The 111,999-nt window shown below is 70.0% G+C and carries 102 protein-coding genes, 2 tRNA genes and 7 pseudogenes (1 of these 111 cut by a window edge); 42 read left to right on the top strand and 69 right to left on the bottom strand.

The genetic code is table 11. The features are described from left to right. The 4 genes from ACH4OW_RS28775 to ACH4OW_RS28760 all read left to right on the top strand — a co-directional run. Nucleotides 1-462, top strand: partial view of a hypothetical protein gene (locus ACH4OW_RS28775; RefSeq protein ID WP_398030620.1) — the end only. It extends 861 nt beyond the left edge of the window; only the last 462 of its 1,323 coding nucleotides appear in the window; its start codon lies off the left edge, out of view; it ends in the stop codon at nt 460-462. Nucleotides 463-473: 11 nt separating this feature from the next. Then, nucleotides 474-1,565, top strand: coding sequence for a class I SAM-dependent methyltransferase (locus tag ACH4OW_RS28770; RefSeq protein WP_398030619.1), 1,092 nt, complete (start codon nt 474-476; stop codon nt 1,563-1,565). A 191-nt stretch (nt 1,566-1,756) separates the two neighbouring features. Further along, a protein-coding gene (locus tag ACH4OW_RS28765; protein WP_398030638.1) for an IS5 family transposase occupies nt 1,757-2,568 on the top strand; the annotation gives its coding sequence in 2 pieces (ribosomal slippage) (nt 1,757-2,114 and nt 2,114-2,568; 813 coding nt in all). 75 nt (nt 2,569-2,643) lie between these two features. Next, nucleotides 2,644-3,437 (top strand): IS5 family transposase gene (locus ACH4OW_RS28760; protein ID WP_398030637.1). Its coding sequence is split into 2 segments (ribosomal slippage): nt 2,644-2,962 and nt 2,962-3,437, totalling 795 coding nucleotides; the frame shifts between segments, so codons are not numbered across the junction. A 261-nt stretch (nt 3,438-3,698) separates the two neighbouring features. On the opposite strand, the gene ACH4OW_RS28755 is transcribed toward ACH4OW_RS28760, so the two are convergent. The 5 genes from ACH4OW_RS28755 to ACH4OW_RS28735 all read right to left on the bottom strand — a co-directional run bounded on the left by ACH4OW_RS28755 (nt 3,699) and on the right by ACH4OW_RS28735 (nt 14,750). Then, complete coding sequence (locus ACH4OW_RS28755) at nt 3,699-4,460, bottom strand: HNH endonuclease (RefSeq protein ID WP_398030618.1); 762 nt, start codon at nt 4,458-4,460, stop codon at nt 3,699-3,701. An 86-nt stretch (nt 4,461-4,546) separates the two neighbouring features. Next, complete coding sequence (locus ACH4OW_RS28750; protein ID WP_398030617.1) at nt 4,547-6,121, bottom strand: AAA family ATPase; 1,575 nt, start codon at nt 6,119-6,121, stop codon at nt 4,547-4,549. A 95-nt stretch (nt 6,122-6,216) separates the two neighbouring features. Next, a complete protein-coding gene (locus ACH4OW_RS28745; protein ID WP_398030616.1) occupies nt 6,217-11,664 on the bottom strand; it encodes a DEAD/DEAH box helicase in 5,448 nt (1,815 codons plus the stop codon). Between the two features lie 23 nt (nt 11,665-11,687). Continuing rightward, nucleotides 11,688-12,668, bottom strand: coding sequence for a hypothetical protein (locus ACH4OW_RS28740; protein WP_398030615.1), 981 nt, complete (start codon nt 12,666-12,668; stop codon nt 11,688-11,690). Next, complete coding sequence (locus ACH4OW_RS28735; protein WP_398030614.1) at nt 12,669-14,750, bottom strand: hypothetical protein; 2,082 nt, start codon at nt 14,748-14,750, stop codon at nt 12,669-12,671. A gap of 227 nt (nt 14,751-14,977) precedes the next feature. On the opposite strand from ACH4OW_RS28735, the pseudogene ACH4OW_RS28730 reads away from it, so the two are divergent. Then, nucleotides 14,978-16,179 (top strand): annotated as a pseudogene (locus ACH4OW_RS28730) (DNA cytosine methyltransferase). 101 nt (nt 16,180-16,280) lie between these two features. Here the strand turns inward: ACH4OW_RS28730 and ACH4OW_RS28725 are convergent. From ACH4OW_RS28725 to ACH4OW_RS28715, 3 genes and pseudogenes are all read right to left on the bottom strand, one after another. Next, nucleotides 16,281-16,821: pseudogene (locus ACH4OW_RS28725) on the bottom strand (GNAT family N-acetyltransferase). Continuing rightward, a pseudogene (locus ACH4OW_RS28720) lies at nt 16,821-17,702 on the bottom strand (XRE family transcriptional regulator); the annotation flags it as partial. The pseudogenes ACH4OW_RS28720 and ACH4OW_RS28725, both read right to left, overlap by 1 nt. 1,080 nt (nt 17,703-18,782) lie before the next feature. Further along, on the bottom strand, nt 18,783-19,013 hold the full coding sequence (locus ACH4OW_RS28715; protein WP_398030613.1) for a hypothetical protein: 231 nt from the start codon (nt 19,011-19,013) through the stop codon (nt 18,783-18,785). A gap of 117 nt (nt 19,014-19,130) precedes the next feature. On the opposite strand from ACH4OW_RS28715, the gene ACH4OW_RS28710 reads away from it, so the two are divergent. Together ACH4OW_RS28710 and ACH4OW_RS28705 are read left to right on the top strand one after the other, a co-directional pair. Beyond that, nucleotides 19,131-19,745 (top strand): helix-turn-helix domain-containing protein, encoded by a 615-nt coding sequence (locus ACH4OW_RS28710; RefSeq protein ID WP_398030612.1) that lies wholly within the window; start codon nt 19,131-19,133, stop codon nt 19,743-19,745. Then, nucleotides 19,742-20,506 (top strand): annotated as a pseudogene (locus tag ACH4OW_RS28705) (site-specific integrase); the annotation flags it as partial. The gene ACH4OW_RS28710 and the pseudogene ACH4OW_RS28705, both read left to right, overlap by 4 nt. A gap of 361 nt (nt 20,507-20,867) precedes the next feature. Here the strand turns inward: ACH4OW_RS28705 and ACH4OW_RS28700 are convergent. The 4 genes from ACH4OW_RS28700 to ACH4OW_RS28685 all read right to left on the bottom strand — a co-directional run bounded on the left by ACH4OW_RS28700 (nt 20,868) and on the right by ACH4OW_RS28685 (nt 25,186). Next, a tRNA-Arg gene (locus ACH4OW_RS28700) sits at nt 20,868-20,940 on the bottom strand. Nucleotides 20,941-21,068: 128 nt separating this feature from the next. After that, on the bottom strand, nt 21,069-22,118 hold the full coding sequence (locus ACH4OW_RS28695) for a UDP-N-acetylmuramate dehydrogenase (RefSeq protein WP_360129567.1): 1,050 nt from the start codon (nt 22,116-22,118) through the stop codon (nt 21,069-21,071). A gap of 181 nt (nt 22,119-22,299) precedes the next feature. Further along, a complete protein-coding gene (locus tag ACH4OW_RS28690) occupies nt 22,300-23,595 on the bottom strand; it encodes a hypothetical protein (RefSeq protein ID WP_398030611.1) in 1,296 nt (431 codons plus the stop codon). A 175-nt stretch (nt 23,596-23,770) separates the two neighbouring features. Then, a complete protein-coding gene (locus tag ACH4OW_RS28685) occupies nt 23,771-25,186 on the bottom strand; it encodes an MFS transporter (protein WP_398030610.1) in 1,416 nt (471 codons plus the stop codon). 454 nt (nt 25,187-25,640) lie between these two features. Between ACH4OW_RS28685 and ACH4OW_RS28680 the strand changes: the two genes are divergently transcribed. After that, nucleotides 25,641-26,765, top strand: a complete 1,125-nt coding sequence (locus tag ACH4OW_RS28680; RefSeq protein WP_398030609.1) for an IS701 family transposase — start codon at nt 25,641-25,643, stop codon at nt 26,763-26,765. A gap of 155 nt (nt 26,766-26,920) precedes the next feature. Here ACH4OW_RS28680 and ACH4OW_RS28675 read toward each other — a convergent pair whose 3' ends face one another. The 9 genes from ACH4OW_RS28675 to ACH4OW_RS28635 form a co-directional block, all read right to left on the bottom strand. Next, nucleotides 26,921-28,531: a SulP family inorganic anion transporter gene (locus ACH4OW_RS28675; protein WP_398030608.1), complete on the bottom strand. Its 1,611-nt coding sequence runs from the start codon at nt 28,529-28,531 to the stop codon at nt 26,921-26,923. An 11-nt stretch (nt 28,532-28,542) separates the two neighbouring features. After that, nucleotides 28,543-29,145, bottom strand: a complete 603-nt coding sequence (locus ACH4OW_RS28670) for a carbonic anhydrase (protein ID WP_398030607.1) — start codon at nt 29,143-29,145, stop codon at nt 28,543-28,545. A gap of 95 nt (nt 29,146-29,240) precedes the next feature. Further along, nucleotides 29,241-29,822, bottom strand: coding sequence for a hypothetical protein (locus ACH4OW_RS28665; RefSeq protein ID WP_398030606.1), 582 nt, complete (start codon nt 29,820-29,822; stop codon nt 29,241-29,243). 3 nt (nt 29,823-29,825) lie between these two features. Next, on the bottom strand, nt 29,826-29,981 hold the full coding sequence (locus tag ACH4OW_RS28660) for a hypothetical protein (protein ID WP_398030605.1): 156 nt from the start codon (nt 29,979-29,981) through the stop codon (nt 29,826-29,828). Further along, a complete protein-coding gene (locus ACH4OW_RS28655; RefSeq protein WP_398030604.1) occupies nt 29,978-31,357 on the bottom strand; it encodes an MFS transporter in 1,380 nt (459 codons plus the stop codon). The genes ACH4OW_RS28660 and ACH4OW_RS28655 overlap by 4 nt, the downstream gene beginning before the upstream one ends. A 41-nt stretch (nt 31,358-31,398) precedes the next feature. Then, on the bottom strand, nt 31,399-31,923 hold the full coding sequence (locus tag ACH4OW_RS28650) for a hypothetical protein (protein ID WP_398030603.1): 525 nt from the start codon (nt 31,921-31,923) through the stop codon (nt 31,399-31,401). Nucleotides 31,924-32,041: 118 nt separating this feature from the next. After that, entirely contained in the window at nt 32,042-33,334 is a 1,293-nt protein-coding gene (locus tag ACH4OW_RS28645) for a hypothetical protein (RefSeq protein WP_398030636.1), read from the bottom strand. 144 nt (nt 33,335-33,478) lie between these two features. Then, on the bottom strand, nt 33,479-33,640 hold the full coding sequence (locus tag ACH4OW_RS28640) for a hypothetical protein (protein ID WP_167538260.1): 162 nt from the start codon (nt 33,638-33,640) through the stop codon (nt 33,479-33,481). 492 nt (nt 33,641-34,132) lie between these two features. Beyond that, on the bottom strand, nt 34,133-35,248 hold the full coding sequence (locus tag ACH4OW_RS28635) for a ScbA/BarX family gamma-butyrolactone biosynthesis protein (protein WP_398030602.1): 1,116 nt from the start codon (nt 35,246-35,248) through the stop codon (nt 34,133-34,135). A 196-nt stretch (nt 35,249-35,444) separates the two neighbouring features. On the opposite strand from ACH4OW_RS28635, the gene ACH4OW_RS28630 reads away from it, so the two are divergent. Continuing rightward, complete coding sequence (locus ACH4OW_RS28630; protein WP_398030601.1) at nt 35,445-36,059, top strand: ScbR family autoregulator-binding transcription factor; 615 nt, start codon at nt 35,445-35,447, stop codon at nt 36,057-36,059. Further along, nucleotides 36,056-37,252 carry an NAD-dependent epimerase/dehydratase family protein gene (locus ACH4OW_RS28625; RefSeq protein WP_398030600.1) on the top strand — a complete coding sequence of 399 codons (1,197 nt, stop codon included), beginning with the start codon at nt 36,056-36,058 and terminating at the stop codon, nt 37,250-37,252. The genes ACH4OW_RS28630 and ACH4OW_RS28625 overlap by 4 nt, the downstream gene beginning before the upstream one ends. A gap of 50 nt (nt 37,253-37,302) precedes the next feature. Here ACH4OW_RS28625 and ACH4OW_RS28620 read toward each other — a convergent pair whose 3' ends face one another. Continuing rightward, the gene (locus ACH4OW_RS28620; protein WP_398030599.1) at nt 37,303-38,778 is read right to left on the bottom strand and encodes an IS701 family transposase; all 1,476 of its coding nucleotides are present in this window, start codon (nt 38,776-38,778) and stop codon (nt 37,303-37,305) included. Between the two features lie 416 nt (nt 38,779-39,194). Between ACH4OW_RS28620 and ACH4OW_RS28615 the strand changes: the two genes are divergently transcribed. Next, nucleotides 39,195-39,845 (top strand): TetR family transcriptional regulator, encoded by a 651-nt coding sequence (locus ACH4OW_RS28615; RefSeq protein WP_398030598.1) that lies wholly within the window; start codon nt 39,195-39,197, stop codon nt 39,843-39,845. 351 nt (nt 39,846-40,196) lie between these two features. After that, nucleotides 40,197-41,516, top strand: coding sequence for an IS701 family transposase (locus tag ACH4OW_RS28610; RefSeq protein ID WP_398030635.1), 1,320 nt, complete (start codon nt 40,197-40,199; stop codon nt 41,514-41,516). 71 nt (nt 41,517-41,587) lie between these two features. Here ACH4OW_RS28610 and ACH4OW_RS28605 read toward each other — a convergent pair whose 3' ends face one another. Next, nucleotides 41,588-41,932: a hypothetical protein gene (locus tag ACH4OW_RS28605; RefSeq protein WP_398030597.1), complete on the bottom strand. Its 345-nt coding sequence runs from the start codon at nt 41,930-41,932 to the stop codon at nt 41,588-41,590. Beyond that, complete coding sequence (locus tag ACH4OW_RS28600) at nt 41,929-42,102, bottom strand: hypothetical protein (RefSeq protein WP_360129517.1); 174 nt, start codon at nt 42,100-42,102, stop codon at nt 41,929-41,931. The genes ACH4OW_RS28605 and ACH4OW_RS28600 overlap by 4 nt, the downstream gene beginning before the upstream one ends. A gap of 91 nt (nt 42,103-42,193) precedes the next feature. Here ACH4OW_RS28600 and ACH4OW_RS28595 point away from each other — a divergent pair, with 91 nt between their 5' ends. The 3 genes and pseudogenes from ACH4OW_RS28595 to ACH4OW_RS28585 all read left to right on the top strand — a co-directional run. Then, nucleotides 42,194-42,844, top strand: coding sequence for a TetR family transcriptional regulator (locus ACH4OW_RS28595; protein WP_398030596.1), 651 nt, complete (start codon nt 42,194-42,196; stop codon nt 42,842-42,844). A 123-nt stretch (nt 42,845-42,967) separates the two neighbouring features. Next, complete coding sequence (locus tag ACH4OW_RS28590) at nt 42,968-43,780, top strand: helix-turn-helix domain-containing protein (protein WP_398030595.1); 813 nt, start codon at nt 42,968-42,970, stop codon at nt 43,778-43,780. 5 nt (nt 43,781-43,785) lie between these two features. After that, a pseudogene (locus ACH4OW_RS28585) lies at nt 43,786-43,875 on the top strand (DUF397 domain-containing protein); the annotation flags it as partial. Here the strand turns inward: ACH4OW_RS28585 and ACH4OW_RS28580 are convergent. After that, nucleotides 43,859-44,593 (bottom strand): rhomboid-like protein, encoded by a 735-nt coding sequence (locus ACH4OW_RS28580; protein WP_398030594.1) that lies wholly within the window; start codon nt 44,591-44,593, stop codon nt 43,859-43,861. The pseudogene ACH4OW_RS28585 and the gene ACH4OW_RS28580 sit on opposite strands and share 17 nt — an antisense overlap. A gap of 209 nt (nt 44,594-44,802) precedes the next feature. On the opposite strand from ACH4OW_RS28580, the gene ACH4OW_RS28575 reads away from it, so the two are divergent. Next, nucleotides 44,803-45,459, top strand: a complete 657-nt coding sequence (locus ACH4OW_RS28575) for a TetR/AcrR family transcriptional regulator (RefSeq protein ID WP_398030593.1) — start codon at nt 44,803-44,805, stop codon at nt 45,457-45,459. A 340-nt stretch (nt 45,460-45,799) separates the two neighbouring features. Next, nucleotides 45,800-47,326, top strand: coding sequence for an MFS transporter (locus ACH4OW_RS28570; RefSeq protein ID WP_360129500.1), 1,527 nt, complete (start codon nt 45,800-45,802; stop codon nt 47,324-47,326). Between the two features lie 188 nt (nt 47,327-47,514). Here the strand turns inward: ACH4OW_RS28570 and ACH4OW_RS28565 are convergent, their stop codons facing one another. The 3 genes from ACH4OW_RS28565 to ACH4OW_RS28555 all read right to left on the bottom strand — a co-directional run bounded on the left by ACH4OW_RS28565 (nt 47,515) and on the right by ACH4OW_RS28555 (nt 50,151). Beyond that, on the bottom strand, nt 47,515-48,372 hold the full coding sequence (locus tag ACH4OW_RS28565) for a maleylpyruvate isomerase family mycothiol-dependent enzyme (protein ID WP_398030592.1): 858 nt from the start codon (nt 48,370-48,372) through the stop codon (nt 47,515-47,517). Between the two features lie 73 nt (nt 48,373-48,445). After that, nucleotides 48,446-48,943: a MarR family winged helix-turn-helix transcriptional regulator gene (locus ACH4OW_RS28560; protein WP_398030591.1), complete on the bottom strand. Its 498-nt coding sequence runs from the start codon at nt 48,941-48,943 to the stop codon at nt 48,446-48,448. A 149-nt stretch (nt 48,944-49,092) separates the two neighbouring features. Continuing rightward, nucleotides 49,093-50,151: a questin oxidase family protein gene (locus ACH4OW_RS28555; RefSeq protein WP_398030590.1), complete on the bottom strand. Its 1,059-nt coding sequence runs from the start codon at nt 50,149-50,151 to the stop codon at nt 49,093-49,095. 180 nt (nt 50,152-50,331) lie between these two features. Here ACH4OW_RS28555 and ACH4OW_RS28550 point away from each other — a divergent pair. After that, nucleotides 50,332-50,829 (top strand): annotated as a pseudogene (locus ACH4OW_RS28550) (pyridoxamine 5'-phosphate oxidase family protein); the annotation flags it as partial. Between the two features lie 91 nt (nt 50,830-50,920). Here the strand turns inward: ACH4OW_RS28550 and ACH4OW_RS28545 are convergent. Both ACH4OW_RS28545 and ACH4OW_RS28540 read right to left on the bottom strand, forming a co-directional pair. Next, a complete protein-coding gene (locus tag ACH4OW_RS28545; RefSeq protein ID WP_398030589.1) occupies nt 50,921-52,147 on the bottom strand; it encodes a hypothetical protein in 1,227 nt (408 codons plus the stop codon). A gap of 130 nt (nt 52,148-52,277) precedes the next feature. Beyond that, nucleotides 52,278-52,766 carry a hypothetical protein gene (locus tag ACH4OW_RS28540; protein ID WP_398030588.1) on the bottom strand — a complete coding sequence of 163 codons (489 nt, stop codon included), beginning with the start codon at nt 52,764-52,766 and terminating at the stop codon, nt 52,278-52,280. A 510-nt stretch (nt 52,767-53,276) separates the two neighbouring features. Between ACH4OW_RS28540 and ACH4OW_RS28535 the strand changes: the two genes are divergently transcribed. The 5 genes from ACH4OW_RS28535 to ACH4OW_RS28515 all read left to right on the top strand — a co-directional run bounded on the left by ACH4OW_RS28535 (nt 53,277) and on the right by ACH4OW_RS28515 (nt 59,589). After that, entirely contained in the window at nt 53,277-54,278 is a 1,002-nt protein-coding gene (locus tag ACH4OW_RS28535; RefSeq protein ID WP_360129482.1) for a sigma-70 family RNA polymerase sigma factor, read from the top strand. 274 nt (nt 54,279-54,552) lie between these two features. Then, the gene (locus ACH4OW_RS28530) at nt 54,553-55,323 is read left to right on the top strand and encodes a DeoR/GlpR family DNA-binding transcription regulator (protein ID WP_360129479.1); all 771 of its coding nucleotides are present in this window, start codon (nt 54,553-54,555) and stop codon (nt 55,321-55,323) included. Beyond that, nucleotides 55,320-56,267, top strand: a complete 948-nt coding sequence (gene pfkB, locus ACH4OW_RS28525; RefSeq protein ID WP_398030587.1) for a 1-phosphofructokinase — start codon at nt 55,320-55,322, stop codon at nt 56,265-56,267. Before ACH4OW_RS28530 ends, pfkB begins: the two co-directional genes overlap by 4 nt. A gap of 84 nt (nt 56,268-56,351) precedes the next feature. Then, the gene (locus ACH4OW_RS28520; protein WP_398030586.1) at nt 56,352-58,367 is read left to right on the top strand and encodes a fructose-specific PTS transporter subunit EIIC; all 2,016 of its coding nucleotides are present in this window, start codon (nt 56,352-56,354) and stop codon (nt 58,365-58,367) included. 127 nt (nt 58,368-58,494) lie between these two features. Then, nucleotides 58,495-59,589 carry an alanine racemase gene (locus ACH4OW_RS28515; protein ID WP_398030585.1) on the top strand — a complete coding sequence of 365 codons (1,095 nt, stop codon included), beginning with the start codon at nt 58,495-58,497 and terminating at the stop codon, nt 59,587-59,589. Nucleotides 59,590-59,661: 72 nt separating this feature from the next. Here ACH4OW_RS28515 and ACH4OW_RS28510 read toward each other — a convergent pair whose 3' ends face one another. Then, nucleotides 59,662-60,921 (bottom strand): Ig-like domain-containing protein, encoded by a 1,260-nt coding sequence (locus tag ACH4OW_RS28510; RefSeq protein WP_398030634.1) that lies wholly within the window; start codon nt 60,919-60,921, stop codon nt 59,662-59,664. A gap of 99 nt (nt 60,922-61,020) precedes the next feature. Continuing rightward, nucleotides 61,021-62,235: a CaiB/BaiF CoA transferase family protein gene (locus ACH4OW_RS28505; RefSeq protein ID WP_398030584.1), complete on the bottom strand. Its 1,215-nt coding sequence runs from the start codon at nt 62,233-62,235 to the stop codon at nt 61,021-61,023. Nucleotides 62,236-62,429: 194 nt separating this feature from the next. Here ACH4OW_RS28505 and ACH4OW_RS28500 point away from each other — a divergent pair, with 194 nt between their 5' ends. After that, nucleotides 62,430-62,696, top strand: coding sequence for a hypothetical protein (locus ACH4OW_RS28500; protein WP_398030583.1), 267 nt, complete (start codon nt 62,430-62,432; stop codon nt 62,694-62,696). A 42-nt stretch (nt 62,697-62,738) separates the two neighbouring features. Here the strand turns inward: ACH4OW_RS28500 and ACH4OW_RS28495 are convergent, their stop codons facing one another. The 4 genes from ACH4OW_RS28495 to ACH4OW_RS28480 form a co-directional block, all read right to left on the bottom strand. Next, nucleotides 62,739-63,350, bottom strand: a complete 612-nt coding sequence (locus tag ACH4OW_RS28495; RefSeq protein WP_360129461.1) for a YIP1 family protein — start codon at nt 63,348-63,350, stop codon at nt 62,739-62,741. A 53-nt stretch (nt 63,351-63,403) separates the two neighbouring features. After that, nucleotides 63,404-64,633 carry a P1 family peptidase gene (locus ACH4OW_RS28490; RefSeq protein WP_398030582.1) on the bottom strand — a complete coding sequence of 410 codons (1,230 nt, stop codon included), beginning with the start codon at nt 64,631-64,633 and terminating at the stop codon, nt 63,404-63,406. Nucleotides 64,634-64,688: 55 nt separating this feature from the next. After that, nucleotides 64,689-65,501 (bottom strand): L,D-transpeptidase family protein, encoded by an 813-nt coding sequence (locus ACH4OW_RS28485; protein ID WP_360129455.1) that lies wholly within the window; start codon nt 65,499-65,501, stop codon nt 64,689-64,691. A gap of 348 nt (nt 65,502-65,849) precedes the next feature. Then, nucleotides 65,850-67,001 carry a low temperature requirement protein A gene (locus tag ACH4OW_RS28480; RefSeq protein WP_398030581.1) on the bottom strand — a complete coding sequence of 384 codons (1,152 nt, stop codon included), beginning with the start codon at nt 66,999-67,001 and terminating at the stop codon, nt 65,850-65,852. 306 nt (nt 67,002-67,307) lie between these two features. Between ACH4OW_RS28480 and ACH4OW_RS28475 the strand changes: the two genes are divergently transcribed. Beyond that, nucleotides 67,308-68,567 carry an amidohydrolase gene (locus tag ACH4OW_RS28475; protein WP_360129449.1) on the top strand — a complete coding sequence of 420 codons (1,260 nt, stop codon included), beginning with the start codon at nt 67,308-67,310 and terminating at the stop codon, nt 68,565-68,567. On the opposite strand, the gene ACH4OW_RS28470 is transcribed toward ACH4OW_RS28475, so the two are convergent. Beyond that, nucleotides 68,527-68,763, bottom strand: coding sequence for a hypothetical protein (locus tag ACH4OW_RS28470; RefSeq protein ID WP_398030580.1), 237 nt, complete (start codon nt 68,761-68,763; stop codon nt 68,527-68,529). The two genes, ACH4OW_RS28475 and ACH4OW_RS28470, sit on opposite strands and share 41 nt — an antisense overlap. Continuing rightward, entirely contained in the window at nt 68,760-69,716 is a 957-nt protein-coding gene (locus tag ACH4OW_RS28465; protein ID WP_398030579.1) for a MerR family transcriptional regulator, read from the bottom strand. The genes ACH4OW_RS28470 and ACH4OW_RS28465 overlap by 4 nt, the downstream gene beginning before the upstream one ends. Nucleotides 69,717-69,893: 177 nt before the next feature. Here ACH4OW_RS28465 and ACH4OW_RS28460 point away from each other — a divergent pair, with 177 nt between their 5' ends. Beyond that, on the top strand, nt 69,894-71,168 hold the full coding sequence (locus ACH4OW_RS28460; RefSeq protein WP_398030578.1) for a MerR family transcriptional regulator: 1,275 nt from the start codon (nt 69,894-69,896) through the stop codon (nt 71,166-71,168). Nucleotides 71,169-71,233: 65 nt separating this feature from the next. Then, entirely contained in the window at nt 71,234-71,836 is a 603-nt protein-coding gene (locus ACH4OW_RS28455; RefSeq protein ID WP_398030577.1) for a TetR/AcrR family transcriptional regulator, read from the top strand. A 189-nt stretch (nt 71,837-72,025) separates the two neighbouring features. On the opposite strand, the gene ACH4OW_RS28450 is transcribed toward ACH4OW_RS28455, so the two are convergent. From ACH4OW_RS28450 to ACH4OW_RS28440, 3 genes are read right to left on the bottom strand one after another with little or no spacing between them, the layout of a single operon-like run. Next, entirely contained in the window at nt 72,026-73,261 is a 1,236-nt protein-coding gene (locus ACH4OW_RS28450) for an FAD-dependent oxidoreductase (protein ID WP_398030576.1), read from the bottom strand. Nucleotides 73,262-73,294: 33 nt separating this feature from the next. Then, the gene (locus ACH4OW_RS28445; RefSeq protein ID WP_398030575.1) at nt 73,295-74,299 is read right to left on the bottom strand and encodes a TSUP family transporter; all 1,005 of its coding nucleotides are present in this window, start codon (nt 74,297-74,299) and stop codon (nt 73,295-73,297) included. Between the two features lie 58 nt (nt 74,300-74,357). Further along, nucleotides 74,358-75,143: a GntR family transcriptional regulator gene (locus ACH4OW_RS28440; RefSeq protein ID WP_398030574.1), complete on the bottom strand. Its 786-nt coding sequence runs from the start codon at nt 75,141-75,143 to the stop codon at nt 74,358-74,360. 201 nt (nt 75,144-75,344) lie between these two features. On the opposite strand from ACH4OW_RS28440, the gene ACH4OW_RS28435 reads away from it, so the two are divergent. Then, nucleotides 75,345-76,826, top strand: a complete 1,482-nt coding sequence (locus ACH4OW_RS28435; protein ID WP_398030573.1) for a rhodanese-like domain-containing protein — start codon at nt 75,345-75,347, stop codon at nt 76,824-76,826. On the opposite strand, the gene ACH4OW_RS28430 is transcribed toward ACH4OW_RS28435, so the two are convergent. Then, complete coding sequence (locus tag ACH4OW_RS28430; protein WP_398030572.1) at nt 76,709-78,286, bottom strand: MFS transporter; 1,578 nt, start codon at nt 78,284-78,286, stop codon at nt 76,709-76,711. The two genes, ACH4OW_RS28435 and ACH4OW_RS28430, sit on opposite strands and share 118 nt — an antisense overlap. Before the next feature lie 312 nt (nt 78,287-78,598). On the opposite strand from ACH4OW_RS28430, the gene ACH4OW_RS28425 reads away from it, so the two are divergent. Beyond that, nucleotides 78,599-79,126: an AMP-binding protein gene (locus tag ACH4OW_RS28425; RefSeq protein WP_360129420.1), complete on the top strand. Its 528-nt coding sequence runs from the start codon at nt 78,599-78,601 to the stop codon at nt 79,124-79,126. A gap of 29 nt (nt 79,127-79,155) precedes the next feature. On the opposite strand, the gene ACH4OW_RS28420 is transcribed toward ACH4OW_RS28425, so the two are convergent. Then, nucleotides 79,156-79,701 (bottom strand): hypothetical protein, encoded by a 546-nt coding sequence (locus ACH4OW_RS28420; protein ID WP_398030571.1) that lies wholly within the window; start codon nt 79,699-79,701, stop codon nt 79,156-79,158. A 179-nt stretch (nt 79,702-79,880) separates the two neighbouring features. Between ACH4OW_RS28420 and ACH4OW_RS28415 the strand changes: the two genes are divergently transcribed. After that, nucleotides 79,881-80,105, top strand: coding sequence for a hypothetical protein (locus ACH4OW_RS28415; RefSeq protein WP_398030570.1), 225 nt, complete (start codon nt 79,881-79,883; stop codon nt 80,103-80,105). 52 nt (nt 80,106-80,157) lie between these two features. Here ACH4OW_RS28415 and mscL read toward each other — a convergent pair whose 3' ends face one another. From mscL to ACH4OW_RS28385, 6 genes are all read right to left on the bottom strand, one after another. Next, the gene (gene mscL / locus ACH4OW_RS28410; protein WP_398030569.1) at nt 80,158-80,679 is read right to left on the bottom strand and encodes a large conductance mechanosensitive channel protein MscL; all 522 of its coding nucleotides are present in this window, start codon (nt 80,677-80,679) and stop codon (nt 80,158-80,160) included. A 252-nt stretch (nt 80,680-80,931) separates the two neighbouring features. Next, nucleotides 80,932-81,249 carry a hypothetical protein gene (locus ACH4OW_RS28405; protein ID WP_398030568.1) on the bottom strand — a complete coding sequence of 106 codons (318 nt, stop codon included), beginning with the start codon at nt 81,247-81,249 and terminating at the stop codon, nt 80,932-80,934. A gap of 210 nt (nt 81,250-81,459) precedes the next feature. Beyond that, nucleotides 81,460-82,275: an S-methyl-5'-thioadenosine phosphorylase gene (locus tag ACH4OW_RS28400; RefSeq protein WP_398030567.1), complete on the bottom strand. Its 816-nt coding sequence runs from the start codon at nt 82,273-82,275 to the stop codon at nt 81,460-81,462. A gap of 162 nt (nt 82,276-82,437) precedes the next feature. Beyond that, entirely contained in the window at nt 82,438-82,791 is a 354-nt protein-coding gene (locus ACH4OW_RS28395) for an FmdB family zinc ribbon protein (protein WP_398030566.1), read from the bottom strand. Between the two features lie 69 nt (nt 82,792-82,860). Beyond that, nucleotides 82,861-84,084, bottom strand: a complete 1,224-nt coding sequence (locus ACH4OW_RS28390) for an MFS transporter (protein WP_398030633.1) — start codon at nt 84,082-84,084, stop codon at nt 82,861-82,863. A gap of 472 nt (nt 84,085-84,556) precedes the next feature. After that, nucleotides 84,557-86,143: a potassium/proton antiporter gene (locus tag ACH4OW_RS28385; RefSeq protein ID WP_398030632.1), complete on the bottom strand. Its 1,587-nt coding sequence runs from the start codon at nt 86,141-86,143 to the stop codon at nt 84,557-84,559. A 215-nt stretch (nt 86,144-86,358) separates the two neighbouring features. Here ACH4OW_RS28385 and ACH4OW_RS28380 point away from each other — a divergent pair, with 215 nt between their 5' ends. Beyond that, a complete protein-coding gene (locus ACH4OW_RS28380) occupies nt 86,359-89,163 on the top strand; it encodes a penicillin acylase family protein (protein WP_398030565.1) in 2,805 nt (934 codons plus the stop codon). An 84-nt stretch (nt 89,164-89,247) separates the two neighbouring features. On the opposite strand, the gene ACH4OW_RS28375 is transcribed toward ACH4OW_RS28380, so the two are convergent. Further along, complete coding sequence (locus ACH4OW_RS28375; RefSeq protein ID WP_398030564.1) at nt 89,248-89,841, bottom strand: 5-formyltetrahydrofolate cyclo-ligase; 594 nt, start codon at nt 89,839-89,841, stop codon at nt 89,248-89,250. 80 nt (nt 89,842-89,921) lie between these two features. Here ACH4OW_RS28375 and galU point away from each other — a divergent pair, with 80 nt between their 5' ends. From galU to ACH4OW_RS28340, 7 genes and pseudogenes are all read left to right on the top strand, one after another. Beyond that, on the top strand, nt 89,922-90,824 hold the full coding sequence (gene galU, locus ACH4OW_RS28370) for a UTP--glucose-1-phosphate uridylyltransferase GalU (RefSeq protein WP_398030563.1): 903 nt from the start codon (nt 89,922-89,924) through the stop codon (nt 90,822-90,824). Nucleotides 90,825-90,828: 4 nt separating this feature from the next. Next, nucleotides 90,829-92,145 (top strand): gephyrin-like molybdotransferase Glp, encoded by a 1,317-nt coding sequence (gene glp, locus ACH4OW_RS28365; RefSeq protein ID WP_398030562.1) that lies wholly within the window; start codon nt 90,829-90,831, stop codon nt 92,143-92,145. 211 nt (nt 92,146-92,356) lie between these two features. Beyond that, entirely contained in the window at nt 92,357-92,839 is a 483-nt protein-coding gene (moaC, locus tag ACH4OW_RS28360; RefSeq protein ID WP_360129384.1) for a cyclic pyranopterin monophosphate synthase MoaC, read from the top strand. Between the two features lie 212 nt (nt 92,840-93,051). Then, nucleotides 93,052-93,588: pseudogene (locus ACH4OW_RS28355) on the top strand (molybdenum cofactor biosynthesis protein B); the annotation flags it as partial. Next, nucleotides 93,585-94,208, top strand: a complete 624-nt coding sequence (locus ACH4OW_RS28350; protein WP_360129729.1) for a GNAT family protein — start codon at nt 93,585-93,587, stop codon at nt 94,206-94,208. The pseudogene ACH4OW_RS28355 and the gene ACH4OW_RS28350, both read left to right, overlap by 4 nt. Before the next feature lie 151 nt (nt 94,209-94,359). After that, a complete protein-coding gene (gene glpR, locus ACH4OW_RS28345; protein ID WP_360129378.1) occupies nt 94,360-95,445 on the top strand; it encodes a gephyrin-like molybdotransferase receptor GlpR in 1,086 nt (361 codons plus the stop codon). 75 nt (nt 95,446-95,520) lie between these two features. After that, nucleotides 95,521-95,593: transfer RNA gene (locus tag ACH4OW_RS28340), tRNA-Ala, on the top strand. 87 nt (nt 95,594-95,680) lie between these two features. On the opposite strand, the gene xerC is transcribed toward ACH4OW_RS28340, so the two are convergent. The 16 genes from xerC to ACH4OW_RS28260 all read right to left on the bottom strand — a co-directional run bounded on the left by xerC (nt 95,681) and on the right by ACH4OW_RS28260 (nt 104,547). After that, nucleotides 95,681-96,916, bottom strand: coding sequence for a tyrosine recombinase XerC (gene xerC, locus ACH4OW_RS28335; RefSeq protein ID WP_398030561.1), 1,236 nt, complete (start codon nt 96,914-96,916; stop codon nt 95,681-95,683). Then, complete coding sequence (locus ACH4OW_RS28330; RefSeq protein WP_398030560.1) at nt 96,913-97,116, bottom strand: excisionase family DNA-binding protein; 204 nt, start codon at nt 97,114-97,116, stop codon at nt 96,913-96,915. The genes xerC and ACH4OW_RS28330 overlap by 4 nt, the downstream gene beginning before the upstream one ends. Further along, on the bottom strand, nt 97,113-98,543 hold the full coding sequence (gene repSA, locus ACH4OW_RS28325) for a replication initiator protein RepSA (protein WP_398030559.1): 1,431 nt from the start codon (nt 98,541-98,543) through the stop codon (nt 97,113-97,115). The genes ACH4OW_RS28330 and repSA overlap by 4 nt, the downstream gene beginning before the upstream one ends. After that, entirely contained in the window at nt 98,540-98,761 is a 222-nt protein-coding gene (locus ACH4OW_RS28320; protein WP_398030558.1) for a hypothetical protein, read from the bottom strand. Before ACH4OW_RS28320 ends, repSA begins: the two co-directional genes overlap by 4 nt. Before the next feature lie 286 nt (nt 98,762-99,047). Beyond that, nucleotides 99,048-99,290 carry a hypothetical protein gene (locus tag ACH4OW_RS28315; protein WP_398030631.1) on the bottom strand — a complete coding sequence of 81 codons (243 nt, stop codon included), beginning with the start codon at nt 99,288-99,290 and terminating at the stop codon, nt 99,048-99,050. 5 nt (nt 99,291-99,295) lie between these two features. After that, complete coding sequence (locus tag ACH4OW_RS28310; protein WP_398030557.1) at nt 99,296-99,562, bottom strand: SpdD-like protein; 267 nt, start codon at nt 99,560-99,562, stop codon at nt 99,296-99,298. A gap of 56 nt (nt 99,563-99,618) precedes the next feature. Further along, the gene (locus ACH4OW_RS28305; protein WP_199818335.1) at nt 99,619-99,780 is read right to left on the bottom strand and encodes a hypothetical protein; all 162 of its coding nucleotides are present in this window, start codon (nt 99,778-99,780) and stop codon (nt 99,619-99,621) included. A gap of 17 nt (nt 99,781-99,797) precedes the next feature. Then, the gene (locus tag ACH4OW_RS28300; RefSeq protein ID WP_398030556.1) at nt 99,798-99,989 is read right to left on the bottom strand and encodes a mobile element transfer protein; all 192 of its coding nucleotides are present in this window, start codon (nt 99,987-99,989) and stop codon (nt 99,798-99,800) included. A gap of 38 nt (nt 99,990-100,027) precedes the next feature. Further along, entirely contained in the window at nt 100,028-100,192 is a 165-nt protein-coding gene (locus ACH4OW_RS28295) for a hypothetical protein (RefSeq protein WP_398030555.1), read from the bottom strand. Between the two features lie 12 nt (nt 100,193-100,204). Beyond that, a complete protein-coding gene (locus tag ACH4OW_RS28290; RefSeq protein WP_398030554.1) occupies nt 100,205-100,885 on the bottom strand; it encodes a DUF2637 domain-containing protein in 681 nt (226 codons plus the stop codon). 752 nt (nt 100,886-101,637) lie between these two features. Beyond that, entirely contained in the window at nt 101,638-101,841 is a 204-nt protein-coding gene (locus ACH4OW_RS28285) for a hypothetical protein (protein WP_398030553.1), read from the bottom strand. A 24-nt stretch (nt 101,842-101,865) separates the two neighbouring features. Then, nucleotides 101,866-102,066, bottom strand: coding sequence for a hypothetical protein (locus tag ACH4OW_RS28280; protein WP_398030552.1), 201 nt, complete (start codon nt 102,064-102,066; stop codon nt 101,866-101,868). An 81-nt stretch (nt 102,067-102,147) separates the two neighbouring features. Beyond that, nucleotides 102,148-102,342, bottom strand: coding sequence for a hypothetical protein (locus tag ACH4OW_RS28275; RefSeq protein WP_398030551.1), 195 nt, complete (start codon nt 102,340-102,342; stop codon nt 102,148-102,150). 83 nt (nt 102,343-102,425) lie between these two features. Next, complete coding sequence (locus tag ACH4OW_RS28270) at nt 102,426-102,818, bottom strand: hypothetical protein (protein WP_398030550.1); 393 nt, start codon at nt 102,816-102,818, stop codon at nt 102,426-102,428. Then, nucleotides 102,815-104,188 (bottom strand): FtsK/SpoIIIE domain-containing protein, encoded by a 1,374-nt coding sequence (locus ACH4OW_RS28265; RefSeq protein ID WP_398030549.1) that lies wholly within the window; start codon nt 104,186-104,188, stop codon nt 102,815-102,817. The genes ACH4OW_RS28270 and ACH4OW_RS28265 overlap by 4 nt, the downstream gene beginning before the upstream one ends. A 5-nt stretch (nt 104,189-104,193) precedes the next feature. Next, a complete protein-coding gene (locus ACH4OW_RS28260) occupies nt 104,194-104,547 on the bottom strand; it encodes a hypothetical protein (RefSeq protein WP_398030548.1) in 354 nt (117 codons plus the stop codon). A gap of 154 nt (nt 104,548-104,701) precedes the next feature. Between ACH4OW_RS28260 and ACH4OW_RS28255 the strand changes: the two genes are divergently transcribed. Next, nucleotides 104,702-105,535: a GntR family transcriptional regulator gene (locus ACH4OW_RS28255; RefSeq protein WP_398030547.1), complete on the top strand. Its 834-nt coding sequence runs from the start codon at nt 104,702-104,704 to the stop codon at nt 105,533-105,535. A 19-nt stretch (nt 105,536-105,554) separates the two neighbouring features. Next, a complete protein-coding gene (locus ACH4OW_RS28250; protein WP_398030546.1) occupies nt 105,555-106,061 on the top strand; it encodes a nucleoside deaminase in 507 nt (168 codons plus the stop codon). Nucleotides 106,062-107,083: 1,022 nt separating this feature from the next. On the opposite strand, the gene ACH4OW_RS28245 is transcribed toward ACH4OW_RS28250, so the two are convergent. Continuing rightward, on the bottom strand, nt 107,084-108,001 hold the full coding sequence (locus tag ACH4OW_RS28245; protein WP_398030545.1) for a cupin domain-containing protein: 918 nt from the start codon (nt 107,999-108,001) through the stop codon (nt 107,084-107,086). 23 nt (nt 108,002-108,024) lie between these two features. Further along, nucleotides 108,025-108,933 carry a zinc-binding dehydrogenase gene (locus ACH4OW_RS28240; RefSeq protein ID WP_398030544.1) on the bottom strand — a complete coding sequence of 303 codons (909 nt, stop codon included), beginning with the start codon at nt 108,931-108,933 and terminating at the stop codon, nt 108,025-108,027. A 348-nt stretch (nt 108,934-109,281) separates the two neighbouring features. Here ACH4OW_RS28240 and ACH4OW_RS28235 point away from each other — a divergent pair, with 348 nt between their 5' ends. After that, on the top strand, nt 109,282-110,169 hold the full coding sequence (locus ACH4OW_RS28235) for a barstar family protein (RefSeq protein WP_360129369.1): 888 nt from the start codon (nt 109,282-109,284) through the stop codon (nt 110,167-110,169). A 155-nt stretch (nt 110,170-110,324) separates the two neighbouring features. Further along, nucleotides 110,325-111,128 carry a hypothetical protein gene (locus tag ACH4OW_RS28230; protein WP_398030543.1) on the top strand — a complete coding sequence of 268 codons (804 nt, stop codon included), beginning with the start codon at nt 110,325-110,327 and terminating at the stop codon, nt 111,126-111,128. Nucleotides 111,129-111,196: 68 nt separating this feature from the next. Here ACH4OW_RS28230 and ACH4OW_RS28225 read toward each other — a convergent pair whose 3' ends face one another. Continuing rightward, nucleotides 111,197-111,739, bottom strand: a complete 543-nt coding sequence (locus tag ACH4OW_RS28225) for a M23 family metallopeptidase (protein ID WP_398030542.1) — start codon at nt 111,737-111,739, stop codon at nt 111,197-111,199. Nucleotides 111,740-111,999 lie beyond the last annotated feature (260 nt).

The raw sequence follows: 111,999 nt of genomic DNA, 5'->3' as shown, positions 1-111,999 counted from the left end.
GACCTCGACGCCTATTGGCGTTCGCTCTTCCAGGACTGGGAGCCCTACCTGGAGGAGAACTGGTACCTCTTCAACGACTTCCACGCGTACATCACCTACTGCCAGGTCGGTGAGTACGACCGCGCCGACGCCCTCCTGAAAGCGGTTCTGGCGCGCGGCACGGACGTATCCGAGGAAATGGTCGACATCTTCCTCGGCTTCCGGTCCTTCACGACCGGTGACTACGCGGACGCCGCGACCCGGCTGGCCCGGTCCTTCCACCACTCGTTCTCGATGGGCGGCAGCAACGCCCAGCGCGACGTCGTGGAACTCACCGGTATCGAGGCCGCCATCCGCGCCCAGAACTACGAGCTCGTCCAGCGCATTCGCGAGACCGGCAGAGTCTTCCGTCATCAGAGCGCCGTACTCCAGGAGTACAAAAACCGTCTGGCGGCTCTGCGCACATCCGCAATCCACGCATAGGGGATACCGAAGTGAGTCTCTACCAAGCAATTCTCGACGAAGCCGCACCCGAGGGGCTGCGCCTGACCACGATCGAACTCGCCGACCGCACCACCGTGTGGCAGCTCGACGGTTCGGCCGGCTTCGCCGCAAAGGTGACCCAGGGGCGAGCGGCGATATTCGTATGCGAAAAGGCCGCCGCGCTGACACTGGACGCACTGAGAGAGTGTTGCGCGCCCTTCGGGGTGGGCGAAGTGGTCGAGTGCGACGAGTCGCAGTACGTGCTGGCGATCGGGCTTCTCGACGACACCAAGCTCATGGTGCTGGGCGCGGACACGGACGTCACCGTCTCGCCGGTGGAGTTCTCGCCCACCAGCGACGACGTCCGCAGCATCGTCGGTTCGCTCGACGACTACTACTTCGGCTACGAGGACCGCTACCGGACCGTCTACGAGAACGGCGCCCACCTGTGGGAGTCGGCGGAGCCGAACGCCTCGCTCCTCCAGATGACCCGGGAGCACCCGGACGTCTTCTCCGGCAAGATCATCGACCTGGGCTGCGGCGAAGGCCGCGACTCCCTCTACCTGCTGTCCCAGGGCCACGACGTCGTCTCGGTCGACGTGTCGCACTCCGCCCTGGACCGCGCCCGTGAGCGCGCCACCGCCGCGAACCTGGACGCCTCGGGCTTCATGGAGCGGGACATCATCTACCTCCGCGGCTTCGACGAGAACAGCTTCGACCTCGCCATGAACATGGGCTGCCTCCACATGCTCGTCGACGAGGACCAGCGGGCCCGCCACATCTCCCGCGTCTTCGACATCCTCCGCCCCGGCGGCCACTTCGTCGTGGACCACTGCGCGAGCGAGTGGGGCAAGGGCTTCTTCTCCGTCCCGGACTACGCGGAGGTCGCCGAGGACTTCGTCCCCGGCCGCGTGATCTCCAGGAGGATCCGGGCCGCGGACGGCGAGAAGAGCATCGGCCTGGAGGTCCTCCCCTTCTCGGAGCGCTCCGGCGACGCCCTGGTCGAAGAGATCAGCCGGCACGGCTTCCGCCTGGTGGACAGCACGTACACCAACACCGAGGCCTTCGGCTCCTCGACGATGCTCCTCTTCCGCAAGCCCTGACCAACCACCCACGGCGGGTCCCCGGCCCCCCTCCGGGGACCCGCCACCCCGGCCCGGCAGGAACGGCACAACAAAAGGCCCCGGAGCTCGATCGCTCCGGGGCCTTCACGCCGGTGCCCCCGGCAGGATTCGAACCTGCGACACCCGCTTTGGACGCCATTTCGTTTGGTGTGATCTTGCGGCAGTCTGGGATGGTGACTGCCCCTCTTGTCGAGCGGATGGTGCCGGACAGCCTGTGGGAGCTGTTCGAGCGCGTGGTGCCGCCGGCGCCGGAACGACCGCAGGGCGGTGGCCGACGTCGGCGCGGGGACCGCGAAGTGCTGGCCGCGATCATCTTCGTGGCCACCTCGGGCTGCACCTGGAATCAACTGCCGCCGGGCTTCGGCTTGTCAGGTGTGACCGCCTTCCGGTGGTTGACCGAGTGGAGCGAGGCCAGAGTGTGGGCCAAGCTCCATCGCCTGGTCCTGGACGAACTCGGTGCCCGGGGCGAGCTGGACTGGTCGCGGTGCGCGATCGACTCCGTCAGTGTCCGGGCCCTCAAAGGGGGCAGCTGACGGGACCGAATCCGACCGACCGTGGCAAGAAGGGATCGAAAATCCACCTCATCGTCGACCGTCAGGGCCTGCCCCTGTCGATCGGCATCTCGGCTGCCAACCTCCACGACAGCCAAGCCCTCGTCCCGCTGGTCCGCGGCATCCCGCCCCTACGCTCCCGTCGCGGCCCACGACGTCGGCGGCCCGGCAAACTGCACGGCGGCAAGGGCTACGACTACCGCCACCTGCGCCGATGGCTCGCTTCCCGCGGCATCCGGCATCGCCTCGCCCGCAAAGGCATCGAGTCATCCCGGCACCTGGGCCGGCACCGCTGGGTCGTAGAGCGGACCGTGTCCTGGTTGTCCGGCTGCCGCCGTCTGCACCGCCGCTACGAACGCAAGGCGGAACACTTCCTGGCCTTCACCGCCATCGCCGCAACCCTCATATGCCACCGCCGCCTGGCCAAATGAAATGGCGTCTAAGACGGTTTCCTATGTGGTGAGGCGGAGTAGTACTTCAGCATGGGGCAGGGAACGTGAAGTTGGATCGTTCCGGACGGGCTGTGGGAGATCGCGAAGCCGTTGCTCCCGCCGCCGAGAGTGCGACCGCAGGGCGGCGGGACCTCGGATACACCTGATGAGACGCTGTTCGCCGCCATCATCTATGTGCTGGTCACCGGATGCGCCTGGCGGCACCTGCCGCCGTGCTTCGGAATCTCGAAGTCGACTGCTCATCGGCGGTTCCTGATCTGGTCCAGAGCCGGCGTCTGGGGCCGGCTGCACGAGGCCGTGCTCCACCCACTCGATGACGCCGGCCTTATCGACGTCACCCGCGTGGTGCTCGACACCGCCCACGTCCGCGCTACAAGGGGGGTGAACACACAGGTCCGAGCCCTGTGGACCGGCGCAAGCCGGGTACCAAGATGCACGTCCTGTCGGACGCGAACGGACTGCCCCTGGTCGTCGGGATCTGTGCGGCGAACGTCCACGACAGCGACGGACTGAAGCCGATGGTGGCGGGACTCCACACGCAACACGACCCGCACCGCGGCCGCTACTTCAAGCCCCAACGCCTCCCTGCGGACAAGGCATACGACGTCCCCATCCTGCGGCGATGGCTCTGGGGCAAACACATCGGCGTCCGTGTCGCACGCAAGGGCATCGAATCCAGCGAACGACTGGGGCGGCGCAGGTGGGTGATCGAGCGGACCTTGTCATGGCTGACCGGCTACCGCCGCCTCAGCCCCCGCTACGAACGCCACCCCTCCAACTACCTGGCCTTCCTCGGGCTGGCAGCCGCCCTGTGCTGCTACAAGCGACTACTCCGCCTCACCACATAGGACAACGTCTAATTAGGAGTGGGATTGGATCCTTGCCGGGGGCCGTGTGCTGCCATCGGGCGCTATTTGGCCTGATCAGCGCCCTGCGGGGTCGTGCGGGGTCCCACTTGGGATGCGCTGCGCTGGACCGTCCGCTCACGCATGTGAGTACGGGGGCCGGTGACCTGACCGACTGAGCGCCAGGGCCCGGCCGTGTCCGCAAAGTGTGCAAGAACACGCGAAGACCTCGATCTGAGACCCGGCCCGCCAGATTTGACGCTGTCAAGTCATTGGCGATGTCAGTAGCTTCCGATAGCCGCCGTCACAGAATTCTGCATTTCTAGATAGGGCACGATAAAGTGCCGCCTTCCAGTGATTTATGCCCTTCCTTTCGGCTCCCCGAGCCAAGGCTCTAAGAGTTGATCGCAGCCCTGAATCGCCGGAGGAAGCATATGTTTCATCATATAGATCAATTTGGTCCGTTAGCTCGGCTACGGCCTCCATCTGGTAGAAATCAAAAAGGTCAAGTATATTGTACTGCTTTTCGATTCTCCCGAAGGTGAGATTGTCGATTTTGTCGGAGCGATGCAAAGAGTATCCGATCGAGACGGTGTTGTCGACCTCTATTTCTGCGACTACTGTCTCAATGTCTGGGAATTCGTCGAAGTATGCGTGAAACATGAGCAATCCGTCTGCCCTGCCGCACTCGTCGCCCTTTAGTCGATTACACCTTTCGCAAACAGGGATAAGATTGTCGGCCAGGATTGAATACTCTGGGAAGTCATTCTTTGGGAGGAAGTGATCGAGGGCGCAGACCTGGGCTCTTTCGCACAGCGGGCACCGAGAGTTGCGGGACAGTGCTGTCCGGAAGATCGAGTTTCTGAGATCTTCCAGGGGGCGGCCCCTGTCTAGAAGTGCGTAATTCCCCAGAAGGGCCTTGGTGAGCACATCGGAACCGTTGGAAAGCGACTTAAACCGGCGAATATCTCGCAGAACGTACTCGTAGTCGCCGTAGGCGCCGATGATTCCTGCGCGTACTCCCATGAGGACACGTTGAGAGGATGGTCGCCTCCGGCTCACAGCGAGATCGAGATCAGCCAGGCCGTCTCTGTCCGGGCGGGGGAGCCGAATCATCTACCGGGCCGATCGCGACTGATGCTCGCCAGGTAAGAAATGGACTGCGCGCTCATCTCCCCGTCGAACAGCTCCATGATCTCATCTAGGTGCAAACTCTCCTGCATGGATCGGAGAGTTGAGTGATAGTCGGTCGCACTGCTGTCCAAGTTGAATACGTGGCGTGTGAGCAGTCCTACATTCTCTGCGAAAGTTTCGATCTCCGGAGTGGCAACGAGTGTGAGATCTCCGAATCGCTGTAGGACCCTGACGTAACGTCTGGGGACTTCCTGGAGTAGGACTGGTGAGTGCGTCGCCATCACGGCGTAGGAGTTGAATTGATCCAGGGATATGTTGATGCTCTTGAGCAGGGCAGCCAAGAGCGGAGGGTGCAGGTGGGATTCGGGTTCGTCGATGAGAACCAGTGATCCGGGCTCCAGGTGGGCCACAAGTTGCACTACAATGTTGAGGACGAGTTTGTGTCCGGTGCTGAGGCCAGAAAAGGAATCTCGCCACGAATCGCTATCGAAGGTGAAGGTTTCGGACAACTCGACCCGTTTGAACGAGGGTTCTCGACTCAGCGAAGAAAGGGCTGCCGCCAGTCTTTGTTTACGCTCGGGTGTACTAGCCCTAACGAGGGCGGACATGATGTCACCCTGGATCTCCTCGGCGCCTTTTAGTGACCCGATGCGAGAGGCGTCGGGACCAAGACTGCGATCGTATCTCCGAAGGCCGCAATAGGTGTATCCGGAGACCTCTCCACTGGTTTCCAGCCGATCCTCTTCCTGACGGTTCTTCCCTGGCAGGTCGAACGTGTCGAAAGCGCTGTAAGAGATGGCTATAACCGAGGAGAATCGTGGCGCACCGGCTCCTTCGGGGAATTCTCCGTACCGCCGGATGAAGCTTTCGTCGGATCGGTCGGCGAGGTCTGCATGCGCAGCGTTGGCTAGGTTGGCAAGGAGCTGCGTTTTTCCGCATCCGTTGTAACCTACCACGACGTTGACGCGGCCAGGCAGAGGGTGGCGATCCGCGAATCCGAAGTGAATGGAGAAGGGATCCCCGCCGACACTCGTTCTGAACGTGAACGCGAGCGCACTGTCCCGTGGAGTTATCGCTCCTCCGAACAGGGCTGTGGCATCTCTTAATGCGAGTTCGGCGTTCCCATAGCGTAAGAGTGAGGCTGCCATCGTCGGTTCGTTGGCGAACGATTCTCTGAGTGATGGGTCGATAACGATATCGCGGAGCCCGAACAGAATACTGTCGCGCAATTCACCTGGAAGTCCGTGCAGCGCTTCGTAGTAGGAAAATGCCTGACCAAGTGAGCAGTAACTGTCATCGAGTTGGACGAAGCTATTAGGGATCTGAGTGACGCCGCCCCGCTGCCCCCTCTTTATGATCTTGACAGATCCCAAGTCGATGGACGCCTCTGTCTGAGACGGGTACAGATAAGCATCGAACATGGTTTGGAATCCGAAATCATCCCAGAGGTCGCGCCGGAGGACAAGTGCCGGAAGACTGGACGGCACGGTGAAGCCCGCGCTGCGAGGCACTACAAGAAAATGCATCAGCGTACTTTCCAGACGTGTGTCCATCAGAACCGATATAAGCGAACTGCTAGGTGTCGAGCCAGGGAGAGTCGGCGGCAGCGGGTAGGGACGCAGAATGGCCCTGCCCGCTGCCTGAGCGGTCAGTCAAAGAGGCTCTGTAGTCTCGACTCGATCCAGCCAGGCCGTCGAAGCAGCTCGAACGTATCGACCGCGACGACCACGCGCTGTGGCGGTTCGCTGCCCGGGACCGGATTCTCGAACGACTCGAACACCTCGAAGCCCTCTGCTTCCAGTGAGGCCAGAGCCCGGGCCACACGCTTCGAGCGGGCGGGACCGGTCCAGGACTCAAGAGGATGGGTGATGAGGACAGCGAGATCCTCGTACTGGTTGTCTTTCAGGACTGGCAGGCCGTGGGAGGAATCGGCCTTCCAGTGCGAGAAGCTTCTGGCGAATTGCTCGACACGCTCGAACGCATAGTCCTCCTCAGCGGTGAAGTCCGGGTTGCCCCCATCGAGCAGTTCGATCATCTGTGTGGCAAGGCGCCAATCGAGCAGCGGGTGGTAGGCGCTGTTGCTGTAGTCCCGCAGGCAGTCGTAGCAGGACGAGTCGCATGGCCCGGCCTTCAAGTTGCCGGAGCGGTGTCGGGTGAGATCGGCTGCGACCTCCCGCGCGGCGAGCAGGAAGTCGGTAGGGTGCTTCCCCAGCCAGGTCGAATATCCGGCGCCGTTCTCCAAGGTGTCCGAGAGGAAGACTCGTGCCTTGACACTGCCCTCTTCTTCTACTCGGTCGGGATACAGACCCGCCGAGAGTTCTCTTCCGTCAATGTCCAGTAGCCTGACGGCAGCGAGTTTGAAAACCGTCCCGAGTGAGAGCCAAGCAGCCCTTGCGGCCATGCGTCTTGGGTCGAGGGCCAGATCGGTGGGTTGCTCGCGGAGGCCGACCAAAAGAACGTCGGTGAGTTTCACTGAGGCCAGTGCCAACTTTTCTTCATTGCTGACCGAAGGTTGTGTGGGCAGGCCCAGATCTCTCGCGCGGTCGGCATCGGTCAGGAGTTTTGTGTCCAGCAGACCGTCGTGTCCCTTGACCTTGCCGAACTGGTACCCCTCGCCAGTTCCTGCGTTGACCACCACGATGCGTCCTTGGCCACTCCTGAATTCAGCGGCCTTAGTGCAGCGTGGGACGAGCGCTGATGTTCTGTCGAGGGTGAGGCGCGCGGAAAACGCGCGTGGTGTGAACTCGAAGGTGCCGTCGTAATCCTGAGCCTTGTAGCTGGTACGAAATCCGAGCGGCTGACACGACGGGAGCATCCGGTAGTCGCCAGCTTCTCCTGCGGTGGCCCCACACACAGGACACGAATGCTCGGATTCGCGGAGATTGACGGAGAGGCACTTGGTACAGACGCCCACCATGAGGCGATCACTGTCCGGAGCCTTGCCGGGCAGCCACTGCCCGCCCGCGGGCTCGTACGTCACGAGGCCGACTGCTGTGTGCAACGCCTTATCCTTGACCACTTCACCGCCGGGCGCCCACTCCGAGATGGCGATGTCGATGTCCCGGTCGATGACGTCGGTGAGTTCTGGTCCGTGCGGCCTCTGATGATGCAGGTTGCGAACCCGTGTGGGGAATCCGAACATGGGGAGCACTCCGCGCTCCGCGAGCGACTGGCTGAGCGGTCCCGCGTCCGGCGCGTTCGTCACCACCACCTCGATCTCGGAGTAGAGGCGGGAAGTAGCCCAGGAGACCAGATCATCCAGCGAAGGCGCGCCTGGAGACGCCCCTTGCAGGAGTACCTGGCCCGCGTGTCTCTTAGCGATGTCGTTCCCGGCCAGCCAGGTACGGATGCCATCCCGCACCAATAGCCATCCGCTGACGGTCCCGAATGGCCCGTGGACATTGCGTCCCGGCTCCCAGTCGGACGTTCCCTCGACCGACCGGAAGGCGAGAGTCAGCAGGCTTGCGGCGTAGCAACGGAGCAGGATCTCCAGGCGATCGAGATCCACGTATGGGCTCGGCGAGGGATCGCCGGTGATCCGATGGGGGTGCTGGAAGTAGTGGTCGTCATGGGTCCTGGTGCCTCGGCACAGTGTCAGGGCGATGGACAGGTGATCGAGCCGGCGGCCGGCCCGGCCTACACGCTGCTGGTAGTTGAAGCGCTGTGGTGGCATGTTCGCCATTACCACCGCGCGGAGCGCGCCGATGTCGACGCCGGCCTCCATCGTGGTGGTGACACTGAGCAGGTCGACCTCATCGACCAACTCGATGTCCTTCCCGCTCAGAAAGACTGACTGGAAGAGGGCTTGCCGGGCCTGCGCGTCGTCGTTGTCGGTCTGGCCCGTCAGCTCTTCGCAGTGGAGTCTGAAGGGGGTTCCGGCCTCGCGGGCCAGGAAGGTGTAGTAGTCGTCCAGGGTGACGGAATCCGGGTCGAGGGGTTCGGCAACGAGATGTGAGCTGAGGCAGAAGGCACAGACGCCGGCGGAGCCGTGCAGGTGCCTTCTGGTACAGCGTTCACAGCGCCATTCCGTTCCGTCGGCCAGGACGATCCTGACCTTCTGCCCTTCGATCCGGGGCTCGACGTCGCTCAGACCCAGTGCATTCTTTACCTCTTGGACCAGTGCGTCCGAGAATACGGCGTGACGTCGTGCGACGGCGTTGATGTACTTTCTCGCTGCTGTGTGCAGATTCGCTGGCGGCTCAGGCCGCTGCTCCTGAAACTGGCGGCGCACACCCAGCAGCCTCAGCGTGGACAGGCACACCTGGTGGAAGACCTCTTCATCGAGCAACCGGCTCTTGAAGGTGATGTCCTGAGAGGCGTGGCCGATGCCGAGCGATTCCAGGTCACGGCCGCCTCCCGCGAAGACCGCCTGCTGGACCTGTGCTTGCACTGTCCGGTGAATTTCGGAACTCAAGACGCGCAGATCGTTGGTGAGGGAAGCATCGGGCAGTTGGACCGGGACGCCACTGGTCCAGTCGTAGAGATTGGTCCAGCTCCGTGACTCGGTGCTTGCGCTCAGCGAGAACGAGGGCCCACCGGGATGCACGCCGTATGTGACTGCTTGCGAGCTGACTCCGTTGCCGAGTTCGACAAGTGTCGGGCCCTTCTGCTGGGCCCGGTAGTCCGCCAGCACGCGTTCGTGATCGGGGGTGAGGTTGTCGTGAGCCAAGGCGACCACTGCTGCAACCAGATCGGGTGAACCAGTCGCTGTGAGCTGGGTTAGCGCGGCCTGGCCTGCCTGGTTCCCCTTGAAGAACTCTGCTGCCCGGGCCACGAGATCCGTCGGATGATCGAGGGCGGCAATCACGAGCTGCCTGACCAAGTCCTGATAGTGCGACCGCTCCAGGCCCGCCGAGATGCGGGCCGCGTCCTGTCGGCTGTCCGAGAAGACGACGATCTTCGTCTGCAGCTGTCTCTTGAGGGCATCGGTCAGGACCTGGTTGGACTTCTCAAAACCTGTACCCATGGTGCGGATGGGGGACCTGGACCGCGACGGGTCCTCGAACTGGCGAACGTTCTTAAAGATCTCCTTGTCTTCCCCGCAGCAGGGGCAGACCGTGGGAAAGGCGCGGACTTTACCGAGGTGGTTCTGCGGTTGGCTCTGTGCCACCAGCAGGTATCCGTTGATCTCCTCGTCCGGGTAGCTGCCAACCTTGCCGCTCACGGGATCCAGCACGGCCGGAACAAAGGTGAACGTGTACTCCGTCCGATTCTTCGCCCCCGGTCGGCCACCCTTGTGTTTGTGCGGCGATATGTCGAGATCGGAGCGTTCCCCCGCAGTGGGCAGAAAGACGCTGTACACATCTGCGGTGCGATCGAGACGCGCTTTGTCCGGGAGGGATTCGAGATCGGTTGCGGTGGAGACCAGGTAGCGCCTGGTGGGATCAGGGCCGATGGTCGGAGAATTGAATCCGCCGAGGAAGACATCTCCGCACGTGTCGCAGTACAGTAATTCCAGGACGCGAGCGCCACATTCACAGGCATACCTGGGCCGACTGTAGAGCTTTCCGACTAGCCGGTCCGCCGATGACTCCGCGGTGTGTGGTTGTACCTTGGAGCAGTTGCGATCCGCGCATGCCCACATGCCGGTGACGTTTCGGAAGAACAGATGGAGCCGGAATCGCGAGCCGGTATCCGCCTCTCCATCGAGGCGCGAGATGAGCGCGTCGGTGGCCTTCAGAGCCTTGTCGGGTGCGAGGCAAGGGAAGAGCTTGGCGGCTACATCGGTCAGGGGCTTCGCTCGAGGGGAGTCATCCTCGTCGCTCACGCTGAACGCGGCCTGGAGCGCCGCGTGCCGGTCAGGCAGAGGCGGCAGGGCACCTGTTCCTTGGCCAATGGTGTCTGCCCAGGGCATGAGATCGGTCCTGCCCTTGGTCCGGACGCGTTCACCGGCCAGCACGGAGAAGCGATCGGCTGACCGTCCGAAGAAGTCGCTCAGAAACTTCCGGTCCACCGGGTTTTCCGGATCCATAGAAGCGGAGGTGGCGATCACGGACAGCTGGTCGGAATCGGTGGACAACCCGAGCCGGTCGATAAGCTTGCGTAGGAGGTAGGCGACCTCAGTGCCCTGAGTTCCCCTGTACATGTGGAGTTCGTCCACGACCAGGCTGAAGACGTGGTCCTTGGAACTCTTCAGCCAGTCACGGGTCCGGTCGAAGATGGGATCTTCGTCTCGGCGCATGAGCATGATGTTGAGCATGCTGTAGTTGGTGATGAGGATGTCCGGCGGAGCGACCTGCATGTCCCAGCGAGAACGCATTTCGGCCCCGAAGGGGCGCTGAAGGAAGTAGCGGGCTTCCTCGTCCTCCACAAGGCCGTCCGCGATGCGCTGCTCCAGTTGGCGGCTTCGGTCCTCCATCGAGGCCAGAGTTCTGCGCAACTCCTTCATTTTGGAGGAGTTCGGGTTGGAAGCTAGCTCCAGCGGGCCGGCAACCGGAGTGCGGCCGGTGTAGCGTCCGAAGTGGAAGCGGTTGCCGGCACGGTGCCTGTCGAACCAGTCGCGTACGTCTGGTGCATCCAAGCTACGCCGCAACCTGATCAGCTGGTCCTCCACCAGCGCGTTCATTGGATAGAGGAACATGGCGCGCATGGCCGAGGGGCGACCGCTTCCGCGGCGCTGAGCTTTCCAGTGCTGTGACGTGCGCCACCAGGGGTGCTCGGTACCCTGGGGCCCTGCCGGTGCCCACTGACGGGATTCATTGGTCAGCCTGGCCAGCACCGGGACGAGGAAGGCTTCGGTCTTTCCGGAACCGGTTCCGGACGTCACCACGATGTCCCGTCCGCGGTTGTTTGCCCTCAGCGCGTCCGCCTGGTGGGTGTAGAGCCTGGGGATTCCTCGGAGGAGACCGGCTCCTAGAAGTCCGGCGAACTCCGGAATCCCTATTTCCGCCGTCAACTCTTCCAGGGCCTGGGCTGACTGCACGTATTGAGGTAACAGCTCCAGATACGGCTCCTGAAAGAGAACCCCGGGAGTACGGAGTAGCTCTCTGAGTTCCTCGCCCACCGAAGAGTCGCGAAGGGAGTAGGCGGTGTCGTAGTACCGCTGGAAGTACTCGGCAAGTCGGCCGTGGACGGCCGACGGAGAGATGCCAGACATCAAGATCCTCACGGGGTCCGGACTTAGGGAACGAGTTGAAGTTTCTGGTATAGGGATTCGGCCAATTTTCTGGCGAATGCCTCGTCAATGTTCACGTATTTGACGTAGCTCTTGTGCCCAGGGATCGACTGCCGGTCTGGCTCTGTCTGCGGGTCGTGCGCGGTTAGTTGCGGCAGCAGTCCGCTGCGCAGCACTGCGGCGCGGGCGTGGAGATGTGGTAGTTGCATGCGTTTCGGGGCGTAGAGTTCCCGCCGTAGCGGGCTGTATCGCAACACCCAGCGTTCTGCGCGCGCGAGTTCCGCGTACACCACCGTGCGCTTGTCGGCGATGAAGCCGCTCATGCCGATCCAGTAGATATAGCGGTGGGTGTTGTAGCGCTGATATCTGTAGGCGCCGTGGAGAGGTGGTTCGCCATGGCCTTCGATATCTGTCCAGAGGTCACTGCCTCCCTCGGACATCTTTTGAGGATCGATTCCGCCGGGCCCCCGCTGTACGCCACGCTCGGTAAGCATTTCTTGGAAGCGGGGAAGACGCAGAACAAGTTGATCCGCGGCGCGGTCCTCGAAGGCGATGCCGAGTACCTTGCAGAGAGCGCGGCATTCCTCAGCATCCGCTAGTGTCACCATCCGCACCGACGGGCCGTTGGCCTGCCGATGTGGCGAAAGTGTTACCACGGACTGCGCGAGGGCAGTCGTACGAGGGTCAGGGTCTTCGTGCAGCCGTTCCAGCCGCTGTATGAGCCAGAGCGGCCTTTGCCCCACCAGGAGCGCGTGCCCTCCGGAATTGGGCAAGGTGGTGAGGACCGGTGGCGTCACACTCCAGATCCGAGCTTCCCAGTCCACTTCGACATGGCCGAGAACCTGCAGGTTGTACAACGCGATGCGCCAGTCCAGCGTGGAACTTTCCTGCTTGCCCTTTCCCAGCCATGTGTACGTGTCGTGGAAGGCATCGAGGCTCCCGGCACCGCGTTCGGAGCACCACAGGAGCAGCTCGTCGTGCACCATTCACTTCCCTGCCGTGTAGTCGGTCCAGTCTTGTGCGCAAGCCAGTGCGGTGGTGGTGATGTTCCCCGAGGTCAGCCTGTGCCAGACGGCTTGGCTGAGAATTGTCCAGCTCCCTGGAGGTGCGTCACACGGGCCACACGATCCAGTTTGGACGATCGGGGCCCGCCAGGCCCTGGCGTTCTGGGAACTGGTTACCTGAAGCAGCCATAGAGCTCGGAAAGGCAGAGCAACGAGCAGCGGTTCGACGTCGATCGCGTGAGGCACTTGGTCCATGTTGGCGATCCAGACTGGCGCTTCGGGAACGAGCTGGGCAGCGAGGCGATTCTCGCCTAGGGCGTAGATCGAGCCGCCGAGGCGCAGGAGGCTCGTAGAAGGAAGCGGGTCGCGTTGGTAGTCTCCGAAGAACGAGCCGGACAGATGACCGGGCGGCAGCCAGGGGGCGCGCGCCGACGGATTTGCCGTGTTCTGGACCCTGCTGGGGATTGTGGCCAGCTTGTTGCTCCTCGGAGAGAGCGCCAGTAACGGCAGGGCAACACTCTCCCGGTAGCGCTCGACCAGGGTAAATGTGAGCTTGCGATTCCCGACCTCGATGTGGTGCTCGCCGACGGAGCGCACTCGATCCGCTAGCCGAATCGTGATCATGTCCGTCGAGGCCGGGGAAATCGGCGGCAAGGGCGCCCCATTGATGGTGACGGCAGGCGGATGCTCATCGGGAGTCGCTGGCAGAACCAGATCGGGTGCGTACCCGAGGAGGTAGGTCTGTCTGCCGCCATCGATGCGGAGGCCGCCGGACAGGCGGGCCAGCTGCTGGTGCAGTGGGGCCAGCGGGCCGGCGACGCCGGAGACCGTCGCGGATCGGGTCGGTGTGTAGTCTTTGAACAACGTCCAGCCGGGCGGCACCTGAACTCTGCGGGGCTGGCGTACAGCCTCTGACCCACAGGCAAGCATCACCGCCTCCGCCTGCGCTGCGAAGTCAGTCCTCACCAACACCCGATGCGGAACCCCGATTTCCGCTGTATTGACGGACGTCCACTTCCCGACCAAGTCGTTGGCCTGAAGGACGTAGAGGTCGCGAGCGGGGAGCATCAGCGTGGCATTGTCGGCGGCCAGTTCGAGTGCCGATCCCGGAGTGAGCATCTGGTCCGGAGGCGTGAGAGGTAACCATTCTGCGCCGGAGGGAACCGTGATGACGTCGCCGCTCAGACTGAGCGATTCGAGACGGAGGTGGGAGGGGATGCGGGCCGCGATGCCGTACGGGAAACCCCCTGCATCGGTCGTGAGAGACAAGGGCACAAACGGCAGGCCAGCGGAGCTTCTCGGGAACCCGTCGTAGTGGGTGAGTTCCTGCTGCAGGATGCTTGCCAGGATCGGTCGCAACTCCGGCGATGCCAGAGCGCGGTGGACTCGCGGGCTGGGCCGGTTGAGTCGTACCCACTCCTGGAACCGGTCGAGGAGTTCCGCTTCGGGGACCGAATCTCCCGGCTGTGCTCCGATCGCTGACAGGAACAGCCCGACTTGCACGCGGTCCGATCCGACCAGAACGGCTTGGGACAGGGACCATCCGATGTTGACCTGGGTCGGATGGGGAATAGCGGAGGGCAGGCCGCGGCGGCCCTGTTCATGCTCGGTCAGCCACCAGTTCAGGTGACCCCACAGGGTGGGGATGATCACGTCGTAGCCGTCCGGCATGCCGGAGCCTTCGTGCAGGCCGAGTAGCTCGCGCAGCGGGCCATAGTAGGAAAACCTGCCGGCTGCAGTGTTGCCGGAGCGGTTCATCCTGGAGGCTGCGAGCACTGTTGCTGCGAGGAGTGCGATGAAGGGCGGGTGGCCTGCGGCCCCGTGTCGGCGCCAGCGGCGAGCACTGGAGGCGATGCCTTCGAAGGGGTCGCGTCCGAAGACCCGGCTCCTGATGGCAGTTTGGAAGGCCTCGGCTGCGGTCGGGGGCGTTGTGGCAGCCTGGGTGTGACTGGTCAGCAGTTCGGTGAGCAGGGCATCGTCTACCGATAAGTACACAGGGGCTGCTGCTTCACGGACAGGGAAGAAGTGTTCCGTGAGAACTCTGTTCCAGCTGTCATAGTCCATGGGCAACCCCCTCATCTGCGTAGGAAGACGTTAGCCCATCGGTAGGACATTGGTCGCTTTTCGAACGTCTGTCGGATAGCCTGCGGTGTCTGTGCCCGCTTAACTGCCCGACTGTCTTGACAACCGCGGTTTTCTCCGGTGAGCTCCCTCTGTCAAGACATTGAGCAGATCTACTTCGGGGAGTGCCTCCGTTGACCGCCGCACGATCGTCAGCGCGAACCCGGCCCATGGGGAAGGTGCTCTCTTTGTTTACAGGAGCGGGTGGCCTTGATGTGGGTCTGGAGAGGGCTGGGCTGGCTACCGTCGCTTGCATGGAGGTTGCCGCTGACGCCAGGGCCGTGCTCGCAGGCAATCGGCCGGGGTGGGCCATGCCCGGCAACGGCGATGTCAATACTGCTGCCCAGTACCTCACTCCTCGAGCGCTAGGGATGAAGCGCGGGCAACTCGACCTCATTGCGGGGGGCCGCCGTGTCAGCCGTTCTCAAAGGCTGCGCAGTGGGCCTCGACTGCCCGCAGCGGCATGGAGGACGACCGAGCCAAGTGTGTGCATGGGATGCTCGACCTGGTTGAGGGCTTCCTCCCCAAGGCATTGCTCGTCGAGAACGTTGAAGGATTCTTGAGAGGGAACGGGAACGCCTCCGAGGTCATTGACGAGGGGCTCGCGGGTATCAACGATCGGCATGGCACGTCCTACAGGTTGGTGGCCAAGGTCGTTGATGCTGCTGACTACGGGGTACCTCAGCATCGGCGTCGGGCTATCGGCGTTGCGTACCGGGACGGTGCGGAGGTTCACCTGCCGGAGGCAACCCACACAGGCGACCCGATGCGGGCCTGGGACGTGCTTTGGGATCTTGAAGAGGAGGAGAAGCCGGATGCTACGGGGCAATGGGCAGCGCTACTGCCTTCCATCCCAGAAGGCGGCAACTATCTCCATCTCACGGCCCGTGGCGACGGTGAGGAACTCTTCGGTTGGCGAACCCGGTACTGGTCGTTTCTGCTGAAGCTGGCCAAGGATCGACCGTCCTGGACCTTGCCGGCCTCTCCTGGGCCGAGCACGGGGCCGTTCCACTGGGACAATCGGCCCCTTTCTGTGCGTGAGCAAATGCGCTTGCAGACCTTCCCTGATGAATGGCGCATCAATCAGCCGTTCCGCGCCGGTCGACGGATGGTGGGAAACGCGACCCCCCCGCTACTTGCAGAGGTCCTGGGGCGGACAATCGTGAGAGACCTTGAACTGGGCGGGGCTTCAGCCAGGTCTCGTCTTTTGGCGGGAGCGCCGTCTTTGCTGCCCGTGCGTCAGTTGAGTGTCCCGCGTGCCGTCGCGCCTGTCCCGATTCCTGAGGTGTACCAACCCCACGTGGGTACCAAGGAGGCTCATCCAGGCGAGGGGATTGGACCTTCGCCTCGACGTGTGGCGACGAGAGGCTGACCTGCCCGGCCTTTGCTGTGGACTCTGTTGCTGGGCGAGCCTTCGGCCGAAGGTGAGCGTCTGCACCGCTGGCCCCAGACGGGCTGTGGAGGGTGCAGGTTTTAGTGGCTGGGCCGGATCATCGCGGTTAGGACCGGCGAGTCCGGTGACGGCTGGCTCCGTCCAATGCCCTTGTATCCCCACGACTTGTAGAGCGCTTGGGCCTTTTCGTCGCCAGCGGCCGGGTTGGCCATGAGCATGACGTAGGGCGCGTCGCGTGTGGCCAGGAGCGCGTCGTGGATGCGGCGGTCGGTGCTGGTCTTCCGCCAGGCCGTCCGGCCACCGATCTCCTTCAGGGCCACAGCCGGGCGCTTGGTGTACTTCTCCGGCGGCGTCGGGCTGGTGCGCTGCCAGTAGCGGTCGCCGTGCTCGATGGTATTGCCGTAGGCCGTAGCCGACCGGGTGCCCGTCTGCGTACGCGAGGACGGCCGTGAACCCCGGCTCGGTGCCATGCCGGTGTAGGCGCTCGCCGAACGCGGTGACGACGTAGTTCGGCAGGTGGAGCAGCGGAGCGCGAACCTCGGCGTACACGTCGAGGAGGTCGCCGCGGGCGGTGTCGAGAGTCGTGGACGTGCGCAGTTCGATGGTGGGCGCTGTGGCCATGCGGCCATCCTCCAGGCTGCGGTGTGCTCGGTCCACGTCTGCACGCTGGAGCTGCCCGGCGCGGTGGCACGCAGTGCGGCTCCGAACTCCTGCAGCATGCGCGTGACCCGAGCATGCCGGGTGGCGGCTTCGGCGGGGATCTTCATCGTGGTGGCCGTGGCGGCGTCGGCGTCGCCCTGCGCGAGCTGGGCGTGGGCGAGCCGGGTAGTGGTGATGGCCCGGGAGCGGATCATGTGGGGCCGGAGGGCGGACAGGGAGCGGTGGGCATGGTACTCGGCGGTCGGGTAGACACCGAGGGCCAGGGAGCCCAGCTCGGCCTGGTCGTAGAAGGCGAGCACCCACACCGGCCGGTAGTCGGCGGGGTCGACGCGCAGCATGACGCCTGGGCCTGCTCGAAGGCACGGCGGGTGCCGGTGCGGTCGTGTGCCACGCCGTGGATGGCGCCTTGGCGGGCCAGAGCGAGGGAGGTGAACAGGGGTCTCGGCGGGTGTTGCGCAGGTTGCGGGCGACGTCCTTGGCGGCGAGCGCGTCGGTGGGGCGGCCCATGTGACGGTACATGGTGCCCGCGTGGCTCCAGATGCGTAACTTGATCACCTGGTCGCCGGACATCTCGGCGAGGGCCTGCACCTCGCGCATGTGCGCCTTGGCGACGTCGTAGCGCTGGTCGTCGGTGGCTGCCCACATCGCGGAGGAGCGGAGGCGGCTGCGGAGGCGTAGAGGTTGCTGCGTACCCGCTGGGCGGCGCTGCCGTCATTCTGGAGGTTGAGCGCCTCTTCGGCGAGGGCGGCGGCCCGCTGCTCGATGCCGAGTTGTCCGCCGTGGCGGTGATTGCTGGCGATGATCTCGGCGAAGCGCTTGTTCAGGCGGTTGACGTCGCTCATGCCGATACGGCGCGGCGATGCAGTACCGGGTGCAGCTGCCGCCGCAAGGCTGCCGACGAGGGTGCGGCGCTTCATATCGGGGTCCTCCTGCTGCGGTGGGGCCGGAGTGGACGAAGGCCGGCCCCGTGGCACGAACCCCAAAGCGACGGCGGGTACTCCGGTGACGTCCTCAAGTGCCGTGCGTGCGGCCGCTCCGGTTACGTAACCCGGCCCGCTTTCCACGCTCGGGCCGATGACCCGTCGAGTCCTCCAGGGCGCCCAGTCAACCGTTCAATGGTCATGTTCACGGCCTTGGCGAGGCTGTTGGAGCTGTAGCCGTGTTCGGTCATCCACGCCTCAAGAACGGTGTTGCGGGTGGTGTCCGTGCGGGCACGGTAACCCGCGCGATGCCCATCGGCCAGGTAAAGGAAAGGTCAAAATATCCTAGGTCGGTCCGCGGACTGAGCATCTGAACGTCCTAACCAACCGGTGGTGAAAAGGAGTCTTCTGGGTGCCGGTCGCCCGCCGCGCCCCACCGTGCGGGTGACTGTTGACGGCCTGGCCCGCCCCTGAAGTCCCCCGTGGGTGAGGGCCGGGCGCCGAGACGACACGAAGGCTCTACCCCAATGACGAGTCTGAGAACACCAGCTGCGGCCCTCTCTGCCGACCCCCCGACGCGCAGCCGGGCCTTCCCGTGCAAACCGAACTAAGCTATCCGTGCGCGTAGTTAGCCCAGCAACTTCGAGCCGTGGGTCGGTCCCGCGTCGGGTATCTCCACGAGTTCGCTCGGCGTCTTGGCCTCGTCGGTGCTGCGGGCGTCCGCATCACCGCTGGGGCTTGGATCGGCGCCGCCAGCCTGCGGGGCGCGCAGGTGGGCGCCGGGTCGTCCGGGGATGGCCGCTGCGGGCCAGATGGCCTGCGCGGGGGCGGAATAGGGTTCGGGGTTGCTCGGGCCTCCGGCGTTGCAGCGTCGGGGGCCGACCCCTTTCTCGCGGGTGCCAGGCCATCGCGAGGGAACACGGACCGTAGGTCCACGTCCGGCAACAGTCCAGCGTTTCTGTGTCAGCTCAGCGCAGAACGGTCTGCTACGGTCCCCCGCTCTCATGCGGCCAGGCCCAGCGGGGCCAACAGGTCGGCAGTCACCACCCGGTAGGCGTTGCCCAGCCGCAGTACCTTGCACGGGCGCTGGCCGCGCTTCGCCAACTCGTACCCCTTGCTCCGCCCCAGCCCCAGCGCCCGGTTGCCTGTCTCCAGGTCAACGGCAGCGGGAAGCTCCAGCAGCTCCTCACGACTCATGCCCCTCGCCCGGCCGACGTGTTCGTTCTCGCGCATACGCGCTCCATTCATGACTGAGTCCTCGGCGAATATGACGATCGCACTCGTCCCCGTGCCGACCATGGACACGAGAAGGAAGCCGAGGCCGACGACCTCGAATGGGAGGACCACGTCATGGCCACCGTGGCCGACGAGGTCCGCAGACGACGGAAGAAACTGGGGTGGAGCGCACAGGGTCTGGCCGACAGGTGCGAGGAGATCGGCTACCCGATCCCCCGCAACGTGATCGGCAACATGGAGTCTGGCCGCCGCGCCGTCCTGCCCCTGGTAGAGATCATGGTCCTCGCGAAGGCCCTGCGCATGTCGCCGATCAGCCTGATCTACCCCGTCGGCTACGTCGACGAAGCCCGTCAACTCCCCTACGAAGTCCCGCGACCGGCCTGGGACGCCGTGCAGTGGTTCACCGGCAACTCACCGGCTGAAGACGCCACCGACCACATGCTCGACCACTTCCTTGCCCACGACCTCGAACTCCGCTCGGCCCTGGCCGCCGTGGAGAGCGAGGACTACGAACGCTGGAAGGTCAAGACCGCCCCCAACCGCGTCCAACGGGAAGCAGCCGAGCGTGCTCTGGCCCGGTACGCCGATCAGTCCGCCAACGCCAAGCACGAACTACGCCGCTACCGCGACGCCATCCGTGAAGCCGGCGGTACTCCACCTCACCTGCCCTCCCAGCTCGACGACGTCGACCCGCCCGATACAGACCTCACCGAGGAGATCGATCTTTGAAGGGTTCCACCCACCGCCGCTGCTACTGCCGCGACCCCCACACCGGCAAGCCGCTCGGCAAGAAGTGCTCCAAGCTCTCCAGCCGCAAGCACGGCTCGTACTCCATACGCCAGGAACTCCCGTCCCGAGAAGACGGCACCCGCCGCTCCTTCAGCCGCGCCGGCTACGACTCCCTCAAGGCCGCCCAGGCAGACCTCGACCACGTGCGCGCGCTCGTCGGCCTCGCCGACGCCGACGACGCCGAGGGCCTGGCCCAGATAGCCGATTTGCTGGAGAAGGTGGCCGACGAGAAGGCCGCGCCACCGAACATCGAGGCGACCCGCAGGCGCCTCAGCCACGGCCTGGACCTGACGAGCAGGCTCACGGTCGGCGAGTGGCTGGACATGTGGCTGGCGGGCAAGAAGGGGCGGCAGAGCGCCATCAGCCGCGACGAGAGCAACATCCGGGTGCATCTCAAACCACGGATCGGGCACTACCGGCTGGACCGACTCCGGGGCGCCCACCTGTCGGAGATGTTCGAGGTCATCGCCGAGGCCAACGTCGAGATCGCTGAAGGCAACGCGGCCCGCCGCAAGGCGTTCGAGGACCTCGCCCAGATCCCCTGGAAAGGCCGTGAGCCCCGCGCCCGCCGCAAGGCGATGAAGGCAGGCATCGCCGAGATGGAGCCCTACCGCCGCATCGTCGGTCCGGCCACACGCCAGCGCGTCCGCTCCACTCTGCGGGCCGCACTCAACGCCGCGATCGCCCAGCAGCTCATCACACGCGGCCGGGGCCGACCTGAAGGACATCCAGGAGATGCTCGGCCACTCCTCGATCACCATCACGGCCGACACGTACACGAGTCTGCTCCCGGAGGCGGACCTGGCGATCGCCGAGGCCGCCGCCCGACTCGTACCGCGTGCCCGCACCACCGCCGAGAACGCGGCTCCCAAGGCGGAGTCTGAGGCCGACGGCGCGGAGAAGCCTGGCTCGGGGTCCGTGCCGAACGATGCTGATGCGTCGGGCGATATCCAACAGATCAACTCCCCGTCCGCTCACGCAAACGGCCCCGAACAAGGAGTCCGAGGCCGAATAGAGCCCCTCCCTGGGAGAGAAACCCCAGGTCAGGGCGGTAACGCGCTGTGCCCCCGGCAGGATTCGAACCTGCGACACCCGCTTTAGGAGAGCGGTGCTCTATCCCCTGAGCTACGGAGGCGGGGCCTTGGGTGAAGCGTGGGTGAATACTGTTGGTGATGATTCGTGCACGTTTCAGGCAAGGTGTGGACCGCCGCTGGCGGCGGTCTCAGACAGGGTAGCGGATCCAGGTGGGGTTACGAGGTGGGGTCACGGGGTGGGGTCGCCTATGCGGTCTATTTCGGGGGTGAGTGTGACGCCTGTGCGGGTCTGGACCTGTTGGAGTACGACGTCGATCGCCTCGGCGAAGGTGGTGGCGGTGGCGTCGGTGCCCTCGTCGGCGACCAGGGTGTAGTGCTGCGAGGAGATGCGTACGCCGGTGGTGACCGGGGTGCGGAGGGCGAAGCCTGAGTGTCTTATCAGCCAGCTCGCGCTCACTCTGGTGGAGCCGTCGGGGAAGCGGTGTACCGGGGCGTTGAGTGCGTGCAGGTCGGCCGCTTGGGTGGGGGTGAGCTCGGGGCTGAGGAAGACGCTGCCGACGGAGCGGCGGTCGATTCCGCTGGTGTCCAGCACCATGCCCTTGGTGTGCCGTACGGCACGCACCGCCTGGGCCGCCTCGGCTGCCGGGACCCTGGTGCCGACGGGTACACCGAGTTCGGCGGCGACCGTACGGTAGCTGACCGGGGCGCTCAGCTCGGCCCGGTGGAGGGCGAAGACCAGGGTGAGGACGGTCCAGCGCCGGGTCCGTTTGAAGACGCTGGTGCGGTGGCCCAGGCCGCACGCGGCGGCGTCCATGACGGTGCGGCGGCGCAGCTTCCAGTCCCAGACGGTGACTTCGACGAGGGTGTCGGAGATCTCCTGGCCGTAGGCGCCGACGTTCTGGACGGGGGTGGCGCCGGTGGTGCCGGGGATGCCCGCCAGCATTTCCATTCCGGTCAGGCCGGCGGCGATGGTGGTGTCGACGAGGTCGGCGAGGGGGTGTCCGGCCTGGACCTCCACGCGGGTCCGGCCGTCGGCGGTCTCTCCCGCGATTTTGACGCCTTGGGTGGCCATGCGCAGTACGGCGGAGGAGCAGCCGGAGTCGTCGGCCAGTACGTTGCTGCCTGCGCCGAGGGGGACCGGGTCGCCGGGGTACGCCTCGGCGAAGGCGACGAATTCGGGGAAGTCCTCCAGGTCGTGCAGTTCCACGACGGCGGCTGCCGCGCCTCCGAGGCCCAGTGTCGTCAGGGGGGCGAGTGGGGCAGTGTGCGTGACGCGCATGTGTGTTGTCGGGTCCTTTCGGCAAGGCTGGGCGCGTGGCGGTGGCGGACATGCGGAGGTGGCGGGCATGCGGCGGGGGCGGACATGTGGCGGTGGCCGGCACGTGGCGGTGGCGGGCGTCCCCTTGCGACGGCTTGCGGGGTGCCGGAGCGCAGCGGCGTCCGGTGTCTGCCGGTGCTCGTCAGGGGACGGAGCAGCAGCCCAGGAGGTCGTCGGCGCGTTGTACGACCTGGCGTATCTCCGCGCTGTCGTAGCGCGAGAACAGCCGGCGCAGCGTCGAGAGCCGGACCTGGGCGCGTAGCGAGGTGACTTCCTCGGCCAGGGACAGCGCGTGCGTGGCCGCTGCGGTCGCGCCGTCGAGTTCGCGGAGCTTGAGCCGGGCCTCGGCCAGTGAGGTGAGGTGCAGCAGCGTGTTGCGCGGCTGGGAGGTGCCGAGCAGGTCGATGCCGCGGGCGAGTTCGCGCTCGGCGCGTTTGGGGCGGCCCAGCTCCAGCCACGCCCGCCCGGCGTCGGCGACCATGACGGCGGGGGTCAGCCAGTACGCCCAAGGGCTGTCGAGCGAGGACGGGGCCGATTCGCTGAGGTCAGCCGCCTCGTCCAGGGCCCGGTGGCAGGCCGTTTCGTCGCGGAGGCAGGCGTACGCCCTGGCCTGCCGGGTGGCCAGGAGCGCTTCGACGATGCCGGTGCCGTGGCCGGCGCCCCTGCGGGCGATGCCGATCAGGCGCAGGGCTTCCGTTCCCCGGCCGTCCCAGGCGGCCCGGTAGCTCATGCAGGAGATGATGTACGCGGCCAGGGAGCGGTCGTTGGCCAACCGCGCGGCCCGCAGACCTTCCACGAAGCAGGAGCGGCTGGGCCTGACCATGCCCATGTCGGCGGCCAGCCAACCGATGAACTGGCAGAGTTCGGCGATGACGCGGTGCAGTTGGGCGCCGGTGGGCGCGTCGTAGGAGTGTTTGGCGACCAGTTTGCGTACCCATTGCAGGTCCTGGCTCGCCCAGTCCATGGCCAGGGGGGTTCCCGAGCTGTCGTCCAGTTCGCGCAGCTGCCGGACGCGGGCGAACAGCATGTCGACGGCGGCGGGGTTGACCTCTTCGCCGCGCTGCTGGGAGGGCGGTTCCTGCTCGTCGGCCAGCATCCAGTCCAGCGCGACGGCGACCGGGTCGGGGTCTGCTGCCGGGGTGCCGGGCGCGCCCGGTTCGGCGATGGTGGCGGCGGCCGGCTCCGGGCGCGGGGTGCTGGAGAAGTGCTGGGGCCACAGCGCCTCGACCGTGACGGACTCGCCGAGCCGTTCGGAGACGATCTGCGCGACGAGGTAGGGGAGTTGGCGCCGTGGCCGCGCGCCTTTCAGCCAGTTGTAGGGAGCTTTGCTGCTGATGGTTCCGCTGCCGCAGTGTTTGTTGATCTCACGGGCCAGCCGCTCCGGCGACCACTCCAACCGCGCCAGGCAAGAGGTCAGCAGCGAGGTCTCGTTCAGCACGAGACAGTCTCGATTGCGTCGGCAGGCGGTGCCGGTGCCTGCGGTGGAGAGGGTGGGAGCGCTCCTGGAGGGTTTCCACGCCAACTTCGGGCGGCTGGTTGACGTACCCGGCAGCGAGTGGAACTGCCCCCTAAGTGCCCGGTGGTGTCCGTCAACGCTTGCCCCTCCCCCGTTTTCACCGACGCCCCCGCCAACGCAGGCTCCGCCAGGGGGCATTCCCGTTTTCGGCCTGTCGATGCTGTGATGGTTGACACGTGGGGTGTACACGGTGTCCGGGGGCGGTGCGGGGCGCGGCCGGTGCGGTGACAGCGGCCGGGGTGCCGGGTGTGCGCGGCGGGACGCCGTCCCGGCGCGGACGCAGAACCCGCCAGTACAGCAGCACGCCCACGGCCAGGACCAGCGCCGCGACGAGGAACGGCACATGGAACGTGCCGCTCACCTCGGCCAGCCAGCCGGTCAGCGCCACGCCGCCCGCCGTGACCGCCGTGTTGGCGAAGTTCATCAGGCCGCTGGCCGCCCCCACGGCTCCGGCCGGCGCGAGCAGGCCGGGCAGGCTCCAGGCGACCGGGGCGGCGATGGCCAGGCCCGACAGGGAGACGGACATCCAGCAGACCGCGAGGGCGGGGGAGCGCACCGTGCCCGCGGCACCGACCGTCGCGCCGAGCGCCATGCCGCAGACGAGTACGGACCTGCGGACCGCCATCGGGTCGCGCCCCGTGCGTATCAGCTTGTCGACCAGCCAGCCGCCGACGAGGAGTTCGGCGGCCGTCGCCACGCCCCACGGGATCATGGAGTAGGCGCCGGAGCTGAGCAGCCGCAGGTGGAACTCCCGCTGGAAGAACTCGGGCATCCAGGTGAGGACCACGTTGATCGTGTAGCCGTAGCAGGCGAAGCCGAGCGCCATCAGCCAGCTCGTACGGGAACGGAGCACCGCGCGGAGCCGGCCGGTCCGCCACCGGTCGGTGTCGCGGGCCCCGCCGGCGAGGATGAACTCCTTCTCGGAGGCGCTGAGCAGGGGGTGTGCGGACGGGTCCCGGTAGCCCCACCACCACACCGCGGTGAACAGCACGCTGGCCAGCGTGGTGAACAGGAATCCGGCCCGCCAGCCCCAGGTGCTCATCACGAAGGCGAGGACGGGAAACGAGACCATGTTGCCAAGTTTGGTGGCCCCGTCGAACAGCGCGGTCGCCCTGCCGCGTTCGCCGAGCGGAAACCACGCCGCGGTGGCCTTGGAGGCTCCGACCATGGACGGTCCCTCGGACACACCGAGCAGCAGCCGTGCCGCGATGATGCCGCCGACCCCGCCGGCCACCGCGGTGAGCAGGCTGGCGGCGGCCCATAAGAGAGAAGCGATCCGGGTGAGCCAGGCCACCCCGATCCTGTCGACCAGTACGCCGGCGGGCAGTTGCACGAGACAGTACGACCAGGTGAACGCGGACAGGACGACACCAAGCCGGCCGAGGCCGAGGCCGAACTCCTCGGCCAGGGACGAACTGGCCACCGACAGCGCCGTCCGGTCGAGGAAGTTGACGACGATGCCTCCCGCCAGCAACCCGCCGATGGCCCAGCGGGCACGTCCAGGTGAGGTCACGGGTCCACCTTTCGTGTAGCGGCCGCGCGGAGGCGTCCGGCGGCCTTCCCGGCTCCGGGACCGGGCTCCCGGATCGTCGCGCGGGTCACCGTGGCTGATCGGGAACTGACCAGACTGACCAAGCTGACCCACGCCATCGCTTTGCACGAGATCACATGTGCGATGAAGTGGAAAGCGACGGCACAGCGCGTGGAAGGGGGCGTCGAGCATGTGTGATGTGTCGGTCGGTGCTGCTCGGCACGCGTCGGCGGCCCTTCTCTCCCGGCTCTGTTAGCGCAGCTCTGACCTGCGCATACGCCGTTCCTGCCGATATGCGCCGCCGCTGCCGGGCCCGTCGGGCCGCGGCCTGGCGCACACCGCGGACGGCAGGCCGCGCTGGCTTCGCACCCGTACGCCCTCAATGGCGAGTGCGTCCGCACCGGTCACCCGGCAACCTGCGAACGGAGATCACGTCATGCCCTGCTCACTCACCGCCGTTTCACTGCCCGCCACGGTGCCGTCCGGCACCGAAGACGCCGTGTTCGCCGACCTGTGTGCGCGCCTCTTCGCCTCCTTCAACCGGGCCGACCACCACACCAAGGGCGCGCAGTACCTCAGGGGCCTGCTCGCGGCCCGGGGGCGGAAGACGATCCGCAACGTCGCCCGCTCGCTGGACGACCCGGGTGCGGCGCAGCGGCTGCACCACTTCATCTGTGACGCTCCCTGGAACTGGCGTCCCGTGCGGGAGGCGCTGACCGGGTACCTGACGGACCTCGCGGCCCCGCGGGCGTGGGTGGTGCAGCCGATGCTCATCCCCAAGGTGGGGAAGGAGTCGGTGGGCGTGCACCGCAGGTTCGTACCCGAGCTGGGCCAGATGGTGAGCGGGCAGCGGGCCAGCGGGCTCTGGTACGTGGGGCACCACGGTGTGAACGCCCCCGTCGACTGGCACCTGCACCTACAGGGCGCGTCCGAGACCCCCGCCGTCACCTTCCCCGTCCCGCGCGGCTGCCCGGCAGGCTTGCCGCCCGTCGTGTGGGACGGCCGCGCGCACGACGCCGTGGCGGTCCTCGACACCCTCGCACCGCTGGGGCTGCCCGCGATGGTGAGCCTGACCGGGGCGGCCGGCGTACGGCTGCCGGACGCCGCGGGGAGCGCGGGGGCCGGTGAGACGCTCGCCGTCGAGCGGCTGCTGGCGCCGTCGTACGCGTCACGGCTCACCGTCCGGCAGATCGCCCCGGGCACGCGGGCCGCCACGGCGCGGGTCCGGCTGATACGACGGCAGCGCGCGTCGTCCCTGCCCTGGTACGACAAGGATCTGCTGCTGTACGCCGAGTGGCGGGAGGGCCATTACAGACCGGATGCGTACTGGCTCGTCACCAACCCGCAGACCCCGGCGGACGAGATCTTCCGGCTGCGCATGCACGCCGCGCAGGTGGCGCGCGACAGTGCCGGCACCGGTGCGCGCTGCGGCCTGCGGGACTTCAAGGGGAGGTCCTACGAGGGCTGGCACCGCCACATGACGCTGGCCTCGGCCGCGTACGCGCTGGTCAAGCTCTGCGGCGCCGAGGCGGAGTGGAAGCCGCCGGCGATGTCCGGCTGACGGGCGGATCCGGTGCGGGCGGTCCGCCGGCCAGGGCGGGGCTCCGCCGCCCACCGCGCCGGCTCCCAGGCGGGCAGTCCCGCCTGACCGTCGCCCGACGGGACGGGCCCCGGGAGCCGGGAGGCTTCCGGGGCCCGGTTCTGTTGCGCTCAGGGCTAGGGGGCGTGCGCCGGGTTGTCAGGGGTCGGGGAGTTGGTCGTGGTGGTGCGGTGGGTGGACCAGGTGGTCAGGGCCGTGGCGCAGGCGTGGTCCAGGTGGCGCAGGCCGGTGAGGTCCAGCTCGACCGCGCGGTCTTGGGGGAGTGCCTCCAACTGGTCGAGGAGCTTGGGGAGTCGGAGGAAGGTGGCGTTGCCGAGGGCACGTACCTGCACGGGTTCGGAGGCCGGGGCGTCCAGGCCGGAGATCTCCAGGTGGACGTGGGAGGTCTCCCAGGCGGTCTTCGCGACGGCCAGGAGGAGACCGATCAGGACGCCTTCGAACATGTTGGTGACGACGATGGCGACGGCCGTCGCCGCGAGGACGACCGCCTCACCGCGGTGCTCGCGCCACAGGGGGGCGAAGTCGCGCAGCGGAAGGAGCTTGAAGCCCGCGTGGATGAGGACGCCCGCCAGCGCGGCCACCGGGATGATGCCGAGCGCCGCGGGGAAGGCCGCGGCGAAGATGAGCAGCCAGGCGCCGTGCATGACGCGGGACGCCTTGGTGCGCGCGCCCGCGTGGACGTTGGTCGCGCTGCGGACGATCACCGCGGTCATCGGCAGGGCACCGAGCACGCCGCAGACGGCGTTGCCAGCGCCCTGGGCCATCAGCTCCTTGTCGTACTGCGTACGCGGGCCGTCGTGCAGCCGGTCCACGGCCGCGGCGCTGAACAGGGACTCCGCGGACGCGATGAGGGTGAAGGCGAGGACGGTGCCGAGCGCCCCCAGGCCGGCGAGCGCGGCGAAGTCCGCGCCGCCCGGCGGCTGGACGGCGGAGAGCAGGCCCTTGACCTCCACGCGGGCCACGGGCAGGTCCAGGGCGAAGACCGCGAGCGTGGCCAGTGCCACGGCCGCGAGCGGGGCCGGCAGGACGCGGGCCGCGCGCTTCCACCGGGGCCACAGCACCAGTACGGCGACGGTGCCCGCGCCGACGCCGAGGGCGGCGAGGGCCGCGCCGGAGCCGGCGGTTCCGGTGACCAGGCCGGGCAGCCCGCCGAGGTTGGCGAGACCGCTGCCGGGCGCCTTGGCGTCGGTCAGGGCGTACAGCTGCCCGGCGATCAGGACGAGCCCGATGCCCGCCAGCATGCCCTGGACGACCGCGACGGAGATGGCGCGGAACCAGCGGCCGAGGCGCAGTGCGCCCATGGCGAGCTGGAGGAGCCCCGCGACCAGGACGATGGCGCCGAGCGCGCCGAGCCCGAACTCCTTGACCGCCTCGTAGACGAGGACGGTGAGGCCGGCGGCCGGGCCGCTGACCTGGAGGCTGCTGCCCGGCAGGAGCCCGGTGAGCAGCCCGCCGACTATGCCGGTGATCAGGCCCAGTTCGGCGGGTACGCCGGAGGCGACCGCCACGCCCACGCACAGGGGCAGGGCCACCAGGAAGACGACGATGGAGGCGGTGAAGTCCGCGCGGAGGAAGGGCCAGCGGGCGGAGCGCTTGGGGGATTTCGCGGGCGGGGTCCCGTCCGCCGGACGGCCGGAGGGAGTGCCGGCCGCGGGGGCGGCCTCGGCTTCCGGCGTCGGGGCCGGCGTCGGGGCCGGTGTCGCCCCGGTGGTCGTTTTCGGTGTCATGACAGGCGCCTTCAGAGGGGGAGGAAGGTGTCGGTGGCGGAGTCGTGCGCCGAGACCTGGCCGGTGTGGACCTCGTAGTACCAGCCGTGCAGGCCCACTTCGCCGGCGTCGAGGCGCTCGCGTACGCACGGGTACGCGCGCAGCCGCGCCAGCTGTTCGGTGACGTGCTGCTGGACCGCGGTGGCCACCGTCGGCGCCTCGTCCCTGGGCAGTTCGCCGGAGAGCTGCTGGGTGAGCCAGGCGCGTACGTCGGGGGCGCCGGCGAGGTCCTCGCGGCGCGCCATGGCGCCGACCGCCCCGCAGTGCGAGTGCCCGCACACGACGATGTCGGCGACGCGCAGGACCCGCATCGCGTACTCGACGGTGGCGGCCTCGGCGCTGGCGGGCATGCCCGGGTGGTGCGGCGGTACGGCGTTGCCCGCCGTGCGCAGTTCGAACAGTTCGCCGGGCAGAGCTCCGGTGATCAGGGAGGGGATGATCCGTGAGTCGGAGCAGGTGATGAACAGGGCGAGGGGCGACTGGCCGTCGGCGAGCCGCTGGTAGGTCTCCCGCTCCTCGTGCGCGCCCGCGATGCGGGCGTTGAAGGAGCGGGCGTTCTCGATGAAGGATTTCACGAGGGAATGTCTCCTGCTGGTCGGAAAGTGGTGCCATTGGGGGCATGGCAGAACCCGTTCGACTGGTGCGGAGCAGGAAGCCCCGGTGGTGTTGCTCAGCAGCGGAAGACGCAGTGCAGACAGTGCAGGGCGGGGCGGTTGCCGAGGCCCGCTCTCGATGTGGTGAGGGACGCCGCGCTGCCGGTGTGTGAGGGCAGGCGGAAGGCCGTGGGGTACGAGTGGGCCGCGCGGGGCGCGGGCGGGAGCGGCCGGCGGTGCGGGGACGGCTCGCCGGGCGCGGTCCGCGTGCAGCGGCGCGCCTGGTTGCGGTCCTTGTCCTTCTCGCGCCCGGGGTCCCGTTCGTTGTCGCGCCGGTAGTGGTTGCCGGTGCTCGTGGACCGGTCGGACGAGACCTCGACGGGCGGTCCGTGCGCGCCTGCCGGTGCGGTGAGGGAGTACGTGGGGGCCGGTGCGGTGGCCGTGGCGGACGGGGTCTTCGCGCCCTTGACCGCGGCCGTGCCGATGAAGACCAGGGTCAGGATCGCGGCGATCACGCCGAGGAGGCCGAACGGTGTGGTGTGGCCGACCGGTGTGGCGTGGCCGACCGGAGTGGTGTGGGGGGTGCGCTGGTGCTGCCGGTGTCCGCGTGTCCGGGCGCGTGCCTGGGCGCGGGGCGGCTTGGGGGGACGGGACCGCATGCGTCACCGGCCTCGGGTCGGTTGCCGGTCCGGACGGTGCCCGCGGGTGAACGCGGCGCCCGGCGGGCTGTGCGGCTGGTTGGCGGCGGCGTGGTGGGCCGGGTGTCCCGCGGTGTCCGGGCGGGTGCGGAGCGCCCCGGGAAGCGCGTGGCTGATCATGTCTGCTCCCCGGAAGCCGGAGCGGGCGCCGGAGCGGGCGCCGGAGCGGAAGGGGCGGCGGGGGCGGGTGCGCCCGGACGCGCGCCGTACGCCCGGCGGCCCGCCAGGGCGAGCAGCGGTACGAGTCCGAGCGCCAGGGCGCCGCCGCTCAGGGCCAGGGTGGCGTACCCGCCGGTGGCCACGACCAGGCCCGACGCCATCCCTCCGGTGGCCCCCGCGATGGCGATGCCGACGTCGACCAGCCCCTGCGTCGACGCGCGGGTGGCGGGCGGTACCGCGTCGGTGACGATGGCGGTGCCGCTGACCAGGCCCAGGTTCCAGCCGAGCCCCAGGAGTACGAGGGCGGCGGCGAGCGCCGGCACGGAGTGCGCGGGCGCCAGCGCGGCGAGCACGCCGGCGGCGAGCAGGACCGCGCCGGAGGCCGCGGCGACCCGCAGCCGCCCGATCCGGTCCACCAGCAGCCCGGTCAGCGGCGACGGCAGGTACATGGCCGCCACGTGCAGGGCGATGACCAGTCCCGCGGCCTGCGTCGGGTGGCCGTGCGCCCGCATGTGGACGGGCGTCATCGTCATGATCGCGATCATGACCAGCTGGGTGAGCGTCATGACCGCGGTACCGGTGACGAGGCCCCGGGCGTCGGCACGCGGGCCACCGGGTTCGAAGGCCACCGAGTCGTCGGCATCCGCTGCCGCGGCCTCGGCCCGTTCCCGCGCCAGCCGCAGCGGATCGGGCCGCAGGAAGCTCCCCAGCACCACCGCTGCCGCCGCGTACGCCACCACGGCCAGCAGGAAGGGCCCGGCCAGGCGCGGAATCCCCCACCCGTGCGCCACGTCGCCCGTGACGCCCACCAGGTTCGGGCCGGCCACCGCGCCGAGCGTGGTGGCGAACAGGACGAGGCTGACCGCGCGCCCCCGCCGCGCCGGAGCGGCCAGGTCGGCGCCCGCGTACCGGGCCATCAGGGTCGTCGCCGTCCCCGCGCCGTAGACCAGGAGGGAGAGGAACAGCAGCGGTACGTTGCCGAGGGCGGCGGCGAGGACGACGCCGAGGCTGCCCAGGCACGCGGTGGCGTACCCGGCGGTGAGGCCGGGCCGCCGGCCCCAGCGCTGGCAGATCCGGCCGATGCCCACGGCGCCGAGCGCGGCACCGCCCGTGAACAGGGCGGCGGGCAGGCCGGACAGCCCCGTCGAGCCGAGCATCTCCTCGGCGAGCAGCGCGCCCACCGTGATGCCCGCCGCCAGGCCCGCGCCGCTGAGGACCTGGGAGAGGGCGAGCACCGCCAGGACGCGGCGCTGCTCCGGGGGCTCCGGGGGTTCCGGGTGCTCCGGTGTCTTCGTGGCGGGGCCGTGGGGGGCCGGTTCGCCGTGCCGAGCGCTCATGGGTCCGTTTCCTCGTTCTCGGGGCTGCCCCGAAGGCGCGTTCAGGGCGCGCCGGCAGGCTGGAGCGCCGCGATGTCCCGCAGCGACATGCTCAGCTGGTCGTGCAGGAAGCGCACGATCGTCCAGTGCGGCAGGGCGCCCTCGTCGAAGGGGCCGAACTCGCGTACGTACAGCGGTATCCAGCGCAGCGCCTCTTCGATCACCTGCTCCCGGCCGGGTTCCTGCTGGTAGTCGTCGTAGCCGATGCTCCGGTGCTCGATGAAGAACCGTCCCGGCAGCCGCTCCTCGCAGAACTCGCGGTACTCGCGCGTCTGGAGGATGAGGTAGTGCCAGATCTCGTCGATGTCCTGCTCGACGGGCAGGAAGAGACCGCTGAGCTCCTCGCGGTGGCGGGAGACCAGGTAGAGGTAGCGCAGGCACTCGGTGACCTGCCGCTCGACGTACTCGGGCGCCGCGCCGGTCAGGCCGGCGAAGTGCGACACCACTTCGCGGTGCATCCGGTCGCCGAGCAGGGCGGTGAGGTCGCCGGGGCCGACGTGCGGCTGTTCGTGCGGCTGCGTGGTCATGGTTCTCCCGTGGTGTTCCGTGATCCGGTACGCGTTGCTCCGGTACGTACGGGTCCCGTACGCGTCGATCCCGTACGCGTCGATTCCCGTACGCGTCGATCCCGTACGCGTCGGCCGTTCAGCGGCCGGGCACCGCGCCGTCCCGGTCGAGCCACGCGTACTTCCCCGACTTGCCGATGGGCAGGTGCACGCGGTGGACGTCCCGGCAGGGCAGGCCGGTCAGGTCCTCGACCCCGGCGCGCAGCGCCGCCGCCTCCGGCGCGGTGAGGGGTTCGCCGTCGAACGTCGTGTACCGCAGCTCCGCCCCGGCCCGGTCGCCGTGCACGCCCAGCTGGTGGACGAAGATCCGTGGCGAGGCGGCACCGACGCGGTCGTCCAGGTCGCCCTGGGCTACCGGGCCGCGGCCGTGTGCCGAGGTGAGCAACTCCTTCTCGCGGCCGCAGAACCGGGCGATCTTCGCCGGGTCCGGCGTGCCGTCCAGCGTGCGCGCGCAGTCCCCCGAGCGGTAGCGGATGAGCGGCATGTACGGGTTCCGCACGCTCGACACGATCATGCTGAAGATCTCGCTGCCCGGGACGACCGGGATCAGTTCGACGCTCATCTTGTCGAGGTACGGGTGGTACCGGCCGTCCCGGTCGCTGTAGTAGAGGTAGCCCAGTTCGGTGCTGCCGAAGAGGTCGATCACCGGGCAGGCGAAGTGCTCGTGCAGGAAGCGCCGTACGTTCACCGGCGTGTACTCGTACGCGTGCACGATGCTCGCCGGCTGCGGGAACCGGTCCCACAGGCCCCAGTCGGTCGCCTTCCGCACCAGGTGCGCCAGGTGGTAGCCGGAGCAGTCGAGGTGGTACCGGCCCTGCGGGTGGGCCTGTTGGGCGGTACGGATCTCGGCGAGCATGCGTTCGACGTCGTCGCGGTCCCACAGCGCGGGGTCGAGCCGCAAGTTGACGTAGCACGTGCGGTCGTCGAGCCGCCGGTCGTCCAGGTCCGGTACGGACCCGGGGGCGGCGTCCGCCGGCTCCCCGCGCTTCCTGGCGTTGACGCGGGCCACGTGCTCGGTCGCCAACACCGTGGTCAGCGAGACGCGTTGGCAGCCGTCGTGCCAGGTGTCCGAGATGTCGGGGTGCTCGCTCCACAGCTGGTAGTAGGAGTCGAGCAGGAAGTACGGGGGCCGGATGATCTGCATCCGGGCGTGGTTGGTGCCCGTGGAGAGCACGTACTCCGCCTTGCCCGCGGCGAGGGCGTCGGCCAGTACCGGCGTCATCCAGTTGTCCGGGAAGCCGTGGGCGATCTCCGGCTTGTCGAGTATGGGGAAGTGCCCCCGCTCGATCGAGGCGCGGTAGATCGGTATGTCCCTGATCCGGTTCACGATGTCGGCGGTCGGTTGTCCCGGCCGGCTCGGCTGGCCATCCATGGTCACCCTCAGGTCTGTCTTGTCTGGCGGACGGGGAGTGATCGGTGTCGCGCGTGCGGTGCCGGGCCCTCGTGAGGTGGCGGGAGCCGGCCGGCGGTGTGCGGGCCGCCGGCCGGCTCCTCGCCGGGAAGGCTCAACGCCCGGTCAGGAGATACACCCCGTCTTGGGCGCGGCCGTGGTCGCGCTGATGCAGCCGGACTTCGTGGCGCTGATGCAGCCGTCCTTGCCCGCACCGCGCGGGGAGTTCAGGGCGACCCACTCACGCCACACGCCGTCCTGGGCCATCTTCTTGATCAGCTGTTCCATGTCCGTCGAGCCTCCGCAGGAAGGGGAAGGGTGGAAAACGGCGATGATCAGCCACGCGAGCCGCGCGGGTGCCGCTCTCTAGAACGTAAAAGAAAGACCAAGTGATCGTCAAAGGGTCTCAATGCGTGGATGGCTCAAACGGTGGCGCGCGGGGGCAGTTTGGCTCGATCTTGCGCGTTATGTGCACAGATCGGGTCGGCATTGTGGCTGGTTGTGGCTGTCGGAGGCCGAGATGGCGCAGCGTGGCGACAGGGGCGGGATGCCGATTGGTCTACCGTGTTCATGACAAGTGTGGCCGTGGCCGGAACGGCGTCCGTTGGCTTGATGACGACAGGCCGGCCGGGCGGTGAATGCCCGGTGGATTTACCGAAGTCGTCGCGGGATGGCGCCCGATGTGATTCCGCCCGTACCGGATGCTTCGGACGCCGCGGGGCGGAAGCGCGACGGCCGCCCCGCCGCCGCCCTTTCGCCTCCGACGAACCCGGGGCGGGCTTAGTCCGTACGGGAATCGGAACGCGTATCCGGGCGTGGCTCCGCACCCGGATCGGCGCCCGCCGCCGTACCCGAATCCGTGCTCAGCGGACGGGCGGCGACCGTGGCGGTGAACAGTTCTTCGCCGTTCTGGTGCGCCGTGACGCGCGTGTGGACAAGACCGGAGGCGTCCGTACGCGGCGGGGTGCCGGACGGGAATTCGGCCGCGAATCCGTTCGGCGAATCCCCGGTTCGAGCGCCGGAATCCGGCTGCCCCAGCACCTTTGCCGTTATCCAGCACGGTGTGTCCAATTCCGCGTACCGCGCGAAGACGGTGCGCAGGCCGACGGGTATGACCTGAATTGGGTGCAGTGCCGCGTGCACTGCCTGGTGCGCGGCCTCCAACAGCAGCATTCCGGGCGCATGGTCGACCGGGTGATCGAAAATGACCGGGTGCGTGGTGTCCGTACGCAACTGCCAGCGGTCGCGGGTATCGGTGGGCGAAAGCATCACACTTTCGAACTGATCGCGTGCCACGCGCTGCGGCGAGATCGGCGGCGGCAGCGGCACGGCGCGGGCCATGGCCTCGCGGGCGTCGCCGTATTCTCCGCGGAGGCGGCGGTAGACGGCCGGGGCGTGGCTGGTGAAGCGGGCGACCGCGGTGCCGAGCCGGGCGCCGTTCCGTGTCGCCTCGACATCCATGGTCAGTGCACTCAAAGTGCCCTTGCGGCGTTTGATGTCGGAGCAGCCGATGCGTAGTTCGATCTCGGTGGGGGCAGTCTCGGTACGCAGTGCGTCAGGGTCCAGCGAATAGGTGAAGTGGTCCCAGATCAGTTGGTGACCGAACGGCACGTTGTAAGCGAGGTGCGAGAGCAGCGGAATGGTCTGCCGGATCGTCTCCACGAGCAGGAGCGGGTCGTGCAGCCGGTTTCTCGAAGAGTAGAACGTATGGGTCCGCGGCCATTCCGCGGTCACGACATGGACGTCCGGGGCCGACTCGTGCCAACTGGTGAGCAGTACTTCGGAAAGCGCCTGCTTGTGTACATACTCCTTCGGCACGGTCGTTGTCAGCGTGTGCGGGGACAGGCCGGCAGCAGCAGGAGCGGGAAACGTCGGAAGCTGGCCGGTGGTGCTCATGCGGGTATCCCCCTGAGGAGTGTCTGCAGGTCCGGTCCGTTGCGGCCCGATGTGGTCCGCCGGTAACCCTCACGGGTGGTCCGCTACGTACCAACACGGGCCGCTTTGAGGCCGGTTAAGCCTCGCAGCGTGAGAGCCTCGGCTTTCATAAAATAAATAGTATTCGTTTTGTTTGTCGAGGGAGCTGATGCGGTCCATGCAGGAGCGTGCGGTCAGGACACGTGAGGTCATCCTCCGGGCGGCCGCCGAGGTGTTCGACGAGTTCGGGTTCAGCGGCGCGAGTATCAGCAAGATCATGAAGCGTGCGGGGGTGACACAGGGCGGGATGTACTTCCACTTCCCGTCCAAGGAGGCGCTGGCCCAGGCCGTGATGATCGAGCAGGGCGGCGGCCTGGAGCTGCCCCCGGGGGAGGACGGACTCCAGCGCCTGGTCGACATCACGCTGTACCTGGCAGGCGAGCTCCAGACCAACCCGACGCTGCGTGCCGGGGTACGGCTCGCGGTCGAGCAGGGCGAATTCGGCGTCCAGGACGACTCCGCCTACCGCGCCTGGGCCGACGAGTTCGCCGGCCAGCTGCGCGCCGCACGCGAGAAGGGCGAGCTGCTCCCCGACGTGAACGTGGACGAGCTGTCCTGGGTACTGGTCAGCGCTTACACCGGCACCCAGCTCTTCTCGCAGATCTCCTCCGGCCGCACCGACCTGCACCAGCGCGTGGTCTCCCTCTGGCGCTACCTGCTGCCGGGCGTCGCGGAACCCGCCGTCAGGCCCCACATGAGCTTCAAGGCGGGCCAGGGGAAGGCGGCGGCATGAACGCACCGCGGACGCGCCCCCGGCGCGTGGTGGTCACCGGGGCGACCGGATTCATCGGCTCCGCGGTGCTGCGTGAGCTCCTGGGTACGGGCACGGGTCCGCGTACGGGCACGGGTCTGCGTACGGGCACGGGTCCGCGTACGGGCACGGGTCCGCGTACGGACGTCGGTTCCCCCGCGGGTGTCGAGCTGCGCGCCGTATCGCGCAAGCCCCCCGTAACCGACCCGGCAACCGACCCGGCAACCGACCCGGCAACCGATCCGGCAACCGACCCGGCAAGCGACGACGCTCCCGCGCCCTCTCCCACCCCCGCTCCCGGCCCCGCCCCTGCCCCCGCCCTCCAATGGTTCCCCGCCGACCTCTCCGACCCCGCCTCCCTGCGCGGCGTCTGTGACGGCGCCGACGTCCTGCTCCACCTCGCCTCCCACATCGGCCGGGACGCGGACGAGTGCGAGCGGGTCAACGTGCGCGGCACCCAAGCCCTGGTCGACGAGGCGGTACGCGCCGGGGTCGGCCGCGTCGTACTCCTCTCCACGGCCGCCGTGTACGGCGCAGGACCGCACACCGGCATCGACGTGGACGAGATCACGCCCGCCCCGGTCTCCGCCGCCAGCCGCACCCGGCTCGGCGCGGAGCGGCCGGTCCTGGAGGCGGGCGGCACGGTGCTGCGGCCGGGCCTGGTGCTCGGCGCGGGGGACCGCTGGGTCGTCCCGGCGCTGGCCGAACTCCTCGACCGGGTGCCGGCGCGCTGGGACGGCGGGCGCGGCCTGCTGTCCGTCGTGGCGGTCGACGACCTGGCCCGCCTGTTCGCACGGCTGGCCCTCGCCCCGCACGGCATCCCCGCGGGCGTGCACCACGCCAGCCACCCCACCCCCGTACGCAACGGGGACCTCATGGACACCCTGATCGCCCACGGAGTGTTCGCCCCGGTCGCGGACCCGCCCGACCTATCCGACCTTTCCGATCTGTCCGGCCTGCCTGACCTGTCCTGGGAGGAATGCCTCGCGCGCCTGCGCGACCGCCCCGGCCGCGTGAGCGAGCGCCAGTTCGCCCTGCTGGCCAGTGACCACTGGTACCGCAGCGACGGGATATGGGCGGCGGCGGGCTGCGAACCGGGCCCGGCCCCCCTCGTACGAGTGGCGGAGGCGGCCGACTGGTACCGGAACCACCTGGCGGCACGCCGGGCCTTCTGAGCCCCGCGCGCCGCCTGGCGAATCCCGCCTCACAGTTCCCGTCTGACGGATCAGGACACGAAGCGCACAGTGGCCAGCGTCTGCTCGTCCGGTTCGTCCGCCAGGACGCGGTACGCGTGCGCGGCGGAGGTGAGGGTCATGTGGTGGTGCCAGCCCGGGTAGGAGCGGCCCTCGAAGTCGTACAGGCCGAAGTCCGCCTCCAGGGCGCGCAGGGTGGCCGTGGGCAGCTGGTGCAGCCGGGCGAGGCCGAGGAGCTGGCCCATGCGGCGGTGCGCCATGTTGGTGAGCCAGACCCGGGCCGGGCGGCCGGGGCCCGGCTCGGTGAAGGCGCGGTAGGTGTGGTGTGAGTTGGGCAGGCGTACGGGCGTGGGCGCGGACTGGAGCAGCCGCGGCCGGGCGCCCGGGTCGCCGGGCATGCCGGGTGTGGCCGGGGTGGCCAGGGCGGTGGCGGGCGGTACGGCGATGACGAAGTCGCGCCCCTGGCGGGCCAGCGCCTCGATCAGCCGCACGGAGTCGGAGTACTCGCTCAGGTCCGCCACGACGGGCGCCGGCGGGCAGGACGTACGGGCGGCCTGCGTCTCGACGAGGTCGAGCGCGTGCGCCCACATCGGGCGGGGGCCGTGGGCCTCCGGGGCCGGTATGCGGTTGCGGCGCAGCAGTTCCGGGTCCTCGACCCACTGCGGGGGCAGGAACAGCCGCCAGTCGACGGACACGGCCGTGCTGCCGCCGCAGTCGCCGGAGGCGGCGGCCGCCGCGGCGGTGGCGGGGGTCGCGGGCGCCTCGCCCACCGGCAGGAACATGCCCATGGCGAGCTGGCAGCTGACGGTGCGTCCGGCCGAGGAGCAGAAGCGGCGGTGTACGCCCACGGAGTGGCCGCCGCGCTTGGGCAGCACCGCGGGGGCGAGGATCCACGCCCGGGGCGGGGTCGTCGCTTCCGCCCGGCGTACGAGTTCGCGCCGCACCGGGCCCCAGTCCCAGGGGCTGGCGTTGAGGAACTGGTGCAGCGACTGCGAGGCGGTGGGCGAGTCGGAGACGGCGGCGGCCAGCCGGCGTACGGACTTCTTGCCTTCGGTGGTCAGCAGGGCCAGCAGGTAGGAGTGGGCCCAGCGGCGCTGGTCGGTGCGCGGCAGGTGGCCGAAGAGGGCGTCGGCGAAGGCGGGGAAGTCGCCGGTGGCGAGGGCGTCGGCGCGCTCGGCGGCGGTCGCGTGATCCGTACAGACCCCGGCATTTTTGCCGTTCCTACTGGCGCGGGCACGGTGAGACCTGGTGGACTGTGGAGTCCGGCTGGTCCCGTTGGTCGCGCCGGTCCGGTTGGTCCCGGTGGTCCGCTTGGTTCCGCTGGGTCCGCTGGGTCCGCTGGGTCCGCCAGGTCCGCTGGGGAAGGACTCGGCCGAGACGCCCGACAGGTCGTGGACGCCGGACTTGTCGGATGTGCGGAAGGCTGAGAAGGGGTGGCCGGAGGGGAGGGACGTGGAGAGGGAGCGGGCGGGGGTGTGGGTAGCCGGATGTGCGGTTTCTGTCGTCATGAGTGCGTTTCCTCCCGTGGTCATCCCGTGTATCGGGCGCCGACCAGCAAAGAATAAAGAACGATCGTTTTTTTTGCGACCCCGCGAGGTCGGAGACTGTTTTGGCCGTATCACCACGCGAGTCCGGGCAGAGGAGCGGGCGCCGCTCGACGGTCGGCGCGAGCGTCCGTTAGGGGCCGGCGCGGACGCGGGCCGGGGCCGGTACGGGCGCCGGTGCGGCGCGGGCCGCAAGGGGCCCGGATTCCGCTTCGGGAACCGGCTCAAGACCCCCCTTGACCGATCCTGGTTCCCATACTGATCAAGTCTCCGCCAACTGCCGCCGCCGCGGTGCGGCCCGCCAAACCCGGCTCTAGCATGGGCGGTTGGGTGTCACCAATACGGCGCTGGCAACCGAGGGCGATCACCGAGGCGGGACAATGGCGCGACAGGACCGAGCTGAGCGGACGCGCCGGGCCCTGCTGCGGGCGGCCTCCGACGAATTTGCCGAAAAGGGGTACGCGGGCGCCTCGCTGGCCCGCATCAGCGCCGCCGCCGAGGTCACGATCGGCGCCCTCACGTTCCACTTCGCCTCCAAGGCCACGCTCGCCGACGCCGTCAGGGACGCCGGCTGCGCGCTGACGCGCAGCGCCCTGGCCTCCCTCATGGCGGTGAGCCGGTGCACCGGCGCGTCCGGGCACGGCGAGTTACGGCGGGTCGTCACCTTCACGCGCACGCTGGCGCGCTTGCTCGAAGAGGAGCCGGCCGTACGGGCCGCCGCGCGTCTTGCCTGGGATTTCCCGGCCGACGGCAACACCTGGTACGCGATGTGGCGGCCGTCCCTCGGCGACCTTGTCGAGCGGGCGCGCCCCGACTTCGCCGACTGGACGACCGCCGAAGCCGTCACCGCCACGGCGGTCTCCGTGGTGACCGGCGCGGAGTTCGCCGCCCGTATCGGCGCGCCGCGCGGTGCCGACGCGGGGCTGTCGCCGTGGGACCACGTGGACCGCGTGTGGGGCCTGGTGCTCGGAGCGCGGCCGCCGGTCACGCTGGGCGGCGACGAGAACCCGGTGGGCGCGGGGACGTTGTAACGGGCGGAGCGGGGCGGGACGGGGCGGGACGGGACCGGGCGGGGCAAAGCGGGGCGGGGCGGGGCTCGGTGCGCGCCCCGGACGGCGGTCGGGGCAGTCGGTCGGCGTCGAGGCAGTCGGTCGGCCGCGGGGGTAACTGGTCGGCCGTCAGGGCAACTGGTCGGTCACCGGGGCGACTGGTCGGCGCAAATCCGCACGCAACCGCCCATCCGCCCTCTTTCGACTTCGCGAAGTCGTCTGCGATCCACCCCCCGACCACAAAAACATAGCGAACATTCTTTATCGTCCCTGCTGACAGCCAGTCAGTCGGCCGACGCAACCGACCCGTCTCCCCGGGGGCAGTCCTTGTCCGTGCCCGCCCGCCCCGCCGCCTTCCCGCCGCCTCTCCCCGGGCGGCCGGCCAGCACCCAGGAGGCGTGGATCGAGGACCTGTGCAGACACCTGTTCGTGTCCTTCAACAGGGCCGACCACCACCTCAAGGGCGAGCAGTACCTGCGCGGGCTGCTCACCACGCCCGGCCGCAAGTCGATCCGCAACATCGCCCGGTCGCTGGACGACACCGGCGCCGCCCAGCGCCTGCACCACTTCATCTGCAACGCCCCGTGGTGCTGGCGCGCCGTCCGCGAGGCCCTGGCGGACTATCTGGTGGAGCGCGCGCAGCCCCGCTCGTGGGTCGTACGCCCGATGCTCATCCCCAAGACCGGCACGAACTCGGTCGGCGTCCACCGCCGCTTCGTCCCGGCCACGGGACAGCTGGTCAACGGGCAGCTCGCGTACGGCCTCTGGTACGCGGGCCACGGCCTGGACGTCCCGGTCGACTGGCGCCTGCACCTGCCCGCACCGGACACCGACACCGCCAGTGCGTCCGCCCCCGGCGGTGACAGTGGCGGTGACGGCGGCGGCAGCGGTGGTGACGGCAGTGGTGACGGCGGTGGCCTGGCCCAACTCCTGGAACTCGCGCGGCGCGCCGGGAGTTCCACTCCCGTGGTCTGGGACAGCCAGCTGCACCGCGCCGAGACCGTCCTCGGCGCGCTCGCGCCGGCCGGCCTGCCCGTGATGGTCAGGATTCCCGGCTCCGTGGCGCTCGTGCTGGTGGACCGCACCGGGCGGCCCTCGCACCGGGGCGCCCTCCCGGCCCAGCGCATCCTGGCCTCGCAGGAACGGTTCGGCCTGCCGGTCCGCAACGTCGCCCCCGGCGTACGGGCCCTGGCCGCCCGCGTCACTCTGGCACGCACCGGCGGCGGCACCACCGAGATCCCCGACGGCGGCGAGCTGCTGCTCTACGCCCAGCGGCACGACGACCACGAGGGGCACGGCACGGGCGACCGCGCGGACTTCTGGCTGACCACGCCGGCCGGGGCGTCCCCGGCCGACCTCCACCGGCTCACCAGGGCCGCCGCACGCGTGGCCGGTGACAGCGCCCGCGTCGGCGGCCGTACGGGGCTGCGCGACTTCGAGGGACGGTCGTTCGCCGGCTGGCACCGCCACATGACGCTGGCCTCCGTCGCGTACGCGGTCGAGTCGCTCACCGCGCTGGACGCCGCCCGCCCGGCCGGGGACCCGTGTCCGCCGTCGCGCCAGCGGCCGTATCCGTACGCGTACGGATACCCGCCGCCGCGCCGTGCGCCCCGTAGGCGCGTCGGCGGGCCGCCCCTCACCCTCGCGAGGTGACGGGCGGCCGCGTACGCCGGTGACGGCGCGTCATGTGTGGGCCGGCGTGGCCCGGTGTGGCCCGGTGCGCCTCAGCCGCCGAACGTCCAGCTCAGCGAGCCGTCGGCGGTGGCCAGCGTGGCCAGGATGATCAGGTCGACCGCGCCGAGCGCCATGCCCAGGACGGCACGGAAGCGCCGGGTGGTGTGCCGCGCCAGGGCCAGCGCACCGAGTACGAGGGCGCAGGGGCCGAGGACGACGTTGGCGACCAGGGTGCCGACGAGGCCGAGCACGAACGCGGCCACGGCCATGCCGTCCGCCTGCCCGCGCGGCGTGCCGCGGCGCGGCGTGGCGGCGGTCTTGGCGTCCGGCTCGGTGGCGGTTCCGGTGCCTCGGGTGTCGGTGTCGTCTTCGTGGTCGGTGATGAGGGTGGTCATCGGGACGCTCCCTCGGTCTCGTTGGTGTGGTGGCGGCGCTCGCGGATGAAGAAGACGAGCAGCCAGCAACCGATGGCCACTGCCGCGATGATCGTGACGGGGACCGGGAGGTGTGCCGCGGTACCCACCAGAACCCCCAGCAGGAGGAGGGCTGCGACAAGGAAGAGCATGATCTGCCTTTCCATTTCGGAGGACAGTTGTTCACTCAGGTTCCCACTGTAGGGGTGGAGAAACTGAGAGAACAGTTGTTTACTGGATGACATGAGTCACAGCCACACCGCCGGGGCCCGGCAGGCCCAGAAGGAGCGCACCCGGCAGGCCCTGCTCGACGCGGCACTCGGCCTGCTGGCGGAACAGAGCCTGAGCAGCCTGGGGTTGCGCGAGGTCACAAGGGCGGTCGGCGTCGCGCCCACGGCCTTCTACCGGCACTTCCGCGACCTCGGCGAACTCGGAGTCGCCCTGGTCAAGGAGTCGTTGGCCAGCCTCCACGCGACGGTCCGCGCCGTCCTCGCCGAACAGGCCGGCGCCGAGGAGCGGATCGACCACACGGTGGCGGTCGTCGAACGGTACGTACGCGAACACCCCGCGCACGTCCGCTTCGTCGCGCGCGAACGGCACGGCGGTGTACGGGCCGTACGGCAGGCCATAGCGGACGAACTGGATCGGTTCGCGACGGAGGTCGCAGCCGCACTCAAGTCCCAGCCGGTGTCGGAGGGCTGGAGCGACGACGACGTACGGATGCTGGCGGAGCTGTACGTCGACCGCCTCGTGATGACGGCCTCCGCGTTCCTCGACGTCAGCGACGGGGGTGACCTGGACACGGAGCGCTGGCACGCGGTCGCCCGCACCGCGCGGCGCCAACTGCACCTCATCAGCGTCGGCCGCCAACACTGGCGCGACGCCGCTTCCTGATCTGACCGCCTGTGTCTGCGGCTGATCAATAAGGTGCGCATCTACGTCATTTGGCTCAATTGTCAGTGGGTGGGTCTAGCGTTTGCCGTGGGTCAACTACGCGGGTAGCGGGAGGCGGACGCGGTGACGAACGAGAATTCCCAACCACCGATGGCGTGGCGGTACTGCGGCAATCAGATCAAGCTGTGGCGCGCCCACGCTCAGGTAAGTCGCGAGGGTTTGGCCGAGGAGGCCGGCTACGCGGCGGAGTACGTGAAGTCGATGGAACAAGGTCGGCGGAAGCCGACGATTCATCTACTCAAAGTCGCGGATCAGATGTGTGGTGCGCATGGCATGCTGACGGCGGCGGAGGAGTACCTGCAGCCAGAGAAGTTCGCGTCGTACTCGGCGGATTACATGCGGTACGAACTCGACGCGGTTGCCCTGCACTTCTACCAGGCCAGCCTGGTGCCGGGGCTGCTCCAGACCGAGGCGTACGCGCGGCACCTGATCCAGGGGTGCTGGCCTCCGCTGGACGAGGAGACGATCGAGCGCCGGGTCGCGGCACGTATGGAGCGTCAAGCTCTGCTGGACAAGGCCACCAGGTCTTTCAGTTTCGTGATCAGCGAGCGAGTGCTGCACTGTGCCTACGAGGGGAACGAGGCGCACAAGGCACAACTGGTCCGCCTGCTGGAAGTTGGCGCGCAGCGCAACGTGGCTGTTCAGGTTCTGCTCGACTGCGACATGGTCAATGCCGGGCTGCATGGTCCGTTCGTCTTGTTGGAGACGAGCCAGCATGAGCGCCTTGCCTATGTGGAGGTGCACTTGGGCGGCCTGATCTACGCTGAGCCGGAGAAGGTCGCCGTTATGCGCCAGCGGTACGACAAGCTCCTCCAGCAAGCGCTTAGCCCGAGTGAATCGGCGCGGTTCATCGAGAAGTTGGTGGGGACTCTGTGAGTGACATGGTGTGGTGCAAGTCGAGCTATAGCGACGAGGCCGGTGGTGAGTGTGTCGAGATAGCCACCTGCCCGCAGGCTATTTACGTGCGGGATTCGAAGGACCCGCAGGGTCCCCGGCTGGTGTTCGGGGGCGACGCCTGGGCCGCGTTCCTTCCGTACGCCCCGTACGCCGGCGCTTGTGGCGGGTCTGCCACCCCGGCGTGAGGGGGTAGCAGGCCAGGCCCAGGAGGGCGGCTGTGAAGTGGCCGATGTCGGTGAAGGTGAGGCTGCCGAAGAGGGGGACCGCGTAGAAGGCGAGGACGGCCGCCGCGTACATGTATCGCACGGGGCGCCAGGGGATGCGGTAGGTGAGGACGGCGACGACGCCGGCGAGGGCGTAGCTGACGCCGACGTCCAGCGTGTTCACGGCGGAGTGCGATGCCGCGCCCGTGTGGATGGCGAGCGCGAGTATGCCCTCGCTCAGGTAGGTGGCGCCGATGTGGGCGACGCCCAGGACCGCGAGCCAGCGGCGGGTGCCGAGCCAGCGTTCGGCCGGTACGTGGAAGACGTTGAAGGCGACGAAGTAGAGCGGCCAGCCGCCGCCGTCCAGCCACAGGGCGCTGGTGAGCAGGACCCGGCCGGGTGACAGCAGCAGGTTGTGGATGTTGGTGGAGCGGCGTTGCAGGACGTCTTCCAAGGTGTCCGGCGCGAGCTGGTGCATGATCACCGACGTACCGAAGAGAATCGCGAGCCAGATGAATGTGCCGGGGGCCCGGCATACGTACGACCGGATCGCGCGGGGTAGTGCGGCCGGGCGGAACGAAGCCTTCATGAAGTCTGTATACCGGCCCCCGTTCCGGTCGGCGCCTGTGACGCAGGGCACAGCCGTGGGTGAAATAACCGGGGAGGCCGTCCCCGTTTAACCAGACGTCCCACTGAAGCGGAGAGAGATTCCCCGCTTCGCCGAAGCCGTCTTCCGGTTTCGTGAACGATTACGCCACGACGCGACGACGATCGCGACGATGAGAGGAACGTGCCGCCATGACCGCCACCCGTACCCGCCCCAGCGGCGCAGCGACCCCGCAGCACCGGCTGCGCGCGGACGCCGTGCGCAACAGGGAGCGGATCATCGGGGCGGCCCGTGAGGCGATGGTCGAGTTCGGGGCCGACATCCCGCTCGATGAAATCGCTCGACGTGCCGGGGTCGGCAATGCGACGCTCTACCGTCACTTTCCGGATCGCCTGGAGCTGATCCACCACGTAACGCTCTCCGTCATGGACCGCACAGCGGACAAGGCGGAGTGTGCGCTCACCGAGGAGCCCGATGCTTTCCAAGCGCTGAGGCGCTTCGTCTTCGCCGCGGTCGAGGAGCGGATCGGTGCCCTGTGCCCGCTGCTCTCGGACGGCGTCGACAAGGACCACCCCGACCTGCTCGCAGCGCGCGAACGCCTGGAGGGGGCCGTCGAGGCCCTGATGGGTGCCGCGCGCGACAGCGGCCAGCTGCGTACCGACATCGCCGTCGGTGACCTGATGGTCGCACTCACTCAGCTGACGCGACCGCTGCCTGGATCCGGTTGTACCGACTTCGACCGGTTCGTGTATCGGCACCTGCTGCTGTTCCTGGACGGCTTGCGGGCGCCCGCGCGTTCGGAACTGCCCGGCGCCGCGGCGACGCTGGAGGACCTCCGGCACGCCTAGCGGCCCGTACGGGCAGCACCTTCCGTACGGGCGACACCTTCCGTGCGGCAGCACCTTCCGTACGGCAAAAACTTCCGTGCGGCGGAAACTTCGGCGCCCTGTGACCGACTAACAGGCTGCGGGGCGCCGGTCCCGCCGTGCCGGGCGACGTCACGTGGCCGTGGCCACGGCCGTACGCCCGGACGTACACGCATCCGCTCAACACCTGATCAACACGTACTCAACACCAGCTCAACACCACATCGGCACCGCATTTCCACATAACGGCACCACGCTCACCACGCTCAGCCTTACCCACGTCCCGTTTTCTTCGCTTACGTACCACTAGGTGGACCCGCCCATGTCTGAATCGGCCACGTACGTCGATCCCCGGCGCTGGAAAGCGCTCATATTCATCGCCTTGGCGCAGCTCATGGTCGTGCTCGACGCGACGATCGTGAACATCGCCCTGCCCTCCGCCCAACAGGACCTCGGTATTTCCGACGCCAACCGGCAGTGGGTCATCACGGCGTACGCCCTCGCGTTCGGCGGCCTGCTGCTGTTCGGCGGGCGGATCGCCGACCTGTGGGGCCGCAAGCGGACCTTCGTCATCGGTCTGGTCGGCTTCGCGGTGGCCTCCGCCCTCGGCGGCGCCGCCGCCAACGAGGGTGTCCTGCTCGGCGCCCGTGCCCTCCAGGGCGTCTTCGGCGCGCTGCTGGCGCCGGCCGCGCTGTCCCTGCTCGCGGTGACGTTCACCGAGGCGCGGGAGCGGGCCAAGGCGTTCGGCATCTTCGGTGCCATCGCCGGTGGCGGCGGCGCCGTGGGCCTGATCCTCGGCGGCGTGCTGACCGAGTACATGAACTGGCGCTGGACCTTCTTCGTCAACATCCCGTTCGCCGTGGTCGCCGCGGTCGGCGCGCTGCTGGTGATCCGCGAGCCCGCGGGCAGCCGCAACCCGTCCCGCCTGGACGTGCCCGGCGTCATCCTGGCCACCCTCGGCCTGGTCTCCCTGGTGTACGGCTTCACCCGCGCCGAGTCCGACGGCTGGGGCGCCGGCATGACGATCGGCCTGTTCGTGGCCGCCGCCGTGCTGCTCGCGGCGTTCGTGCTGGTCGAGTCGAAGGTCAAGTCCCCGCTGCTGCCGCTGCGGGTGCTCACCGACCGCAACCGGGCGGGCGTCTACGCCTCGCTGGGCCTGGCCGTGATCGGCATGTTCGGTCTCTTCCTGTTCCTGACCTACTACATGCAGATCGTGAAGGGCTACACGCCGGTCACGACCGGTCTGGCCTTCCTCCCGATGATCGTGGGCATGATCACCGGCTCGACGCAGATCGGCGCCCGGCTGATGACCCGCGTACGGCCGCGGCTGCTGATGGCCCCGGGCTTCCTGCTCGCCGCCGTCGGCATGCTGATCCTGACCCAGATCGACCTGGACACGTCCTACCCGGCGCTGATCCTGCCCGCGTTCCTGCTGCTCGGCCTCGGCATGGGTACGGCCTTCATGCCGGCCATGTCGCTGGCCACGCACGGCGTGCAGCCGCGCGACGCGGGCGTCGCCTCGGCGATGGTCAACACCTCGCAGCAGGTGGGCGGCGCGATCGGCACCGCCCTGCTGAACACCATCGCGGCCAGCGCCACCACGGCGTACGCCACCTCCCACGCGACGGGAGCGGCCTCGCTGCCGCAGCTCAAGCTGGAGTCGATGGTGCACGGCTACACCAGCGCGATCTGGTGGGCGGTCGGCATCCTCGTCATCGCCGCCGGTCTCGCGTTCACGCTGATCAACACCGGGCACCAGGGCGGCGGACCGGTCGCCCGCTCCGGTGACGGCGCGGACGCGAGCGCGGACGCCGAGGCGGACGTGCCGATTCCGGTCATGGCGCACTGAGAGTGGCTACGGCGCACTGAGAGTGGCTACGGCGCACTGAGAACGGTCATGACGGACCGGTGCCGATACCGGTCATGACGGGCTGACCCACCGGTTGTGCGGCGCGTACGGACACGTACGCGCCGCACACGCGTGTCCGGACCACGTAGGGCGCCCGGGCCGGCCGCGGTCAGTAGATGGCGGTGCGGTCAGTAGACGATCGACACGATCCGGCAGGCGGCTTCGGCCAGGACACGGTCGCCGTCGACGCGGGCCCGGGCGAAGGCGGCCTCCGGCTGGATGCCGCGGGTGCACAGGCGCCAGGCGGTCTCCGCGTCCAGGTGGACGGCGGCGGCAGGGCGCCCGGTTTGCGGCGCCGCGAGCGACCATCGGCTCCCCGTGGCGGTGGCGGTCCAGGCGCCGCCGGCCGGGCCCTCGACGCTCACCCGGACTTGCGTTCCGGCCGGGGCGTCGACCTGGCGCAGGGTGTGGGGCAGGGCGCGCAGGAAGGTGTCCACGACGACGGACAGCAACCGGGGGTCGGGATCGGTCGCCTGGCCGACGGCGTGGCGGATCTGCTGGCGGTGGGTCCAGAACTCGGTGAGGTCGCGGGCGCTGTCCAGCCACATCGGCGCCGGGTCGGCACCGGCCCAGGACACCCCCAGCGAAGGCGCGTCGGGGTCGGTGGCTTCGAAGAACCGGGCGACCTGGTCACCGACCAGGTCGAGGGTGTCGACGAGCGCGGCGGGGCTGACCCGGCGGCAGGCTTCGACCCACTCCTGGTTGATGCGGTGGATGAACCGTTCCAGCGTCTCGCCCGGCGCGAAGGCGGGCCCGTCCGGGTGCCCGTCGCGGTCACGGGCGAGGCGTCCGTAGAAGTCGCCCAGGAGGTGGGCGGCCAAGTCCCGCACGCTCCAGCCCGGCACCGCTTCCCTGCCCCAGTCGGCGGGCGCCAGGCCGCGCAGCGTGGACATCAGCGCGGCCTGCTCGGGCGCGAACAGCGGGCGGGCGTCGATCGGGGTACCGAGCCAGGAGTGGCCCGGCGTGTCAGTGGGCTGGGCATTCATGGCCCAAGCCTGCCAACCGCAGGCCCGGGTGACGACCGAAATACGCGCGGCCGGGGCCGCCCGCCCCGGCTCCTCAGCGGAGCCAGGGCAGGTCGGCGCCCTGCGGTTGCAGGCCGTCCGCGACCGTACGGCAGATGGCGGCCAGTTGGCCGACCTGCTCGGGGCTGAGCCGGTCGAAGATCGCCGCCCGCACCGCTGCGACATGGCCGGGGGCGGTCTTCTCCAGGACGCGCAGGCCCTCGTCGGTGAGGACGGCGTTCTGGCCGCGTTTGTCCGAGGGGCAGTCCTCGCGCCGGACCCAGCCGCTCTTCTCCAGGCGGGCCACGGCGTGCGAGAGCCGGGACCGGGTGATCTTGGCGTTCTGGGCCAGCTCGGTCATCCGCAGCCGGCGCCGCGGTGCCTGGGAGAGCTGGACGAGCAGCCCGTAGTAGATGTGCGGCATGCCCGCGTCACGCTGGAGCTGGCGGTCGAGGTGGTCCTCCAGGAGCATGGTGGCATGCAGGTACGACTGCCAGGCGTACTGCTCTTCGTCGCTGAGCCAGCGAGGCTCACCTGCGGATTCGTTGCTCATGCCATCCACTGTCTCACCGCTTCCGCATTTCTTGAAGTTTTAACTAAGGGTGATGGGGAGGAAAGGTGCAGGTGAGCTGTCGCGTGCCGGGCGATGTTTTTTACAGGAACATTCCCTAACGAGGCCGCTCCGCAACCGGCGGCAACCGTTCAGGAACCGGCGGGAATGAGCAGCTGGGCGCGCACGGCCGCGGCGAGCGCCCGCTCGTCGTCACCGTCCGTCGCCCAGGCCGCCACGTCCAGCGCCGTGTCGGTCAACTTGATCACGTGCTCGTCACCGTGCGCCGCGGAACGCTCGAAGACCTCCTCGGGAGCCAGGCCGCCGACCCCCTCCAGCGGCGGCTGCGCCTCGCCGGCCGCGTAGACGGACGTGATCGCGGCGCTCGCCGCCCACACCGCCCCCAGCGACGCCGCCCACAGCTCGCGCGGCAGCGCGGGCAGGGTGCGCAGGACGGCGTTCGGGGCGGTGGCGGTGTGCACCATCAGCACGCCGTGCCCGTGCCCGTGGTCCAGGTAGCGGTGCACCGTGGCCCGGACGAGCGCGGTGAGCTGGGCGCGTACGGCCTCCGGGTCGTCGTGCGGCACGCGCAGCGAGTCCACGGTCGCGAGCCAGCCGGGGGTGCCCGGGAGTTGGGCGAGCCCGTCCAGCGGCAGAACCTGCTGGTCGGCGATGCGCGGCAGGACCGCCAGGGCCTCGGCGGGAGAGGCGGCGCCGCCCGGATTCACCGATACGGGGAGGGTGGTGTGGCGCGCGGCCCAGTAGCCGAGCGCATACGCCAACTCCGCTACGCGCGGCGCCTCCTCGCCGTCGTCCAGGAGGGTGCGTACGGCGTGGCCCACCCGGATGACCGGGTGCGTCGCGGCCCCGGCGATGCCGGGCAGCAGCCGCGGCCACCACTCGGCGAGCACGTCGCGCCAGGGGTGTTCGGCGACCTGGCGGGCGAAGTACGTGGCCCAGTCGGTCACCCGGCGCGGATCGCCCAGCGCATCCTGCCAGTTGGCGTCGGTGATCGCGTCCTGAGGGCTCGGTACGTCTTCGAGTTTCTTCTCGTAGTGGTCGATCCAGCGGTGCACGGAACCCGCCTGCCCGTGCCTGACCAGGGCCTCCACCGCCATCGGCCCGTGGTTGGCGAGGAATCCGCCGAATTCGGGGCCCCAGGTGTGCAGACGCTCCAGGGCTTCGTCGAGAGTGCCGTCCGTCGTGTCCATGAGCCGACGCTAGGCCGGGCGGCGGGCGGACGTAACGGACGCCGGTCCTACGCCCCCGTACGGCGTTGGTCGTAAGGCCGCAGGCCGGGGGCGTTGTCAGTGGTGGGTGAGATGGTGAAGCAGTCGGACCACGGTCCATACCCGACAGGAGGTGTCGGGTATCGGGGGGAGGGTGGGCGCATGACGAACGACGAGAGCTTGGGGTGGGCCGGCTTCGCGGCGGAGCAGCCGGAGTTGGCGGAGCGGGTGCGGGCACGGTTCGCGGCGTACCGGCACCACGTGCTCGGCACGCTCCGCGCCGACGGCTCGCCCCGCCTGACCGGCATAGAGGCGGACTTCCGCTTCGGCGAACTGTGGCTGGGCATGATGGCCGGCTCCCGCAAGGCGCGCGACGTGCGGCGCGATCCGCGGTTCGCGCTGCACGCCAACCCGGGTCCTGGCACGGACATGGACGGCGGTGACGTACGGGTCGCGGGCCGGGCCGTCGAAGTGACCGACCCGGCGGTCATGGCACGTTACGTGGAGGCGGCGAAGCCACCGGAGCCGTTCCACCTGTTCAGGGCGGAGCTGACGGAGGTGGTGCGCGTATACGTCGACGATCCGCACATCGTGCTGGAGACCTGGCGGCCCGGCGCCCCCCTGCGCACCATCCGGCGGGGCAACGGCACCGAGCCGCCCGAGATAACCACCGAGCCCGGGACAACCACCGAGCGCGCGATAGCCACCGAGCCCGGGATGACCACCCAGTCCGGGATGACCACCGGGCCCGTCAGGTAGCGGTGATCTGGAAGGTGCAGGTGCGGCGGCCGACCTGGTCGGAGGCGAAGGCCAGGACGTCACCCTGCTCGGTGACGAGCAGGCCCTGGCAGTCGCTGAACCCCCGCGGCGTACCGAGGTCCGTGAAGCGTCCGTTCCGCCACAGGCAGGCGTGCCACGTCGTGCCGTCCGGTGAGCAGCGGCCGGCTATCTCGCGGCGGTTGTTGATGCCCAGCGGCGACACGTTCTGCCGCCCGCCGGTGGGCAGCGGGGTCATCCGGCCTTCGCTCCACAGGAAGGGGACACGGCCGTCGGCGGTCCCGCTGAGGCCGATGACGTCGCCGAGGTCGTTCATGGGCTGCCGGGTGTTGGACAGGATGACGTCGTACGGGCCGAGTGCGCCCAGGTCGGTCATCCGGCCGTCCTGCCAGAGGAAGGCGCGTTCGTAGCCGCCGGCCTCGGCCGGGCGGTGGGTGCCGAGCACCTGGCCGCGGGCGTTGAGGTCCTTGAGGAAGGTGGCGCCGAGCGGGGTCAGGTCGGTGGCCGTACGGCCGTCCCAGAAGAACGTGTACGTCGAGCCCTCGTAGAAGACGCTGCTGATCAGCTGCCCGCTGTCGTTGAAGCCGCGCGGGTACACGCCGCTGGTGTGGCTCGCGGGCGGCACGATCTCGGTGCGCGCGCCGCTCGCGAGGTCGTACACGAAAGCGCGGTACGGGCGGGCGGGGAGTTCGGAGGTGCGGTAGACCACGTGGCCGCGGTTGTTGACGTAGTACGCGCGGCTGTCCCGGTACTGCGGGTCGGTCTCCAGCACGATGGGGTCCGCGCCCGCGCCGCCGGGCCACGCCATGGCGGTTTGCAGGTTTTCCGGACCGCCGCGGTGACTGCCCGCGAGCTGCCCGCCGTCGTTGACCGCTTCGAGATAGATCTCGCCGCCGGACGCGGGCAGGCGTGCCGTGGTCAGCTTCCCGCCCGCCCAGACCAGCGCGTTGCCGGTGGGGCCGCCGTCCGGACTCGACCCGATGACGTGCCCGCGCCCGTTGAGGTCGAGGGGCTTCCACATGTGTAACCCGGCCGGGTCGCCGACCGGCACGGGCGTCACCCTGCGGGGCGCCGTTCCGCCGACCGGCGCCGTACCGCTCGCCAGTGCCGTCCCCTGCGTGGAGGCGGCCACCGCGCCGAGCACGGTGGCCGCCAATACGGTTCGTCTGCTGATCGCTTGCCGCTGCGTGTGTCTCGTCATGCCGGCAGGGTGACAGCCCGCCCCGCCGGCGCGGGACCCTCGTGCACGCGCAACGGGAAACGCGAAGCGCGAATCCGGCCTCAGTGAGACGTACGGGGCGCCTCAGCGAGACGTACGGGGCTGGGGTGTTTCAGTGAGTCGTACGGGGACGGTGTGCCCGGTGCGAACCGCGTGGGCGGTGCTGCCCGTGTGGCTCGCGGGTGCGGTGGGTCCGGAAGACGTACAGGGAGACGGCGAACATCACCGCGCCCAGGACCAGCCCCATCCGTACCGACTCCAGGATGGACGGGCCGGACGCGTGGGCGATGCTGTAGAGGTAGCCCATCGCGGTGCCGAACAGCGCTCCGTACGCCAGCGCCCGCACCTCGGTGATCATGGACGACTGGACGCGTACCAGCGCCAGGCCGAGCGCTCCGCTGACGAGGGCCGCGATCAGGCCCAGCAGCCAGGCGTGGCCCAGCGAAGAGCCACTGGTGCGGTCGACGAAGACGGTCCACAGACCGAAGAGGGCCGCAGCGGCGACGGGCAGGGCCGTGGTGGCGGGTGACCTGTGGTGCGGCTCGGCGTCGGCGCCGTGCCGCTGGACGGTCGCGCCGTGTTGGTGGACGGGTGTCTCCATGACGGGCTCCTCTCACTCGCCCCCACTCCAGGCCACACCCGGACCCCGCGACCGTCAACCGGAACGGTGGCTCCGCCGGCCCCCGCGCCGGTCTCCCCGCCGGTGCCGCTGGCCCCCCGGGTGCCGCCGGTCTCCCCGCCGGTGGGCAACCAGAAAGCGGCGCGAGCCGTCTTGAGGGTGGGAGGGCAGTCATGAGGAGGCGCTCCTCGGGGCAGAGGACTCCGTGACGGATGTGACAGGTGTCTCACGGGCGTAGTGGTCGCGGCGGTCGGCGAGAGCCCCGGGACCAGCCTCAGCAGCCGTCCTGACCTGCACTTCCCCCCGCGCTGGCGGCGTCCGATCTCGCGGCTGGGGGCGCAGGGTACTGCATGATCACAAAAATAGGACCACGGCATGGGAATTCTGTCCGGATTCCAGCCGTTGTTTCCTTCGGAAGGGGTACACGGGCCAGACACCCGGTGTCCCACCGCCACCATCCCGCGACCGACTCATCGCAAAGGGAGCACACGCATGGCAACCCGTGCCGTCGCCCGTCGTCAGGCCACCAGCAGCGGTGCTGACGGGGCCAGCAGCGTTCGCGCCGTAGGCGGGGAGATCGCCGACCGCGACCTGGTCGGCATGTACCTCGACGAGATCGCGCGAACCCCCTTGCTCGATGCCGCCAGGGAGGTCGAGCTCTCCCAGACCATCGAAGCGGGCGTCTACGCCCGGCAGATCCTCGACGGCATCGTCGAGGACGGCAATGCCGCAGGCGGCACCCGCGAAGAGCTGGAGGCGCTGTCCGAAGAGGCCGAGAAGGCCAAGGACATCTTCATCCGCTCCAACCTCCGCCTGGTCGTAGCGGTCGCCCGCCGCTACCCGCGCGCCGGTCTGCCCCTGCTGGACCTGATCCAGGAGGGCAACGCGGGCCTGGTGCGCGCGGTCGAGAAGTTCGACTACGCGAAGGGCTTCAAGTTCTCCACCTACGCGACCTGGTGGATCCGCCAGGCGATCACCCGCTCCATCGCGGACCAGTCGCGCACCATCCGGCTGCCCGTCCACCTCGTGGAGGAGCTGGGCCGCATCCGCCGCGTGCAGCGCGAGTTCAACCGGGAGAACGGCCGGGACCCGGAGCCCGCGGAGGTCGCCCAGGAGCTGGGTTCCACGCCCGAGCGCGTCACCGACGTGCTGGACTGGGCCCGCGACCCGGTCAGCCTGAACATGTCGGTCGACGACGAGGGCGACACCCAGTTCGGCGACCTGCTGGAGGACACCTCGGCCGCGTCGCCCGAGCAGTCCGTCCTGACGCTGCTGCGCAGCGAGGAGCTGGAGGACCTGATCGACCGGCTCGACCACCGTACGGCTTCGATCATCAAGGCCCGGTACGGCATCGAGGACGGCCGTGAGCGGACGCTCACCGAGGTCGGCAAGCAGCACGGCCTCACCCGCGAGCGCATCCGGCAGATAGAGAAGCACGCGCTGCTGGAGCTGAAGCGGATGGCGCACGACACGGGCTTCGACGCGGCGGCGTAACGGCGGCGCGTGTGCGTGTTCCGTCCCGTGGTAGGTGGCCCGACGTGACGGAAGCGGCCCGCTCCGAGTGCCGGCCCGGCAGGTCCGCCTCGGCCTGACCCCTTCCCCATAGACGAGCCCCGGTGCCGTTCCCCCCCTCGGCACCGGGGCTCTTTGCTGTCCACTCATGCCCGTTTGAGTCTGTCGCGCTTCCGTATGTGTTTACTTCCCGCCGATGTGGACGTACTTTGGCCCTGAAACCACATAGCCGGGCACGAGACAGGCACACACCACCATGTACGCAGCGGAGCGCCAGCAGGAGATCCTGCGGCTGGCACGGGAGAGCGGGCGGGTCGACGTCCTCTCGCTCGCCGAGGAGTTCCAGGTCACCGCCGAGACCGTACGGCGGGACCTGAAGGCGCTGGACCGGGCCGGAATGGTCCGCCGGGTGCACGGCGGCGCCATTCCCGCGGGCCGCCTGGACTTCGAGCCCGACCTCGCCGAGCGCGACACCGTCGCAGCCGACGAGAAGCAGCGGATCGCGCGGGCCGCGCTCGCCGAGCTGCCCGGCGGCCCGGCGCCCGGCAGCGTCATCCTCGACGCGGGCACGACGGCCGCCCGGATCGCCGCCGAACTGCCGCTGGAAGCCGAGCTGACCGTCGTCACCCACGCCCTCCCCGTCGCCGCGCGGCTGGCCGACCACCCCGGCCTCACCCTGCACCTCGTAGGCGGCCGCATCCGGCACCGCACCCGGGCCGCGGTGGACGACTGGGCGCTGCGCGCCTACCGCGAGATCAACGCGGACGTGGTGTTCCTGGCGACCAACGGCTTCTCCCTGGAGGGCGGCCTGACCACCCCCGACCTCGCCGAGGCGGCCGTCAAGCGGGCGGCGATCGCCGCCGCGCGGCGCGTCGTGCTCGTCGCGGACAGCAGCAAGTTCGGGCAGGCGCACTTCGCCCGCTTCGGCGGACTCGACGACGTGGACCTGCTCGTCACCGACACCGGGCTCAGCCCCGACGACGCCCTCGCCATCGAGCGCGCGGGCACGGAAGTAGTGCGCGCATGATCCTCACCGTCACCCCCAACCCCAGCCTCGACCGTACCTACGAGATCCCGGCGCTGGAGCGCGGCGCCGTACTGCGCGCCGCCGCCGACCGGATCGACCCCGGCGGCAAGGGCGTCAACGTCTCGCGGGCCGTCGCGGCGGCCGGGCACCGCACCCTCGCCGTACTGCCGCTGGGCGGCCCGGCGGGCGCGGCCCTGGGCGGGCTGCTCGGGGCCGAGGGCATCGAGGTCGCGGGCGTACCGGTCGCCGGGCAGACCCGCTCGAACATCTCCGCCGTCGAACCGGACGGCACCCTCACGAAGATCAACGCGGCGGGCCCCGAGCTGACGGCGGACGAATCCGAAGCCCTCCTGGAGACGGTACGGACCCGGTCGGCCGGAGCGGACTGGATCGCTTGCTGCGGCAGCCTGCCGCGCGGACTCCCGCCCGCCTGGTACGCGGAACTCGTCGCCAGGGTGCACCGGGCCGGGGCGCGCATCGCCCTGGACACCTCGGGGCCCTCGCTGACCGCGGCCCTGCGTGCACGGCCGGACGTCGTCAAGCCGAACGCGCAGGAGCTGGCACAGGCCGTGGGCCGCCCGCTGCGCACCGTCGGCGACGCGGCCGAGGCGGCGCGCGAACTGCGGGCGCTGGGCGCCGGCGCGGTGCTCGCCTCGCTCGGCGCCGACGGGCAGCTCCTCGTCGACGCGACCGGCGCGCACTTCGCGTCCGCGCCGGTCGCGGCCGTACGCAGCAACGTGGGGGCGGGCGACGCGTCGCTGGCCGGGTTCCTGGCGGCGGGCGGCGTGGGCGTACGGGCGCTGGCCGCGGCCGTGGCGTACGGCGCCGCGGCGGTGCAGTTGCCGGGCAGCGCCATGCCGACGCCGGCGGACCTCGATCCTTCGGCGGTGGTGGTGGCCGGGTCGGTGCCGGTGGAGACGGTGCTGCGGGAGCCGGCGCCGTGACCGGGCGAGGGCGGCTCCGGCTGCCCCGCGTACCCGGGATTTCTGTGGCTGGGCTGGGACTTGATGCGAGCGAAGGAGCCCGCGATGAGTGAGCTGATCACCGCGGAACTGGTCGACCTCGACCTTGCCGCCGGTACCAAGGAGGCGGCCGCGCGGTCGCTGGCCGAGCGGATGGCCGCGGCCGGCCGGGTCACCGACCTGGACGGCTTCCTCGCGGACGTGGCCGCGCGCGAGGCCCAGATGCCGACCGGCCTGGACGGCGGCATCGGCATACCGCACTGCCGCAGCGAGCACGTCACGGCGCCGACACTCGCCTTCGGACGCAGCGCCGACGGCATCGACTTCGGCGCCGCGGACGGCCCCGCCGACCTGATCTTCCTGATCGCGGCACCGGCAGGTGGCGACGCCGACCACCTGACGATCCTGTCGTCGCTGGCCAGGCACTTGATGGACGAGGAGTTCACGGGCGCGCTGCGCGCGGCGGACGACCCGGGGGCGGCGGCCGCGCTCATCCGGGGCGAAGCCCCCGAGCAGCCCGAAGCCCCCGAGCCGTCCGAGGCACCCGAGCAGCCCAAGGCACCCCACGTACCCGACGTACCCGAGCCGAACGAGGCCGTACCCCCCTTCCGCATCGTTGCCGTCACCTCCTGCCCCACCGGCATCGCGCACACCTACATGGCCGCCGAAGCGCTGGCCAAGGCAGGCCGGGACGCGGGCGTGGAACTCGTCGTGGAGACGCAGGGCTCCGCCGGCTTCAAGCGGCTGGACCCGGAGGTCGTCGCGGCGGCGGACGGCGTGATCTTCGCGCACGACGTGGAGGTGCGGGACAAGGCGCGGTTCGCCGGGAAGCCGACGGTGGACGTCGGCGTCAAGGCGGGCGTCAACCGGCCCGCCGAACTGATCGCGGAGGTACGGGAGAAGGCCGCGCGCGGTGATGTCTCCGTACCCGCGTCGGCCGGGCCCGCGCCCATGGACCGGGACGGCGCCGCGGGCGACGGCTTCGGCACGCGGCTGCGCAAGTGGCTGATGACCGGCGTCAGCTACATGGTGCCGTTCGTCGCCGCCGGCGGCCTGCTGATCGCGCTGGCCTTCGCGATCGGCGGGTACGGGATCAACAAGGCGCCGTCCGTCGCCGAGCACTTCGTGTGGACCGAGTCCGCGAGCTGGGCGGCCCTGCTCTTCCAGATCGGCAGCGTCGCCTTCGGCTTCCTCGTCCCCGTCCTGGCGGGCTTCATCGCGTACGGCATGGCCGACCGGCCGGGCCTGGTCCCGGGCTTCGTCGGTGGTGCCATCGCCCTGACCGTCAACGCGGGCTTCCTCGGCGGCCTGATCGCGGGCCTGATCGCGGGCGCGGTGGTGATGGCGGTCCAGCGGGTCCGGGTGCCGCCCGCACTGCGCGGGATCATGCCGGTCGTCGTCATCCCGCTGATCTCTTCGGCGCTCGTCGGCTTCCTGATGTTCCTGGTGGTGGGCAAGCCCGTCGCCCAGCTCCAGAAGGCGCTCACCGACTGGCTGGGCGGCCTGTCCGGCGCCAACGCGGTCATCCTGGGAGTCATCCTCGGCCTGATGATGACGTTCGACCTTGGCGGCCCGCTCAACAAGGTGGCCTACGCCTTCGCCGTGGGCGGCCTCGCCAACCCCAACGAGGGCAGCTTGAAGGTGATGGCCGCGGTGATGGCGGCGGGCATGGTGCCGCCGCTGGCGATGGCGCTGGCCACGACCGTGCGCGGCCGGCTGTTCACCCGTACCGAGCGGGAGAACGGCAAGGCGGCCTGGGTGCTGGGCGCCTCGTTCATCACCGAGGGCGCGATCCCGTTCGCGGCGGCCGACCCGCTGCGCGTCATCCCCTCCGCGATGGCGGGCGGCGCGGTCACCGGCGCCCTGTCGATGGCCTTCGGCTGCACGCTGCGTGCCCCGCACGGCGGCATCTTCGTGGTGCCGCTGATCGGGCAGCCGCTGCTGTACCTGGTGGCCGTGCTGGCCGGTACGGCGGTCACCACAGCCCTGGTCGTCCTCTTGAAGGGCCTCCGCAAGACGCCCGCCCCCGCGGCCCCCGCCCCGGAACCGGCAGCGGCGGAGGGGACACCGGTAACGGTCTGACCGGCACATACGGGACAGATCTCGGCCGGTGGCCGCCCCGGGCGCGCTCCGCCCGGGGCAACGGCCCCGGCCCGGGCCGGGCAACTGCCATGATCACCTCGACGTGATTCGAGGTGGGAGGCAAGTGATGGCGATACCGCTGCCCGAAGGGCTGAACACGCCGGCTCTGGTGGTCGATCCGGATGTGCTGGACAGGAACATCTCGCGGATGGCCGAGGCGTCGCGGTCCGGCGGATTCGCCCTCCGCCCGCACGCCAAGGCCCACAAGTGCGCGGAGATCGCCGACCGGCAGCTCCGGGCGGGCGCGCGCGGGCTGTCGGTGGCCACACTCGGCGAGGCCGAGGTGTTCGCCCGGAGCGGCGTGGACGACCTGTTCATCGCGTATCCCCTGTGGCTCGACGAGGCCAAGGCGCGGCGGGCACGCCGGTTGGCGGACGAAGTCGCCCTGAGCGTCGGCGTCGAGTCCCCCGAGGGGGCCCGGCGGTTGGGAGCGGCCGTACGCGGCAGCGCGCGGCCGGTGGACGTACTCGTCGAGGTCGACAGCGGGAGCCACCGGACCGGCGTGCGGCCGCACGACGCCGGCGAGATCGCGCAGGCCGCGGCGGACGCGGGGCTGCGGGTGGCCGGTGTGTTCACGTTCCCAGGACACGGCTACCGGCACGACCCGCAGGCACGGGAGCGGGCCGCGCGTGACGAGGAGCAGGCGTTGGGCGAGGCCGCACAGGCACTGCGCGACCTGGGGTTCGAGGCGCGCGTGGTCAGCGGCGGGTCGACCCCGACGGCCGGCCGGTGGCAGCCGGGCGCGGTTGGCGAACTGCGCCCCGGTGTCTACGTCTGCAACGACGCCACCCAGCTGGCCATGGGGACGTGCGGGGCGGAGGATCTCGCGTTGGCCGCCGCGGCGACGGTGATCAGTGTTCCCGCGCCCGGCCGCTTCGTGCTGGACGTCGGCAGCAAGGTGCTCGGCTCCGACCGGTCTGCGTGGGTGACGGGCCACGGCTACCTGCCCCGGTTCCCGCAGGCGACCGTCTCGGGGCTGTGGGAGCACCACGCGGTGGTCCGCCTTCCGGACGGCGTACCGGGGCCGTCCCTGGGCTCGGTGGTCGCCGTCGTCCCGAACCACTTGTGCACGCCGGTCAACCTCGCCGACGAACTGCTGGTCGTCCGGGACCGCGAGGTGGTCGACCGCTGGCGGGTGGCGGCACGGGGCGCCAACACCTGAGGCGCCCCGAAGCCGACGGTGGCCGGTCCCGAAGGGGACCGGCCACCGTTGTGTCGTAGCCCGCGTACGGGGTCAGGCCGCGTTGCCCGCCTGCCACTCGCTCCACGACATGTTCCAGCCGTTGAGGCCGTTGTCCGGCTTCACGGTCTTGTCGGGGGAGTTCTTGACGACCACGACGTCACCGATCAGCGAGTTCTCGAAGAACCACTTGCCGGGCGTGTCACCGCCGCCGCCCCTGTTGTCCTGGAGGCCGACGCAGCCGTGGCTGGTGCCGGACTTGCCGAAGATCGACGGGCTGCCCCAGTAGTTGCCGTGTATGAAGGTGCCGGAGCTGGACAGCCGCATCGCGTGCGGGACGTCCTTGATGTCGTACTCACCGCCGAAGCCGACCGTCGAGCCGTCCATGCGGGTCTGCACGAACTTCTCCGAGATGACCATCTGGCCGTTGTACGTCGGGTTCTTCGCGCTGCCGCCGGAGATCGGGATCGACTTGACGGTCTTGCCGTCCCTGACCACCGTCATCGTCTGGGTGTTCATGTCGACGGTGGAGACCTGGGAGCGGCCGATGTCGAAGGTGACCGTCTTGGACTGCACGCCGGTGATGCCGTCGCCGCCCTTGACGCCGTCCAGGTCGATCTTGAGGGTGACCTTGGAGCCGGCCTTCCAGTACTGCTCGGGGCGGAAGTCCAGGCGCCGGGGGCCGAACCAGTGCCCGACGACCTTCTGGCCGCTGCTGGAGGTCACCGTGATGTGGGACTGGACGTCCTTCTTGTTGGTGATCGACTTGTCGAAGTTGAAGGACACCGGCATGCCCACGCCGACGGTCTTGCCGCCGTCGGGGGTGTAGGAGCCGATGAAGCTGTTCTTCGAGGAGACGGTCTGGAAGGTGGCGTTCTCGGTGGCCGCCCGGCCCTTGTCGTCCTTGGCGTTGGCGACCAGCTTGTACTTGGTGCCCCGCTCCAGCTGGACCGACGGCTTCCAGGAGGAGCCGTCGGCGGCTATCGAGCCCTTGACCTTGGCGCCGTTGTCCACCTGGACCAGCTGTACGTCGGTCAGCTTGCCGCCGCTGACCGTGACGCCGGTCTCGTTGATGCTGGCGTCGGTGGCGCCGTCCTTCGAGGAGACCGCGATCTTCGCGGTGGAGGCGTCCTTGGCGGCCGCCGCGTCCGCCCCGGCCTGGCCTCCCTTGCCGTCCTTGCCGCCGGCCGAGGCGTCGCCACCGCAGGCGGACAGGGTCAGCGCGCCGGCGGCCAGGAGGGAGGCCGCCGCGAGACCACGGCGCAGCCGGCGCTTGGTGCGGGACGGTGCGGGCGGCGCGGTGTTGTCCGGCATTGTCACGGGCTGCTCCATGCAAGGGTGTTGTCAGTCAGTGCTGGTAAACAGCAACTACGGGCGGGTTTGGTTGCACTCCCCGATTCGTTGTGACGAACGTCACGTCAGAGGTGGCAGGGGCGCCTCGGGCGGGCCGGACAGCCAGGCGCGCAGGGGCTCGCCGTGCTCGTCCAGGGCGGGCGGGGCGCACGGGGCGGCGACCGGGGTCGCGGACAGCCGCAGCGGGCTGCGCACCTGCGGTACCCGGCCGGCGCCGACCGGCACGACCGGTTCCAGGCCGAGCCGTCCGGCCAGTTCCAGCGCCTCGCCGACGGTGTTGACCGGCCCGCACGGCACGGCGGCGGCGGTCAGCCGCTCGGTCCACGTGTGCGGGGTCTCCGCCGCCAGCAGCCCTTCCAACTCCTTGACCAGTTCCGCGCGGTGCCGCACCCGGTCCTGGTTGCGCGCGAAGCGCTCGTCGTCGGCGAGCGCCGGCGCGCCCAGCGCGTGCGCCAGCGCCCGGAACTGCCGGTCGTTGCCGACCGCGACGGCCAGCGGCTGCCCGCCCCGACAGGCCAGCGTCTCGTACGGGGCGATGCTCGGGTGCCGGTTGCCCATCGGGCCGGGGTCGCGGCCGGTGGCCAGGTGCCCGTACGCCTGGTTGACCAGCGAACCGAGCAGTGACGAGAGCAGGTTGACCTCGACGTGCTGCCCCCGCCCCGTACGGTCCCGGTGGCGCAGCGCGGCCAGGACGGCGGTGGCGGCGTCCTTGGCGGTCAGGACGTCGACGAGGGCGACGCCCGCCTTCAAGGGCGGGCCGCCCGGTTCGCCGGTGATGCTCATCAGGCCGCCGACGGCCTGCACGACGAAGTCGTAACCCGGCAGGTGCGCGCCCTCGCCGGAGCCGAAGCCGGTGATCGAGCAGTGCACCAGGCCGGGGTGGGCGGCGAGGGTCGCGGCCGGGTCCAGGCCGTAGCGGGCGAGCGCGCCGGGCCGGAAGTTCTCGATCAGTACGTCGGCCCGGCGCGCCAACTCCCTGGCCGCCGCCGCGTCGCCCGGGTCGGCGAGGTCCAGGGCGAGGCCGCGCTTGGAGCGGTTGGCGGCGTCGAAGTAGGCGGCCGTGCCGTCCGGGGCGAAGGGCGGGCCCCAGGAGCGGGTGTCGTCACCGGCGCCGGGCCGCTCCACCTTGACGACGTCGGCGCCGAGGTCGGCCAGCGTGGCGGCGGCCAGCGGCCCGGCCAGGACCCGGCTGAAGTCGGCGACGAGGACGCCCTCCAGGGCCTTCGGGGCGGCGGGCGGCTCCTGGCCGGTCGCGGGGGCGGGCGGCTGCGGCACGTGCGTACTCCTCGGGTCGGAGGGCGGTGTGCCGACATGCTCGTGGACGATCTTCCGGCGGGGGAAGTAGGAGATACGTCACTTGTGGGACTTAAGTCTCATCAATCCCCTGTCAAAGGTCCTTGACATGGTGTCTACTACTGGGACCCACGGGCCCGGAACCGTACCGCGGCGCACTCGACCTGGAGGACCGCATGCTCCCCTCCGTCTCGCTCCTCCAGCAGATCGGCCTGGCCATCCTGCTGGCCGTCACCGTCGTGTGGGCCGCGAGCCTGGCCAGGATCGCGCGCCGCACCCGCTTCGAGGTCACGTCGGGGCCAGGCCCCCGGCCGACGCTGGGCGCGGTGCCGCGGCAGACCGGCCCCGCCGGGCCGCCGTCCGAGCGGGTGGAGCTGAGCGCCGCCGAGCGCGAGGCGTTCGCCGGACTCGTACGGCAGTGGGACGGCCGCGAGCGGCACTGAGCCGGGCGCCGCGCAAGGCCCCGAGCGGTACGGGCCCGGTCCTCAGCGCACCGGGCCGAGCTTCAGCAGCGCCAGCGAGGCCAGCATCTGCACCGCCACGGCCACCCCCGCCTTGAACGTGGACAGGTGGTGCTGACCGCGGATCAGCAGAATGGCGAGCAGATAGCCGAAACCCCAGGTCGTCCAGGCGACGGCCTGTACGAGGGTCGAGCCGTGCGGCAGCCACGTCGCCAGCACCAGCCGCGGCAGGTCGGTGACCCAGAACAGCACGACGAACAGGCTGACCGTCGGCTCGAACCGGCCGTTCCCGCCGATCGTGCGGGCTATGGCGTGGGTGACCACGCCCAGCGCCAGACTGGCCAGCAGCACCCCCGCCTCCGCGATGGCCGCCAGCTCAAGCGCCTGCCGCTGGTCCATCGCCCACTGCTTGCGGAAGGCGTCCACCGACACGATGCCGAGGGCGCCACTGATCAGGCACAGCAGTACGGCCGCGCTCCAGGCGCTGCGGTCGCGTGCCTCGTCCATCACCTCCACCGGCCGGTACCAGAGGCCCAACAGCAGGCGGTGCCACCACAGCCGGCGCGGCTTCGGCGGCACCGGCTTCTTGCGGGGCGGCGGCTGGACGAGCGTGGGGGGAGGCGGCGGCGCGGACATAAGGCCCGTTCTACCACCGGAGTCAGGAGGGCGGTTCCGACGGGTAGAGGTCGTCAGGAGGGCGATCCCGACGGGTAGAGGTCGCGGTACGAGGGGAAACAGCCGCCGGGGGTGTCCACCGACTCGGCCGCCAGCACCGCCTTGACCACGGCGCGGGTCAGCGCGTCGGCCCCCGCGGCAAAGATCTCGTTGAGCGCCCCGGCCTGCGCGTGCACCCCGAACGCGGGGTCGGCGGCGGCCTCTTCCGCCACCGGCGGGCGGGCGCCGGTGGCGAGGGCGAAGACCGTGTCGCCGTCGGTCAGCAGGTGGGCCGGGCGCACGGCGCGGGCCAGGCCGTCGTGCGCGGCGCCCGCCAGCTTCTGCGCCTGGGCGCGGGTCAGGTCGGCGTCGGTCGCGACGACGGCGAGCGTGGTGTTCAGGGGCGGGCGCACCGACGTGGCCGAGCGGCGCTCGGAAGCGGTACGGGCCTCGGCGAGGCGGCGCCGCGCGGCGGCGTGCGCGCCGGGGGAGGGGAGCCCGGCGCCCGCGTCACCCGGACGGGGCCCGGCGCCCTGCGCTCCGGCCAGTTCCTCGCACAGCTCCCCGTACCTGCCGTACAGCACACCGGTACGTGGATCGACCACCGACCCCGCGGCGTTGACGGCGGCCAGCGCGGCCACCGTGACACCCGAGGGCAGGACCAGGCTCGCGGTGCCGATGCCGCCCTTGACGCCGCCGGCCACCGCGCCCGTACCGGCGCCGGTGTTTCCCTGCCCGACCGGAGCGTTCGGTTCCGTACCGGCGGCGTCCTCGACGGCCGCGCGGCCCAGGGCGGCGTCCGGGCGGGCGCGCCAGTCGCCGCCCCGGCCCAAGTCGAAGAGAGCCGCGGCCGGCACGACGGGGACGACCTGCGACGGGTCGGGCCCGACGCGGTAGCCGCGGCCGTGTTCCTCCAGCCAGGCCACCACACCTGACGCGGCGTCCAGGCCGAAGGCGCTGCCACCGGTAAGGACCACCGCCTCGACACGCTGGACCAGGTTGCGCGGGTCCAGGGCGTCCGTCTCGCGGGTGCCGGGGCCGCCGCCGCGCACGTCCACGGCCGCGACGGCACCGCCCTCGGGAGCCAGTACGACGGTGGTGCCGGTCAGCCGCCCGCCGCCGACGCGCCGCGCGTGCCCGACCCGCAGTCCGGTGACGTCGGTCAACGCGTCACGCGGGCCGGGGCGTTGCCGCACGGGAATGGCTTCGGGCAGGTCATGGGCGTGCGGGACGGGAGCGTCGGGCGGTTGCTGCGCGTCGGCCATGGCACATGCGTACCACGGGTGAGGGGCGAGCGGTACGGGCCGCGGCGGGCCGGTGTCAGTGGCCGGCCGGGCCCATCACGATGACCGGGTGCTGCGCCGGGTCCAGGGTCCGCAGCAGTTCCTGCATCACCTCGGGCTTGAGGCTGATGCAGCCCTGCGTGGGGCCGTCGTGGTCCACGTGCAGCCAGACGCCGCCGCCCTTCTCCGCACCCTGCGGGCGCCGCTGGTCCAGCGGCGAGGACCCCTTGACGCGGTTGTAGTCGATGGCGATGACGTAGTCGAAGGCGCCGCCCAGTGGCTCGCCCTCGACGCCGGTGCCGTGCGCGACGAAGCTGTCGTTCCGGTCGTACGGCAGCTTGGTGCCCGGCGGCGGGGCCAGCTTGCCGCCCGCGTCGCTGAGCGTGAACACGCCCTCCGGCGAGCGCAGGTCGCCGTACCGGTGGTCCTTGGTCCAGCCCCGGGACGCGTTGTGCGCGGGCCACTGGGCGCCGGGCCGCCAGCCGTCGGACTTCTCGGCACGGGTGTAGAGGACGACGGACGAGTCGTGCGCGTCCACGCCCTGCCCCGTGACGACCAGGACCTGCCGGGATTCGGCGGGAATCTGCTTGCGGGCGGCGTCGCTCAGGCCGGGGATCGCCTTCGGGACCGGTGCCGCGGCAGCGCCGGCGGCGGAGTGCCGCGGGGCCTGTGAGGCCGAGGGTGCCGGGCGGGCCTGCTCGGAGCGGTGGCCGTCGTGGTCGTCGCCCGAGGCCGGCCAGGCCCACAGCGCCGTGCCCACCAGCGTGGTCAGGGCGAGGCCGCTCACGGCCTTGCCGCGGCGGGTCATCCTTATTCGCGTACCGCGTTGCTGGGCGTGGCGGGCGACCATGTCCGTGGCGTCTCCTCGCCCGTCGGCTCCGGGCCGGTGGGCTGTCGTAGGCATAAAACGGGCAATCCGCACCCTACACCGTCCATGGAAACGCCCGGACCCGCTCCCACGCCCTTCATGCGCGACAGGGGGCCAATGGCCGAAACAAACGGGTCCTTTGGCCGGATAGGTGAGGTGCGGGGGAGGGGAGGGGTGGCCGAGGCGGAGGAGAGGGGCCCCAAGGTGGAGGGGAGGGGTGGCCGAGGTGGAGGGGGGTGCCCGAGGTGGAGGGGGCCCCAAGGCGGAGGGGAGGGGGAGGGGCTTGATGTGGGGGCGTACCCCTTTTGCCTGCGGCCGAGTGGCGGAGCGTCAGCTCTCCAGCGCCTGCCCCTGACGAGCGGTCAGCGACGCCCCCACCGCGACGGTCGCCGAAGCCACCAGCCCGGTCAGCAGCACCGCGGCGTGCCCGGCAAACGTGCAGGCCAGGACCAGTACGGCGGACACCGGCAGCACCAACTGCTGCGCCACCCCGCGCTTCTGGTGCCGGGAGTGGATCAGCCACACGGTGAACATGAACAGCGCACCGGGCACGGTGACACACGCGGACGCCGCGAAGAGCGAGACATGCGCCTCGCCCACCTCCTGCTCCACCGCCACCTCGATGCCCGCGCCGATCGCCGCCGCCGAGCCGAAGACCAGGTAGTGGCCGTAACCCCACAGGAAAGCCTGCCGGTTCGAGGCCAGGTGCAGATGGATGGGGACCGCGAAGTAGATCCAGTAGGCGGCGAAGATCAGCAGCAGGCCGCCCGCCGCGATGGGCAGCAGTCCGGCCAGCTCTTCCTGCTCGTCCACCGCCGACTGCACCGCGACCGTCGCCGCGGACACCGTCTCGCCCAGCATGATGATGACGAACAGGCCGTACCGCTCCGCGATGTGGTGAGGGTGCCAGGACGTCTGGTGGCCGCGCTCCGCCAGGGTGGGTACGGCCATCTCCGCGACCGCCAACACGAGGAACACCCACGGCCGCACGCCCCCCGGGGACAGCAGCACCGCCAGCCAGCCGACCTGGCACAGGCTCACCCCGGCCGCGTACCGCAGCGCGGTGGCCCGCTCGGGGCCGCTGCTGCCGTGCGCGGCCCGCAGCCACTGCGCCACCAGCGCGAGCCGCATCACCAGATAGCCGAACCAGACCACCGCGAAGTCGCCGTCGAAGGCGCGCGGCACCCCCGCCGCCAGAATCAGCACGCCCGCCATCTGTACGAGCGTCACCACGCGGTACAGCGCGTCGTCCGTGTCGTACGCGGACGAGAACCACGAGAAGTTGACCCACGCCCACCAGATCGCGAAGTAAAGCATCAGGTAGCCCGGGATGCCGTGACCCGGGTGGCCCTCGGCGAGCGCGTGGACGAGCTGCCGGCCGGCCTGCGCGACGGCCACGACGAAGCACAGGTCGAAGAACAGCTCCAGTGGGGTGGCGGCGCGGTGTGCCTCCGCGCGTCCACGCGGGACCATACGGGCCATCACGAGCGCGCCCCAGCCCAGCGCACGCGCCGCACACAGCTCATCCGCCGCTCCTTGCTCCCGTACCGCTTCGAAGGACCTCAGTACAGCCCGCGCGGCCGGTCACCGCCACGGGGCGCGCGGGCACCCCGCCGGTCGGCCCTGGAACTTCTCGCTCGCAACGCACGTTCCGGGTAAGGAGTTCACAGGGGAAAGGAGGTGCGTGCCGTCTTGCCCGCCGACCGTCGCGCCCCACGGCCCGGACCGGCCCCGACCAGGTCTGACGCGCCCTCGCCCGGGCGCCCGTTACATGATCGAATGCCACATATGAGCGATAGCGCGCGTGACACCGTACTGGCCCCGCTCGACGCCCGCATGGCGGACCTCGAATCCCTCTACGAAGACCTCCACCGCCACCCCGAACTGGGCTTCCAGGAATCCCGTACGGCAGCCGAAGCGGCCCGCCGCCTGACCGCGAACGGCTACGACGTCACCACCGGCATCGGCCGCACGGGCGTGGTGGGCGTGCTGCGCAACGGGCCGGGCCCGGTGGTCCTGCTGCGTGCCGACATGGACGCCCTGCCCGTCACCGAGCGCAGCGGCCTGCCGTACGCCTCCGCCGTCCCCGGCGTCATGCACGCCTGCGGCCACGACGTGCACGTCACCTGCCTGGCGGGCGCCGCCGACCTGCTCGCGGCGGGCCGGGACCACTGGTCCGGCACGCTCGTGGTGCTCTTCCAACCGGCCGAGGAGGTCGGCGACGGCGCGCGGGCGATGATCGACGACGGGCTGTTCGGTACGGGCGGCGGCGAGGGCCGGGTGCCCGTACCCGACGTGATGCTCGCCCAGCACGTCGCCCCGTTCGGCGCCGGGCTGATCGCGTACTGCCCCGGCGCCTGTATGGCCGCCTCGGACAGCTTGAAGATCACCTTCCACGGCACCGGCGGCCACGGCTCCCGCCCCGAGACCGCCATCGACCCGATCCTGATGGCCGCCGCCTTCGTCCAGCGCCTGCAGTCCGTCGTCGCCCGCGAGATCGCCCCCAAGGACCGGGCGGTCGTCACCGTCGGCTCGTTCCAGGCCGGGGACGCCCCCAACGTCATCCCCGACCAGGCCGTGGTGCAGCTCAGCGTCCGCACCTTCGACGAGAACATCCGCGCCCAGGTCCTCTCGGCCGTCGACCGCATCGCCAAGGCCGAGGCCACCGCCTCCAACGCCCCCCGCGCACCCGAGACCGAGGTGCTGAACACCTTCCCCGTCACCCGCAACGACGACCGCACCCTGGACGCGGTCAACGCGGCGTTCACCGGCCTCTTCGGCACCCAGCGCGTCTTCGGCTACGAACCGGCCGCGGGCAGCGAGGACGCCGGCCTGATCGCCACAGCCGCGGGCGCGCCTCTCTACTACTGGTGGCTGGGCGGCTGGGAACCGGAAGAATTCCGCGCCGCCATGGCCTCGGGGCGCCTCGCCCAGGACATCCCCTCCAACCACTCACCCCACTTCGCCCCGGTCAAGCAGCCCACCCTGACCATGGGCGTCCAGGCCCTCACCGTCGCGGCGCTGAGCCACCTGGGGGAGGGGAAGTGAACCGGGAGGGGAGGCGCGGGCGCAGGCGCAGGCGCAGATAGGTGACGACGCCCTGCACGGCGAGGGCGGCCGCGACGGCGGGGGCGACGCTCCAAGGCAGTGCCCCCGCCGCGGCGAGAGCCGCACACAGGGGGACGGTGAGCAGGGTCGGCAGTACGGAGACGACGGCGTAACGGATGCGGTCGCGGCGAGTCATGGGCGGGGGCCTTGGTGCTGGGGGGCGGTGTTTTCGGTGGTGCCGGTGCCGGTGTCTTGGGTGGTGACGGTGCCGGTGCCTTCGGTTGTGGCGGTGTCGGTGGTGTTTCCGGGTGCGGCGGTGGTGCCGATGTCGGTGTCGGTGGTGCTTCCGGGCGCGGCGGTCGTACGTGCCCGGTCGACGTAGTCCGCGAGGCTCCTCCAGGCGTCGGCCTCGGCGCCCGTACCGGCCGCGTGGCCGGAGCCGCCCGCCTCCGGGGCGCCCGACACCGCCTCCGGGTCCGTACGCCACGCGTCCCGCACCCCGGCGGACACCCCCGCGTCCCCGCCGCTGAACAGCACGCCCAGCTCGTCCATCCGCGCCGCCAGCCGCCGCACCCGCCGGTCCGTGGCCGGCACGCCCGCCTCGCGCAGGCGCGCCGCCCTGCGGTACAGCTCGGGCCACTCGACCCGCAGCAGGTAGTGCGCCGCCGGGCCCAGCGCGGCGCCCCGGGCCGCCAGCACCTGGAACTGGTCCGCGTCCAAGTGGCGGCGCAGGGCCTGTTCCGCCGACGGGCCGGTGCTGCCGATCGCCTCCAGCGCCGCCAGCAGGTCGGACGCCCCCGGTTCCGTGCCCGCCGACAGCGACGTCTCCAGCCGCCGCAGCCGCTCGCGCAGTGTCTCCAGCGCGGACAGGGACTCCTCGACGCCCGCCAGGTGGTCCCGCACCAGGCGCAGCGGGTCGATCCCCGAGTCCAGGCAGACCGCGATCGTCTCCAGCCCCAGGCCGAGTCCGCGCAGGGCCAGTACCTGGTAGAGGCGCGCCGCGTCGTCCTCGGTGTACTCGCGGTGGCCGCCGGCGGTCCGGCGGGACGGGCTGAGCAGCCCGATGGCGTCCCAGTGGTGCAGGGTCCTGACGGTCAGTCCGCTCGCCTCGGCGAGCCGCCCGACCTTCCAGGTGATGGAAGCGGTCATGTTCCTACGATGCAACCTCACGTCGCGTCGGGTTCAAGTCCGCGGACGCCCGGCTTCCGTTTCGCGTGTGATGCCGCGTGTGCCGAGCCTTGACCTTGCCCTTGGGGGAAGACGCAGCCTCGGTCGCAGCGGGGGACACCCCCGTACGAGGAGGGCCTGTACGAGAGGGGCGAGCGGGTGCGCGAGGACACGGAGCCGGGAGCCGGGGAACTGCTGACCATCGGCGCGTTCGCCCGGGCGTCCCGGCTGTCGCCGAAGGCGTTGCGGCTGTACGACGAGCTGGGGCTGCTGCCGCCCGCCCGGGTCGACCCCGTGAACGGCTACCGGCGATACGCACCGCACCAGTTGGAGCGTGCCCGGCTGGTCGCCTGGCTGCGGCGGCTCGGTATGCCGCTGGCCCGTATCCGCGAAGTGTGCGAACTGGCCGCGGGTCCGGCCGCCGAGGCGGTCTCGGCGTACTGGGCGCAGGTCGAGGCCGACACCGCCGCCCGCAGGGAACTGGCCGCCTTCCTCGTCGGACAGCTGCGCAAGGAGGACGGGAACATGACGAAAACGCCGGCAGAGGGAACACGGAGGCGGCGGTCGCTGGGGATCCGTTACGCGGCTCTCTCCGACACCGGGCTGGTGCGGAAGAGCAATCAGGACACGGCGTACGCGGACGACCGGCTGCTGGCCGTGGCCGACGGCTTCGGCGGCGCCGGGGCGACCGCCGGGGCCGCCGCGGTCGAGGCCCTGCGCGGGCTGTGGAGCGCCGACGACGGGGCGCCGCACCCCGGCGACGTGCTGAACGCCCTGGAGGACGCCGCCCGCCGCGCAAACCGCTCGGTACGGGAGGTGGTGGCGGGCGCGGGCGGTTGCGGTCACGCGGCTGGTGCGGGCGGTTCCGGTACGGATGGTTCCGGTACGGATGGTTCCGGTACGGGCGGTTCCGGTACGGGCGGTTCCGGTACGGACGTCGCGGGGACCACGCTCACCGCGATGCTCTGGACGGGGTCCCACCTCGCCCTCGTACACGTGGGCGATTCGCGCGCGTACCTGCTGCGCGGCGGCGAGCTGTTCCAGATCACCCACGACCACACCCACGTGCAGTCGCTCGTGGACGAGGGGCGGCTGACCCCGGAGGAAGCCGAGTCGCACCCGCAACGCGCGCTGCTGGTCCGTGCATTGGACGGCCGCGACACCTTCGAGCCGGAGGTGGGCCTGCACGAGGCGCGCCGCGGCGACCGCTACCTGCTGTGTTCCGACGGGCTGTCCGCCGTGGTGCGTTCCGACGCCGTACGGGACGTCCTCGGCGCGGTTGCGGACCCCGTCCGTGCCGTGCGGGAGCTGGTCGCGCTGGCTCACGGGGCGGGGGCGCCGGACAACGTCAGCTGCGTGGTGGCCGACGTGGTGACGGATGAGGCGGCAGACGTACCGGCGGACGTACCGGCGGACGTACCGGCCACCGCGTAAGACCACCGGTATCGTCCAACGGGCACCCCCGTGCCCCCGTACCGCCGCCCCGCCGAGGAGTACCCGTGCCCGAGCCGATCGCGAACGAGCCGGTCATCGACGGGCGCCGGGCCAAGGGCGAGCGCAGGCGGCGCGCCCTGATCGAGGCCACGCTGCGGGTCGTCGAGCGGGACGGTGCGGCGGGGGTCACCCACCGCACCGTCGCGCGCGAGGCGGAACTGCCCACGGCGGCCGCCACGTACCACTTCGAGAGCGCCGATGCGCTGCTGACCGCGGCGCTGACCAGCGCGATGGAGATGGACGCCGAGCGGGTACGGCAGCTGACCGAAGCGCCCGTGGACGGGCCGGGCGAGGCGGGCGCCCGCGGGGACAAGCGGCGGATGCTGGCCCGTCTGATGGCCGGGTCGCTGGAGGACCGCGGGCTGCTGCTCGCCGAGTTCGAGCTGTTCCTGCTCGCCGCCCGCCGCCCGGAGCTGCGCCCCCAGACCCGCCGCTGGTACGAGTCGCTGGCCGGTTTCGCCCGCCTCTACACGCGGGACCCGATGCGCATCAAACTCTTCACCCGCGCCTACGACGGGCTGCTGCTGCAAGCCTTGCTGGCCGACGACCCGCCCACAGCCGAGGATTTCGAGGCAGCGCTGTGGGAACTGCTGCCGGACGAGGGGTAGGCGGTACGGGCGGCAGCATGGGTTTCCGAGGCAATGCGGGCTTCCGAGGCAGCGCGTACGAACCGGTCGTCTCGGGCAGCATCGTGAGGATGCCCAAGTGGGCCTTCGACAGCGGCAGCCGGGCGCCACGGCGTTCAGCCCGGCCGCGATGAACGCCGTGGCGCCCGGGGCCCGATTCCCCGGCCGCGCCTAGGCCAGCCCCTTGAGCATCCCCTTGAAGTAGAGCTGCGGCAGCCCGTACCGCTTCAGGAACCACATGTCCGTACGCTCCTTCGTCGTGTCGATGAAGGGAATGGACGGCGCCGGCTCCAGGTCGTAGTCGAACTCGGCGAGCAGCATCTTGTGGCGGGCGGTGACCAGCGGACAAGAGGTGTAGCCGTCGTAGCGGGCGGTGGCGGGGCGGCCGCGCAGCCCGGCCCGCAGGTTCGCGACGACGACCGGCGCCTGCTTGCGGATCGCCGCGCCCGTCTTGGACGTCGGCAGGTTGGCCACGTCGCCGATCGAGAACACCTCGGGGAAGTCCGGGTGTTGCAGCGTCGCGCGGTCGGCCTTGGCGTAACCGAAGGGGGACGCCGGGTCGGCGAGCGGGCTGTCGGCCACCCACCGGGGCGCGTGCTGCGGCGGCACCGCGTGCAGCAGGTCGTAGCGGACCGTCTCCTTCTCGCCGGTCGCGTGATCGACGATCTCGGCCTGCCGCGCCGCGCCGTCCACCTGCGTCAGCTCCGACTGGAGCCGCACCTCGATGCCGTACCGCCGCGCCGTCTCCTCCAGCGCCTTCGAGAAGACCGGCACCTTGAACATCGCGGGCTCGGGCAGCACCAGGATCGTCCGGATGCGGCCCAGCACCCCGCGCTTGCGCCAGTAGTCGGCGGCCAGATAGGCGATCTTCTGCGGGGCGCCGCCGCACTTCACCGGCCCGGACGGCATCGTGAACAGTGCCGTACCGCTCTTCATGCGCCGGATGAAGTCCCAGGTGAGCGGGGCCAGATCGGGCCGGTAGTTGCTGGAGACGCCGCCGTGGCCGAGGGCCTGCGCCAGGCCGGGTATGCCGTCCCAGTCCAGGCTGAGGCCGGGGGCGAGCACCAGCCGGTCGTACGAGATCGTCCGCCCCGAAGCGGTGCCGACCGTACGCGCGGCCGGGTCCACCGCCGCGGCGGACTCGCGCAGCCAGCGCACGCCGGGCGGCATGACCTCGGCCTCCGTGCGCAACGCGGCGCGCAGCGGTGCCTGGCCGCCGCCGACCAGCGTCCACAGCGGCTGGTACCAGTGCGTCTCGGACGGTTCGAGCACCGCGATGTCGCGGAGCCCGGCGCGCCGCAGCCGGGCGGCGACGGTGATGCCCGCGGTGCCGCCGCCGATGACGACGACCTGGTGGTGGGCCGAGACGCCGGACGCGGCGGGGCTGGACGACGGTGCGGTGGGCATGGGATTCCTCCTGGGGGTCGGGGATCGGGAGGCTTATAAGCGGGGGATGCTCGTCACCGCCATCGAGACGGCGAGCACGGTGACCAGCGACGCGAACGCCGTGGACAGCGCCTGCGGCCGCACCCGGGCGGCGACGCGGTTGCCGAGCCAACTGCCGAGCGCGGCGCAGGCGGCGAAGGAGGCCAGCAGCGGCCAGTCCAGGCCGCCCGCTCCGGCCCGGGTGACGAAGGCCGTACCGGAGTTGACGAGGATGACGAGGAGGGAGGTGCCGACGGCTACGGGCATCTCCAAGCCGAGGACGAGAGTCAGCGCCGGCACGACGACGAAGCCGCCGCCGACACCGAAGAAGCCGGTCAGCAGGCCGACCGCGGTGGCGGTGGCGCCGATGCGGAGGGCGGAGGCGAGGCGGGCCGTGAGGGCGAGGCGGAAGGGGGTTTTCGGGGTGGGGCGTGCGGCCGTGCCGGGGGCGGGACCGTGGCCGGGGGCGGGGGCGGGACTGGGACCGTGGCCTGGACCGGAGCCGGGGGTGGGGCTAGGACCGCGGCCGGGGCCGCGGGCGGGACTGGGGCCGTGACCTGGACCGGCGGAACGCGGGCCGTGGCCGGGGCCGGGGCCGGGGCCGGTTCCGCTGTCGGTTTCCGGTCCTGGGCCCGCGGCCCGCTTCCTCCGTTCGCGCCACGCCCGTACGAGCATCGCCACCGCCACCGCCAGCATCAGCCCGGCGAACGCCGTCATCAGGGCATCCGGGTCGAGCGACACGCTCCAGCGGGAACCCAGGAACGTGCCGGCGGTCCCCAGCGCGCCGAAGGCCGCGCCCGCCGCCCAGCGGACCCGGCCCGCGCGGGCGTGGCAGGCCAGGCCGGAGGCCGCGCCGATGCCGACGACGACCAGCGCGCCCGCCGTGGCCACGTGCGGGGACTGGTGCAGGAGGTAGACGAGAGCGGGTACGGCCAGAATCGACCCGCCACCGCCGAGCGCGCCCAGCAGCAGCCCGATGACCAGCCCGCACGGCAGCGCCGTGAAGGCTATGACGTCCATGGCCGCTGACGGGCTGTCGGCACCGGCGTCATCGTTCCTCCCCGCGCCCGGCCTGTGGTCATGACGGACACGCGGCCCGGGGCGCGAGTTCGACCGCCTGGCTGTCGCTGGTCCACTCCGCGACGAAGGCGAAGCGGTCGCCGCGTACGACCGTCTCGCGCCACTCCACCGGCCGGTCGCCGGACCGCCCCAGCCGCTCGATGCCGAACGCGGGCTCCCGGTCGGCCAGCCCCAGCAGCCACGCCTGCCGGATGTCGGGCAGGAACGGGTAGATGCGCTCCCGGCCGCCGGTGACCTTCACCCCGCAGCGCTGTTGCAGCTCGCCGTACAGCGACGTGTGCCGGAAGTCGGCGTCGAGCAGCGGCTCGGCCACCTCGGCGGGCAGGTACGCGGTGTCGTGCGCCAGCGGCTCGCCGTCCGCCAGACGCAGCCGCTCCAGCACGATTAGCGGCGCGTCCGGTACGAGCCCGAGCCGCTCGGCGACCGAGCCGTCCGCCGTCCGCTCCAGCCGGAGCACCTCGCTGCGCTGCTCCACGCCCTGGCTCTCCAGCTCGCGGAAGAGGCTGTAGAGCGAGCCGAGCGGCTGCTGTATGCGCCGGGTGTTCAGCCGGCTGGCGCGACCGCGCTCGGCGATCACCAGGCCGTCGGCGCGCAGCTTGCGCAGCGCCTCGCGCACGGTGTGCCGGCTGACCTCGTACTCCCCGGTGAGGCGGTGCTCGGCCGGGAACTCGTCGGTGAACTCGCCCGCCTCCATGCGCCGCCGCAGGTCTTCGGAGAGCTGGGCCCACAGGGGCAGCGGCGAGCGCCGGTCCAGGGGACGCGGGCCCGAGGGGTGTGCGGTCATGAAGTCGCCTCCGCGCGGGTACGGGCTACAGGTACGGGCCGGGCCGTACAGGCGCGCCGTCCCGGGGTTCTTTCTCGTCGTCCACTGCCGAACTTGTCGTCGGCAGCCCCGGCTGCCTAATGTACGTACATCCGTGCATCCGCACAACACACCCCCCGCGGGGCCCGCGGAACCGGGCCCGCAGGACCACGGAGGTCGACCGTGCACTTCGCGCAGTACTACCTCGACTGCCTCTCCCAGGCGTCGTATCTCATCGGTGACGAGACCACCGGACGTGCCGTCCTCGTCGACCCACGCCGCGACATCGACGACTACCTGCGCGACGCGGAAGCGGCCGGGCTGCGGATCGAGCTGATCATCGAGACGCACTTCCACGCCGACTTCCTCTCCGGCCACCTGGAACTCGCCCGCGCCACCGGCGCCACCATCGCCTTCGGCGAGACTGCCGAGACCGGCTATCCGATACGGCGGTTGCGGGACGGAGAGCGGATATACCTGGGCGCGCCCGCCGACGGCGAGGCACCCGGGGCCTCCGGGACCTCCGGGACCTCCGGGGCCCCTGGGACCTCCGGGGCCCCTGGGACCTCCGGGGCCCCTGAGACCTTCGAGCCCTCCAGGGCCTCCGGTGTCACCCTCACCGTTCTGGCGACTCCTGGCCACACCCCGGAATCCATCTGCCTCGTCGTCCACGAGCACCCCGACGCCGACGAGCCGTACGGCGTGCTGACCGGCGACACCCTCTTCGTCGGCGACGTCGGCCGCCCCGACCTGCTGGCCGCGGCCGGGCTGACGCCGGAGGAGATGGCGGGCCGGCTCTACCGCTCCCTGCGCGACAAGCTCCTCACCCTCCCCGACGCCACCCGCGTCTTCCCCGCCCACGGCGCGGGCTCGGCCTGCGGCCGCAACCTCTCCACCGAGACCACCTCCACCATCGGCGACCAGCGGCGACTGAACTACGCGCTCCAGCCCATGACGGAAGCCGAGTTCGTGCGCCTGGTCACCGCCGGGCAGCCCGCGACCCCCGGCTATTTCGCCCACGACGCGGCCCTGAACCGCGACGGCCACCCCCTCCTGGACACCGCGCCTCCCGCTGCCCTCACCCTCGACGAGGCACTGGCCGCCCGCCGGGACGCCGGCGCCGTCCTGCTGGACAGCCGTCCCCTCGCCGCATACACCGAGGCGCACTTCACCGGCTCCCTCCACATCAGCCTGGACACCCGGTTCGCCGAGTACGCGGGCAGCGTGGTGGCCCCCGGCACGCCGATCGTCCTCGTCAGCGACCCCGGCACGGAGTCCGAGGCCCGCCTCCGTCTGGCCCGCATCGGCTACGACCACGTCCTCGGCCACGTCCAGGACCCGGCGGCCCAACTCGCCCGTCACCCGGAACTGGTCTCCCGCACCCACCGGCTGGCGCCTGATGAAGCCCCTTCGGCCCAAGCCCAGCTGGTCGACGTGCGCAACCCCGCCGAATACGCGGCGGGCGCCCTCCCCGGCGCCGTCAACCTCCCGCTCGCCAGCCTTCCCGGCCACTGCGCCACCCTGGACCCGGACCGCCCGGTCGTCCTCTACTGCCGCAGCGGAAACCGCTCCGTCATCGCCGCCGCCCTGCTGGAGGCCCGCGGCTTCCGGGACGTACGGGATATCAGCGGGGGGTACGAGGCGGTGGCGCCCGCCGCCGGGTGACGTTGGCGACGGCGGTGGCGGGGACGTGAGAGGCCGGCGCGGAACAGGAGGGCCAGGCAGCCCGCCGCGCACCCGGCCGCGGCCCAGCGCAGCGCTCCGGCCGGGTCCGTACCGGCCGGGGCGAGGCCGAGCCCGGCCGTCACGGTGATCGCGCACTTGGTCAGCCCGGACGCCTCACCCGCACGGTCGGGGCTGACCACGGCCTGTGTGGCGGTCAGCGCCAGGGCTCCCGCCACGCCGAGCGCTGCCGCGGCCACGGTGGCTGCCGCCAGTAGCGCGGATCGCGGCATACCGCCGCCCGGCAGACCACCGGCCCCGGCCAGCGCCACCAGCGCGGCAGCTGCCAGCCCCAGGCAGGCGGCCATGACCGGTTCGGCGGCGCGTGGGCGTACCCGCCCGGCCGCCGGACCGGCCGCGGCCATCGCTGCCGCCGGTACGAGGAAGGCGGTTCCCGCGCCCAGTACGGACATCCCCTGCACCTCCTGGAGGGCGAACGGGACCACGAACAACAGCACCACCGTCGCCGCGTTGGCCACCGCACCGGCCGAAGTGAGGGCGACGTACGGCCCGTTGCGGAAGAGGGACAAGTCCACCAGCGGGTGCAGCGACCGGCGCTCGCCCCGCACGAACAGCACTCCGAGAGCCACCGCACCGGCCGACCACCCACCGGCCTGCCACCACGCCCCCGCGCTCTCGACAGCCATCGCCAGGCAGACCGGCACACCGGTGCCGGTAACGAAGGAAACCCAGTGGCCCCATCGGACCCGGCGGACCCGGCGGACCCACCGGACCCGGCGACCCCATCGACCCCATCGGGCCCGGCGAACGCCGGACCAGGCACCGGACCGGGCGCCGGACCGGGCGCCGGGCACTGGTGCCGTGGCCTGCCGGGCGCACAGTGCTGCCGCGGCACACAGCGGCACATTGACCCAGAACACGGCCCGCCAGGACACGGCCTGCGCCAACGCGCCGCCCACGAACGGCCCGCACGCCGTGGCCAGACCGGCCAGCCCCAAGGCGTACCCGGTCGCGACACGAGCCCGGCCCGCCGGGAACGACCGGGTCAGCAGCGCCAGCCCCACCGGCATGACCAAGGCCCCGCCCACCCCTTGCATCACCCGGGCCGCCACCAGGAACGGTAGCGAGGGCGCCAGCGCGCACACCGCAGACGTACCCCCGAACAGCACCAGCCCCCAAACGAGCAGCCGCCGCCTGCCCAACAGATCGCCCAACCGCCCGGCAGCAGGCATCAACGCCCCGGCGGCCAGCAGGTACCCGCTGACCACCCACGGCGCGGTGCCGGCCGGGGCGTGCAGGTCACGGCGGATCACAGGCAGGGCCATGTTCAGCGCAAAGGCATCCAGCTGCACACAGAACCCGCCGATCGCCACGGCCACCACGGCCCACACACGCCCACGCCACGCGGCGCTCCCGCAGCCGCCACGACTCTTCTGGAACATCCGGCACACCGGTCCACCTCTCGCGCCGCGCGGGTCGGCGTGGCGCAGCACGTACGGATGAGGAAGGTGAAGGGTGGGGGATTGGGTGTGCCGGAGACGGGGCAGAGAGTCCAGGGCGCCGCACGGGCACGGGCGCGCCGACCGGGGGCACGAGAAGCGACGCCGTACGGGGACGCCGCGAAGACGGCTGCGTATGGGGGCCGTGCGCGCGGTCCGTGCGGGCCTTCGCGCCGGGCCGGCTCCCACTGTACGAACGTCGTCGTACATCGGACGTTCAGCGGTTGTTGATCCGTGATCTTCAAGCTGGTCCGCATGTTGCGCCGTGTGATCTCCGAGCATGCAGAAACGACCCGGGAACCGCAAGGGCCCCCGGCGTCCTCGTCCCCGATTGCCCTCACCTGGCACGGCGAGCCGGGACGTCACGAGGAGCTGACCCACACCATGCTCATGGGCCAGGCCAAGCGGGCCGCCGCGGCGCTGGCCCGGCTCGGAGTACGGTCCGGCGACCGGGTGGCGGTGCACCTGCCGCTGGTGCCGGAGTCGGTCATCGTCACGCTCGCCTGCGGCCGGCTCGACGCCGTCCGCACGACGCTGCCGGTCTTCCTGACCGCTCCGGAACTCGCCGAGCGCACCCGCGAGTCGGGCGCCGAGGTGGTCGTCACGGCGGATGCCGCGTTCTGGGACGGCGCGGTACGGCCGGTCAAGCCGGTCCTGGACCGTGCCTTGCGACGCGACTGCCCGCAGGTTCGGTCCGTGCTGGTGGTCCACCGCAGCAGCCGCCCGGTCTCCTGGACGGCGGGCCGCGACCACTGGTGGCACGAGGCCCTCGCCACCCGCTGAACGCCCCGCCCGCGCGGCGCCGGGGTGGCTCACAGGCCGCGGATGGCTCCGGCCAGGTCGGGGCCGTAGGAGGCCCAGCAGGTGATCGATCCGTCGGTGCAGAGCTGCCCCATGAACCACTCGCCGTCGTGGAGCACGAGGCACAAGTCGTGGAACCCGAGGATTACCTCGGGCCGGAGGCGCGTGCCCGTGCCCTGGCCGGGTTCCCGGAGGGGCGTGCTCGTGCCCTGCCCGGGTTCCCGGAGGGGCGTGCCCGTGCCCTGGCCGGGTTCCCGGAGGCGCGTGCCCGTGCCCCGGCCGGGTTCCCGGAGGCGCGTGCCCGTGCCCTGGCCGGGTTCCCGGAGGCGCGTGCCCGTGCCCTGGCCGGGTTCCCGGAGGGGCGTGCCCGTGCCCTGGTCGGGTTCCCCGAGGCGCGTGCCCGTGCCCTGGTTGGGCTCCCCGAGGCGCGTGCCCGTGCCCTGGCCGGGTTCCTCGACAACCACGAGCCTGTCGAGGGAGAGCGGAGTGGCGCTTCGATCTTGCGAGAGCGTGCGGATCTGCTCGATCGTCCACCCGCTGGGGAGGTGTGAGGTCACCGCGACATGATCTCAACCGGTAGCCCGAGGTGAGCCGCCTGCGCCCGGGCCCGTCGCCCCCTGTGAGCCACCCCGGCATCCGCCGCTGGAGCGAGCCCGGCCGCCGCTGCACCCGCTCCCGCCGCTGGCGCGAGTTCCGCCGCCGCTGCCCCCGTCCCCGCCGGTCGTACCCTGGAGGGGTGAGTGCGACCCCTGAATCACGGCCCGAGGCCGATACGGAGCAGCCGGAGCGGCCGGAGCGGCCGGAGCGGCCCAAGACTTCCGCTGCCCTGATCTTCGACGACCCGCTGAACCAGCAGTCGTCCGACGACACCGACCGCGGCTGGGGCGAGCGCCCTTCCGGCAACGACAGCGCCGCCGACCTGGCGCGCTTCCTCGACGAAAAGCCGCCCCACCACCTCTGACCGAGGAGCCGGGGCGGCTTGGCCGCAGCCGCAGAACGCGCGTCCGCGCCCCTTACTGCTGAGTCTTCTGCGTGACCACCGAACCGGCGCCGCCACCCGCGGCCAGGCCCACGCCCGCGCCGGAGACCGAGCCGTTGCGCTGCGCGACGAGCGCGTCCCGGATCTCCGTCAGCAGCTCGACCTCGGTCGGGGCCAGCGGGCTGTCGTCTACCGGCTTCTTGGCGTCCTGGCGTGCCTTCCACTTGTTCATCGGCAGGATCATGAGGAAGTACACGACCGCTGCGGTGATCACGAACGTCAGGACCGCGCTGAGCACCGATCCCCACAGGATGTAGATGCCGTCGGTGAAGTCGCCCGACTTCGCGTCCGTGTGGCAGGTGGTGAGGCAGGTCTTGTAGTGGTCCAGGTTCTGCGAGCCGAGGGCACCGACGATCGGGTTGATGACGCCCTTGACCACGGCGTTCACGATGTTCGTGAACGCGGCACCGACCACGACGGCGACTGCGAGCTCGATCACGTTGCCGCGCATCAGGAATTCCTTGAATCCCGTGAGTACGCCCGTCTTCTCGCTCACCTGAAAGCCTCTTTCCACACTCACTACGAACCGTGCAACGAACAGCACCGCAACTTACGGCAGGGCAGTGCGCGGCTGTCCAATCCTGTGACCTGAACCGGTGAGCGGACGACGATACGTCCGTACGGATTGGCGCCGCGTCCCGGCCGACCGGGGAAGAGCCTTCCCCGCGGCACGCCGAACGCACCCCGCCACTTTGGCCAGTGTGGCGCCCATATCGGACAAAGGCCACTCGATCATGCGGGGCGGGCCTCATGACTGCCCCCGCCCGGCCGGTGGCTCGTGCGCCGGCGCCGCGCAGGCGCTCGTGGTGCCGTCGGCGCGGCCCTCGCTGTTCGCCTGGGCCGTGGCGGCCAGCGCGGCGGCCGTCATCGCCAAACCCGCCGTCACGGACCGCCGCCGGTGCCGCACGGCGCGCCGCAGCCGGTGCCGTCCGCCCCGGGCCCGTACCGGTGTGAAATGCGCCACCTCGTGCGGCGGCGGGAGGGGGAGGGACGGTGCGGAGCAGCGGGCCCGAAGGGCGGAGTCGAGAGCGGATTCGGGAGTGGTGTCGAGAGAGGAACGGGACACGGTAACCACCGCCTGCGGAGCCGGAATCGGTGCGGACGAGCTCCACCGTGCCGGACTTCGCCGATGCCCGCTCGGGCCTGTTGACAGCCGGAACGGCTACCCACGGGTTGTGGAAAACCCGGTCACCCGACCGAGTTCTTACGGCAGGTCGATGCCCAAGCCCCGCCCCCCTGCGCGCCCCGAACCCTCACCCGCCCCCGAACCCTCGCCCTAATCCGCCCCCGCCCCCGTACCCCCGCACCCGCACTCCCGCTCCGCCGCGGCCGGCAGCGCCCCCACCGCGTCGAACAGCACCTCGCGCAGCCGCCCGACGTTGCGCCCGAAGACCTCCAGCACCTCTTCGTGCGAGACGCCCGCGCCCGCCTCCGCCCCCGCGTCCAAGTCCGTGACCAGCGCCAACGACGTGTAGCAGAGGCCCAGCTCGCGCGCGAGCACCGCTTCCGGGTGGCCGGTCATGCCGACCACCGACCACCCCTGCGCCGCGTGCCAGCGCGATTCGGCGCGGGTCGAGAAGCGCGGCCCTTCGACGACCACGAGCGTCCCGCCGTCCACCGGCTCCCACCCACGTCCCCGGGCCGCCGCCAGCGCCGTCTCCCGCCCTGCCGGGCAGTACGGGTCGGCGAATGACACGTGCACCACGTTCGGCACGCTGCCGTCGGCCTGCGGCATCCCGTCGAAGTACGTCTGCGCCCGGTCCTTCGTGCGGTCGACGAGCTGGTCGGGTACGAGCAGCGTCCCCGGCCCGTACTCCTCGCGCAGGCCGCCCACTGCGCAGGGCCCGAGCACCTGCCGTACACCGGCCGACCGCAGTGCCCACAGGTTGGCGCGGTAGTTGATGCGGTGCGGCGGCAGGTGGTGCCGGCGGCCGTGCCGGGGCAGGAAGGCGACCTGGCGGCCGGCTACCTCTCCCAGGAAGAGCGAATCGCTGGGTGGGCCGTAGGGGGTGGAGACCGTGGTCTCCGTCACGTCGTCCAGGAAGGAGTAGAAGCCGGACCCGCCGATGACACCGATCTCCGCGTCAGCCATGCGGTCAGGTTAGGTACGGGCCCGCGAGCGGGGAAGGCGCGGTGTGCGCGGCTGCCGGCCTGGGACGCCGAAAGCCCCGCCGTCCTGGGACGGCGGGGCTCGGTGGAAGAGCCGGCGGGGTGCCGCTGTCGCGGCGCCCCTGAGGTGGTTCGGGGAAGTCGCTCAGGCGGCCGACGTGCTGGGCGTCGAACCGGAGCTCTTGCCCGAGGTGCTCGACGAGTCTCCGGACGACGACTTGGAGTCGCTGCCCGACGAGGACGACGAGGACGACGAGGAGCCCGTCGAAGACGAGGCCGAGGTCGAGGACGAACTCGACGCGGGGGTGCTGCTGGACGACGAGCCGCGGCTGTCGTTCCGGTAGAAACCGGAGCCCTTGAACACGATGCCGACCGCGGAGAACACCTTCTTGAGGCGTCCCTGGCAAGCGGGGCACTCGGTGAGCGCGTCGTCGGTGAACTTCTGCACCGCCTCAAGGCCCTCGCCGCACGCGGTGCACTGATACTGGTAGGTCGGCACTGTGACTTCCTCCTGGCACTCTCACTCAATGAGTGCTAACGACGCTCCATAGTGCAGTATTCCGGCCCGTCAGTCCACTGTTGCCGGAGTTCGGTGACCGACCCCACGTCCGACGACCAGTGTTTCGGAACGCGGCACCAGGTGTCCCCGGAACACCGCCAGCACCACCAGCGCCAGCGCCGTACCGCACAGCGGCACCAGGAAACCGGCGTGCGGACCGAAGTGGTCAGCCAGCAGACCGGCCGTCGTGGAAGCCGCCGCCTGGCCGAGACCGACCGCGCCGGTGAGCCAGGTGAAGGCTTCCGTACGGGCCGAGGCCGGAACCAGGGAGTCGACCAGCGTGTAGCCGGTGATCAGCGCCGGGGCGATGCACAGGCCGACCAGCAGCCCCACCGCGCCCATCAGCGGCGCCACGGACACCGCCCACAGCGGGGTGGTCATCAGCGCCAGCAGGGCGTACGCGACCAGCAGGCGGCGCCGGGGGCCCACCTTCCAGGAGAGCGCGCCGCACACGATGCCGGCCAGCATGTTGCCCGCCGCGAAAACGCCGTACAGCAGGCCGTTGATGCCGGGCTGCCCGATGTCCTCGGTGAACGCCGTGAGCGAGACCTGCATGCCGCCGAAGACCGTGCCGATGCCGAACAGGGCCGCGACGAGGACGCGCAGGCCCGGCACCGACAGCGCGGAGGCGTGCTTGGCCGAGCCGTCGGAGGCCCGGTGCACCGGCGGCTGGCTGCGGCGCTGGGCCGCGAAGAGCAGGCCGCCGCCCAGCGTCAGGGCCGCCTCCGCGACCAGGCCGGCCGCCGGGTGGACGCCGGTGCACAGCGCGGTCGCCAGCACCGAGCCGACGACGAAGGTGAACTCGTCGGTCACCGACTCGAAGGCGGTGGACGTCGGCATCAGGGGGGAACCGGTCAGCTTGGCGGCCCACCGGGAGCGCACCATGGGGCCGATCTGCGGCGTCGAGGCGCCGGTCGGTACGGCGATGACCAGCAGCGCCCACAGCGGGGCGTGCGCCAGCGCCAGCGTGATCATCGCGGCGACCGCCGCCGCGTGCACCAGTACGCCGGGCACGAGCACCGCGCGCTGCCCGAACCGGTCCGCCAGCTTGCCGCTCTGGGGCGCGAACAGCGCCATCGAGACGCCGGTCACCGCCGAGACGACACCGGCGGTGCCGTACGAGCCGGTGGTGTGCTGGACGAGCAGCAGGATGCTGAACGTCAGCATCGCGAAGGGCTGGCGGGCCAGGAAGCCCGGCAGCAGGAACGCCCATGCGCCGGGGGTACGCAGCAGCTGCCCGTACCCGGGGCGGACGTCCTTGACGTCCTTGGCGGGAGCCTGCTGCTGGGAGGTGTTCTGTGGGGCGGTCCCGCCCTGCGCGCCCTTGCCCGCGTTGTCCTTGACCGCGGATGCCACGGCCGAGCCTTTCTACCGCCTGGTAGCGCGCTGCCGCGAGATGGTCACGGGGTGCGCGCCGAGAGCTGTCCTCTCGCGCAGGACCGAGTGATACCGCGTGGTCCGCACCGGGGAGGTGGCTGCGTGTGGCAGGGGACCGCGGCCGCCGAGCGGTCGCGCCAGCTCTGCGTCAGGCAGAGTTGGTTCCTTTGATTGCTGCTTCATAGTACAGGCCGATACGCGTGAAGCCCCGGCGTCAACCAGGGCTTCACGGGAAATTTTCTTCGATCCGGGGAGCGGGTGGCTGCCGGGGCGGGCCGGGCCGCCGGAGCGGGCCCGGCTCCTCCCCCGGCGGGCGGGCGTAGACGCTTCAGCGGGCGGGCGTATGCGGCGGCTGCCCCCCGGCCCGCCCTTCCGCGTGGGAGCCGGGCCGCGCCCCCCGGCGCTTGCCCTGCGGCCGCCCGGGACCGGGGCCGGGAGCCAGCCAGCCGGCCAGCTTGCCGTGCTTCGAGACGGCCTGGAGCCGGTTCTCGACCGAGTCCCGTACCGGGTCCGTCGCCACGACCAGCAGGTCGTCCCCGCGCCGCAGCACGGTCGTCGGCGACGGTACGAAGCTGGTGCCGTCCCGTACGACGAGGGTGACCGCGGCCCCCGGCGGCAGCCGCAGCTCGCTGATCTCCACGCCGTGCATCCGCGACTTCGCGCTGATCGTGGTGGACAGCAGATGGCCGCGCAGCCGCTCCAGCGGCGCCGATTCGATCCCCAGGTCGGCGGCTTCCTTGTCGTCCCCCAGGCGCAGCTTCCTGGCCAGCCAGGGCAGGGTCGGGCCCTGGATGAGCGTGTAGACGACGACGAGGATGAAGACGATGTTGAAGACCCGGTCGCTGCCGGGCACGCCGCCCACCATCGGGATGGTGGCCAGCACGATCGGTACGGCGCCGCGCAGCCCGGCCCAGGACAGCAGTGCCTTCTCGCGCCAGGGCACCTTGAAGGGCAGCAGGCCCAGGAAGACGGAAGTCGGCCGGGCGACGATGGTCAGGATCAGGCCGATGACCAGCGCCGGCACCGCGTCGTCGAACAGCGCGTGCGGGGTGACCAGCAGGCCGAGCAGGACGAACATGCCGATCTGGCCGATCCAGCCCAGCCCTTCGGCGAAGCCGCGGGTGGCCGCGGAGTGCGGCAGTTTCGCGTTGCCCAGGACCAGCGCGGCCAGGTAGACGGCGAGGAAGCCGGAGCCGTGGGCGAGCGCGCCGGCCGCGTAGGCGGAGACGGCGATGGCCATCACCGCGATCGGGTACAGGCCGGAGGCGGGCAGCGCCACGTGCCGCATGCCGTACGCGCCGAGCCAGCCGACGGCCAGGCCGATGGCGGCGCCGATCGCCAGCTCCAGGGCGATCTCGCCGATGAGCGTGTACCAGTGCTCGACGGGGCCGGCCGTGGAGAACGCCACGACGAGGATCACCACGGGGGCGTCGTTGAAGCCGGACTCGGCCTCCAGGACGCCGGTCAGCCGGGCGGGCAGCGGCACGTTGCGCAGTACGGAGAAGACCGCCGCCGCGTCCGTGGAGGAGACCACGGCGCCGATGAGCAGCGCCTGGCGCCATTCCAGGCCGACGAGGTAGTGCGCTCCGGCCGCGGTGACCCCCACGCTCACCGCGACACCGAACGTCGACAGTACGGCGGCTCTGGGCAGCGCCGGTTTGATCTCTTTCCACTTCGTGCCGAGGCCGCCCTCGGCCAGGATCACGACGAGCGCGGTATAGCCCAGGATCTGGGTCAGTTCGGCGTTGTCGAAGACGACACCGCCGAATCCGTCCTGCCCTATGGCGATGCCTATGCCCAGATAGATGAGGAGGCTGGGCAGTCCGCTGCGGGAGGAGACGCGGACCGCGGCCACCGCGACGAGCAGGACGAGGGCGCAGATCAGCAGGAGTTCGTTGAGGCGGTCGACAGTCAGGAGCTGGTCCTTCCTCGTGTGCGGGCCGGGGCGGGCGCGGCTGCGGAGCGGACGGGTGTTCGGCGGTGCTTTCCTTACCGTATCTAGTTACTAAGGCTAACAATTTACCATTGCTTGAAGCTCTGGGGTGCCGGCGGCTACACCGCGTAGGGCTCGGCGGACCCGTGCGCCTATGGTTGCTCCAGCACTCCCACCCTGCCCCTCGAAGGACAGAGATGCCCGCCAACAAGTCCGCCCCCGCCCCTGACAAGGCTGCGAAGAAGCCGAAGAAGAAGGGGCGGCGCGGCCGCCTCGTCGCGATCACGGTCGTGCTTCTGCTCGTGGCGGGCATCGGCTACGGCGCGTTCTGGGGCGTCAGCACCGTCCGCGCCTCGTACCCCCAGACCACCGGCTCGCTGAAGCTGGCCGGCCTGACCGCCCCCGTCGACGTCTCGCGCGACGCCAACGGCATCCCCCAGATCTACGCCGACACCGACGAGGACCTCTTCCGCGCCCAGGGCTTCGTGCAGGCCCAGGACCGCTTCTGGGAGATGGACGTGCGCCGCCACATGACGGCCGGCCGCCTCTCGGAGATGTTCGGCCAGAGCCAGGTCGACGCCGACTCCTTCCTGCGTACGCTCGGCTGGCACGACGTCGCCAAGCAGGAGTTCGACACCAAGCTCTCCCCGCAGACGAAGAAGTACCTCCAGGCGTACTCCGACGGCGTCAACGCCTACCTCAAGGACCACGAGGGGTCGGCGCTCTCCCTGGAGTACGCGGCGCTCGGCTTCCAGAACGACTACAAGCCCCAGAAGTGGACCCCGGTCGACTCGGTGGCCTGGCTCAAGGCCATGGCCTGGGACCTGCGCGGCAACATGCAGGACGAGATCGACCGGGCCCTGATGAGCAGCCGTTTCAGCCCGACGCAGATCGACCAGCTGTACCCGAAGTACCCGGCCAAGCGGAACCGCCCGATCGTCGAGGGCGGCGCGGTCGACCCGGCCACCAAGGAGTTCGACCCGAAGGCCACCCCGAGCGGCGGCACCGCGACCAACTCCGGCAAGCCCGGCACGGGCACGGGTTCCGGATCCGGTACGGGCACCGGTACGGGTAACCGCAGCGCCTCCTCCGCCACCCAGGGCGTGAAGTCCCAGCTCTCCTCGGTCGCCAAGTCCCTGGAGAAGATCCCGGCGCTGCTCGGCCCCAACGGCAGCGGCATCGGCTCCAACTCCTGGGTCGTCTCCGGCGCCCACACCACCACCGGCAAGCCGCTGCTCGCCAACGACCCGCACCTGGCCCCCCAGATGCCGTCGCTCTGGTACCAGATGGGCCTGCACTGCCGCACCACCGGCGCCAAGTGCAACTACGACGTCTCCGGCTACACCTTCTCCGGCATGCCGGGCGTGGTCATCGGCCACAACCAGGACATCTCCTGGGGCATGACCAACCTGGGCGCCGACGTCAGCGACCTGTACCTGGAGAAGATCAACGCCAACGGGTACCTGTTCGACGACAAGCAGCAGCCGTTCAAGACCCGCAAGGAGACCATCAAGGTCGCCGGCGGCGCGAGCCGCGAGATCACGGTCCGCTCGACCAACAACGGCCCGCTGATCTCCGACCGCGACGACGAGCTCGCCAAGGTCGGCAAGCAGGCCCCGGTCGGCAACGCGGCACCGGACCGCGGCGACGGCTACGGCATCTCGCTGCGCTGGACCGCCCTGGACCCGGGCAAGTCGATGGACGCGGTCTTCGAACTGAACCGCGCCAAGAACTGGACGGACTTCCGCAAGGCCGCCGCCGACTTCGAGGTGCCCTCGCAGAACATGATCTATGCGGACACCAAGGGCAACATCGGCTACCAGGCGCCCGGCCGCATCCCGGTCCGCGGCAAGGGCTACGACGGCAGCCTGCCCGCCCCCGGCTGGGACCCGAAGGCGCGTTGGACCGACTGGGTGCCCCAGAAGGCGCTGCCCAACGAGTACAACCCGGCGCGCGGCTACATCGTCACCGCCAACCAGGCCGTCGTCGATCCGGACAAGTACCCGTACCTGCTCACCAAGGACTGGGGCTACGGCGCCCGCAGCCAGCGGATCAACGACCTCGTCCAGTCGAAGATCAAGGACGGCGGCAAGGTCTCCACCGACGACATGCAGACCATGCAGATGGACAACAGCAGCGAGATCGCCAAGCTGCTCACGCCCTACCTGTTGAAGATCGACCCCAAGGACGCGTACGTCCGCGAGGCGCAGAAGCTGCTGGAGGGCTGGGACTACACCCAGGAGCCCGACTCCGCCGCGGCCGCGTACTTCAACGCGGTCTGGCGCAACACCCTCAAGCTGGCCTTCGGCAACAAGATGCCCAAGGAGCTGCGGGTCGAAGGACAGTGCCTGTGGGTGCGCCCCGCGGACGACACCGGCCCGGTCGACGACCAGGACAAGCCGGTGCGCGAGTGCGGCGAACGCGCCCCCGACCAGGCGCAGCCCGACGGCGGCGACCGCTGGTACGAGGTCGTCAGGTCCATCATCGAGGACCCGAAGAACGACTGGTGGAAGACCGAGTCCCGGCCGGGGCACACCGTCGACAACAACCGCGACCAGCTCCTCGGGCACGCCATGAAGGACGCGCGCTACGAACTCACCAGCAAGCTGGGCAAGAACGTCGACAACTGGAGCTGGGGCCGCCTGCACCAGCTGTTCTTGAAGAACCAGACCCTGGGCACCAGCGGCCCCGGCTTCCTCCAGGACCTGTTCAACCGCGGCCCCTGGAACCTGGGCGGCGGCGAGGCGGCCGTGAACGCCACCGGCTGGAACGCGGCCGGCGGCTACGAGGTCACCTGGGTCCCGTCGATGCGGATGGTCGTCAACCTGGCCGACTTGGACAAGTCGCGCTGGATCAACCTGACGGGCGCCTCGGGGCACGCGTACAACGCGCACTACTACGACCAGACGGACAAGTGGGCCAAGGGCGAACTGCTGCCGTGGGCCTTCTCCCAGAAGGCCGTCAAGGCCGCGGCCGAGGACACTCTGACGCTGTCGCCGTGACGGGTCGCTGACCAGTAAGCCGGGCGGGCTCGAATCTCTTCGAGCCCGCCCGGCGCCGTTCACGGACGTGCGCGACCGGCGCGCCTATGAGGCGAACCGGTGCACGCCCCCCGGCGTCACGGCCACGTCCACCGGCCGGTCGTGCGCCTCCGCCGGCACCTCGGCCAGCACCTCGGTGTCGTACAGCAGCACCACCCTGGCCGGGCGCACGCCCGCCTTCTCCAGCCGCTCCAGGACCCGGTCGTACGAACCGCCGCCGCGCCCCAGCCGCATCCCGCGCCGGTCCACCGCCAGCCCCGGCAGCAGCACCGCGCCGGCCCCGGTGACGGCCTGCGGGCCGAGCCGGGGGCCGGCGGGCTCCAGCAGCCCCCGCCCGGCGCGTACGAGGCTCTCGGCGCCGCCGTACGCGGCCCAGTCCAGATCGTTGTCGGGCAGCAGCACGGGCAGCAGCACCCGCACACCGGCCGCGTGCAACTGGTCCAACAGCGCGTGCGTGGACGGCTCGCGCCCCACCGACACGTACGCGGCGACCGTGCCCGCTCCCACGAGCTCCGGCAGTGCCAGCGCGCGGCGCGCCAGCACCGCCCCCGCCGCCCGGATTTCACCGGGCGGCAACTCGCTCCTCGCGTCCAGGAGGCCGCGCCGCAAACCGCGCTTCCCCTCGTCGTAACCGCTCATGATGCGCTCCGGCTCCCGCTCCTGTGACCCGTTCCCAGGACCCCATCTTCCGCCGCAAAGCGCCGGTTATCGTGGCCCGCATGACTCCATCGCGTACTCGGATCACCAAGGCTGTCATTCCGGCAGCCGGTCTCGGGACCCGCTTCCTGCCGGCGACCAAGGCCACGCCCAAGGAGATGCTGCCGGTCGTCGACAAACCCGCCATCCAGTACGTCGTGGAGGAGGCCGCCACCGCCGGACTCTCCGACGTCCTGATGGTCACCGGCCGCAACAAGCGCCCCCTCGAAGACCATTTCGACCGCAATTACGAGCTGGAAGAGGCCCTGGACCGCAAGGGCGACGAGTCCCGGCTCGCCCGCGTCCAGGAGTCCAGCGACCTGGCGACCATGCACTACGTCCGCCAGGGTGACCCCAAGGGCCTGGGCCACGCCGTCCTGTGCGCCGCCCCGCACGTCGGCGACCAGCCCTTCGCGGTCCTGCTCGGCGACGACCTGATCGACCCGCGCGACCCGCTGCTCCAGCGCATGATCGAGGTACGGGAGCAGCACGGCGGCTCCGTCATCGCCCTCATGGAGGTCGACCCCGCGCAGATCGGCCTCTACGGATGCGCGGCCGCCGTCCCCGACGGCGAGGACGACGTCGTACTCGTCTCCGACCTGGTCGAGAAGCCGGATCCGGCCGAGGCGCCCAGCAACCTCGCCATCATCGGGCGGTACGTGCTCGACCCGGCGGTCTTCGAGGTGCTGCGCACGACCAAGCCGGGGCGCGGCGGCGAGATCCAGCTCACCGACGCCCTCCAGGCGCTCGCCGCCGATCCGGACCTCGGCGGCCCCGTGCACGGCGTCGTCTTCAAGGGGCGCCGCTATGACACCGGCGACCGTGGCGACTACCTGCGTGCCATTGTCAGACTGGCATGCGAACGTGAGGACCTGGGCCCGGAGTTCCGGGCCTGGCTGCGCAGCTTCGTCAGCGAGGAGATGTGACACCGTGAGCACCACCACCGACCGGACCACCCACCGAGAACGCGTCTGGTCGGTGGCCGATCACCTCGACGACGTACTGTCCAAGATCCACCCGCTGGAGCCCATCGACCTCCACCTGCTGGACGCGCAGGGCTGCGTCCTGGTCGAGGACGTCACCGTCCCCACCGCCCTGCCGCCCTTCGACAACAGCTCCATGGACGGGTACGCGGTCCGGGTCGCCGACGTCGCGGGCGCGACCGGCGACTTCCCCGCCGCGCTGACCGTCGTCGGCGACGTCGCGGCGGGCAGCGCCGAACCGGCCGCCGTCGGCCCCGGCGAGGCCGCCCGCATCATGACCGGCGCGCCGCTGCCCCCGGGCGCCGAGGCCGTCGTGCCCGTGGAGTGGACCGACGGCGGTACGGGCCGCGGCCCCGCCGAGACGATGCGCGCGCACAGCGCGGCACCCGAGGCCGCGGGCGGCGAGGTCCGGGTCTACCGCCCGGTCACCGAGCGGCAGCACGTCCGCGCCAAGGGCAGCGACGTCCCGGCCGGCGAACTGGCCCTGCCGGCCGGCGCCGTCCTCGGCCCCGCCCAGATCGGCCTGCTCGCCGCCATCGGCCGCGCCTCGGTCCGGGTGCGGCCGCGCCCCCGCGTCGTGGTCCTGTCCACCGGCAGCGAACTGGTCCAGCCCGGCGAGCAGTTGGGCCCCGGCGAGATCCACGACTCCAACAGCTTCCAGCTCACCGCCGCCGCGCGCGACGCCGGCGCCATCGCCTACCGGGTCGGCGCCGTGGCCGACGACGCCGAGACGCTGCGCGCCACCCTGGAGGACCAGCTCATCCGCGCCGACATCCTCGTCACCAGCGGCGGCGTCAGCGTCGGCGCGTACGACGTGGTCAAGGAGACCCTCGCCGACCTCTCGGCGGAGGAGGGCACGGTCGAGTTCCGCAAGCTGGCCATGCAGCCGGGCAAGCCGCAGGGCTTCGGCCTGATCGGCCCGGACCGCACCCCGCTGCTGGCCCTGCCGGGCAACCCGGTCAGCTCCTACGTCTCCTTCGAACTGTTCGTGCGCCCCGCCATCCGTACGCTCATGGGCCTGCCCGACGTGCACCGGCACACCACCCGCGCCACCTGCGGCGAGGCCATCGCCTCCTCGCCCGAGGGCAAGCGGCAGTTCCTGCGCGGCCGGTACGACGCCGGCACGGCCACCGTCACCCCGGTCGGCGGCGCCGGATCGCACCTGGTCAAGGCGCTCGCCCGCGCCGACGCGCTGATCGTGATCCCGGAGGACGTCACGGAGGTCGCCGAGGGGTCGGAGGTGGAGATCGTGCTGCTGAGGTGAGGGGGGCGTGTGAGACACAGGCGCGTGCGGACAGACGTGTGAGGGGCGGGCGTGTGAGGGGCGCGTGCCGGCTGGGCGCGGGCCGCGTACGCTCCGCGGGCGCCGGGCACGCGGGGCGGCCGGTGCCGACCTGGCCGGGTAGCCGGGTGGCCGCCGACGCCTGCGGGTACGGTGTCGTCGCACAGGCGGCACGGTCCGGACCGGGAGAACGATGAGCAGCGGCCAGCAAGATCTCACCCACCTCGACGCGACGGGCGCGGCCCGCATGGTCGACGTCACCGAGAAGGACGTCACCGCGCGCACCGCCCGCGCCAGCGGCCGCGTCCTGGTCACGCCGCGCGTCGTCGAGCTGCTGCGCGGCGAGGGCGTCCCGAAGGGCGACGCGCTCGCCACCGCCCGCATCGCGGGCATCATGGGCGCCAAGCGCACCCCCGACCTGATCCCGCTCTGCCACCCGCTCGCGATCTCCGGGGTCGAGATCGACCTCCGCGTGGCCGACGACGCCGTGGAGATCCTGGCCACGGTCCGCACCACCGACCGCACCGGCGTCGAGATGGAGGCCCTGACCGCCGTCTCGGTCGCCGCCCTCACCGTCGTGGACATGGTCAAGGCCGTCGACAAGGGCGCGGTCGTCACCGACGTACGGGTCGAGGAGAAGACGGGCGGCAAGTCGGGCCACTGGAGCCGGTCGTGACCGCGCGTCCGGGCCCGGAGGCCGCGCGCGCCACGGACGGCGGCGAGCGGGAACCCACCGCGAACCCGGGGCCGGGCACCGCCACCGACCGTACGGCCGGCACGACCGCGAACCCCGGCCCGGGCACCGCCCCGGCCGCGACGCCCGCCACCACCACCCCCGCCACTCCGGGCCCGGAAACCTCCACCGGCCACCCCGGCGCCGCCGCCCGGCCGCCCCGGGCCCTCGTCGTCACCGCGTCCAACCGCGCGGCAGCCGGCGTCTACCCGGACCGGGGCGGACCGCTGCTCGCCGAGGGCCTGGCCGCACTGGGCTTCGCGGTCGACGGACCGCAGGTCGTCCCGGACGGCGACCCCGTCGAGGCCGCCCTGCGCGCCGCCGTCTCGGCCGCGTACGACGTCGTCCTGACCACCGGCGGCACGGGCATCTCGCCCACCGACGGCACCCCCGAAGCCACCCGCCGCGTCATCGACCACGAGGTCCCCGGCATCCCCGAGGCGATCCGCGCGGCGGGCCGCGCGAAGGTGCCCACCGCCGCGCTCTCCCGCGGCCTGGCCGGAGTCGCCGGACGTACGCTGATCGTCAACCTGCCGGGCTCGACCGGCGGCGTACGCGACGGCCTCGCCGTCCTCGCCGACCTCCTCCCGCACGCGGTGGACCAGCTGCGCGGCGGCGACCACGGCACTTCCCCGGGTACGGGCGCGAGCGCTGCGCCGGCCCCCGGGGGCGCCACGGGGAGTGCGCACTGAACGCCCCCTGGCCGGTCGTACTGGCGGACGGTGACACCGCCCTCCGCCCCATAAAGGTGCGCGACCAACGGGCCTGGCGCGAGGTCAACCGCCGCAACCGGGACTGGCTGCGCCCCTGGGAGGCGACCATCCCGCCGCCCCCGCCCGGCATCCCCGCGCCGCACCGGCCCACATACCGCCAGATGGTCCGCCACCTGCGCGCCGAGGCGCACGCCGGCCGGATGCTGCCGTTCGTCGTCGAACACCGCGGCCGGCTGGCCGGGCAGCTCACGGTGGCCGGGATCACCTGGGGTTCGATGTGTTCGGGGCACGTCGGGTACTGGGTCGACGAGGCGGTGGCGGGCCGCGGGGTCATACCGACCGCGGTGGCGCTCGCCGTGGACCACTGCTTCCGCTCGGTGGGGCTGCACCGCGTCGAGGTGTGCATTCGCCCGGAGAACGTCCCCAGCCGCCGGGTCGTGGAGAAACTCGGCTTTCGCGAGGAGGGCCTGCGGCCGCGGTACCTGCACATCGACGGCGCCTGGCGCGACCACCTGGTATTCGCGCTGACCGCGGAAGAGGTGCCCGAGGGCCTGCTGACCCGCTGGCACCGGGAGAAGCCCAGCACATCGCACAAATGAAATGTGTGTTCGAATTCATCCATCAAATGGCCACATTCGCGTGCGGCTGATCTCAACAATCACAAAAAAAGTTCGAGATATCAGCCAGATCGTGCGACACACCGGCCCAATTGGCGGATGGCCCCACGCAAACCCCTCTACCGTGTGAGGCGTGAGCAGCAGCGGCCTCATCTACGCAGTCATCGTCGGGGCCTGGGCCGCCTACTTGGTGCCGATGTGGCTCCGCAGGCAGGACGAGCTCAATGAAGCCCGGCCGACGGAGCGCTTCAGTACCGCCATCCGGCTCCTTTCCGGGCGGGCGGCCATGGAGCGCCGTTACGCCAAGGGGCAGGAGGGGCAGGGCGGCCGCTCCACCGACGATGCGAGCGATGCGCGTGAGCCGGACGCCGCGGCCGGTGCGGCCGACGTCCGGTCCTTCGACGCGCCCGCGGACGAGGCGCCGCCCGCCGACCGGCGCCAGCCTGCCGCCGACCATGGGGCCGCACCCCGCCGTACGGCCAAGAAGCCCGGGTCCGCCCGGCCCTCCGCCGCCGACCGCATGAAGCGGGCCAAGGTGCTGGCGCGCCGCCGGCGCACCATCACGGTCCTCTTCCTCGCCTTCACCGTCGGCACGATCGTCGCCGCCGTCGGCGGCCTCGCCTTCCTCTGGGCGCCGGCCATCCCCGGCGTACTCCTCAGCGCGTACATCGTCTACCTCCGCGCCCAGGAACGCCGCCGCTTCACCTTCACCATGGACCAGCGCCAGGCCGAAGCGGCGGCCCAGCGGCTAAGGGAGGGCAGGCCACGCCCTCCGCAGGCGTCCCAGCAGCCCCCCGCCGACGAGCCCGCCGCTGAGGACGCCGCCGTACCGCCCCCAGCGCCCGCGCACCCCGCCCCGCGCCCCGAACCGGCCTCCACCGCCGGCCGCCGCGCCCTGGTGGAGGAGACCGACCACGCCGAGTGGGTCGACCAGCAGCGCGCCCGCGAACGCACCGAGCCCGGCGGCTGGGACCCGGTCCCCGTCCCGCTCCCGACGTACGTGACGGCCCCGGTCGCCCCCCGCGCCACCAGCCACGTCGACCTGGACGCCGACGACGCCTGGAGCTCCGCCCGCTCCGGCCCCGCAGGCGAGACCCCCCAGCCCACCCCGTCCGCCGACCCGACCCGCCGCCCCACGACGGGCCGCCGCGGCCGCGGCCGCACCCCCCTGTTCGACCAGTACGCGGACGACGACCGCCCCCGCGCGGCGAACGAGTGAAGCCCCTCGGCTGACCAGCACCGGAAGCGATTTCCGAGCACCCCGCCATGGATGCTAGAGTTTCACTCGTCGCAAGGGCCTGTGGCGCAGCTGGTAGCGCACCTCGTTCGCAACGAGGGGGTCAGGGGTTCGAATCCCCTCAGGTCCACCGACGTCAGAGCCCCTGCCGGAGAGATCCGGTGGGGGCTCTTTCGTGTCGTACAGCAGCGAAGTACAGCAACTACAGCGGCTTTACCTAACTGCCGAGATGCTTACCCAGCTTCCGCAGCGCCTTCCGCGTTGACTCCGACGGCACATGCGTGTAGATCTCCATCGTCACAGCGATCTTGCTATGCCGCAGAATCTGCATCGCGATACGCGGGTGCACGTCCAGCGCCGCAAGCAGCGACCCGCAAGTGTGGCGCGTGTCATGCAGCCGGATCTTCCGGACACCAGCTTTGGCCGACCGGGCGGCGAACTCCCGGTTGAAGTTCCGCGGCTCGATCGATGTGCCGTAGCGCGTGGTGAACACGAAGCCCGATTCGGACCACAGCTCACCAGCCGCCTGCTTCGCTGCCTCTTGCACCTTCCGGCGAAGCTGAAGGGCCGTCACGCAGATCTCCGGCAGTGGTAGGACCGCCGTCGAAGCCCTGGTCTTGGTCTCCTCATGAAGCAACTGACGGGCGACCCGCTGCAACTGCCGTTCCACCGTGATCTCCCCGGCGTCAAGATTCACGCTGTCCCAGGTAAGCCCCAGAACCTCACCACGGCGGAAGCCCAGCACCAGGACGAGCACGTAGGCCGGGTAGAGCGGATCACCGACCACGCGAGCAGCTTCGAGGAACGTGCGCGCTTCCTCCACCGTCCAAGGCTTCGGCTTTAGCGTCTGTACCGATCGCACCTTGACCAGACTGGCCACGTTCTTTGAGATCAGCTCTTCCCGCATGGCGTTGGTCAGGGCCGACCGGAGGACAGTTCGAGCGTCCTGGACAGTGCGCCGGGAAACAGTCTGCTTGCAACACTGACCGATCGCACAGCACCTCTGCCGACGGGCCGGGTTCTTGTCCTCCTTGGGACGCGCGGCGTCCTTGCCTTGCGCGCAGCACTGGCATTGAGTCTGAAGCTTGTTGATCCAGGCCCGCACGTCTTGCACAGAGAGCTTGTCGAGTCGCTTCGCCCCGATCCCCGGCACGATGTAGAGGCGGACATGCATCGCGTACGTCTCGGCCGCCTTGGGCTTGAGATCGGGTTGCACGACCTCCTTCATCCAGTACGCGAGGTACTGCGCCACCGTTGGGGAGGTGGTTGCCACTGGCCCCTTCTTTGCCTCAGCATGCAACTTGATCCACTTGTCGTGCACCTCTTCGCGGGTCTTGCCGTAGACGTACTTGCGCTTCTTCTTGCCATCCGGCGTGGTCACCCAGACGTATGCGGCGAAGCCGTTTTTGTACGGGTAGATGGACCCCTCACCGTTACCGCGCTTACCGCTCATGGGGACCACTCCTCGGCCGCCGTAGCGCAGCGGTTGACGTACTCGTCCACCCAGGCGGGGAGAATGCGCCGACTACGCCCGATCCTCACCGAACGGATCTCACCGGTGAGTACGAGCATCTTGGTCTTCGACAGTCCGAAACCGAGCATTTCGGCGACTTCAGCGGTGGTGTGCCACTTCCTCTCGATGACGGTAGTCACGTGCTGTCTCCTCCTAGTGCATGCAACTCCAGCATTGCTTCACGGGCGATTTCACGATTGATCCGTAAGTCTTCGGCGATCGTGGCGGCGAACACGAATTCGCCGAGGCTGTGACCGACGCCGGCGTACCGCCAGTGAGCGAAAACAAGGGTGGTATCCGAGTCGGGCTCAGGCAGACCGAGTGCGGCGCGTTGTTCAGCGGCCCGGTAGTCGGCACGGGTCTGACGGAGCGCACCGAGGGTGGTTGAGTAGTGACGGGACTTAGTGGAGAAGTGACCACGAAAGCCGAGCATGTGTGCCCAGGCGCGTAAACGCCGGTCGGGGTAGGCCGCGTCAAGGTCCCAGCATGTGCGGATGAGCCGGCGGGCGTGGTCGGTCAGTTCCGGATGCCGGTCTAGTTCCGCGAGTTCTTCCATGGTGCGATCCAGACCGCCGCCGGTCTCGGCCGCTTTGGTCGCGTACTTGGCGACGTAGGAAGCAACGGCCTGTTCGGTGACCGCGGTACCGTCGCCAAAGGCCCGGACAGGCCGGATATCAAGTTGGGTGCCCCAGCGCAGGGTTCGGCCGCGGGGGTATCCCGCTTCCTCATTCGGCGGAACCGTGATCGTGGTGTAGGAATGAGCCGCAGCAGCCCGAATAGCGTCGGTCAGCAGCGCGGTCGTAGCCCAAGCCGGGGGCGGGGTGTCGGGTCCGTCCGGTCCGTCGAGGCGGATGACCGCATGAAAGTGGACGGCACCGCGCTTCTGGAATTCGGCAACCTTGCCGTAGGAGAGGCGTAGTTCCTGGCTCAGTTCGCGCTGAGTCAGGCCGGCGCGGGCAGCGAGTTCGCGGCGAAGGCGGTTGGTGAAGCGCTGCCACAGTTCCCCGGCGTGATTGTTGAACAGGACGGCCGCGGCGTAGTCGTAGGTGCGTGGATCGAGCGGGGTACCGAGTATTGGATCGTTCTCGCTATGCCGGACGCCGCAACGGCATTGTCCGTTGTGTCCCCGCTTTAGCTGACCATCATTTTCAATACGGTTGTGGACCGGGCCGAAGCTGGGTGCGGTGAAGGTGGCGAAGACGCGGGGATGGTCGCGGACCTCGGTGGGGATGTTGCGGGTTTCGTCGCCGGCGAGTCCGGCGCGGATCAGGTGGTAGGTGTCGCCGGCGTAGATCCAGGCACAGGCGGGGCAACGGGAAGCACGGCGGTTGCCGCAGGCGATCCGCAACCGACCACCGGGTTCGTCGCGGGTGCTGTAGCGGTGCAGGGTCCTGCCCGTGGTCGTGTCCCGGGTAAAAGTCCAGCCGGTGAGATGGACCGGACGGGCGCAGCCACCGGTTTTGCGGATCTGTTCTTGCCAGCGGTCGAAATCCGGTGCGGTGGCGACTCTCAGCACGTCCAGCAGGGTGGCCGGGGGCAGATCCGCGGCAGGTGCGGTCGCGGTCATGCCTGGTCCCCCTCGCGGTTGCCGTTGCGCGGCCGGCCGGTGTCGGGCTGACAGGCGCCGGGGTGGGCGTCGATCCAGTCTTCGGCGCAGACCTTGTGGACGGGTTTGCCGCGGTCGGAGCGCAGCGGGGTGGGCTTACCGCAGCACACGCACGGCTGGTCGCCGGTGGGGTCGAAATGGTCCTTGTCCCGCCAGTTCAAGAGGGCCACAGCGATCACCGCCCGGTGCGTGCAAGGGACCGAGCAGGCCGTACTGCCCGACCGGTGCCCTTACAGGTAGGACAGGTGACGTACGCGGTTTTGCGGGTGCCATCGTGGTGCCGGTCGCCGGTATCGATGGCGACGACCGGAAAGCCGCCGCAGTACCAGCAACGGCGCGTCCGGACAGGGGTGGACTGGAGCATGATGGGGGTATCCCTTTCGGGTCCGTTGGGCCTGAGAGAGGGGAAGGCACCCGGAGCGGCGGATACTTGGCAGTGGAGGCCGCTCCGGGGGCCGTTCAGCGTCAGCGGTTGCGGCGCGTGGAATAGGCGGGCGGGATGTCGTCGTATGCTCGACGGCCCGCCTGGAAGGACGCCCGTTCATCGTCGGTCATGTCATCACCCAGTCCGACTTCACGGGCGATGCGGTTCATGGCGCGGCGATCATGGTGGCGGCGGGCGATGGCGTATTCGCGCCCGAGTTCGGCCAGCTTCGGGTCAATCTCCGGGGTGTCGTCATCCTCGTTCTTGCGGCTGAAGAAACCCATGGCGATCACCGGCCCGCGTCTCGTCGGGCCATGCGCACCAGAATCACGACGGCCGGAGCGCAGACGGCCGCGGCAAAGCCGACCAGGGCGACCGCGAGGAACATCGAGACCAGAACGCCGCCGACAACCAGCACCACGGCCGTGCCGCCCACGACCATGCCGGGTCGGGTGCGCAGGGTGCTGGCCAGGCTCGTACGGGGCGAGCGCTGGACGACCGGGGTGGGGTGGGCCGCGGTTTCCACGGCCGGGCGGTCCGGGGAGTGGGCGGTCAAGACGGTGGTATCGGAGGGTGGGTAAGTGGGTTTGAACATGGTGGTGGGCCTTTCGGTCAGGGTTTGCCGAGAACGGCAGAGATGGGGCCGCCGAGGAAGCTGCCGGCGAGCAGCACCCCGCCGGCGAGCAGGACGACGACCAGCCACATAGGCGGCCGGGCGTACTTGATGCCGAGAGCGCCGATGGCGGCGAGGAACAGCCACAGCGGAACGTCCATCACGGGCTCCTTCGGGATCAGCGGGGGTTGCAGCGGTGGGCGTCGGCGGCGAGTTCGGCCGCGGCGCGGGTGGTGTGATCACCACTGGACCAGTTGCAGCCGGGGGCCGTGCACACCGCCACGTGCGCTTCGGTGCCGTTGCGGGTGCGGTGAGTGGCGACCTCAACCTGTCCGGTGCGGGTGCGGTTCCAAAAGCGGTAGCGGGGCATGGTCGGGTCCTTTCGAATTGTTGGAGCGAAAACGAGAGTCATTTCACGGGTTTGTCGTCCCAAGTCATGCCGCCGATTTCACGAAGCCGATCGGACTCCGGACAGTCGCACGGCCCATAAACGCCCCCTTTCAGGGTGTCGTCACCGCAGCAATCACCTGCGAGAAGGGCTTGACGCGCTTCATCAGGAGTCGGCTGGGTCATCGTCGTGTCCTTTCAGGTCAGTTGTGCGGCGATGGCGTCCGCCATCGGGGCGGGGACACCCAGACGGGTGCGTAGGGTGTCGGCGTCGATGGGCTGGCCGGTCGTGGCCCGGTGGGTTTCAGCGAGCTTGCGAGCGTGCGCAACCAGCGGCGCCGGTACGGGGGTTGGGGATTGAGCACTCGGTTCGGAGGCCGGAAGGGCGGTCGGTGCCGGAGGCTCTTCAGCCGGCGGGAGCGGGGCCACGGGCATGTCGTCGGTGGACACCTGTGGTTCGGCCATCGGCTCGGGTGCGGTCGGTGCGAGCGGTTGTGGGGCGCGGGCGCGCAGTGCGGGGGCGTGAGCTAGGAGGGTGCCGCCGAGGAAGGCCAGGGCCGGCCAGCCGGCGACGAACATGCGTAGCCAGGCCGGAGGATGGTGCAGGTCCAGGAAGCCGGCGGTGGCGACGTTGGCCCCCAGGGAGACCACCAGGGCAATCAGGAACCAGGCCCAGGCCAGGCCGTTGCCCGTGCCGGCGCGCAGCCGACGCCAGGCCACCACCAGCAACAGGTCGACGCTGATGGGGTAGGCCCAGGCTTTCCAGCCGTTCTGGCCGGCCGCCGCGGCGATGTCGTGCAGATGGGCGAAGGACAAGGCGCCGGCGATAACGGCCTGAACAAGCACGGCATCACAATGCGGCAAGCTCTTGCGGGACATGGTGGCCTCCTTCCTGGATGGAAGGCAGTGCCGGGCGTATTCCGTCGTCCGGCACTGCGAACGTCAGGAATGATTGGGGTCTTTGCCGATGCCGAAGCACTTCAGGCAGATACCGGTCTGTTCGCCGACCGGGCGCCGTTTACGGCCGACTCGGACCGTGCGGGAGACTTCTTTCGTTCCTTTGCACACGGGGCACAGGGGACCGTCCGGAATGGCTGCCTTGAGAGTCGCCATCGGATTACCGCGTGTCACTGTGCGGGTAGCCGTGGCCGGCGGGCGGGTAGTCGCCCCTGATGTCAGCGAAGGCTTCGGCGTTAAAGGCCGTCCGTAACACCTCGGTGAATTCCCTGTCCGAGCCCGGTGCCCCGTCATACTGAATGGCGGACTCTATCAGGAAGTTGGTGCACTCCTGATCCTTGCAGCGGTCGCACATACCTTTCTCCTCTGTCTTGTCCTTACGGCTGGTTAGGTGTCGCGACGGGGATAGCTGTGGCCAGGAGGCGGGTAGGTTCCCTCTTCCTCCCGACGCCCTTGTTCCAGCAGGGAATTCACGACGAGACTCGCGAATTCCACGTCCGCCCCTTCCGACTCGCCGTAGTTCACCGCATCGTTGATGATGCGCGAACTCCGGTCGTAATCATCGTGCCGGTGAAACATACTTATCCCCTTTCGATATCCGTCGTGGGTCTGAAAGTTCCCCGTCACCGCCCGACCGGAGCCGGGCGGATCAGGCAGCCTTCAGAATTCCGGCTTTAGATGTCCCATCCTTCGGCGCGCAACTTCTCATCGTCCCGACGGCCCAGCTCTTTCAGTACTTCCTTCGTGGCTTCGCCGAAGCGGTCGGCCTGTTCATCCAATCCCCAAGCCCGCGCCCTACCTTCACACCGGATGTTGTCAACGCCGGTGTCCCACAACTGTTGGTCGGTGAGCTGGCTGTAATCGCGTTTGCGCGGCATGTGATCCTCCTTGTGTTGTCGTTTTCAGACGGGTCGGAGTTCAGCGGCCCGGAACGAGGGATAACCGGTGAGCGCGTCCATGAAGGAACTGTTGATTCCCTCAAGAGCAATCCACTCGACAGAGTTGGGATTCGGGTCCACAATGAGCCCGATCTTTCCGACCGCACCGGGGTAGTCGTCGCTGGAGATGACGGTGACAGCCTGTCCCTGTTCGAAGCGAGTCATTACGATGTCCTTTCTGCTGAGGTCCAGTTCTGCACTGGTTCTCGTCACCGCCGGTACGAGACCGGCGGATCAGGCAACCGGTCAGTTGACCTTTCGCAGTTCGGCCGTGCGGCACAGAACGGGGCCGACGAAGACATCAATGCCGCCGACCGTCCAACGGCCTTCCGTGAGCAGACCGGGCGGTACTTCGTCTTCAATCCGGCCGGTCAGGCCGACGGCACGGGGGTCATCGGAACACGAGACGATTTCTACTTTGTCGCCTGCTCGGAAACTCATTTCCGACTCCTTTCGGTTCGGGTATTATCGTTTTCGGCATGGGAGGGGTAGAGCGCGATACGGGGTCGAGGCGAGAGGGAATATCAGTTCATCGACGGAAGCGTACGTTCGCTCATGACCGTCGGGGCGATCTCGGGATGCGTGAACCGAATCGGCCGGCCCAATTCCTGGGCGTAGGCAATCTCCCGGCGAGTGCTATCACCGATGTAGTCGCCGACAACGAGCACTTCGGATGCCAACCGGATTTTGGCTCGGTGCAATTCGTCCAGGTCCGTTTTCACCGCAGCGGCATCCGCGTAGCCTTGGCCGGGCCGCTTCATATCCACATCCGGGCGGACCACAATTCGGCCGCGCAAAGTCTCGGCCCATGCCGCCGCGGCCATCTCTTCCCAGAAACGGGTACTACCGCAGATGACGACGATCGTCGGGATACCGAGTTGCCGCTTCACGTCAGCCAGACGTTGCAGGTAGCTCATGCCGCACCGTTCCCCTGCGAAGCGCCCGCAACGTCGGCGGGGGTGAACACCGGTACCTGCGCCAACTCCGGGCGGTAGAGCGCCAAGGCCGGAATATCCGGGGTCAGATGGGCGCACTCGATGCAGGTGGCGACAGTCTCTGAAAGAGCGGTGAGCGGAGCACGAACCGTGGCCCAACCCCCACTGAGATCGCCGACGATGGCGGTACCGCGAGCGTCCACGGCAATCCGGGTTGCCGCAATGACCGCACCCGGGCTGATGTCTTCCAACGCCATCTTCGCCGTCGAGGTGTCGTTGACCCGATGCACGATGCGGCCGGTCAACTGCGCCCGCAGGGCGGTTGCGCCCCTGCCCAGGTCCGAACCGAAACGCTGGCCACAGACCTCCAGGTAGATGCCGGCGGCGCGGCCCAACTGGCCCAGGCGGATCAGTTGGGTAACCATGTGGTCCCGACGCTTTTCGTCCGCCGCACTGGAGACGAGAAAGAGTTCAGCGACTTCATCCACGAGCAGCACGATCGGAACGGGGCGAATATCGTCGGGCAATCCCCAGATATCCGAGGCGATCTGTTCGGGTGCGGTGCCGGGCGGGAGGTGCTGGGAGGCACAGATCAGCTCGAAACGGTCGGTCATCACGTCCACGAGGGCATCGAGGACTTCGGCCGCTTCCTGCGGGGTACAGGCCAGGGCCGACAACCGGCGGGCGAAGGGGGACAGTTCCACGCCCCATTTGCAGTCGATGCCGACCAGGGCGACCCGTTGCGGCGCCAGACCTTTGATCAGGCCACGGAGGTAGACGGACTTACCGGAGTCAGTTGCGCCGATGACCAGTTCGTGGGGCACGGCGCGGAAGTCACGGAAGTGCGGCCGGCCATCCGAGCGCAGCACCACCGGTACGCACAGAAACATCGATGGCCCGGTGTCGGGCATGGTCACCCGACGCAACACGTCGTAGGCGATCAGGCGGATTTGCAGCCAGCCCGGTTTCAGCGCCGCCACATGCACGCCGTGCGCGCGCCAGGAGTGCCGCAACCGTTCGGAAACCACAAGGAAGTCATGGACTTCCTGGCCGGGTTGCATCTTCAACCGGAGCACCACCCCGGTGCGGGTGACCTTGACGCCACGCAGGCGGGGAACCATAGGGGAAGGCTGCCGGTCAGTGGCCCGCGCGATCATGATGCGGAACCGCGAGGGTCGTTCGACCAGACCACACGCCTCCATCACCGACCGGAACGTGATCCGGATGCGAATCAGGGAGATGGCCGCGCCGAGGGTGAACCAGTACCAGTCCGGGCGGTGCCGGCGCAGCAACCACACCCCAAGGGCCAGCAGCACGAGCCCGACCCATAAGAGGATCTGTGCGGCGGACACGGCAATCAGCCCTTGCCGCTGGAGGCCACGGTGTTCAGAGCGGTGATCGCGACAGCGCGGTAGCTGATGCCGTGCCGCTTCTGGCCGTTGAACTCGTTCTCCCACGGCCGCGCGACCAGACCCGTCACGCCCACCTGAGTGCCCATCACCAGATCACCGGTGAAGGCCGGCTCCGGAGCCGAGACCTGGACAACCTCGGCGTTGCCCTCCATGACGAACAGCAGATCAACGGACATCATCGTGGCACCGGTTTCCCGGTCCACCACCAGCTCACCGGTCTGCCGATTCGCGATCTTCTTCTGTGGAGGCTGGGCAACCATCACAGTCGCCGACTGTGTGTCTACGGGGATCTGACGCATGGTAGGGCTCGCTCTCAAGAGGGTAGGGAACGGCCGACCAAGCGGATGCGTCGGCCTGGACTTTGTGGGTTTGCCCACAAACCCACAACCCCAAGCTAGCGCGTCGTGAGTCACACCACAAGAGGTTTGCCCACAAACCTGCGAAGATGGAGCCATGGAACCTCAGCCGACCGCCGTACCAGCACCGATCCACCTCAAGATCGCCGACGACATTCGGATGAAGATCGAGAAAGGGGAGCTGTCCCCGGGCGACTCCCTACCGACGCTCGCCAAGATCTGTGAACAGTGGAAGTGCTCTACCAACTCTGCGCGTAGCGCGGTGACGTTGCTGAAGTCCCAAGGCTTGATCAGCGTAGGGCGGGGCAAAGCGCCCATTGTGCGCATCCCGCCAGGCAAGGTGGTGCGGTCTTCCGAAAGGCATCAGGCGGAAAAGTCACTTGCCCAGCGCCCACTAGAAGAGCGTGCAGCAGTCGGCGAAGCTGAAACTAACCTTGGAATCTCTATCCAAGACCAGCAATTCAGCTCCATGTACACAACAGTTGCAGCCGATTCCGAGCTGGCGGAACTATTCGGAATAAGTCAAGGTGAGCCGCTGTTGCGTCGCCAGTACAAAGCAACTGACGCCAGAACTGGAAATCTAACATCGTTCAGCGTATCCCACATTCCTGTGGCCTTGATCGAAGCGAACCCGGCACTTCTTGATGAGAATAATGAGCCTTGGCCAGGGGGTACGCAACATCAACTATCAACCGTAGGTATCGAAGTTATGTGCATGGTTGACAAGGTGACGGGTCGAATGCCCACTACCGTAGAAAGGCAACAGTGGGGCATCCCTGAAGGGGTACCTTTGTTGTTCTGTCGTCGCATCTCACTTGATGCCGAAAATCGAGCGGTTGAAGTTTCTGACGCTGATTACCCAGCGGACCGCACCGAACTGAGGTTTGTGACGCCCCTCAAGCGTTGGCGCAAGAAGCCCTCCGCCAAGTAGGCAATCGAAAGGGAGACGGATGACTACGCCGCTTAGCAAGACAGACCAACTCTTCCTGCAACGCTCCATTGAAGTCTCGCGCCGCGCGCTATGCGACGAAGGAAAAACCCCTTTCGGGGCAATCGTGGTGATTGATGGAGAAATAGTGGGGGAGGGGACTAGTAGTGTAGTGGGTTTGAATGACCCAACGGCACATGCTGAAGTGATGGCGCTACGCGACACCGGTGCAAAACTGGGACGCCATCTATTTGAAAATGGCGTCATGTATTCCAGTAGTGAACCCTGCCCGATGTGCCTAGTCGCTTGCTACTGGGCACGGCTACCCCGACTCGTTTATGGCGCAACAAGCCAGGACGTTGCGAATGCAGGATTTGAAGATCTGCAACTCTACCGAGAACTCAAACTCGAAAGAGGAGAACGAAACCTCCGCGAGGCGCCAGCAGATCAAACACTGCGAAAGCAAGCAGTAGACATTCTGCTGGAGTGGACTAAGGGCTTGCCGGAACCAGTCGTGCCCAAGCTGTAACGCCGAACGCGCATGCCACCCACGCCGCTCCATCCCCTGCGGTAGAACCTTCCCTACTCAATCAAGGCTCGCTTCGCTCGCAGGTCCTCACCGCCCCGAAGCACCGCCACCCCCACGCTGATCGAACTGCCGCCCCCGGAAGCGGGCCGGCCAACCGCGTACCGCCACCATGATCCGACCTAGAAGGGGAAGAACGGCAACTCCCCGCCCTTTCACCGTGCGGGCATCCACCCGGCTCCTTACCGATTGCCCCGTGGTCTGGTTCTCTTCCCTGGCTCTTGGCCCCACAGGGCCGCCGGCGGTCGGCCGGCGGCCCGCTCCCTCCTTGTCTTCGCCACCGGGCGCGCGCCGCCGGCCGACCGCCGCACTGTTTATGGCCCGGACACGACATCGGGTCTCGGACGGGCACAGGTGAAGCCCTACAGTGCAGGTCAGAGACGCTTTGTGCTTACAAGCAAGGCCGGATCATGGTGGCGGTACGCGGTTGGCCGGCCCGCTTCCGGGGTCGTTGCCCAGTGGCTGGGGCGGGCGGCGCTCCGAGACTTTAAGGAACCAGCCTTGGGGCGAGCCTCGAAGATCGGGGGGCCACATCGGGCTTTTGCGGGCAGGTGAGGAGCCTGCCCGATTCCGCGGAGCAGCGTACGGCCCCCCGATCACTCACCCCAAGGCCGCTTCCTCAAACTCTCTCCGCACCACCCGCGCGACCACCCGTCTGCCGCCTGCGGTACAGCACCGAAGTACAGCAACCGTAACGCCCCACGGTGACCCTCGTTGACCCACACAAGCGGGATGACCGGGCGGGATGACCTCAGCAACCTCTCTGCCGTTAGTTCGCAACGAGGGGGTCAGGGGTTCGAATCCCCTCAGGTCCACCGCAGCGACTGTTCCCGAGTCAGCTCGGGAGTAGTTCACGAGATCCCGTCCGATCCACCGATCGGGCGGGATCTCGTCGTTTCCGAGTCCGTTCGAGGGCGGGACCGGCCGTGAGCGTGTCGCCTTGGCCCGCGCCCGCCTGCTGGCGATCACTTGCGCACGCGGGAACGGTACTCGCCCGGGGGCATGCCTCGGGCACGTCGGAAGGCACGGCTGAAAGCGTGCGGCGAGGCGTAGCCGACCGCGCCGGAGATCGACTCGACCGGCTCGTCGGTGTCGCGGAGCCGGACGGACGCCAGGTCCATGCGCCACTGCGTCACGTACGCGCCCGGCGTCTGTCCGAGCGCGGACCGGAAGTGCCTGGACAGCGTCGTTCGGGAGACCGCCGTCGCGGCCGCCAGGGACTCGGTGGTCCAGGGGTGTTCCGGTCGGGCGTGGACACATGCCAGGGCGTCGCGCACGACAGGATCACGCATCGCGCCCAGCCATGAGCCGGACTGCTCCTCCGGGTGGCGGGCCAGCCAGACGCGGACGAACTGGATGAGCAGAAGGTCGACGATGCTGTTGACGGCGGCGGTGGTGCCGATCTGCGGCTGTGCGAGCTCCGCCGTGAGAAGCTCGACGGTGTTTCTGAGCTGTGCGTTCTCCCGGCTTGAGACGTGCATCGGCCGGACGAGGGAGGCGAACACCGGCGTGCTCACCTCCGGGTCCTGCTCATAGCGCAGGACGAGCACTTCCGTCTGCGTCGGCGTCGAGCCCAGGTGCAGGGGGCTGCCGTCGGCGAGGGCCTGGTCCGTCGCCTTCCGGTCGCAGGGACTCATCGTCGTACTGGACCCGCCGGCTATCCCGTGGGCGGTGCCAGGCGGCAGCAGGACGGCGTCTCCTGCCTGCGCCTCCAGGGGTTTCTCGCCCGGGACGTGAAGCCACACCGTGCCACGGGACACCACGTGCAGTGCCGCTCCCGGAGAGGACTCCAGCCACAGGCCCCAAGTTCCCCCGGCCTTCAGTACGACCCCGAGTGCCCCTCGCGCACCCGATACACGCAAGACCTCCGCAAGTACGTCCATGGGTTCCTTCTCGTCGGCGGGCGTCAGACCACGTCGAGAACGATCTTTCCGTGCACCTTCCGCGCGAACAGCGCCCGGACGGCGTCGCCCACGTCCTGCCAGTTGCCTCGCAGTCCGACCGGTGCCGAGAGCCTCCCGGCGGCCATGAGGCCCAGCAGGTCCGTCAGCTCCCCGCTGGTCGGCGTCATGTCCCCGTAGGTGGCGATGGTGCGGGGTTCGCCGAAGCCGAACAAGGTCCCTGACGGGAACGTGGTGTCCTGCCCCGAGGAGTATCCGACCAGGTGAATGGTGCCGCCCTCGGCGAGGGCGCGCCACGCCTGGACCGTCAGCGGCCCACCGACCGTGTCCAGGACGAGGTCGAACCGGGCATCGGTCTCGGCCAGGTCGGTCAGGGCCTGGTCGGCCCCGAGTTCCCGCAGTCCGGCGGCCCGGTCCGGCGAACCCACGAGTGCCGTCACCCGGGCGCCCGCCAGCGCCGCCAACTGGACGGCGAAATGCCCCACGCCCCCGCTGGCGCCGGTGATCAGGACGTCGCGCGCCAGCAGGGAACGCTTGCGCAGCACCCGCAGCGCGGTGACTCCGGCGATCCCCAGCGCGGCACCGTCGGCCAGCTCCACGCCCTCGGGGACGGTGCCGAGCGAGGCGGGGCTGACCGCCACCCGCTCCGCCCACGCGTGGGCGGACATCCCCAGCGCGACGCGCGTCCCTTCGGGCGGCCCCGAACCGTCGGACGCGGCGCGCACCACGACGCCGGCCGCGTCGTGACCGTGTACGGCGCCGGCCGGCCACTGGTCCACGTAATTCAGCTCTCCGAAGTTGAGACCGATGTGCCGTATCTCGACCAACGCCTCGTCGCTGGACGGCACGGGCTCATCGACATCGGCGAACCGTACGGGTCCGGCCTCGCCGTGATCGACCACAAGGGCGCGCATGAGGGTGCTTCCTTCTCTCGTGGATGCGCCTGAACACTCGGCGCGGCAACGGACGGAGTGCGCGAGTGCCGCACTACCGTCTCCTCGAAAAAACCCTACGCAGGGCCGGCACAGCGACCAGCCCCGTGAGAGCCGATCAGTTGACGATCTGTATCAGCGCGGCTCACGCACGGCGGTGAGCCCTGCACGCGTCCGGTGGATGACGTTGTGACGGGCGAAGACACCCCGGCGGCTTCCGCGAGGGGAACGGTCAAGGGGAACGGTCAATACGGGCGCGGGATCCCGTACGACCCATTGACCGGGCGGGATCTCTGCTTTCCCGGATGGCGTCCCCCGTAGGCTCGTCGCATGCCGACCGAGGACATACCGCAGACTGCCGCCAAGCACTGGCAGGACTGCACGGACGTGTACGACTTCCTGGAGCAGATCCGCCTCCGGCCGGGTATGTGGCTCCCCGGCGGGTCGCTTCACCATTTGCAGGCCATACTCGTCGGCTACCAGGTGGCCCTCAGTGTGCACTCCGTCCAGGAGCCGTGCGACTTCTGGGACGGAGGAGCGTTCAGCCAGTGGCTCGGCGAGCGCTTCGACGGCAACAGCCCGTGCGGCTGGGCGCACGACATCGAACGCAACACTCCGGAGGGCTCCACTCCGGTCGAGGAGTTCTTCCGGCTCCTGGACGCGTATCGCGGTGAGACGGCACCGAGTTCGGAGCCGGCCGTCCGGACGGGCCGGCCCGGCATCGAGTACATGATCAACGCGTTCGTCACCCTCTTCTGGCGCAAGCGCCTCTTCACGGAGGCGACGCTGCGTCTCGAAGAACGAGGCTTCCGTGTGATCCACCTGAAGGCCGGCGAGTGGAGCACGGACCGGGACATGCACCGGGCCGTCGCCGAGGCCCTGGACTTTCCCGGCTACTACGGGCACAACCTGGACGCCTTCAACGACTGCCTCGGCGACGTGGCCTGCTACGGCGGCTACGACGAGGATGACGACGCTCCCGAAGGCGCCGGACTGGTACTCGCCTTCACCGACTACGACCGGTTCGCCGCAAGCTGCCCCAGGGCGGCGCAGATTGTCCTGGACATCATCGCCGGCCAGGCACGCCGAGCCTCCGTACTCGGCCGCCGCCTGATCTGCCTGGTCCAGAGCAACGACCCGCAGATCCAGTTCGAGCCCGTCGGGGCCAAGTCCGTCCTCTGGAACACCGACGAAGCATTCGACGACCGCCGCGGATGAGCAGGCGACGCCCTACCGGCCGAAGATCGAATCAGAGTTATCCACAGGGGAGTTGCATGTCGGTCCCGGGCTCTAGAGTTGATCGGTATGAGGTCGGTGGGCTTCGTCTGGGGTACCTGACCGGGTATCCGATGGCGGTGGCAACGGGAGGGCACATGGCCAAGGAACGGGCGTTCGGGCCGCATCAGCTGGCCGAGTGGCTGGGGATCGAGCCGCGGCATGTACGGCGTGCCGAGACGCGGGGGCTGATTCCGCCCCCGGACGTGGGGGACGAGCGGTGGTCGGAGGGGGTGGCCAAGACGCTGCCCGACCGGGTCGAGGAGATCCTGTCGGTGGTGGGCGACGAGAACTATGTGCTGGGGCAGGACGTCGGGAAGGCGGGGCGTCGCAAGCCGCCGGTCAAGGGGGAGACGTTCGGGCCGCATCAGCTGGCGGGTGAGCTGGGACTCCAGCGGTGGCAGGTCGGCCGGGCCGGGCAGCAGGGGATGATCCCGCCGCCGGATGTGGACGACAAGCGCTGGTCCAGGGAGGTCGTGGAGGAGCTGCGCGGCCGGGTGGAGGGGATACGGGAAGCGCTCGGCGAGCATCCCGGGCTGGGGTCGATCGACGCGGCGAAGCATCTGGCCGGGCGTACGGGGCTCGAAGTCGAACGGGAGGACGTGCGGGTCCTGGCCGAGCAGGGGCTTCTCCGGCCGGTGGGCGAGTTCCGCGGATATCCGATGTTCGGGCTGGAGAGCCTGGACGCTCTCACCGAGGCGCAGGTCGCCGCCGTGGTGGGGGAGCGGCAGCGGTGGACCGAGCAGAGCGTGACGGCCAAGGAGGCCGCGGCGTTGCTGGGGTGGCCGGCCGGGAGGTTCGAGGTCACGGCCGAGCGGAACGGGCTGGTGCCGGGGCGCCTGGGGCGGTACGACCGGGCGGAGGTGGAGGAGCTTCCGGCGCGGGATGGCGGGGGGAGCTAGCAGGTCTACTACACCTGGTAGGCCCAGCAGGTCCAGTAACCCCCGTAGGTCCAGTAGGCCCAGTAGGTCTAGTCGCCTTGGTAGGTGGCGGCTCGGTGGGTGATGCGGATGCCACGGCGGGCGAGATAGGTGAGGGGGTTGATGTCGGAGCCGTACCGGCGGGACGTGCGGACCTCGAAGTGGAGGTGGGGGCCGGTGGTGCGGCCGGTGGCGCCGCTGTAGCCGACACGGGTGCCTGCCCGGACGCGCTGGCCGACGTAGGCGGTGATGCGGGAGAGGTGGCCGAAGAGGGTGTAGTAGCCGTCGGTCATGCGAATGGTGACGGCGAGCCCGTAGTCGCCCGAGCGCTTGGCCAGGACAACGGTGCCGACACCGACGGAGGAGACCGGGGTGCCGGTACGGACCGCGAAGTCCACGCCGGTGTGGTGGCCGGCGGCCCAGTGGCCCTTTACGCCGTAGGGCGAGCTGACGCGGGCATTGGCTGCGATCGGACGGGTCCAGGGGCCGGCTGCCGCGGCCGGGTTCGCCTCGGCCACGGTCAGACTGAGAACGGTGCCGATGGCTGCCGGAACCATGCCGTGCAGCAGGAGTCGTCTGCGAAGCCAGTTCATAGTTGTGAGGACACGCCCTGAGCCGGGCGGGCGCATCCGGGGAGGCGTGGTGGGCGCCCGAACGGCGGAGTAGTTCCCCGTACGGAGTGATCTTGGGCGCGGGCGGGATTGGGAGGAGGGGAGGGCGGGAGGGAGGGCGGGGGGCGGGGCGGGGCCCCCGGGGGAGGGTGAGGGACTGGGGCTGAGGTTTTGGGAGGGGTGCGGGGTGCGGCTGGGGCGGGGCAGGGGGCGAGGGTTTGGGAGGGGAGCGGGGCGGGCGG

Origin of the sequence: Streptomyces sp. NPDC017056 (assembly GCF_044332485.1) — a bacterium.
Lineage (GTDB): Bacteria > Actinomycetota > Actinomycetes > Streptomycetales > Streptomycetaceae > Streptomyces.
The sequence above is the reverse complement of the archived record's forward strand: the minus strand, read 5'-3'. Positions and strand labels throughout refer to the sequence as shown.

Bases quoted from the DNA above. Each gene is read 5' to 3' on its own strand.
- ACH4OW_RS28755 (WP_398030618.1), bottom strand. From the start codon at position 4,460: ATGGGAGTACGCGCAGGAATCATCGGCGCCTACGGCGACTACGAGTAC.
- ACH4OW_RS28750 (WP_398030617.1), bottom strand. From the start codon at position 6,121: ATGGACACACGTCTGGAAAGTACGCTGATGCATTTTCTTGTAGTGCCT.
- ACH4OW_RS28745 (WP_398030616.1), bottom strand. From the start codon at position 11,664: ATGTCTGGCATCTCTCCGTCGGCCGTCCACGGCCGACTTGCCGAGTAC.
- ACH4OW_RS28740 (WP_398030615.1), bottom strand. From the start codon at position 12,668: ATGGTGCACGACGAGCTGCTCCTGTGGTGCTCCGAACGCGGTGCCGGG.
- ACH4OW_RS28735 (WP_398030614.1), bottom strand. From the start codon at position 14,750: ATGGACTATGACAGCTGGAACAGAGTTCTCACGGAACACTTCTTCCCT.
- ACH4OW_RS28715 (WP_398030613.1), bottom strand. From the start codon at position 19,013: ATGCGCGAGAACGAACACGTCGGCCGGGCGAGGGGCATGAGTCGTGAG.
- ACH4OW_RS28710 (WP_398030612.1), top strand. From the start codon at position 19,131: ATGGCCACCGTGGCCGACGAGGTCCGCAGACGACGGAAGAAACTGGGG.
- ACH4OW_RS28695 (WP_360129567.1), bottom strand. From the start codon at position 22,118: ATGCGCGTCACGCACACTGCCCCACTCGCCCCCCTGACGACACTGGGC.
- ACH4OW_RS28680 (WP_398030609.1), top strand. From the start codon at position 25,641: ATGCCCTGCTCACTCACCGCCGTTTCACTGCCCGCCACGGTGCCGTCC.
- ACH4OW_RS28675 (WP_398030608.1), bottom strand. From the start codon at position 28,531: ATGACACCGAAAACGACCACCGGGGCGACACCGGCCCCGACGCCGGCC.
- ACH4OW_RS28665 (WP_398030606.1), bottom strand. From the start codon at position 29,822: ATGCGGTCCCGTCCCCCCAAGCCGCCCCGCGCCCAGGCACGCGCCCGG.
- ACH4OW_RS28660 (WP_398030605.1), bottom strand. From the start codon at position 29,981: ATGATCAGCCACGCGCTTCCCGGGGCGCTCCGCACCCGCCCGGACACC.
- ACH4OW_RS28655 (WP_398030604.1), bottom strand. From the start codon at position 31,357: ATGAGCGCTCGGCACGGCGAACCGGCCCCCCACGGCCCCGCCACGAAG.
- ACH4OW_RS28650 (WP_398030603.1), bottom strand. From the start codon at position 31,923: ATGACCACGCAGCCGCACGAACAGCCGCACGTCGGCCCCGGCGACCTC.
- ACH4OW_RS28645 (WP_398030636.1), bottom strand. From the start codon at position 33,334: ATGGATGGCCAGCCGAGCCGGCCGGGACAACCGACCGCCGACATCGTG.
- ACH4OW_RS28640 (WP_167538260.1), bottom strand. From the start codon at position 33,640: ATGGAACAGCTGATCAAGAAGATGGCCCAGGACGGCGTGTGGCGTGAG.
- ACH4OW_RS28635 (WP_398030602.1), bottom strand. From the start codon at position 35,248: ATGAGCACCACCGGCCAGCTTCCGACGTTTCCCGCTCCTGCTGCTGCC.
- ACH4OW_RS28630 (WP_398030601.1), top strand. From the start codon at position 35,445: ATGCAGGAGCGTGCGGTCAGGACACGTGAGGTCATCCTCCGGGCGGCC.
- ACH4OW_RS28625 (WP_398030600.1), top strand. From the start codon at position 36,056: ATGAACGCACCGCGGACGCGCCCCCGGCGCGTGGTGGTCACCGGGGCG.
- ACH4OW_RS28620 (WP_398030599.1), bottom strand. From the start codon at position 38,778: ATGACGACAGAAACCGCACATCCGGCTACCCACACCCCCGCCCGCTCC.
- ACH4OW_RS28615 (WP_398030598.1), top strand. From the start codon at position 39,195: ATGGCGCGACAGGACCGAGCTGAGCGGACGCGCCGGGCCCTGCTGCGG.
- ACH4OW_RS28605 (WP_398030597.1), bottom strand. From the start codon at position 41,932: ATGACCACCCTCATCACCGACCACGAAGACGACACCGACACCCGAGGC.
- ACH4OW_RS28600 (WP_360129517.1), bottom strand. From the start codon at position 42,102: ATGCTCTTCCTTGTCGCAGCCCTCCTCCTGCTGGGGGTTCTGGTGGGT.
- ACH4OW_RS28595 (WP_398030596.1), top strand. From the start codon at position 42,194: ATGAGTCACAGCCACACCGCCGGGGCCCGGCAGGCCCAGAAGGAGCGC.
- ACH4OW_RS28580 (WP_398030594.1), bottom strand. From the start codon at position 44,593: ATGAAGGCTTCGTTCCGCCCGGCCGCACTACCCCGCGCGATCCGGTCG.
- ACH4OW_RS28575 (WP_398030593.1), top strand. From the start codon at position 44,803: ATGACCGCCACCCGTACCCGCCCCAGCGGCGCAGCGACCCCGCAGCAC.
- ACH4OW_RS28570 (WP_360129500.1), top strand. From the start codon at position 45,800: ATGTCTGAATCGGCCACGTACGTCGATCCCCGGCGCTGGAAAGCGCTC.
- ACH4OW_RS28565 (WP_398030592.1), bottom strand. From the start codon at position 48,372: ATGAATGCCCAGCCCACTGACACGCCGGGCCACTCCTGGCTCGGTACC.
- ACH4OW_RS28560 (WP_398030591.1), bottom strand. From the start codon at position 48,943: ATGAGCAACGAATCCGCAGGTGAGCCTCGCTGGCTCAGCGACGAAGAG.
- ACH4OW_RS28555 (WP_398030590.1), bottom strand. From the start codon at position 50,151: ATGGACACGACGGACGGCACTCTCGACGAAGCCCTGGAGCGTCTGCAC.
- ACH4OW_RS28545 (WP_398030589.1), bottom strand. From the start codon at position 52,147: ATGACGAGACACACGCAGCGGCAAGCGATCAGCAGACGAACCGTATTG.
- ACH4OW_RS28540 (WP_398030588.1), bottom strand. From the start codon at position 52,766: ATGGAGACACCCGTCCACCAACACGGCGCGACCGTCCAGCGGCACGGC.
- ACH4OW_RS28535 (WP_360129482.1), top strand. From the start codon at position 53,277: ATGGCAACCCGTGCCGTCGCCCGTCGTCAGGCCACCAGCAGCGGTGCT.
- ACH4OW_RS28530 (WP_360129479.1), top strand. From the start codon at position 54,553: ATGTACGCAGCGGAGCGCCAGCAGGAGATCCTGCGGCTGGCACGGGAG.
- pfkB (WP_398030587.1), top strand. From the start codon at position 55,320: ATGATCCTCACCGTCACCCCCAACCCCAGCCTCGACCGTACCTACGAG.
- ACH4OW_RS28520 (WP_398030586.1), top strand. From the start codon at position 56,352: ATGAGTGAGCTGATCACCGCGGAACTGGTCGACCTCGACCTTGCCGCC.
- ACH4OW_RS28515 (WP_398030585.1), top strand. From the start codon at position 58,495: ATGGCGATACCGCTGCCCGAAGGGCTGAACACGCCGGCTCTGGTGGTC.
- ACH4OW_RS28510 (WP_398030634.1), bottom strand. From the start codon at position 60,921: ATGCCGGACAACACCGCGCCGCCCGCACCGTCCCGCACCAAGCGCCGG.
- ACH4OW_RS28500 (WP_398030583.1), top strand. From the start codon at position 62,430: ATGCTCCCCTCCGTCTCGCTCCTCCAGCAGATCGGCCTGGCCATCCTG.
- ACH4OW_RS28495 (WP_360129461.1), bottom strand. From the start codon at position 63,350: ATGTCCGCGCCGCCGCCTCCCCCCACGCTCGTCCAGCCGCCGCCCCGC.
- ACH4OW_RS28490 (WP_398030582.1), bottom strand. From the start codon at position 64,633: ATGGCCGACGCGCAGCAACCGCCCGACGCTCCCGTCCCGCACGCCCAT.
- ACH4OW_RS28485 (WP_360129455.1), bottom strand. From the start codon at position 65,501: ATGGTCGCCCGCCACGCCCAGCAACGCGGTACGCGAATAAGGATGACC.
- ACH4OW_RS28480 (WP_398030581.1), bottom strand. From the start codon at position 67,001: ATGGCCCGTATGGTCCCGCGTGGACGCGCGGAGGCACACCGCGCCGCC.
- ACH4OW_RS28475 (WP_360129449.1), top strand. From the start codon at position 67,308: ATGAGCGATAGCGCGCGTGACACCGTACTGGCCCCGCTCGACGCCCGC.
- ACH4OW_RS28470 (WP_398030580.1), bottom strand. From the start codon at position 68,763: ATGACTCGCCGCGACCGCATCCGTTACGCCGTCGTCTCCGTACTGCCG.
- ACH4OW_RS28465 (WP_398030579.1), bottom strand. From the start codon at position 69,716: ATGACCGCTTCCATCACCTGGAAGGTCGGGCGGCTCGCCGAGGCGAGC.
- ACH4OW_RS28450 (WP_398030576.1), bottom strand. From the start codon at position 73,261: ATGCCCACCGCACCGTCGTCCAGCCCCGCCGCGTCCGGCGTCTCGGCC.
- ACH4OW_RS28445 (WP_398030575.1), bottom strand. From the start codon at position 74,299: ATGGACGTCATAGCCTTCACGGCGCTGCCGTGCGGGCTGGTCATCGGG.
- ACH4OW_RS28440 (WP_398030574.1), bottom strand. From the start codon at position 75,143: ATGACCGCACACCCCTCGGGCCCGCGTCCCCTGGACCGGCGCTCGCCG.
- ACH4OW_RS28430 (WP_398030572.1), bottom strand. From the start codon at position 78,286: ATGTTCCAGAAGAGTCGTGGCGGCTGCGGGAGCGCCGCGTGGCGTGGG.
- ACH4OW_RS28425 (WP_360129420.1), top strand. From the start codon at position 78,599: ATGTTGCGCCGTGTGATCTCCGAGCATGCAGAAACGACCCGGGAACCG.
- ACH4OW_RS28400 (WP_398030567.1), bottom strand. From the start codon at position 82,275: ATGGCTGACGCGGAGATCGGTGTCATCGGCGGGTCCGGCTTCTACTCC.
- ACH4OW_RS28380 (WP_398030565.1), top strand. From the start codon at position 86,359: ATGCCCGCCAACAAGTCCGCCCCCGCCCCTGACAAGGCTGCGAAGAAG.
- ACH4OW_RS28375 (WP_398030564.1), bottom strand. From the start codon at position 89,841: ATGAGCGGTTACGACGAGGGGAAGCGCGGTTTGCGGCGCGGCCTCCTG.
- galU (WP_398030563.1), top strand. From the start codon at position 89,922: ATGACTCCATCGCGTACTCGGATCACCAAGGCTGTCATTCCGGCAGCC.
- moaC (WP_360129384.1), top strand. From the start codon at position 92,357: ATGAGCAGCGGCCAGCAAGATCTCACCCACCTCGACGCGACGGGCGCG.
- xerC (WP_398030561.1), bottom strand. From the start codon at position 96,916: ATGAGCGGTAAGCGCGGTAACGGTGAGGGGTCCATCTACCCGTACAAA.
- repSA (WP_398030559.1), bottom strand. From the start codon at position 98,543: ATGACCGCGACCGCACCTGCCGCGGATCTGCCCCCGGCCACCCTGCTG.
- ACH4OW_RS28315 (WP_398030631.1), bottom strand. From the start codon at position 99,290: ATGGGTTTCTTCAGCCGCAAGAACGAGGATGACGACACCCCGGAGATT.
- ACH4OW_RS28305 (WP_199818335.1), bottom strand. From the start codon at position 99,780: ATGGACGTTCCGCTGTGGCTGTTCCTCGCCGCCATCGGCGCTCTCGGC.
- ACH4OW_RS28300 (WP_398030556.1), bottom strand. From the start codon at position 99,989: ATGCCCCGCTACCGCTTTTGGAACCGCACCCGCACCGGACAGGTTGAG.
- ACH4OW_RS28295 (WP_398030555.1), bottom strand. From the start codon at position 100,192: ATGACCCAGCCGACTCCTGATGAAGCGCGTCAAGCCCTTCTCGCAGGT.
- ACH4OW_RS28290 (WP_398030554.1), bottom strand. From the start codon at position 100,885: ATGTCCCGCAAGAGCTTGCCGCATTGTGATGCCGTGCTTGTTCAGGCC.
- ACH4OW_RS28285 (WP_398030553.1), bottom strand. From the start codon at position 101,841: ATGCCGCGCAAACGCGATTACAGCCAGCTCACCGACCAACAGTTGTGG.
- ACH4OW_RS28280 (WP_398030552.1), bottom strand. From the start codon at position 102,066: ATGACTCGCTTCGAACAGGGACAGGCTGTCACCGTCATCTCCAGCGAC.
- ACH4OW_RS28275 (WP_398030551.1), bottom strand. From the start codon at position 102,342: ATGAGTTTCCGAGCAGGCGACAAAGTAGAAATCGTCTCGTGTTCCGAT.
- ACH4OW_RS28270 (WP_398030550.1), bottom strand. From the start codon at position 102,818: ATGAGCTACCTGCAACGTCTGGCTGACGTGAAGCGGCAACTCGGTATC.
- ACH4OW_RS28260 (WP_398030548.1), bottom strand. From the start codon at position 104,547: ATGCGTCAGATCCCCGTAGACACACAGTCGGCGACTGTGATGGTTGCC.
- ACH4OW_RS28255 (WP_398030547.1), top strand. From the start codon at position 104,702: ATGGAACCTCAGCCGACCGCCGTACCAGCACCGATCCACCTCAAGATC.
- ACH4OW_RS28250 (WP_398030546.1), top strand. From the start codon at position 105,555: ATGACTACGCCGCTTAGCAAGACAGACCAACTCTTCCTGCAACGCTCC.
- ACH4OW_RS28245 (WP_398030545.1), bottom strand. From the start codon at position 108,001: ATGGACGTACTTGCGGAGGTCTTGCGTGTATCGGGTGCGCGAGGGGCA.
- ACH4OW_RS28240 (WP_398030544.1), bottom strand. From the start codon at position 108,933: ATGCGCGCCCTTGTGGTCGATCACGGCGAGGCCGGACCCGTACGGTTC.
- ACH4OW_RS28235 (WP_360129369.1), top strand. From the start codon at position 109,282: ATGCCGACCGAGGACATACCGCAGACTGCCGCCAAGCACTGGCAGGAC.
- ACH4OW_RS28230 (WP_398030543.1), top strand. From the start codon at position 110,325: ATGGCCAAGGAACGGGCGTTCGGGCCGCATCAGCTGGCCGAGTGGCTG.
- ACH4OW_RS28225 (WP_398030542.1), bottom strand. From the start codon at position 111,739: ATGAACTGGCTTCGCAGACGACTCCTGCTGCACGGCATGGTTCCGGCA.